The organism is Lysinibacillus parviboronicapiens, from assembly GCF_003049575.1.
Lineage (GTDB): Bacteria > Bacillota > Bacilli > Bacillales_A > Planococcaceae > Lysinibacillus > Lysinibacillus parviboronicapiens.
On the sequence record NZ_PYWI01000002.1, the window covers coordinates 1 to 115,343 of the forward strand.

The following is a 115,343-nucleotide window of genomic DNA, read 5'->3' on the forward strand; positions in this document are numbered from 1 at the left end:
GTGTAGGTCGGGTAACCGGCGCGAGGGTTCAAATCCCTCCTTCTCCGCCATTGGCCCCTTGGTCAAGCGGTTAAGACACCGCCCTTTCACGGCGGTAACACGGGTTCGAATCCCGTAGGGGTCATACCAAAAAGCAGTAGATGTAAAATACATCTACTGCTTTTTTTTTATGATGCTTTTTAAATCTAATACAATAGTTGCTCTATAAACGCCTCGTTTGTTGTTCCCAATCCAAGTCATTGTCATATTGAGTGGTAAATTCGGTAAAGCGTTTCAATTTTTCTCCTTAACTTTTCCACCGACTATTATCTATTAGCAAGAGTCGTTATGAGATTTGTTTATTGTGAATGTTAGGTGTAGTTGTACTAAATATTATCCTTAATAAGAAAGCTTTTAACAATTGTTTAATCAAAAGTTGATTCTTATGATCATCTTCTTTGTCAATCCATCTCAAAATATTTCTATTTGCTAATTGTTTACTATATAATTAGACAAATATTCCATGGTAAAACTCGATAATATTGGTATATCCTTTGGAATAAATCCATCTTTCTTTTATAATAGAGATGAATAGAATTAATAGGAGGTTATTAATGTGAAAAAAAAGCAAAGTAAATGGATTGTGAGTACAGCATCTGCTGCCTTAATTGCGACAGCTGTTGTTCCTACTGCAAGTGCAGCCTCCTTTACAGATATTGCAAAGAGTGACCATAAAGAGGGAATTTTAGCACTAGCAGATGCAAAAATTGTAGGTGGATATACTGACGGTACATTTAGACCCAACGCTACTCTTACACGTGGTAATGTCACTAAATTTTTAGGGAAATGGCTTGTATCAGAACACTATCAAGTGCCAGCAGATTACAATAAAAAAGTACGTTTTACAGACTTGCAGCCTGCATCTACAAAAGATAAAGAGTTACTACAATATGCAGCACTTATATACGATACTGGTATTTCCAAAGGTACTAATAACAAGTTATCGCCTTCCGAAAATATTACACGTGAACAAATGGCTTCTTATTTAGTAAGTGCTATTGAAACAGTTTATGATATCGATTTAATTGCGAAGTATAAAGAAGAAAACTATAAATCTTCTATTACAGATTTAAAAAATACCTCAATAGAAAATCGTGAGGCAGTTATTGCACTAGAGTATGCAAAGATTACAAACGTCAAAGCATTTAATCCAGCGAACACATTAACACGTGGCCAATTTGCATCTTTTTTACATCGTACTATGACAAATATCGATGATATGATAAAAGAACATGCTTTACTCATCCAAACGGTTAAAGTTGTAGATGCCAATACACTACAAGTTACATTAACAGATGGGACAAGCCATAAGGTAACATTAGCAACGCCACTTACTGAAAATGTGGAGACAAAGGTAGATTTTAAAATTAACGATAAATCCTATTCAGCTGTTGTTACATATGAAGTCAATGAGCTAAAGGTGCAATCGATTGAGGGCATCAACGCCTCTCAAATCAAAGTTGTTTTCAACCTAGCAATTGACCCGCTCTCTGTAGTAAAAGCAGATGGAAAATTACAGGATAATATTGTGGCTTTCTCTAATGTAGATACTTTAAGAGCACTATCAATTGTGAAAACAGAAATTAGTACTGATAGAAAATCAGTCATCTTTACAGTAAATGAGCCATTAAAAGGTACACATCGTTATGTGTTAAATAACATCAAGTCTGAAAAAGGCTTACTGCTTACAAAAACTGATGCAAATTTTGTCGTTGCTGGGGATTCACAACCACCTACTATTCTGGGAACAACGCAAGGAAACAACTCGTCAATCGTAAAAGTCCAGTTTTCCGAGCCGATGGCAGCATTCCAAAATGAACGCATTCAATTTACATTACCAAATGGAACAAGAGTAATGAATGTAACAGGCAGTATTGAACAAAACTCAACTGAAGCAACCTTTGATTTATCAGCTGCAACAGTGAATGGTAGTTATTTAACACCAGGTACAGCTATGCAGATTACATTCGTAGCGGCTACAGATTTGTCAGGAAATATAATTTCTCCAAACCCTGCCACTGTAACAGTGAAAAAAGGAGATAAGGATGGTATTCCACCAACATTATCTTCTGTCACACAAACTGGTCCAAATACATTCCAGTTACTATTCTCAGAAGAGATTCAACCACTTTATGGATATGATCTTTTAATTAAAAGCGGACAGACTTCTTTATCCGTGAACAAAATAGAGAAAGATCCTAAAAATGGTCGCTTAATCAATGTGACGGTTGATCCAAAAAATATACTTCAAGGAATTACTACTATTGGAACAGCAGCTGGTCGTGTCATTACCGACTTATCAGGTGAAGCGGCCACTTTCTCAACAGTGTATAACTTTATAAGAGATGATAAAGCGCCTGTTTTAATAAGTTCTGAAATTGTTTATGAGGATAATGTTGAATATTTACAATTAACGTTGGATAAACCTGTCCAGTTAGGATCTTACGCAAAAGCTTCATTTACGGGAAGCTATATGAATAATCACATTTTGTATGAGGTATCAAGAGGATCTCAAGGTGATATTCATACCGTAAAAGATCAACCTACAAAATTACGTGTTAAAATTGCAGGTCTGCTAGGCCCTTACGATACAAAGGGAGCTCTTTACGATGGCAAACTAACTTTATTTAATGTTACAAATTTATACGGTGTGCCTATTAATGAAGTGCAAAATGTAAAATTCACACGTAATGGTGATTTAAGTGTTAATGGTAATAAACTGGCCTTAACGCAGTACAACCCAATTCAAACATCTGCGACAGATTATTCTATTAAAGATAATAATATTGTTTATTTAAACTTCAATTATCCTGTTGATCCAGCACTTGCTCAAAACGTGCAAAATTATAGTATTGATAATGCTCAGGTAGAAAGTGCAGTTGTAGAAGCATCCAATTTAAATCGTATTAAACTCACAGTGAAAAAAGATTCGAATTATTTTAATGGTACACGAAATTTCACGATTAAAGGCTTAAGAGCAGCAAACTCTATGGAAGCATTCGATGAGGTGAGAACAACAGTTAATCTTAAAGAAAATATTGCACCAAAGGTTGTGACTGTTAATGTTAGCAATTCACAAACATTGGAGGTTGTGTTCAGTGAGCCAGTAATAAACGTTAATAATATGGACTTTAATATTAATGTGAATGGTTCTTCGATAGCAGCAAGTACCTATGCACAAGGCAATGATAGAGTGCTGATTACAATATCTCAGAGTGGATATTTATTTGAAAACGGTAGAAGTGTTACGATACAAGCTTCACCAAGTAATGCTATTATGGATTCTAATGGCAATAAGTTAGATTTCACTTTACAAACAATTACAGTACAAAGATAAATAATAGGGATTCACAAGGCTTTCTGAGTGAAAATATTTGTTTTCTCATAAAGTCAATGACCTGGCGTTGGCCATACTAAAAATGCAGTAGATATAAATCTTATCTACTGCATTTTTTTATGTATAAATCATAACAGAAAGCCCCGATTTTCGTTTTCTCGATCCATTCATGGGCGATAAACGGCGCTTTATTATACTGAACAGTTGGGGGAACTAAAAATTCCTTCTGCTGTTATAGAAAATGACGATAACGCCGTTTTCAAAAGCAAAAGGAATTTAGGGAAATTAATAATCTTATCGAGTGCTGCAAACAACTGGGAAAAGAAATTTGAAACGTTTGTGTAACTTACTTGCTACTGTGTGTTAATTTAATAGATTTTACGTCCCTTACCAAAAGGAATGCATAATGGGGTACCAAAAATCGGGTCTTCGGTCATTTGACATTCAAGATCAAAAACATGCTTCACCAACGAGGTAGTCATGATCTCCTCAGGCTTTCCTTGTTTAAACACCGCACGATCACGAACGGTAATGATGTGATCAGCATAGCGACATGCCAGATTAATATCATGAAGGACCATAATGATTGTCCGATTTTGTTGCTGATTTAAAACGTATAGCAAATCTAACACTTCTATTTGATGTGTTAAATCCAAGTAAGTTGTTGGTTCATCTAATAAAATTATATCTGTATCTTGTGCAAGTGTCATTGCAATCCATGCACGTTGACGTTGACCACCTGACAGCTCATCTACGGGTTTATCTTGAAGATGTTCAACACCCGTTGCTTTTAATGCATTTAACACTATTTCTTCATCTTGTTGTGTCCATTGCTTGCGCCAACTCTGATGAGGATAGCGGCCTTGTTTAACAAGTTGGAGAACCGTTAAACCTTCTGGTGCTACAGGTGACTGAGGAAGAATGGAAAGTTTCTTTGCCACTTGCTTGGTAGATAATGAGAAAATATCCAATCCGTCTAATAGCACAGCTCCATTTTTAGGCTTTAATAATCGAGCTATTGAACGTAACAGTGTGGATTTACCACAACCATTTGCTCCAATTAACACCGTAATCTCATTCATTGGAATAGCCAAATCTAGATTTTCAATGATGTTGGTATCTCCATAACTAAGTGTAAGTGATTTGGTTTCTATAGATTCAGTCATGCAATCTGACTCCTTTATTTTCTAGGGTTTCTAAATAATAAATAGATGAAATAGGGAGCACCAATGGCAGCAGTAAATACACCAGCTGGTACTTCTAACGGGCTAAATGCTGTACGCCCAATAATATCTGCAACCATAACGAGTAATGCGCCAATTGCTGCGGATGTTGGCAATAAAACGCCAAATGATGGACCTACAATACGTCGAGCAATATGTGGTGCCATTAAGCCTACAAAGCCTATAGCACCCGCGAAAGAAATGGCGCTAGCTACTAGACTTGCGCTTAATAATATTAACAAGAGACGTGTTTTTTGGACGGCTTGTCCTAAACTAGCAGCCGTATCATCTCCTAATTCTTGAACATTTAATTGTCGTGTAATAAAGAAAGTGATAAGAAGGAGCCCTCCAATCAATGGAACAATTATTTGTACCTGTTCCCAGTCTGCACTTTTAACGCTTCCTGTTATCCACTTATTTGCCTCACTTGCTTGATAAATAGGACCAATAATCATCAACATGGTGGTAATGGCTTGCATAAAAGCTGAAACACCAATACCTATCAAAACCAGGCGGTTTGGTGTGACACCATCTTTCCAAGCGAATAAATAAACGATAATGCCAACAAATGTTGCTCCGATAAATCCTGCGAGTGGTAGCCATTCAATACTGACTGTTAAGGAATGATTGGCATCACTAAATAAGGCTAAAAAGCCAACTACTGCAGCTCCACCACCTGCTGAAATCCCAATTATATCTGGAGAGGCTAGTGGGTTTTTAATAATCCCCTGTAAAATAGCACCTGCTACCGCTAAAGCCATACCTGCAAAAGCAGCAATGAAAATTCTAGGCAATCGGAAATCAACAATAATTAATTGATCGAACTCGGAACCCTGACCGATAAAGGCTTGGAATACCTTAACTGGATTAATGAAAGAATCACCCAATGAGGCACTAAAGAAGAAAATAATTACGGCTATAAGGTTTATCACCGTGATTTTCTTAGAGGCTTTCACATCAAGCAAAAAGGAAATTTTATTTTGTAATAATCGAATGGTTTTTAAGTGCTTCATTATTTTTTCTCCCCTTTTCGCGCTAGGTAAATAAAGAAGGGTGTGCCGATTATTGCTGTCATGACGCCTACAGGTACTTCTTGTGGCATAATGATATAACGCGCTGCTACATCGGCTAATAATAGAAGTATTCCGCCTAATAGAGCGGCCATTGGGATAAGCCAACGATGGTCTGTTCCAACAAATTTTCGTGCAAAATGAGGAACGACAATCCCGATAAAACCTATAGGCCCAGCAATTGCAACTGAACCACCGGCTAATAAAATAACAATAACACCCACAGCCATTTTCATGAAGCCTAATGGTAAACCTAATCCTCTCGCTACATCATCTCCAAGGGCAAGGACGTTCATTTTGGAAGATATCAGTAAAGCACCAATCCAACCAATGACCAAATAGGGTAGTACCGATAGCAGAATTTCTAATTTTCTACCTTGTACAGAACCAGCTAACCAAAATAATACTTGATCGAGCTCTGCTTCGTTAGTTGCAAGCAGGCCCTGGGTAAAAGAAGCAAATAATGCACTGACAGCTGCTCCAGCTAAGGTTATTTTGACTGGTGTTACGGCGTCTCTACCAGAAGAGCTAATACCGTAAACAGACAGTGCCGCAATTGTGGCGCCTAAAAAAGCAATCCATGCAAAGGATTGCAAATGAGATATATGGAAAAAAATCATCGCAAACACGACTGCAAAGCCGGCTCCTGCATTAATTCCCAGGATCCCAGGTGAGGCTAAAGGATTCTTGGTCAAAGTCTGCATCAGTACACCTGTAATAGCTAAGGAAGCTCCCACGCAAGTAGCTATGAGAGCTCTGGGAATACGAACATTTTGAATAATAATATGTTCGTTAGAATGATTAAAATGAGTAAAAGATTGATAAGTAGTTTGAATGGAGGTATTTGCATAGCCATATACAATACTTATACCCATACAAAGCAGTAACAATAGTGTTCCTACTATTAATGCAATAGTTTTTGAAAAATTAGTTTTTAAAATCATATGAAGTCAAACTCTTTCCTGAATAGATTGTCATTACATATAAACAAAATTATTAAATATTTATTGACAGTAAAAGATTCATACAATATTATTAATATCGTTCTCAAGTAGGTGAAATTGATTCTCATTATCGTTGAATCTGCTTAAACATTCTATCATATACATTGGGGGAAGAAAAGTGCAAAAAGCATTTCAAAAGTTACTAGTATTGCTTGCAGTGATGGCACTATTTGTTTTAGCTGCATGTGGCAATTCTAAGGAAAACACTAAAGAAGAGAGCACAAATGACAGTAAAACATATAGTGTTGAACATTCAATGGGCACAACTGAAATAAAAGACACACCAAAACGTGTTGTTGTATTAACAAACGAAGGAACAGAAGCTATTTTAGCGTTAGGTATGAAGCCTGTGGGTGCAGTACAATCATGGACAGGTGACCCTTGGTATGATCATATTAAGGATCAAATGGATGGTGTTGAAGTAGTCGGCATTGAACATGAAATTAATATTGAAAAAATCGCTTCATTAAAACCTGATTTAATCATCGGTAATAAATTAAGACAAGAAAAGGATTATGCAAAACTAAGCAAAATTGCGCCAACTGTTTTCTCAGAAACATTACGTGGAGATTGGAAAGAAAACTTTAAGCTTTATGCAAAAGCAGTAAATCAAGAAACTAAAGGTGAAGAAGTTTTAAAAGCATACGATGACAAACTTCAAGCTGTTAAAGAGAAGTTAGGCGACAAAACAAATCAAGAAGTATCATTCGTTCGCTTTATGACTGATAAATCTCGAATTTATTATACTGATTCATTCTCAGGTGTTGTGTTTGATGCTCTAGGCTTTAAACGGGTTCCAGCACAAGAAGAATTATTTAAAAACAATGCTAAATTAGGTAATTTAGCGATTGAAGTAGGAAAAGAAGTAATACCAAAAATGGATGGCGATGTAATTTTCTATTTCACTTATACACCAACGGGAGACGATTCAGCATTAGCGACTGAAACAGAATGGACACAAGATCCTCTTTGGAAAAACTTATCTGCTGTACAAAAAGGAAATGCCTACAAAGTTGACGATGTCATATGGAATACAGCTGGTGGTATTCTTGCAGCGAATATAATGCTGGACCAAGTTGAAGAAATTTTTGTCAAATAACATTGACAAAATAACTTACTAAAATTGAAATGCTATACCTCATCTATTGTCGATGTAGGTATAGCGTTTTTTATTTAAAAGTATTAGAAAAGTTTAATTACCTATTATATGGTTTTATGGTATTTTGAGTTTGATATCTATTTAAGCTAAGATGATGATAGAACAAATATTAGGAGGATCTAGATGGATGACAAAATAATGTGGGTTGCAAATCAACAATATCATTTACAGGAGAACCTAGAACAAGTAGGACATCTGCTGCATAATTTTACGATGGAACAGGTGAATCGCGTCGGGAGATTTCATCGTTCCTATGAGAAGTTTGAAATGACTCCATTACATAACTTAGATACGTTAGCTTCATTTGTAGGAGTCCGTAATATTTTTGTGAAGGATGAGTCTTATAGATTTGGCTTAAATGCCTTTAAAGTGTTAGGTGGTATTTATGCGATTGGGCAGTACGTTGCCAAATTATTAGGCAAAAATATTGATGAGCTGTCGTTTGAGGAGTTGAAATCATCTGAGGTAAAGGACCAGTTAGGAGATTTAACGTTTATCTCCACGACAGATGGTAATCATGGACGTGGGGTTGCTTGGGCTGCTAGAGAGCTTGGCTTTAAAGCACGAATTTATATGCCTGAGGGTAGTGCAGCAGAACGCTTACAAAATATTAAGAATGAAGGTGCTTATGCAGAAATTACGACTATGAACTATGATGATACGGTACGTTATACCGCGAAACTTGCGAAAAATAATGGCTGGGTTATCTTACAGGATACAATGTGGGAAGGTTATGAGGAAATACCACTATGGATTATGCAAGGCTATACAACACTTGTAAAAGAAGCGGTGGATCAGCTGGAAAAGCCTCCTACACATGTATTTTTACAAGCGGGAGTAGGGTCTTTTGCAGGTGCGGTTGTGGCTTATTTAACGCAATGTTATGCACAAGAAATTACATTTGTTTTAGTAGAGCCTTATGCGGCAAATTGCTTCTATGAAAGCTTTAAACAAGGAGCACCCCATTATGTAACAGTTGGAGGGGACATGCAAACTATTATGGCCGGGCTTGCTTGTGGAGAACCGAATCCAGTGGCCTGGGAAATTTTAAAAACCTATACGAAGATTGGAATTTGCTGTCATGAAACTGTTGCTGCCACTGGTATGAGAGTGTTAGGTAATGCCATTGGCACAGATCCTCGTATTATTGCAGGGGAATCAGGTGCAGCACCTTTTGGATGTTTTTACGAATTGATGACAAATGAGCATTATACAGAACTAAGAGATGGTGCTTTAAAAATAGACGAGCATTCCCGTGTATTGTTTTTCAATACAGAAGGTGATACAGATGCAGAAAACTATCGTAATATTATGTGGCATGGTAAATATGCAAAATAGTAAAAGAAGGCATCTCAAAGATAAATTGAGATGCCCTTTTTGTCACCAAGTAATCTTGTAGTAAAATCGCGTATTTGGATATGTCTAAAAAACGACTGAAAATGTTCATTTATTCCCTTGACATTGACGTTGCGTAAAGGTTTAGAGTATGGGTAGTGGAGGTGGAAATGGTGGAATATGCGATACAGGAACTAGCCAATTTGTCTGGTGTCAGTACAAGAACGTTACGCTATTATGATGAGATTGATTTGTTAAAGCCGGCAAGAACAAACGAAGCTGGATATCGATTTTATGGACAAAAAGAGGTGGATTTACTTCAGCAAATTTTATTTTATAGAGCTTTAGATATGAAGTTGGCAACAATTCAGCAAATTTTACGGGCACCTGATTTTCAGCATAAGGAGGCATTAGAAAGTCATCGTATTGCCCTGCTTCAACGAAAAGAGCAACTTGAAAAATTATTGCAGACAGTAGAAAAAACAATTCAATCATTCGAGGAGGAATATCCAATGACAAACGAAGAGAAATTTAAAGGCTTTAAAGAAAAGCTAATCGAGGACAATGAAAAGCAATATGGGGAAGAAATTCGTGCGAAATATGGCAATGACACGGTAGAGGCATCGAATGCTAAAATGAAAAATATGACGGAGGAGCAATTTACTGCTATGCAACAGCTAGAACAGCAATTATTTGAACGTTTAAAAGAGGCAATGAAGATCGGCGAAACAAAAAATGATGTAGCTATGGAGGTAGCAGAGCTTCATAAGCGTTGGCTAAGTTTTTCATGGCCACAATATTCAAAGGAAGCACATGCTGGTTTAGTGCAAATGTATGTCGATGATGAGCGTTTTACAGCCTACTATGATGAGCGTGTAACAGCGGGTGCAACGCAATTTTTACACGATGTAATAATGATCTATTCGAAAAATTAAGCAATTCCTTGTCATGCTTTATGTTTTAGAACCATTATTTTAGGAAAAAATGAAAGCATGAGGAGGAGATTTTTTTGAACCAACAATTTATGGAAAAGTTAAAACAGCAATTAGAGCAAGAATTGCAGGAAATAGAACAACAGCTTGAGGAATCAGAGCGCCCAGAAGCGACAGAATTATCTAATTATGATAATCATCCAGCAGACAATGCGAGTGATTTAACAGATCAGCTAACTGAAATGGCTATCGATGAGCACCGTGGTGATAATGCTGAGGAAATTAAACGTGCACTTCAAGCGATGCAAGACGGAACATACGGCAAATGTGCTGTCTGTGGGGAGGAAATTCCGCAGGGGCGCTTAGAAGCTATGCCAAAAGCAATGACGTGTGTAGAGCACGCGGAGCAAAAAGAAGAAGAGCTAAGACCAGTAGAAGAAGAAGTATTATCAGCATCACCAAAATCGGATGATTTCGTAGAGGTTGAAGAATTTGGCTCATCAGATACACCTTCTGATAAAAATTAATTACAAGTATTCTCTCCATGAGCAGTATAATAGCTGTAAGAGGTGAGGATATGGAAATTATAGATTTACATTGTGATGTATTGATGAAATTAACGGAGTTAGAATTTGCAAAATTTACTAATGATGATCGTTTACATGCAAACAAAGAAAGACTGCAATTAGGGCAAGTCAAAGCACAGGTGTTTGCTATTTTTATTAAACCGGATATCCCACAGAGCTTGAAATTTTTAGAAGTCATGCGTCAAATTGAAGCTTTCCATACGCATGTTTTACAAACCGAAGGCATGGTCCATATAACAGATTGGTCACAATTAGAGACATTAGCTCCATATGAAATAGGCGCTATTTTAAGCTTAGAGGGTTGTAGTTCTATCGGTGAAGACTTAGCAAAGCTATCGGCCATTTTAGATGCCGGCGTGAAGCTTGTTGGACTCACATGGAATGAGGAAAATGCCGTGGCCTTTGGCGCAGATCAAGATGCCAAATTGGGCTTAAAACCATTTGGAAAAGAAGTAGTAAATGTACTAAATGAGCGAGATATTATCGTAGATGTATCTCATTTAAATGAGCAAGGTTTCTGGGATGTCTTGCCACTAGCAAAACATATTATCGCCAGTCACAGTAATGCACGTGCACTTTGTGACCATCCACGTAATTTAACAGATGAGCAGGCCAAGGCACTTGTAGCGCATGGTGGTCATATCCATGTTGTGTACTTTCCTGAATTTATAGGTGTCAATGCGACATTAGAAGATTTAGTGACACATGTGAAGCATCTAGCGAATTTAGTAGGGGTTGAGCATATCGGGCTAGGTTCAGACTATGACGGGATTAATAAGACAGTTCAGGGATTGGCACATGCTGGGGAAGCACAAAATTTACTGGAAGCTTTACGTGAACATTTTTCAGACGAAGAGGTACGCGGTATTGCAAGTAATAATATTCGACAATATGTAAAAAAAGCAGCAACCCGCTAAGGTTGCCGCACATTTATTAGTAGAAAAAGTAATTTATCAGTAGACCTACTCCTAATAGGAAGCCGAAAATTGTATTTGTTTGCGCTGTATACTTCATCGCAGGCATTACTTCTTTGGCTTCTTTTTTGTCGCGGAAAATTTGGATGGCACGAAGCGGTTTCGGTACGCTTAGGAAAATAATAAGTGCCCAAAAGGTAATACCGTCAATTGCTACTAGTGCAAGTACCCATAAGTACGACACGATGAAAAAGCCAGATAATACAGAAATAGCACGGTCACGACCTACTAAAATAGCAAGTGTTTTACGACCACCTTCTGTATCGCCAACGATGTCACGAATATTATTTGACAGCATGATGCCACCAACTAAAATCATACTTGGTACTGACAGTAAAATCGCATCAAGTGTTACTGTAAGCGTTTGAATGTAAAAGGCGATTAAGACAATACCCATTCCCATAACAGCACCAGAAACTATTTCTCCAAACGGTGAATAGGCAATTGGATAAGGCCCACCAGTATATAAAAAACCAATAAGCATGCAAACGAGTCCTACGGCGGCAAGCCACCAAGAAGTTGAGGCACAAATATAAATGCCAAGAAGCATCGCTATAGCATAAAAGCTTAAGGCAATCATCATAATCGTTTTTGGCCGGACACCATGACGAACGATCGTGCCGCCAATACCAACAGAGTGTTCATTATCAAGTCCTAGTTTGTAATCATAGTATTCGTTGAACATATTAGTTGCTGCTTGGATGAGCATACTTGCAATCAGCATAGCAAAAAATAGTCCGAAATTAATTGTTTCTTTATCAATTGCGAGTGCAATCGCAGTTCCTAAAAATACTGGAACGAATGAAGCGGTTAAAGTATGTGGTCGTGTTAAATGCCACCAAACTTTAAAACCCCTATCAGCTTCAATGACTTTGGTCATAAGGTCTTTCTCTCCTTCAACTATTGTAGACTCTTCTTATTTTATACGAAGAAAGAGAAAATGGATAGGTTCACAGCTTATTACATACTGTTCAGTTGAAAAAAATGATACAATAGAACATGCATTTATGAACTGGAAATATAAGAATACGAGCGTCAAATAGTGAAAGACGACTATTTTAGCGTATTAAACATGATTCAATGGATGTCTAAATGCCAATGACTCATGTTAAAGTCCGGTATCGTTCCAGACAATTTGTATGTTTTTTGCGATAGCTACTATGGTAACATCGTTAAATCGCTAGGTGCTGTGTCTCTATCGAAATGACCAACATCTTGCTAACCAAAGAACAATTCAAATCTGGACGTATTATTTATCTGTAATGAATAAAAAAAAGGTAGATACTATTACACCGAGGCTATATTAATTATTTACATTGCAACAACGGAGGTAATTTTCATGCAACAAAAGTGGTACCAAACCACAGAAATAGAAGTGGACTCTTTGGGCCAAAACCTTCATTTTTATATGGAAACAATCGAAGTAAGTCGCTTATCGGCGCTAGCATTCTATGCGGCGGGCGAGGAGCGTTATAAAGGTGAACGATTTTATTGGCAAAATAGAGAAAAAACAATGACATTAGTGGGGTTAGGACATGCCCATACGATTCAAAACAACGCCAAAAATGAACGCTTTGACGAAGTGGAGGCGGAGTGGAAGCATTTAACGAAAAATTGTGTGAAGGGGCAAGCGGAGCTACAGCCTATTTTATTTGGCGGCTTTACATTTGATCCACGAAATAATGTGGCTGGGGAGTGGACGGGTTTTCCTGAAGCGTATTTTGCACTGGCAACATATCAGCTTGTTTTGCGTGATGACAAAGCATATGTGAGCATACATCTTATCACAAAAGAAAAGCAGGCAGAAGGCCAATTCGAAGCACTACGTAAAGAGCGTGATCACTTAATTCACGCCGCGCAGGTAAAAGAAGTGAAAACGTATTCAAAACCAGAAATGACAAGTTATTTCGAGCCTTATAAGGAGCCATATCTAGCATCAATTGATCAAGTGACAGCACTGATAAAGGCAAAGCAGGCCGATAAAGTCGTTATTGCACGGTCACTTGCACTACAGTTTAAAGAGCAGGTAGCATCTCCACAAATACTATCGCAAATTATTCATGAACAGCCGGAAAGTTATTTATTTGGATTAGAGCGCGACGAATTATTGTTTTTTGGTGCGTCACCTGAACGACTTGTAAAGGTTGAAAATGGTCATGCGTATTCATCTTGTGTGGCGGGCTCTATTAAACGTGGTAAAACAGCAGATGAAGATGATAACTATGGACAAAGCTTATTAAATGATCCGAAAAATGGTGGCGAACATCAATATGTTGTAGATATGATTGCAGATATTTTCCGTAACAATTGTATCAATGTCAAAATACCAGATGGTCCACGCTTACTAAAAATTAGAGATATTCAACATTTATATACACCAGTTGAAGGTCAGCTAAATAAGGGAGCAACTATTTTGCAATTGACAAAGTACTTGCATCCAACACCAGCTTTAGGTGGTGTGCCGAGACAAGAAGCTATGGCAGCAATTCGTAAATATGAGCCGATGAATCGTGGACTCTATGCTGCACCAATCGGTTGGATGGATGCTGAGGGAAACGGCGAATTCGCAGTGGCTATTCGTTCGGCAGCATTAATAAAGGATAAAGCCTATTTATATGCAGGTGGCGGTATTGTAGCAGATTCAGAACCACAATCAGAATATGACGAAACGTTAGTGAAATTCCGTCCGATGCTTCGTGCGTTAGGAGGACAATTACATGAGTGAACGGAAGATACTAACTGATTATGTTTATAAAATAGTCGCATCATTAGTACAAGCAGGTGTACAAAATGTTGTAGTAAGTCCAGGGTCGCGTTCGACACCACTTGCTTATGCAGTTGCATCAACAAAGCAACTTACTATGTATCGCCAAGTAGATGAACGATCGGCAGCTTTTTTCGCCCTAGGTATTGCTAAAGCTACAGCACAACCTGTTGTCCTATTATGTACATCAGGTACAGCGGCAGCAAATTACTACCCAGCAATCGTTGAGGCAAGTTATGCACGTGTACCATTAATCGTTTTGACAGCAGATCGACCTCATGAATTACGAGAGGTAGGAGCGCCACAAGCAATCGATCAACCCAATTTATATGGTACACATGTCAAGTGGAGTGTTGATTTTCCACTTCCAGATGACGCCGCGCCAACATTGCCATTTATTGAGCGTCACCTTGCTCGTGCAGTTGCCATAGCGACGAGCGCACCATGTGGACCAGTGCACATTAATGTACCGTTCCGCGAGCCCTTGCTTATTGATTTTTGTGAGATGTTGCCGGCAGCATCCTTTAAGCAAAGTAGCATTGCTGAGTTAACACCTTCTCTGGCAACACAGCAGGAGCTGGCGTCCATCTTACGAGCGACGAAAAGAGGCTTTGTAGTTGTAGGTGAGCTTGCTCTAGGTACAGATTTAACTATGTTGTGGGCCTTTATCCGTCAATTGAAGTGGCCGGTAATTGTAGAGAGCTTATCCAATATGCGGACTTCGGTGCCGGAAGATTGTCTACCATATATCATTTCAACCTATGATGCGATCCTAAAAAGTGAAGAATTTAAAGCGCTTGTTGAACCAGAAACAGTGTTGCGTTTAGGTTCACAGCCTGTTTCGAAGTTTATGATGCAATTTATTGCGAAGTCACAGCCACATGCTTATATAGTTGTGGATGAAGATCCGATGTTCCGAGATTCTACAGGTGTATCGACACATTTTATTCATGCAAGTATTGGTGATTGGCTTGTTCGTTTAGATGTTCCTGAAACAGCACTAGAAGCGGAATATTTAGCAGAATGGCAAGATGCCAATGATATTGCACTTGAGTATATCGAACATTATACAGCAGGAGCAATTGATGAGGGAGCGATGGTGAGTCGTTTATTGGACTTCATCCCAAGTGGTAGTGATATTTTTGTTAGCAGTAGTATGCCAATTCGTGATATTGATACATTTTTAATGAAAACAACGAAGGATTTGCGTATTTTTGCAAATCGTGGGGCAAATGGCATTGATGGTGTTGTATCTACAGCACTGGGCTTTAGTCAGGTGAATAATCGTGAAACTTATCTTCTCATTGGTGATTTAGCCTTTCTACATGATGTCAATGGGCTCATTGCATCTCGCTATCAAGAATGTAACATGACGATTATTGTCATGAATAATGATGGCGGTGGGATTTTCTCTTATCTTCCTCAATCGACAGTGGAAGCACATTATGAGGATTTATTTGCTACGCCAACGGCACTTGAATTCCGTGATATTGCACATATGTATGGTATGGAATATATCCGTGTAGAGGACATATCTGAGCTATTATCGAAATTTAGCATAGTGAAAAAACGCCCTTTACGCTTACTTGAAATCTTTACAGATAGAGAAGAAAATGTCTATGCCCATCGTGCGCTTTGGAATCTTATTAACGCAGGGTTAAAAGCATGGCAAAGCTAAACGTTCGAGGCATTGACACACATGTAGAAATATGGAATGAAGAAGCATCGCAAACGCTTGTTGCTTTGCATGGTTTTACAGGAAGTACGGAGACGTGGCGAAATTTAGCGAGTGCTTTGCCTCAAGTACGCATTGTGGCAATTGATTTAATTGGTCATGGTCAAACGGCTGTACCTGAGCACTTTAGCCGTTTCTCCATGCAAGAACAACTGAGTGATTTAGAGGAAGTCTTTCATCAACTACAGCTAGAAAAATTTACACTGTTGGGCTATTCAATGGGTGGGCGTATCGCATTATCATATGCCATTTCCTATCCAACACGGGTAGAGAAGCTCATATTAGAGAGTGCTTCGCCAGGTTTACGAACATCTGAAGAACGTATGGAACGTTGCGAGCGAGATCATGCGCTTGCTGAAAAAATAGCAGCAAATGGTGTGGAATCCTTTGTAAATGCATGGGAAAAAATTGCGTTGTTCGACTCGCAGAAACGTTTACCTACAAGCATACGTCAAGCTATTCGCAAAGAGCGACTCACTCAAAGTGAACACGGTTTAGTAGGAAGCTTACAAGGCATCGGGACTGGCAAGCAACCTTCGAATTGGTCGTATTTAACACAAATGGATTTGTCTGTAGTGCTTATTACTGGTGCGCTTGATGGGAAATTTTGTCGAATCGCAATAGAAATGAAAGCGTTGTTAAAAAATGCGCACCATGTGACAGTAAATGACGCTGGACACGCAATTCATGTGGAAAATCCCGCTGAGTTTGCTACAATAGTAATGGAGAATTTAACGTAATGTTTTATTACGTTCGCGTCTCGATGTGTACGAGGCGAATTTGATAAATTAGGAGGTAATACAATGACACGTCAATGGACTACATTACATACTTACGAAGATATTAAGTATGAGTTCTATAACGGGATCGCTAAAGTAACGATTAACCGTCCCGAAGTTCGCAACGCATTCCGTCCTAAAACGGTTATGGAAATGATCGATGCATTTTCACGCGCGCGTGATGACAAAAATGTGGGTGTAATCATTTTAACAGGAGAAGGAGAACATGCCTTTTGCTCAGGTGGTGACCAAAAAGTACGCGGTCATGGCGGCTATGTAGGGGACGATGAAATCCCACGATTAAATGTACTTGATTTACAACGTTTAATCCGCGTTATTCCAAAGCCAGTAGTAGCAATGGTTGCAGGCTATGCTATCGGTGGAGGCCATGTACTACACGTTGTATGTGACCTGACAATCGCGGCTGATAATGCTCGTTTCGGACAAACTGGACCAAAAGTTGGTTCATTCGATGCGGGTTACGGTTCAGGCTATCTTGCACGTATCATTGGTCATAAAAAGGCACGTGAAATTTGGTACCTTTGCCGTCAATACGATGCACAGCAAGCACTTGATATGGGATTAGTTAACACAGTTGTTCCTTATGAACAATTGGAAGATGAAACAGTTCAATGGTGTGAAGAAATGTTGCAAATGTCTCCAACTGCACTACGTTTCTTAAAGGCAGCGATGAATGCAGATACAGACGGCTTAGCAGGTCTTCAACAAATGGCTGGTGACGCAACACTTCTTTACTACACTACAGATGAAGCAAAAGAAGGTCGTGACGCATTCAAAGAAAAACGTCAACCAGACTTTGGTCAATTCCCAAGATTTCCTTGATTATTTAGATCGATTATCGGCTCGTATCTCTTAGTAGATGCGAGCTTTTTTATGTCTTTGTAAGATTGAGGCGGATATTATCATTAAAATGACGGATAAGGATGCAAAACAGACGGATAGACGGATTGTGTCAAAAAGCGGTAAGATTAATAGAGTGAATGAGTGGAGGAACAAAAATGTATCCAAATTGGATTTTACAGCGCGCGTATTTAACACCATTACGTAGTGCGCTCACATATGAAGGACAAACATGGACGTTCCAAGAATTAAATGAGCTTTCCATGAAACGTGCACGTCAATTAACAGCGCTTGGCATTAAACAAAAAGATCGAATTGCTATCATGGGGCCAAGCACACCCGGACTTGTTGTAATGATATATGCCTGTATGCATTTGCAATGTGAAATGGTGATGCTAAATCGTAGATTATCGCGTTCAGAAATTGCTTATCAACTAGAAGATTCGGAGGCTGTAACAGTACTAGTAGCAGATGAGGATGCTGAAAAAATACCGACAAACACTTTGTCATACCATTTGTTTTCTACTGTTGAGAATAGTTTTGAACAAGTCGTTGATATTGCGAAAGAGTGGACATCAACACAAACTACATCAATTATGTATACATCTGGTACAACAGGTTTCCCAAAGGGTGTTCGGCAAACGGTTGGGAATCATCAGGCAAGTGCAACGGCCTCAGTTCTTAATTTAGGTTTACAAGCAGATGATACATGGCTATGTGCTGTGCCACTATTTCATATTAGCGGTTTTTCTATTTTAGTGCGGTCGTTATTGTACGGCAATAAAGTGCAGTTATACGAGAATTTTGATGCAGACGCTATCGCTCAAAATATTATTGAAGGTGCTGCGACTTATATGTCGGTGGTCGCAGTGACTTTAGAACGAATTTTACATGCCCTTGAGCAGAGAAATGCACTAGCTTCACCACAATTTAAAATGCTACTGGCAGGGGGTGGCCCCGTTCCAAAGGATTATTTGACACGGGCAAGTGCTCTAAATCTTGCTGTTGCACAAACATATGGTATGACGGAAACCTCTTCGCAAACAGCTACATTAGCGAGCGAAGATGCTATGCAAAAAATTGGTTCAGCAGGGAAGCCATTATTTTTCAATCAAATTAAAATCTCAGAGCCAAATGCACAAGGGGAAGGGGAAATTTGTATTCGTGGTCCACATGTAACACCAGGTTATATTGGTCGTTTTGCACAAAAGAGTTCGACCATAGAGGGGTGGCTTCATACAGGAGACATAGGTTATATGGATGAAGACGGCTATTTGTTTGTTGTCGACCGTCGTGCAGATTTAATTATTTCTGGTGGAGAAAATATTTACCCTGCCGAAATTGAAAATGTACTATTGGCACACTCTGCTGTACAAGAAGCTGGGGTATGTGGAATGGACCATCCTCAATGGGGCCAAGTACCAATAGCTTTTGTCGTTTTGAAAGAACAAATATCCATTGAGCTATTACATGCGTTTTGTCAACTTAAGCTAGCTAAATATAAAGTACCGAAAGAAATCATCGTTATCGATGAACTCCCACGCAATGGTGCAAATAAGTTATTGCGAAGAAAATTGGTGGAATTACTTCCATCTGACATTTAAAATGAAGGCTTCAGATTGAAGACAAAAGGTTTTGGGAATGCGGTTTATTTCCGGAACCTTTTGATGTTTTCAGTGATTTTCATTAATGCGTGTTCATATGTAAAATCATTGTTCCTTTCGAGACACTACCTATCGCCATATCCACATAGCAAGCGAGTTTCTTCTAATTCATGGCAGCAAAAGTAAGTATCGTCTGCATGAACAATTTTTGAGACCTCTTACGGTTGTCCAACGCATAGTTTATGTACTAAGTGTTCTTGTGGGATCACTTGAGTAATTGTTATTTTAGTGGTCATTCTGTAAGTTTTTTGACATCATCGCCCAATACTCCCTGATACCATATAGAGAGGAGAAAGCTGCGAGACTCCTGTGGAACGAGGAGGTTAGCTGATTCGTCCGCGGAAAGCGAGTGGCTTTTTCCGGACCAAATTTATTTTTATGATCTACAGTAAATGCCTTCATTAAGAAACTCCTTTTTTGTTTATGCCCAGGTTATCATACCCTTCAGATAGCACTTTTGTTTATTAAAGCTCTTATTTTAGGGTAATTTAATAATAAATTAACATAATATCTAATGGCCGGCATAAACTATTTAGTAAAGGAGAATGACTCAAATGAGGAAATATATATATAATGTCATCATTATATTATTTGTTCTACAAATGAGTCATGTGCAAGTATTTGCAAATTACCAACAAAAAAATATTGCAACAGTCAATACACTAGAGACACTACAATATCAAATTCAACAGGAAGTAATGCAGTTAGCTACTGAGTTTGATATACGATACACAGGTGATACATCGGCATTGAAAGATGAACTAACAGAGCTTATAAAACATGCGATAAAGGACCCTTATTTTTACGCCAATATTTCTAGTTTTAAATGGAAGTATGATGGCTATGCCAATAATATTGTCATCGAATTTCAATTTACTTATCATATTTCTCAGGATGAGGAGGATTTTGTAGAGCGGACACTGACAGATATTATTGCACCTATGCATGGATTAAGCGATTTGGAAAAATTACAAGCTGCACATGATTTTATTGTCTTAACTTCGGAATACTCGAATGAAACGAAAGGAAGTCAATACTCTCCCTACACATTACTAACGGAAAACAAGGGAGTTTGTCAGGCATATGCTTTAGTGCTTTTTCGGATGTTGGAGATGCTAGGCTTCGAGGTGCAATATGTAACGGGAGAAGTAGGGGATCAACTCCATGCCTGGGTATTAGTGAAGTTAGAGAAGGCATGGTATCATATTGACGTTACGTGGGATGATCCATTACCTGATCGTCAAGGTGAAGTACGTTACAACTATTTTCTACTGTCAGATAGACAGTTAGCACAGGATCATACTTGGGATTATGCAAGCTACCCAGCAGCAACTAGTGAAGATTATTCAGCTTTACAGCAGGACAGTAAGGTTGAAGTAATGACGGCCCCTGTTGTTTTTAGTAGCTTAAATAACGATTATGGACTGTCTATTTTTGGGCAAAATAAGCTTTACACGATGCAATTAGAAGCACAGCCTAGTCATTTAGATAAAAGTTATGTAAAGAATGACAGGTCAATACAGATGGTCCCTTACGATATGAATAAGCAAATTGTAGTTGCAAAGACTATTGCTTATGGTACTGAATTGCCAACATTCGAAGAGGTAGAGGTTGCACAGCAAATGTTAGCAAGTGTTCACAGAATGGAAAAAAGAATGCCTCAAGTGAAATTAGTCATAATAAAGGAGGTGTCCCATCTTGCTTTCGGGGCACCTCCTTTCTCACGTGAATGTTAATGCGCGTTTAATGCTGTATTTAAAGTTTTCATATTGTTTTGCATTAGGGTGAAGTATGTCTCTTTATTTTTGACATCATCCGTTGTCAAAACGCTTAAGTTATGCAGAACAAGTGATTCCGCACCAACTTCTTTTTGAATTACTTCTGCTAATTTAGATGATACATTTTGCTCAAATAAAATATAGTGAATGTGCAAGTCTTTTGCTTTATCTACAATGGCAGTTAATTCCTTTTGAGATGGCTCATTTTGAGAATTTAAACCTGCAATCGAAACTTGTGTTAAGCCATATTCACCTGCAATATAGCCGAATGCTGCATGTGAGACGAAGAATGTTTTTTCTCCGGCTTTTTCAGCCATCGTTTTAAATTCATTATCTAAATCTTGTAACTCTTTTACTAATGCTTCGTAATTAGCGGTGAATGTAGCTTCTTGTGCTGGCATTTGTTCAACTAATGCGTTTTTAATGGAAAGTGCTAAATCTTGGCTAATCACAGGAGACAGCCACACATGGGGATCGACATCACCATGATCGTGATCCTCATGATTGTGACCTTCTTCAGCATGAACGTGCTCTTCTTCAGTAGCGTCATGATCATGTGCATTAGCTGTTTCGCCCTCATCGTCATGCGTGTGACCCGTGCTAACAGCTAATTTCTCATCGGATACTTGGTCTGCGGTAGCAACCATTGTAACATCTTCTTTGGCTAATGTTTTTTTCGCATTTTCTACGAAACCTTCAAGACCTAGACCAATATAAAAAAATAAATCAGCATCTGCTAAGTGCATCATATCTTTTTGAGTAGGTTCGAATGTATGCTCATTAGCACCAGGAGGATAAATTGATGATACCTCTACAAAATCGCCACCGATTCGCTCAGTAAAGTAACTTAATGGATAAACAGTCGTGTAAATGGACAACTTATCTTTAGCGTCAGACTGTTTGGGCGTTGAGGACTTATCGCCACAGGCAGCTGTAAAAATAGCTAGAACAGTAACTAGGAAAAATAACAATAATTTTTTCATATAATTAGTATACCTCTCTTAAATAGTAATCATTACGATTTATTTTTTGAACAGTTCCTATAATAACGCACATCAGAAAAAAGTACAAGAAAAAAATGACCTTCGAAAATTATTTCTTTTTCGAAGGCCATTTTTCAGGCACAGGATCAAAGCCACCTGGATGAAATGGTTGGCATTTTGAAATACGTATAACGGTTAATAGTAATCCTTTAATGGCACCGTGTTTTTGAAGAGCTTCTAAACCATAAGACGAGCATGTTGGATGGAAGCGACACGATGGTGGCGTCATCGGTGAGATGAATTTTCTGTACAACTGAATGAGCCATATAAAGGGATATTTCATACTTGTTGGTCCTTATGTTGTGCAGTGCTTTCCTCAGGCTTCGCATCGATGGTTTGTATGAACGAGTTTCCTTTTTTCTTCATGATAACGATGACAGAAACTCCGAACATTAGCATCATCATGGCGATCATAATAATAATTGGTAATGGCACACCCATTGTTTTCACTCCAAATTCTAATTGATATTGTTATTATAAGAGAAAGGCTTTTGAAAATATACTAATTGAACTAGTCATCATGATGCTGAAAGTTCTGCTTAGGTTTTTCGTCAACTGTATGTTTATAGGCATAAGCACGATTGACACTTAAAATGGTAGCAACTGTTATTAGAATAACAATAACTATCGCTACGATAATGAGAGTAGTTAAATTCATGGCATTCACTCCGTTCCTTGTTCATCATTACTATTATAAAAGATGTACTATAGTTAGTTGTGAAGGAAGTTTGACATTCCAACGAATAAAATCACTCTTTTACCATCATACTATGGAAAAAGGAGTGTTTCGGTGCTATGGATCGTCAACGCGTATACTTTTCACTTGCCAATAAAACGTATTATACTAATCCATATGAAGGTCAATGGAATTTTGAGCTCAATGTAGATCGACAAGCATTAGACGTTTTTGAAAAAATCTTTCAGCAAATGCAGCTACTAGAAATTTCGAATGCATGGCGTGCACAATTACCTTATGTACCTTATCATTTAGATCAAGAAAATGATGCCATTGATTTACGTTTAAAAAAAATTTATGCCTTAGTGCATGAATATGGAGACGCAGATACAAAAGCTTTCGTGGAACAATTACCATATTTCAATAGACGTGTCTAACTACTTAGTGAAGTACTTGATTTCATGAGACTTCATGGCCATTTGCTGTGGATAGTTATTCGATGCAGTCCACCAAAATTAAAAACGCAAGAATGTTGTGTCGCAACATTCTTGCGTTTTTAATTTTTATTAGTTAATGGTCGTCAAAATAGAAAATACAGCTTCCCTGGGTACCATAATAGGAATAGAAAGTTCCTTTTTTATCGCATTTTTCATTGTAGTCGAATAGCCCATACAATCAAGGATAAGTATGTCAGCTCCTTGTTGTTGTAACTTTTTTGCTTTGCCCAATAGATGTTGTTCATTATAATGATACGGTGAGCTTGCAGCATACGTGAAATCAAATTTTGCCTTGTGCCATTTATCCGCGATACTTACCAGTTGTTCGGGTTCTGGCCCAATCAATCCAAGCTTTAAATCAGCATGGATACCATAGACTAAATGGGTAAGCAATCGATCAGGGAGTAATAGGTTTTTACCAACGAGTGCATTTGTAAAATCGCCCGTACACATAAATAAAATCCAAGTATGTTCTGTCACATCATTGATTCGCTTTTGAATAAAGGGCAGGAGCTTTTTTTTACTTAGTTTCACCTGTTTACCATTGGCAAGTAATGTTACTAAAACATCTAAATCCTGAATGCTAGGTGCAAGTGTAGCAATTTCAGAAGAAGAAAGTAAATCGAGTACACCAAACTCTGTAACATGTAAGCCAGCCTTTTTTAATTGTAGAATATCATCAGCCATATCTTTACGGGGGGCTTGTCCTATTGTGACAATCGCAATATTAGAATTCATTATTTACTCACTCCGCTTCGTAGTATTTTCTACCATTAACAAATGTTTGTAGCACTTTTGCTTCAGTCGTAAAAATAGGGTGAGACCATACGACGAAATCAGCATGTTTACCTTCTTCTAGTGAGCCTATAAGATGGTCGAGTTGTACAAGTTTGGCAGCATTATGCGTAATACTTTTTAATGCAGTATCTTCATCTAATCCGTAACGCATAGCCTCTGATGCACAGTACTTTAAATACTGTACAGGTACAAAAGGATGGTCTGTCATAATAGCAAAAGGGATGTCATACTCTTTAAAGATTTTAGCGATTGCTGGTGTAGAGTTACGTGTCTCGTATTTTGATGGCGTAAGCATATAGGGTCCAACTGTTGCATGAAAGCCACTTGCTTTCACAGCATCCACAATCATATGCCCCTCTGTACAATGTTCTAAATGGAGTTTAATATTAAATTCTTTGGCAATTCGGATGGCAGTCATAATATCATCTGCACGATGACAATGAAGACGCAGTGGCATTTCACCACGTAGTACTTCAATAAATGGACGTAACTCTAAGTTGCGTGAAATTTGTTCATTCATTTCATCATCTGACAGGTGAGTGGCACGCTGAAAGCCATCTCGTAAAATTTGGGCTATTGCCATACGTGTCATAGGTTTTCGTTTATACTGATTGCCAAAAACATTTTTTGGATTTTCCCCTAAGGCACCTTTCAAACCGCTTCGTTCCACTAATATGCGCGAAGCAAGAGTGGGACCTGCTGTTTTTATAATACTCCATATCCCGCCAATTACATTGGCACTACCAGGACCTGTTTGAACGGTAGTAATGCCACCTTCAATCGCATGTTGAAATGAGAAATGATGAATATCTACACTATCTAAAGCATGCATCAGTGGAGTAAAGGGTTCACTGTATTCATTCGCATCATTAATATCTTCTGTTACTTCTGCCCAAGTACCAACATGTGCATGGATGTCGATTAAACCAGGCGTGACAAAAGCTCCTTGTAAATCAATATGTTCGGCATGGCAAGGGAATTCTTTAGCAGGGCCAGCATAAGTAATGGTTTCATTTTCTACCCAGAGTTGTTCAAAAGTATCGTTGTGATCATTTGCTGATATAAAATGTGCATTATGATAAATAATCATTTGTCATCCCTCACCCCTGAAAATACTTTTTGGCCCTTTATAATAGTCGCGACAACCTTTGCATCTAAATCCAAAGGATGTTTATTCCATACGACAAAGTCTGCTAGTAATCCATCACGGATAGTACCTGTTACATGTTCGATACCGAGAAACTTTGCCGCCCCTGTTGTTAATGCGTACAGTACATCCTGACGTGTTAAACCTTCACGGACGGCGAAACAGGCTTCAAGTGCTAAATGGGTCGAGCTACTCACAGGATGATCTGTACAGAAAACAAAGGGAATATCGCGATTGTTAAGTTGTTGATAGAGTTTTGGTGAGAGTGCAATCATTTCGTTATGTTCGATATAACGGAATGTTGGACCTGCGATCACGGTATTGAATGTTGTATCTTCTACAGATGGAATTTCAGTCCCATGGATAATATGGAACTCGAAGTCGAACTGTTGTTGTAAACGAGCAATGAACTCAATATCGACTGCCTTATGTGCTCGCACGATTATTTTACGGATTAGTGGCTCTTGCTCTTTAATAGATTGAAGCGTTTCTCGTAGTATTTTAGCTATACCCATACGAGTGAGCGGTTTTTTCTTGGAAGTAAAAAATGTACTTTTGGCATTTTGACCAATCGAAAAAGAGTAAGCAAAATCTTGTTTAATTACCATTTCATCAACGGTTATATGCGCGTGATGAATAATCGCTGTTTTTGCCCCAATCAAACTTTTCGCGGAAGGTACGATATGGGAGGCTGTTATCCCATGGGAAAGCGCTTTTTTAAATGCTGCGTCGAATGGATAAATGCCATCAAGTACTGAATATTGCAGATTTGAGTCAAACTCAAAGCTATCATCCCCCTCCCAACGAATACCTATTTCAGTTAAACCAATTTGGGAGCAACTATCGATAAAGCCGGGTGTTACATAATATCCATCTAAATCTATTTCTGTTTCTATAACCGCATTGCTTTGTTTGAAATATTGTTTTTGTACATCAAAATTTTTCTTTTCAAAATTTCGAGTTTCGGCATTAAAAACAAGTCCATTTGTATAACGTGTTGTCAAATAAAATCCTCCAATCAATAGAAAAGCGAAGAATTACATCTCCGCTTTTCTAATTATCAAATTTTCCCACAAACTTCTAGACAACTGTGGATGTTCGAGAGTATTACACGTGTCATTAAATGCTTACAAAGCTTTTGAATAGTACATCTGTAGTCGATGTCGTATGAATTCCTCGGGGTTCTATCATTATTTTGAAATTGACACGTTTGTCCCGTTCGGGTGTACGATTTGAACAGAATTATCTGCAGAAACATTAAAGCCTTGTACTTTTTTATTAACTCCTGCCACTGTTTGTGTTGCTTCTAATTCAATACGTGGAACATCAGCTAAAATGAGTTTTAGTGCCTCTTGATATAAAGCCGCACGCTCTTCTTGTACAACTGTTTCAGAAACAGCGCGATCTAACAATGCATCGACCTCTGGATTGCTATAGCCTTTACCATTACCTAAGGCGCCTACTTGTTTGGTGTGGTAAAGCTGATATAAGAAGAAGTATGGGTCAGGGTACCACGTCCAGCCACCGATATTCATCGGAGCTTTTCCTTTAGCTACTGTGTCACTATAAGTACCCCATTCTAAAACTTTGATTTCTACATCGATATTCAAGTTTTCTTTTAATTGACTTTGGAAAATTGTTGCATAAGGTACACGTGCTTCCGATACGTAAATTTCCGTTTGAAAGCCATCTGGATAACCAGCTTCAGCCAGTAATTTTTTCGCAGCGGCAGGATCATACGTTGGTACTAAGCCAATTAAAGATTTATCATACCCCCATGAACCTGGAGGTAAAGGTAGATAAGAAACATCACCGCCACCCCATTGATTTACACCAGAGATAATTTCCTCGACGTTTGTTGCTTTATAAATGGCCTCTCGCACGCGCACGTCAGCTGTTGGCCCTACTTTATTGTTTAAATCTAGATAGACGATGGATAGCCCTGCATTTGTTAAAAGTTCTAGATTATTATCTTGTTTAATGATTTCACGATTTTGTCCTTTCACATCCATCGCGATATCAATATCACCAGAGCGTAACGCATTCGTCATCATATTTTGATCTGAAATAAACTTCATTGTTAATTTATCTATATTGGGTGTTTCACCCCAGTAATTTTCATGACGAACAAATTGTACTTCTTGGTCTTTTTTCCATTCCTTTAATTGGAAGGGACCTGTGCCTATAAAGTGGTCAGAGAAATTATCTCCCCAGCCCTCAACCTCTTCTTTAGGAATAATAATGTTACCTGCATCCGTTAGCATAGCTAGTAATGCTGCGTTTGGTGTAGCTAAATGAATCTCTAGTTCATAATCAGATAAAACTTTTACCTCTGTTACACCGCTTAAACGGTTCATTGCAGATTCTTTTGCAGAACGTTCTAGTGAATACTTAACGTCTTCAGCAGTCATTTCGCGACCATCTTGGTATTTACCAGGTTGGAATTTGACACCTTCACGTAATTTGAATGTATAAACTAACATATCATCTGACACTTTCCATTCTGTTGCTAAAGAAGGGATTATCTCAGAAAGGTCTTTATTATAAACAACTAAAGTGTCGGCTATTTGGCGCATTACCTGTGATTCATAGACACCTGTGTACTTAATAGGATCAAATGTTTTAGCATTTGCAGAAAGACCGACCTTTAAAGTGCCGCCCATTGCTACTTCTCCATTTTTCTGTTCTCCAGTTGAACTCCCTTTATTCGAGTTATCGCCTCCACAAGCAGCTACAAGGCCAATGACTAATGTTAAAACTACTATCAAAAAAGATTTTTTTAAGTTATTTTTCTTCATACATGCATGCCTCCTTGTTTTTTGTTTCACAATATGAACCGTTGTTTCGAAAATGGTAGGTTCGACATTAAAAATAGCATAGTTGTTAATAGAAAGTAAATATAAAATTAAAATAATTCTGAAAAATATGTTTACAAATGAAGATGTGTGCGTGTAGTATTTAGTTATTCACAATATGAACCAGTGTTTCTGATAATGAAAAAAGGAGGTCTTTTGATATGGGCTCTTATATTTTAAAAAGGTTAATCAATCTAATACCAACGCTTTTGGTAGTGGCCATTATTGTTTTTGTTATTACAAGGTTAATACCTGGTGATCCAGCAGCAGTGATGCTAGGACCACAAGCGAGTGTTGAAGATGTAGCAAATTTAAGAGACGAATTAGGGTTAAATGAATCGGTACCTGCACAATTTATTTCATATGTAGCAGACTTAGCGCAGCTTAATTTGGGTCATTCATATTCTTATAGTGAATCTGTCATTGGGCTCATTTTAGAAAGGTTTCCGAATACAGTAATTTTAGCTCTCGCAGCATTAGTAATTGCAGTAGTAATTGGGATTCCAGCGGGAATTCTAGCAGCTAGAAAACAAAACAAAATGATAGATTATGCTGTCATGTTAGTATCCTTAGTTGGTGTTTCTATGCCAATCTTTTGGTTAGGAATTATGTTAGTTCTATTGTTTAGTGTCAACTTAGGCTGGTTGCCAGCTACAGGGATGGGGAGTTTAGAGGATGGTGTATGGACATATATTAAACATCTAATATTACCTGCGTTCGCATTAGCTACAATTCCGATGGCCACGTTTGCACGTATTACACGTTCTAGTATGTTAGAAGTAATTTCCCAAGATTATATTAAAACGGCACGATCTAAAGGGATTAAAGAATATTTGGTTATTGGGAAACATGCATTCAAAAATGCATTAACGCCGATTTTAACAGTATTAGGGATGCAAATTTCCAATTTACTAGGCGGTGCAGTATTAACAGAAACAATATTTAGTTGGCCAGGGATGGGACGACTCATTGTAGATGCGATTGATAAACGCGATTTTGTTGTGGTACAAGGAACCGTTATTTTCATCGCATTGATTTTCGTATTAATTAACTTAGCAGTTGATATTTTATATAAAGTTGTGAATCCAAAAGTAAATTTAGAATCGGATGGGGGGAAAAAATAACGATGGCTCAAGCAATAGTGAATGACAACAAGAAAAAAAATACGTTGCTTAGAAAGTTGTTAAAAAATAAATTAGCATCAATCGGCTTAGTTATTGTTGCAATAATGACGATTATAGCTATATTTGCACCGTTGATTGCAACACATCCACCGAATGAAATGAGTATTGGGAAATCGTTTTTACCAGTAAATACAGAAGGTCACTTACTTGGTACAGATAACTATGGTCGTGATTTATTTAGTCGCTTAATATATGGTACACGCATCTCAATGATTGTAGGAATTGCGGCAGTTCTATTTGGCGCAATATTTGGGACATTACTTGGTTTATTAGCAGGATATTTTGGTGGTCGTTTAGATTCAATGATTATGCGTACTATGGATGGTCTTTTTGCATTCCCATTTATTTTACTAGCTATTACGTTAATGACTGTACTTGGTCAAGGTTTAGTAAATGTTATCGTTGCAATTGGCATTGCGAATATACCAGGGTTTGCCCGTCTTGTGCGTGGACAAGTATTAAGCGTAAAAGAGGAAGAATTTATTGAAGTGACACATTCATTAGGCGCGACACATAAGCGTATTATTTTTAGTCATATTTTACCGAATTGCATGGCGCCTTTAATTGTATATGGCACGATGAGTACAGCGGGGGCTATTATTTCTGAAGCAGCACTTAGTTTTCTAGGATTAGGTATTCAACCACCGACTGCTTCTTGGGGAAGTATATTGAAAGATGGTAAGGATTTTTTAGTATTAAATCCTCAAATGGCGACATACTCAGGAATTTGTATTTTGTTAACAGTACTAGGTATTAATCTTTTAGGTGATGGACTACGAGATGCTCTTGATCCGAAAATGAAAGTTTAACATGAAAGTGGGTGAAGTTATGGCTGAGCGTTTACTTGATGTTGAAAATTTGACAGTTGAATTTATAAGTGGCGGCTCTACGATGAAAGCAGTAAATGGTGTTAATTTACAATTAGATAAGAAGGAAACACTTGGCATAGTCGGAGAATCAGGTTCTGGGAAAAGTGTTACAGCTACAGCTTTAATGCGTTTAATCCCATCTCCGCCAGGTAAAATAACGAATGGGAAAATTCATTTTAATGGTCGAGATTTAGTAGGAATTTCCGAAAAAGAGATGCGGAATGTACGAGGCAATGAAATGTCTATGATTTTCCAAGATCCCATTACAAGTTTGAATCCGGTATTAACGGTAGGAAATCAAATCATTGAGGTCATACGTGCACACGAGAAAATGACGAAGAAAGAGGCAAGTACTAAGGCTGTTGAAATGCTCAAAATGGTTGGTATTCCAGAGCCTGAAAAGCGTTTGAAAATGTACCCCCATGAATTTTCAGGTGGGATGCGTCAACGTGTAATGATAGCCATCGCATTAGCATGCAATCCAAAGTTATTAATTGCCGATGAGCCGACAACCGCCCTTGATGTAACAGTGCAGGCACAGATTTTAGATTTGATGAAAAACTTACAGCAAAATCATGGCACTGCAATTATTATTATAACTCATGATTTGGGGGTAGTATGGGAACTTTGTGACAAGGTGAATGTAATGTATGCGGGACGTACAGTCGAGTCTACAACAACAAAGCAACTATATGACAATCCACTGCACCCCTATACATGGGGCTTACTTGAATCCCAAATTACAGTGGGGATACAAGAACAAGAACGGTTACCTGCAATACCGGGGAGTCCACCAGATTTAAGCAAGTCACTTAGTGGCTGTCATTTTTCGGCTCGCTGTCCTATGGCTACGGATATTTGCCGTAGTAACGTGCCTGAACTAATGGAAGTACAAGATAATCATTTTGTTGCTTGCCATTTGCAATCAAGAGAACAAATTGTAGCGCGTAAGGAGGGGATTTTTAATGCAACAACGTAAAGGGCTTGTACTAAAAGTAAATAATTTAAGAAAGTATTTCCCTATTAAAAATTCAATTCCTTTTAAGAAGACGACACAATTTGTAAAAGCAGTGGATGGTGTAAGCTTTGAACTATATAAGGGGGAGACACTAGGGATTGTAGGTGAATCAGGTTGTGGTAAATCTACAGTAGCACGCTTAATTAATCAATTAATTACGCCAACAGAAGGAACGGTAGAATTTAATGGAATAGATTTAGCAAGTTTAAGCACGAAAGAAATCCGTTCAGCACGTAAATCAATTCAAATGGTATTTCAAAATCCATATGCATCCCTTGATCCACGTAAAACAATTGAATATCTGATTGCAGAACCATTAGCGATTCATGGGATTGGTGACGAAGCATCACGCAAACAAAGAGTTGTTGATTTACTCGAAACTGTAGGTTTAAGTGCATACCATGCCAAGCGTCATCCACATGAATTTTCTGGTGGACAAAGACAGCGCATTAATATTGCCCGTGCACTAGCACTAAACCCAGATATTGTTGTCTGTGATGAACCGGTTTCAGCACTAGATGTATCTGTACAGGCACAGGTTATTAATTTACTAAAAGATTTGCAGCATGAATTTGGCTTAACCTATATATTCATCTCACATGATTTAAATGTTGTGAACTATATGTGTGACCGCATTGCAGTCATGTATTTAGGGAAAATCGTAGAAATCGGTTCATATGAAGAGATATACGATAACCCCCAACATCCATATACACAAGCACTATTATCAGCTATTCCAAAAGAAAATCCTTTTGATACGAAGGACCGCATTATTTTGACAGGAGATGTACCAAGTCCAGTAAATCCTCCGAGTGGCTGTGCATTCCATAAGCGCTGCCGCTTCGCAACGGAAAAATGCTCACAAATGGAACCTGTTCTTGATACGGTTTCTACGACACATCAAGTTTCCTGTCATCTATTTAAATCTCTTCAGCAGAAACCACTTCCTTCTTAAAGCAAGGAAATGAATACCAAGAATTTTTTGTTTTTTCAAAGGGGTCGAGAAATCTCTGTCGACTTATGAAAATTGGACAAGACCGCTACTTTTTAGGGTACTTAATGTCCAGTATTGCCCTAAGCCACCAGCGGAAGTCTTCGAGGGATAAAAGAGAGTTGCATCTAAAGTTGTTGTGGGCAGTTCAAGCAACTACAGCTAACTGACCTGCTTCGTACTAGCCTAAATATAACCTTAGAGGCGGACACCCCGTACACGAAGTACAATTGATGAGAAAAAGGAGCGTAATTATTATGTCATTAAAACATGTTATTGAATTATACGAGGTAATGGATAGTAAGCATGTTAATGGAAAAGTCGTCAAAGAATACTTACACAATGTCAATCCATCAGCGGATGTAATGGTAAAAACAATTACAGTTGACAATGCTTCGACTGATTTTATAAAGGTTGTAGTTAAAGGCAAGAATGGTAAATCTTCTGGTGGCAGCGCACCAACTTTAGGTGTTATTGGACGGTTAGGTGGGATTGGAGCCCGACCAGAAATGACGGGTTTTGTTTCCGACGGTGATGGTGCACTAGCATGTATGGCAGGTGCAGCAAAAACATTAGATATGGCATTAAAGGGTGATCAATTAGAAGGGGACATTATTTTCGCTACCCATATTTGTCCAGCCGCTCCAATTTTACCACATGAGCCAGTGCCATTCATGAACTCACCAGTTGATATGAGTGTGATGAATGAACATGAAGTAGACCCAGAGATGGATGCAATTTTATCGATTGACACAACCAAAGGTAATTCAGTTTGTAACCACAAAGGATTTGCTATCACACCTACGGTAAAAGAAGGTTATATTCTAAAAATTAGTGACGATTTATTACATGTTTACACACAAACAGCAGGTATTTCACCAGTTATACTACCTATCACAACACAGGATATTACGCCTTATGGAAATGGACTATTCCATATAAATAGTATTTTACAACCAGCTGTTGCCACTACTAGTCCAGTTGTTGGTGTCGCAATTACAACAGAATCAACTGTTGCTGGTTGTGCTACTGGTGCTACACATGTAACTGATGTAGAAAATGTTGTTCGCTTCTCCTTAGAGGTAGCAAAAATTTATGGGGCAAATAGATGTTCATTTTATGATGAAGAGCAGTTCGCACGAATTGAACAACTGTATGGTAGTATGAATCATTTACAAACAAAAGGAAATGAGATGAATATACATGGATGAATTAAAAAATCTAAAACTACAGTTAATCGAAGAAGTTGAAAATAACAAGGATGAATTAATTGATTTTTGTGCAAAATTAATTCAAATTCCGAGTGTAAACCCACCCGGGGATACTACTGAAATTACGACGTTTATAGAGGATTATTTAAATGAAGTAAATATTCCATACGACAAATATGAGTCTGCTGAAAAAATGTTTAACTTAGTTGCTTCTATTGGTAATGGTAAAGGAAAAGAATTAGTTTATTGTGGCCATACGGATGTTGTACCAGTAGGCGATCTTTCGAAATGGGAATTCAATCCATTTTCTGGAGAGGTGAAGGATGGCTGGATGCTGGGCCGTGGAGCAAGTGATATGAAAGCAGGCTTAGCTGGTATTATTTTTGCAACAAAGATGTTAAAAAAACTAAATATCGAACTACCAGGGAAATTAACACTAGCTATTGTACCAGATGAAGAAACAGGGGGCGAATTTGGTGTGCCTTGGTTATTAGAGCGTGGATACGTAAGTGGTGATGGTTGTTTGATTGCAGAGCCTTCATCGCCTTTAAACCCGACTATTGGGCAGAAAGGTTCTTACTGGTTTGAATTAGAAGTACGAGGAGAACCTGGTCATGGTAGTTTGTCACCTTTAGCAGGTAGAAATGCCATTGTCGATGCTATTCGTGCTATAAATGAAATTCGTACTTTATGGGATATTGAAATTGATATACCTGTGGATGTACAGCCTCTCATTGAAGTATCACAAAAATACATGCGTGAAGTTGAAAAAGATCGCTTGAAATATCAAGAAGTATTAGAGAAAATTACTGTAAATATTGGTACAATTGAGGGAGGTACGAAGTCCAATGTAATTCCAGATTATTGTAAAGTACACATAGATTGCCGTTTACCATTTGGTATTACCCAAGAAAAAGTGACTGAAATTTTGGAAAATAAATTGGATGCTTTGCATATTGATTATACGATTAATCGCTTTGGATTTAAAAGTGTGGCAAATTATACAACAGCAGAAGACCCCGTTTGCAAATCGATTGTTGATAATATTTCATTTGTTACGGGCAAAGAAGCGTACGGTGTTATGCAATGGGCAAGTAGCGATGCACGCCATTTTAGACAACATGATATTCCTGTGCTGCAATACGGCCCAGCTTACTTACCAAGTATCCATGGTTATAACGAAAAAGTACGTGTGGAGGACATCGTACGTTGTGCAAAAGTATATATAACAGCTGCAATTGACTTTCTATATCAAAAGTAAGAGACTCTTTTACTCTCTTGCTTTTGATAAATAGTTCAGAAGGATGAGAGAAATGCTAAAAACTTTAAATTTATCTATTGCTGTTTTAAAGATGTTTACAAAAGAAAAGCCAACATGGGGCGGCCGCGAATTGGCTATGGAAATGAATATTAATCATACGAATCTATATCGAATTCTTGAAACATTTGAAAATAATGGATTTATTACAAAAGATCCTATTACAAAAAAATACTCTTTAGGAATTGCTTTATGGGAAATTGGCATGAATATGTATGATTCATTAAATATTGACCAACTTTGTTTGCCAACTCTGGAAAAATTAAAAGATACTACGGGCGAAACAGCTATTTTCACAGTTTTACATGGGCTAGAAGCGCTCACTTTACTGAAAGCAGAGCCTTTAAATAAGGTGAAGTTTTCCGTGTCAAAGGGTAGTAGAACACCACTTTATGTAGGTGCTTCCTATCGCTCGATGCTCGCATACTTGAGTGATGAACAAATTTCTCAAGTTATTGATGTTCCTTTAGTGGCCTATACAACTAATACATTAACAGATGCGACAAAAATTCGTGCTGAGCTTGCAGCAATCCGAGAGTGCGGCTTTGCAACCAGTAATAGCGAATATACAGCAGATGTACTAGCGCTTGCCATGCCAGTTTTTAATAGCGAAGAACAGGTTGTAGGATCAATTACTGTATCTGGCCCAACTTATCGTTTTACGGAACAACGCATGCCAGAAGTTTTGCAACCATTAACGGCAGCAAAACATGAAATTGAAGGTATCATACGTAAATATCATCTGAATTTTAATTAAGGAGTACAACGATGCAACATTTACAAGATATTGCACGAAATATTTTAGCAGGAAATTTGAATGTTCAATCTTCGGAAACACTTGTTATTTTAACGGATATTCATCAACAAGAAATAGCACAAATTTTTTATGAAGCAGGACTAACAATTACAGAAAATACGATGTTGGTAGTTATGCCGCTTTTGCAAAAATCAGGACAAGAGCCAATTACAGCTATATCATCGTTGATGGCAAATGTAGATGTTACATTGTGTATTACTTCACACTCATTAACACATACAGTGGCACGTAAAAAGGCGTGTGAAAACGGTGGGCGAGTAGCGACGATGCCTGGAGTTACAATCACGATGCTAGAACAAGGTGCCCTACATGCAGATGCTCATGAAATTGAAGAACTTGTGGAAATATATGTGAATCTACTGAATGTTGCAAAAGATGTAGTCATTATAAAAGATGACCATGAGTTAACTTTTAGTGTAGCAAACCGAAGTGGTATCCGTTCGACGGGTATTGTGCGCCATGCAGGCGACTATGGCAATATCCCTTCTGGAGAATCATATATTGCACCTGTTGAAACATCCGCGAATGGTGATATTTTAATTGATGGTTCTATTGCAAATATTGGTGTATTAACGGAGCCTTTATTATTAAAAATTCGTAATGGTCGTCTGGAAGATGCAATTGGCCTAGATGGCGAAAGATTACTGGCTTTGTTAGGACAGGGGAATGGTCGTATCATAGCTGAATTTGGTATTGGCGTAAATAAAAGTGCTATTTTGTGTGGGAATGTGCTGGAAGATGAAAAAGTATATGGCACCATTCATATTGCATTTGGCAGTAATGTGCCTTTTGGTGGCACGAATGCAGCAGATGTCCATATCGATTGTGTGGTAAAAAACCCGACAGTATATTTTGATGGTAAACAAGTAATCTAGATAATAATTGAGCGTGACTTCAAGTATTTTGAAGCACGCTTTTTTCAATTGAATGGGCCGAGGGACGTGGCAAAATCTTATCGGTTGATTGTTGTTACATCATTACACTATAGTAAAATAAATGTATCTCTAATCAATATAAATTGCATAGGCTACGAAATGGATAGCACATTTCTCATAGAGCAAAAAACATGTTTCCATAGTATCTCAAATGGGAGGGAGATTCCCCTTCTTTTTTGAAGCAGAAACAGAACATCGATTTTATACCATCACGAATGAAGAAGTCACTACTTTTTATTAATAATTTCGACACAGTGTAGGAATTTTAAATGCATTGAAGAGAGTGATGCTTGTGCGACATTAAAAGTTTAGGAGTTGACAACAGTGTTTTCATTTATAGATTTGAATGGCTACAAAGTAGATTTAAGTTTTACAAGAGGCGAGTTTAAGGTGGAACCTAAACATGTGCTGGTCTTTTTAAAGCATGAAAATAAGTGGTTATGTACGATTCATAAACGTCGTGGGGTGGAAGTTCCCGGTGGAAAGTTAGAACGTGGCGAAACATTAGAAGAAGCAGCCGTACGAGAAGTATTTGAGGAAACAGGTGTACACGTGAAAAATCTTAAATGGTTTGCAGAATATGCAGTTCATGATGACATATTATTTTGTAAAACAGTCTTCACTGCACAATTTGCAGGTCAAGAGGAAATTGACTTTGATTTAGAAACATCAGGTATGATGTGGTTAACCGATGAAGAGTTTGCGAATCATCCAAATTTAAGCTTTCATATGAAGGACGAGGGCATGCAGAAAATGCTAGAGGAAGTGAAGCGTAATGACGACAAATGGTGAAATAGTAGAAAAGCGTGCGTATCCTTCACCAAACCCTACTATTCGTTTAACGGAAATTACGTATATGTCACAGGGATTACGAGTGAAGGGCTTATTAGCTGAACCAAAAGCAAGTGGTACATATGATGGCTTTTTATATTTACGAGGTGGCATGCAAAATATTGGCATGGTCAGACCAGCACGAGTGGCCCAGTTTGCTGCACAAGGATTCATTGTCTTTGCGCCCTATTATCGTGGTAATAGAGGTGGTGAAGGTAGAGATGAATTTGCTGGTCGGGACCGCTTCGATGCCATATATGGTGTGGATGTTTTAAAACAATTTTGTAATGATAATATTCATGTTTTTGGCTTTTCACGTGGAGGGATTATGGCACTTTGGACGGCCATTTTACGAAAGGATATTACTTCTGTGGTCACATGGGCAGGTGTTTCCGATGCAACTGCAACATATTGGGAGCGTACAGATATGCGACGAATGATGAAGCGTGTTATCGGAGGCACACCTAATCGTGTACCTGAAGCGTACGATGCAAGGACCCCATTATTTGAAGTTGAACATATTACTGCACCAGTGCTCATTATTCATGGACTACGCGATGAAAATGTTGATATTGAACATGCAAGACAACTAGAATTTTATTTAAAGGATGCTCAAAAAAATTATGAGACTTGGTACTACGAAAAGCTAACACATTTTTTCCCTTCGGAGGTAAATCGATTAGTAGTACGAATGCTGTGCAATTGGATGAAGACACAATAAATAGTATGGGGGCTGTCCAAAAAGTAAAAATCGTCGTAGACTTCTTTGGAAAAGATAGAGCACGAGACCTAACAGGAAGATTATGAGGAACGAAGGCTAAAATTGTCATGTCCTCCTTGACAATTTATCTTGCTGACGCTTCGCTTTCGTACAAAAAAACATCTTGTTGCTCGGATGTGGCTCGTGCCTTGCCCGCGGAATGCGAAGCGGGTTTTTACCATATAGGAAACGATTGTTATTATTTGAAGGACTTTTGGGACAGTTCCCTCTTTTGTAGAAAACTAATGTGTATTTTCAAATTTATAGGAATGATATATAATTCAATTGTAATATATTTACTATTGGAGGTGTTGTGAAATGAGTTCCATTAATTTGAAAAAGAAAACTGCTAAGCTCGTTTTAGAGAAAAAGAATTTAAAGGGAGTTGTAGCACGTGTTGGAATAGTACTAGACATTTCAGGTTCTATGCGTAAGCTTTATCGTCAGGGAGTCGTTCAAGAAGCTGTAGAACGAGTACTTGCAGTCGCGAGTCAGTTTGATGATGACGGGGCATTGGATGTCTGGGTATATGATAATGAATTTTCAAGATTACCAGCAGTAACAGAAAAAGATTTTGTTGGATATGTTGAGCGTGAAATTCTAAATAATGTAGGTGTACATAAATTTGGGCGAAATGATGAGCCACTTGTTATGGAAGATGTTATAAAAAAATATGTGAATGAAGAGCCAAGTCAAGATCCTGTATTTATTGTTTTTATTAATGATGGTGGATGTAAGAATGGGATAAAACGCTTCATTGTAGAATCATCTACTAAACCGCTATTTTGGCAGTTTGTAGGTATAGGGGATTCGAACTTTGATGTTTTACGTAAACTAGATTCGATGGAGGGGCGCTTCATTGATAACGCCAATTTTTTTCATCTAGATAGTATGGAAACGATAACTGATGAACACTTATATGAGCAATTACTTGATGAGTTTCCAATGTGGTTGAAAGGTGCGAAAGAAAAAAGAATTATATAACCAAGATAAGGTAGCCGTTGAAGCGAAGAATATCGTCTTTTGAGGCTGCCTTCTATTATGTTCAGTGATAGTAAAAGAAAGATTTTTTACTTCTGCTTTTTATTTAGCTTTCTCTCGTGCTATCATTAATTTGTTAGAATTTTCTATTATTAGAAGGGGTGAAGGAATGGAGCAATTACTTGTGGATGTTGGTGGAAGAGATTTGGCCGTTACACTTGATGGGCAAGGAGACGATACCATTGTATTTTTACACGGCTTAACTGGACATCAGCATAATTTTTATCATTTAGTTCAGTTGTTAAAAGCAGACTTTAAAACGGTATCTGTGGATTTGGCAGGGCGAGGGGAAAGTGACCCATCAGAAACGAGTTCTGTATTACAACATGCTAAAGATGTATCCATATTACTAGAAAAGCTAGCAATCAACGAACCGATAATTATCGGACATTCAATGGGTGCATTTATCACATCGATTATTGCTAGTGAGCATCCACATGTGAAAGGAGTAATTTACTTAGACGGGGCATGTAAAATTGACCCTGCACTTAGTGCAATACTACAGCCCTCACTTGGTAGACTGCACAAAACGTATTTGTCTAAGGACCAGTACTTACAAGAAATGCAGCAATTATATACAATGTTAGGTATCACATGGTCTGAAGAGATTGAGCAAGCGGTGTTGTACGAGGTTGTCGAGATAGATGGTATTTGGAAGAGTAGAATGCATGTCCAAAATATAAATGAAGATTTGCAAGGTTTTGCAGATTATGATCCGAAGGCAATAGCAGAAAAAGTTGCGAGTCCTGTGCTTTTAGTGATGGCGACCGGTGCAATTGGCCCATTACCTGCATTGTTTGCAGAACCGCTATTTCAAGATACAGTGAACTATACACAAAATATTCAAACGTTTGTAACATCGAGCAATCATTATTCCATGGTAGGCGATAAACAGCCAGATATGAATCAGGCTATTTATGATTTTGTGAGATCGTTATAAGGAAAAAGAGGAGACGAATATATTCGTCTCCTCTTGGCGTCTAACTTATTTTAATGGACCACCAAGTTTAGTGATGGCTTCAGATACGTTCGAAAATTTCTTGAAGTTGTCGTTGAATAGGCCAGCAAGTTCAGCTGCTTTTTTATCATAAGCCGCTTTATCAGCCCATGCTTCGCGTGGGTTAAGCACTTCTGTTGGAACACCTTCAACAGTTGTTGGGATGTGTAAACCAAATACAGCATCTTGAATTGTTTCTACGTTGTTTAACTTCCCATCGATTGCAGCGCGTACCATTGTACGAGTGTACGAAAGTTTCATACGACTACCAGTGCCATATTCGCCACCAGTCCAACCAGTGTTTACAAGGAATACTTGTGCACCGTGCTCATCTATTTTTTGACCTAACATTTCAGCATACACAGTTGCTGGAAGTGGAAGGAATGGAGAACCGAAGCATGTAGAGAATACTGGTTCTGGTTCTGTTACACCACGTTCTGTACCAGCAAGCTTTGAAGTGAAACCACTTAAGAAGTGATACATTGCTTGTTCTTTTGTTAATTTACTGATTGGAGGTAATACGCCAAATGCATCAGCTGTTAAGAAGACGATTGTTTTTGGATGACCTGCAACAGAAGGGTCAACAATATTTTCGATGTATTGGATCGGATAAGCAACACGAGTATTTTCTGTTAAAGAACCGTCATCATAGTCACATACGCGAGTCTCTGGATCAACTGCTACGTTTTCTAACACAGAGCCAAAGCGAATAGCACTGTAGATTTCTGGTTCGTTTTCAGCAGAAAGGTTGATTGTTTTTGCATAGCAACCGCCTTCGATGTTGAATACGCCATTATCAGACCAACCATGTTCATCGTCACCGATTAATTTGCGGTCAGCGTCAGCTGATAATGTTGTTTTACCAGTGCCAGATAATCCGAAGAATAATGCTACATCGCCAGCTTCACCAACGTTTGCTGAACAATGCATTGACAGGATATTTTGTTCTGGTAATAAGTAGTTCATAATACCAAAAATAGATTTTTTCATTTCACCAGCATACTCAGTACCACCGATAAGGATGATTTTCTTTTCAAGAGACACGATGATGAATGTTTCAGAAGATGTGCCATCAACTGCAGGATCTGCTTTGAAGTTTGGCGCAGAAATGACTGTGAAGTCAGCAACATGCGAAGCTAATTCTTCTTTTGTTGGACGGATAAATAATTGATGAGCGAAAAGGTTGTGCCAAGCGTACTCATTAATTACTTGGATGCTTAGTTGTGAGTCTTTGTCAGCACCCGCATATCCTTTGAATACGAATAATTCGTCACGTTCTTTTAAATACTTCACAACTTTTACATATAAGTTGTCAAAGACTTCTGACGAAATTGGTTGATTTACTTTACCCCAGTCAATTTTATCTTTTGTATCTGCTTCTTCTACCATATATTTATCTTTAGGTGAACGACCAGTGTATTTACCAGTTTCTGCACGCACTGCGCCATCTACTGTTAACATTGCTTCACCACGAGATGTAGCTTTTTCAACTAATTGTGGTACTGAAAGTTGAACGTTAATGTTCCCGCCGCTTAATAATTCCTTCAGTTCGTTTGCAATTTCTACTGAATTCATCGATTAAATACCATCCTTTTTTATAGTATTCCCTTGTGTTCGAGGGAGTATTTCTTAATTTCAAAAATAGTATAACACAATTGCTTAAATAATCTATACTAATTCAGAAATTATTTTTGCGATTTTATTACTTTTCAATAAAACGACATAAAACGATTGACAACGTTCGACCTTTTACGTAAGATGAGAAATTGAACGGATACTCTTATCCCGAGCTGGTGGAGGGTCAGGCCCTGTGAAACCCGGCAACCTGCATGCATTATTTCACGACATGCGTTGGTGCCAACCTGATGCAAGGGGACAACCCTTGAACGATAAGAGTGAAAGGTTACGAAGTCATTATTCCTTTCCTCATGTAAAGTACACGTGAGAAAAGGATTTTTTTATTTGTAAAAATGAATGTAAAGGTAAGTATATGCACTTCTTTCCTTATTATAATGACGGATCTTTCTAAATCCTCGTGTTAAAAGCAGCAACGGCTTGAAGTTCAATCCTTTAGGAGCGAACTTGACATGGGTAATGAGTACCGTATTAATTTCGCAAATACTATTTGTAAGAGTAATAGGAGGAAAACCAAATGACAAACCGTCGACTGTTTACATCAGAGAGTGTAACAGAAGGACATCCAGATAAAATTTGTGATCAGATTTCGGATGCCATTTTAGATGCAATTTTAGCAGAAGATCCAAATGCACGTGTAGCGTGTGAAACAACTGTAACAACAGGGTTAGTATTAGTAGCAGGAGAGATTACTACTTCTACTTATGTAGATATTAAAGGCATTGTCCGCGATACAGTCGCTGAAATCGGCTATACACGTGGAAAATATGGTTTTGATGCTGAAAACTTAGCAGTACTAGTGGCGATTGGTGAGCAGTCACCAGATATTGCACTAGGTGTTGACCAAGCATTAGAAGCACGTGAAGGCTCTATGACAGATGCAGACATCGAAGCGATTGGAGCGGGTGACCAAGGCTTAATGTTCGGGTATGCTTGTAACGAAACGCCGGAACTGATGCCATTACCAATTAGTTTAGCGCATAAATTGTCTCGCCGTTTAACAGAAGTACGCAAATCAGGTGAATTAGCATATTTACGTCCCGATGGTAAAACACAAGTGACGATTGAATATGATGAAAATAATGTGCCAGTTCGTGTGGATACAATTGTTATTTCAACACAGCATGATGAAGAAGCAACACTTGAACAAATTCAAGCAGATTTAAAAGAATTAGTAATTGCCCCAGTAGTTCCGAGTGAATTACTTGATGGAAATACGAAATATTTCATCAACCCAACAGGCCGTTTCGTAATCGGCGGACCAAAAGGTGATGCAGGTCTTACTGGCCGTAAAATCATCGTTGATACATACGGTGGTTATGCTCGTCATGGTGGTGGCGCATTTTCTGGTAAGGATGCAACAAAAGTCGATCGTTCAGCAGCATATGCAGCACGTTACGTAGCGAAAAACATTGTTGCAGCCGGCTTAGCAGATCGTGTTGAAGTACAGCTGGCCTATGCTATTGGTGTAGCACAGCCGGTATCTATTGCAGTGGACACGTTTGGTACAGGGAAAGTAAAAGAAGACGAAATCGTTAAATGGGTGCGTGAACTATTCGATTTACGTCCAGCAGGTATTATTAAAATGCTTGATTTACGTCGCCCAATCTACAAACAAACTGCTGCTTATGGTCACTTTGGACGTACAGATTTAAACGTGCCTTGGGAAAATACAGACAAGGCTGATGCATTAAGAGAGAAAGCTAGTCTATAAGTCGCTTTTCAAAAAAGCATTGTTATGTTTTCATAAAGATATACTTTCTATTAAACGAAAGGGGACTAAGAATATTTCTTAGACCCCTTCTTTTTCATTAGCAATCATTTTTGCAAGGATTTGTAATATTGCCCTTTTTCTGCGTATTCGCGAACGATGCGTTCCATATCTTTTATATCTTCGGCATTTAATTCACGGACAACTTTTGCCGGACGTCCTAATGCTAAGCTATTAGGAGGAATGACTTTACCTGGAGGTACAAGACTGCCTGCACCAATGAATGCACCCTCTCCGATTTCTGCTCCATCTAAAATAATTGAGCCCATTCCTATCAAGGCATTTTTTCGAATCGTACAACTATGTAAAGTGACTTGGTGCCCAACTGTTACTTCATCTTCAATAATCAATGGATATTTTGGACTTTGGTGTAAGCAACAAAGATCTTGTATACTTACACGTTTACCAATAATTGTAGGAGATACATCGCCTCGAATTACAGTATTAAACCATATTGTCGTTTCAGCACCTATCGTAACGTCGCCAGTAACGGTCGCATAGTCGGCAATAAAAACAGATGGATCGATTGTTGGTGTTTTATCTTTAAAAGGATAGATCATAGAAATCGCCTCTTTTCTTTCTTTGATGTAGTATTATCGTATCAAATACGCAACTTATTGGAAATATAAAATTAAAATGTGCAAGATATTTAGTTATAATTAATATGTAACTATTTTTTAGGAGGACTATGTGAATGTGGAAATGGGAAGCTGATGGACATGCGAAAGCTGTAATAGCTATACTTCATGGTGCTTATGAAAATCACCGTTGGTACGCATGGCTTATAGAAAAACTTAGAATGGAAGGCTTCCACGTAGTCATGGGGGATTTACCAAATCATGGCGCCAAGGCAAAACTTTCGCGTGTCCATGATGAAGACTTTAAAGAATATAATAAATATACAAGGAATCTAATTGAAAATGCCTTTTCATATGATTTGCCCGTATTTTTAATAGGACATGGCTTAGGTGCAACATTAGTATTACATACGGTGCACAAAAGAAAATATGAATGTGCAGGCATTGTTTTAACATCACCTTGGCTGCACTTAAAATTATTGCCTGGTAAAATGTCAAATGCTTTAACAAGCCTAAGTGCTTTAACGGCTAATGTCAAAATGACACATGATATTACATTTGAAAAATTGACACGTAATGTGGAAGGTAGAAATGAAATGAAGGATGAATTTCCGTTCAAATCAGTCGTATCAGTAAAATGGTATCGTGAATTACAATATATGATGCGTAATTTAGTCATTATGACCAAGGCGGAATTTCCCAATATGCCGATGCTTGTTATGACTGGAGAAAAGGACAGCATTACGGAAACGAGACAGACGCGTAATTGGCTACATCAACAGGAATTCACCGAATTTCAATTTAAAGAATGGGCGAAATGCTATCATAATCTATTTCATGAGGTAGAGCGTGAAGAGATATTTGTGTATATACGTGATTTCATTAATAATGCTCTCCGCCGGATTGGTTATATAATTGAATAGATGATTGCCCTCCATAGAAGTAATGTTTCTTTAGACTGTAGTTACATGAAAATAATGTTGTAATTTTCTGAAAAGTGTAATACTATAATGTCTAAATGAAAGGACATTCAAAAATTGGGGGGATATAATGGAAGCTATTGTTGGAAAACTGAATGATATTCTATGGGGACCTTGGTTTATTTATGGTATTTTATTAATCGGACTATTTTTCTCAATTATAACGCGGTTCCTACAAGTTCGACACATTAAAGACATGTTTGTCTTAATGTTTAAAGGTGAAAAGTCTGATAAAGGGATATCATCTTTCCAGGCAATGTCAATTGCATTATCAGGTCGTGTAGGTACAGGTAATATTGCTGGTACTGCTACAGCAATCGGGATGGGGGGACCTGGAGCAGTATTTTGGATGTGGGCGATTGCTTTCATCGGTGCTGCCACTGCATATGTTGAGTCGACATTGGCACAGATTTATAAAGAAGAGAAAGAAACGGAATATCGTGGAGGGCCGGCCTTTTATATTGAAAAAGGAATGGGTCAAAAATGGTTTGCCATTATTTTTGCGATTGCTGCATTAATCGCAATGTTAATATTAATGCCAGGTGTGCAATCAAATGCGATTGCAGGTGCTGTTGAAAATGCATTTGGCATAGAAACGTGGATTACTGGACTTATTATTGTTGTGTTGTTAGGTGCAATTATTATCGGTGGGGTTAAATCGATTGCAAATGCTGCACAAGTAATTGTACCATTTATGGCGTTAGCTTATATTATTATGGCAATCATTATTATTGCTATGAATATCTCGGAAGTGCCTACTGTATTTGCATTAATTTTCTCAAGTGCTTTTGGTGCTCAGGAAGTCTTTGGTGGTATTATTGGCTCAGCTATTGCTTGGGGCGTTAAGCGCGGTATTTATTCAAATGAAGCTGGTCAGGGAACTGGAGCGCATCCAGCTGCTGCCGCAGAAGTTTCACATCCTGCTAAACAAGGTATTGTGCAAGCAGCTTCAGTGTACATTGATACATTACTAATTTGTTCAGCTACAGCATTTATGATTTTATTTACTGGTATGTATAATGTGCAAGATGAAAAGGTTGCTGAAGGTACTGATCCGTATATTCATATTGGTGAATTCAATCAAAATGGTTTATCTGGGGAAGAACAGATGACATTTGCGAAAAGTATAAAAGAAGGTGCTGCGTATACACAATACGCGGTTGAATCCTCACTACCAGGTTTTGGAGCACCGTTCGTAGCGATTGCTTTATTCTTCTTTGCATTTACAACAATTATGGCCTATTACTATATTGCAGAAACAAATGTGGCCTATTTATTCAAAGGTCAAACGGAAAAGATTTTTATTTGGTTAGCTAAGATTGCGATTTTAATAGCAGCCTTCTATGGTACCGTTCGAACATCCGATCTTGCATGGGCTATGGGGGATGTAGGTTTAGGTTTAATGGTATGGGTTAACGTTATTGCCATCTTAATCATTATGAAACCTGCTATTGTCGCATTAAAAGATTATGAGAAACAGAAAAAAGAAGGGAAAGACCCTGTCTTTGATCCTCGTAAACTAGGTATAAAAGGTGCAGATTTTTGGATAGACTACAACGAAAAACGTAAAAATAAATAAAAAAAAACGAGACTATGAAACTTTCATCATAGTCTCATTTTTTTATCGGTAGGTAGCTCTTTCATTTTTTCTAATGCAATGATAAAGGGTGGATCATTTTGTTGGTTTAGAAATTCATATTTTAACACATGGACATTTTTTTGTGGTAAATGACTGACGTAGTCAATAACTGCATCGCGTTCTTCTTTGCCACCAGGATGACCATGGTAAATGACTAGGATAATAAGTCCGCCAATTTTTAGTAGTTGTAGTAAGTCTGTGATTGCTAAGATGGTCGTATTGGGTTTCGTAATGATATTGTGATCACTACCAGGTAAATAACCAAGATTAAAAATAGCCGCGGCTACTGGCTTCTGTACATGTTTTGCCACATGCTCGTGACCTGTATGTAAAACAAGAGCACGATGTTCTAATGCATTGTCTAGAAGTCGATGGAGTGTTGCATCGACAGCGCTTTTTTGCACATCAAAGGCAAATACTTGTCCGTTATCACCAACGAGCTGTGCTAAAAATAAAGTATCATGTCCATTGCCAGCAGTTGCGTCCACGACTGTATCCCCATCTTCAATCGCTTCTGTTAATAGTTGCTGGGCATATTGTAAAACACGTTGTAGCTTCATTTTACGACCTCAGTCTGAAAAAGCTTACCTTGCCAGCTTCCACGTCGTTCTAATTCCGCATCAATGCCGTTCAATACTTCCCATTTATTAACACTCCACATAGGCCCAATCATTAAATCGATTGGTCCATCACCTGTTATGCGATGTATGACCATATTTGGTGGCAATATTTCTAATTGATCTGCTACTAGCTTCGTATAAACATCCTGATCTAAAAATTTTAGCATTCCTTTTTCATATTGCTTTACCATTGGCGTCCCTTTTAATAGATGAAGTAAATGAATTTTAATACCTTGGACATCGAGCTTTGCCACTTCACGAGCAGTTTCCATCATCATGTCATAGTCTTCCAGGGGAAGTCCGTTAATGATATGAGAGCAGACACGTATACCATGTTTGCGAAGCTTTTCTATGCCTTCTACATACGTTGCATAATCATGGGCGCGGTTAATAAGATTTGCCGTTTTTTCATGCACTGTTTGAAGACCGAGTTCAATCCATAAATACGTACGTTCGTTTAGCTCTGCTAAATATGCGACAACATCATCTGGTAGGCAGTCTGGACGAGTAGCAATTGATAGCCCAACTACACCTTCTTGTGCCAATGCAGCTTCAAATTTCTCTTTTAAAACTGCAAGGGGAGCATGGGTATTTGTGTAAGCTTGGAAGTAAGCCATGTATTTGCCATTCTTCCATTTTTGATGCATTTTGTCACGAATTTCAGCGAATTGCACATCGATTGCATCAACTTTGTTTCCTGCAAAATCACCAGAACCTGCTGCACTACAAAATGTACAGCCACCAAATGCGACTGTGCCATCACGATTCGGGCAGTCAAAACCTGCATCAAGCGCTACTTTAAATACTTTATGCCCAAATTGATCGCGTAAATAGCGATTCCATGTATAGTATCTTTTCCCTTCAGAAGGAAAAGGAAAGTTTGTTTCTGACATGTATTTCACTCCTCTAACACTATATATTATCACGTGCTTGCGCTTCCGTCATGAAGTAATGATTTTATTCTGCACAAGCAGTTGCTAACCGTCCACTTTAAAACAAAAATAGAGTAGGACAATTAGCCGATGTTTTAGTAATCGTAAGTAAGTAAATGAAAGAACAATAATAAGTTCCCTGATGCCTGAGATTACTTATAAGTGAACCGTATCGGTCAGTAATCTGTGAAGTGAAAATCCTATTACCAAGTAAGTTCACATATATGAAGGAAAGGTAAATTTATTTTCCTTGTACATTTTCATATTTCAGCATAAACTAACTATTTAGAGTAGCGAAATAACGGAGGACATGATATGCCAAAAAGTGTTTGGTTTCTAATTATCGGTATGCTTGTGAACACAACGGGCAACTCTTTTTTATGGCCCTTAAATGCCATATATATGCATGACTATTTAGGTAAGTCACTTGCAATGGCTGGCTTTGTATTGATGCTGAATTCAGCTGCGGGTGTGTTAGGCAATCTACTAGGTGGTTATTTATTTGATAGAATAGGTGGCTATAAGTCAATTATGTTAGGTATTTTATTGACGATTGTTTCCTTAATCGGACTAACCATTTGGCATGGATGGCCACATTATGTGTGGTTCTTAACGATTCTTGGTTTTAGTGGCGGTATTGTCTTCCCTGGGATGTTTGCATTAGCCGGAGCGGCTTGGCCTGAGGGAGGTCGCAAGGCGTTTAACTCGATTTACTTAGCACAAAATTTAGGTGTCGCAGTAGGTCCTGCCCTTGCAGGCATTGTCGCAGATTATAGATTTGACTACGTATTTATGGTAAATTTAGGGATGTATATCCTGTTTTTCTTTATTGCATTATTGACTTTTAAAGGGTTAGATGCGAGAAGCATTGCGCCTAAAAATGTAGTGAGTGAAAGTAAACGCATCATAAATAAAGCGCCATTCTATGCATTGTTAATACTTAGTTCATCATCTGTATTATGTTGGCTTGCTTATTCACAATGGAGTGCGACTATTTCTTCCTATACGCAGGATTTAGGTCTTGGCTTAAAGCAATATAGTTTACTCTGGACGATTAATGGCTTACTTATTGTTTTAGCCCAACCATTAATCGCGCCATTGGTGAAGCGTTGGGAAGATAAATTAAAAACTCAATTAGTATTTGGAGTAATTCTGATTGCGATATCATTTGGGATTATTGCATTTGCGAGCGACTTTAAAATGTTTGCGGCTGCAATGGTTGTTTTAACATTCGGCGAAATATTCTATACGCCTGCCTTACCGACTATTGCCAATCTGCTTGCCCCAAAAGGGCGTCAAGGCTTCTATCAGGGCATTATTAATAGCGCAGCGACTGGCGGTCGTATGATTGGTCCTTTATTCGGTGGCATAATGGTTGATCAGTTCGGTATGATTGTGCTTGTATCGATTTTAGTCGTTATTGTGTTAATGGCCATTATCCCATGCCTACTGTATGATCGTCCGTTAAAAAGAGATCATATAATTACAGATTAATAAATATGAGAATCAGATATTAAGTGTGTGAAAAGTGTGCTAAAGCAGATTTTTCATACGCTTTTTTTATTTTGTAGTTGAAATCAATTGGGTTAAAGATTACAATCATACATATTCAAATATTTGAATATGTAAACATGATAAGCCTAGTCACAAAGTACAGTCATAGTGGAGGGATCTACGTGGAAGAGGGTTTACAACAATTTAAAGCTGATTTTTTTAAAGCTTTAGCACATCCATTACGTATAAGGATTCTTGAATTATTGGTTGATGGTAAGAAAAGTGTGAATGAAATTCAAAGCTGTCTTGAGAAAGAAGGTTCAGCCGTTTCCCAACAGCTGAGTGTCTTGCGGACGAAGAATATTGTATATGGGACGAAAGAGGGTAAAAAAGTTTACTATTCTTTGAGTGATCCGATGATTATAGAATTACTAGACGTTGCAAAGAAAATTTTTAACAATCATTTAGTCAATACCATTTCAAGATTAGAAGAAATGACTGTCAGTGAAAATACGATGACATGATATAAGAGCTTATCTTTTATCTTCTTGGAAAGTATCCTGAATTCTAATGAAAGGTAATCTTGCTAACTTGATTCGATGAATTAATTCGAAGGGAAGATTTACTATGAAGTCACAGTTTACAGGGCGGCTTGAAGGATATTCTGTTGGTCTTTTTAAAAAAGATTTACTGTCAGGCATTATTGTCGGTATTGTTGCTATCCCATTAGCAATGTCCTTCGCGATTGCGTCAGGTGTTAAACCTGAGTATGGAATTTATACCGCATGTATCGCAGGGATACTTATCTCGGTATTTGGAGGTTCGAAATATCAAATAGGGGGACCTACAGGCGCATTTGTCCCAATTCTGTTAGGTATCGTGCTCACTTATGGTTATGAAAATTTATTGATTGCCGGTTTGATGGCTGGCATTATGTTATGTTTAATGGGGATTTTTAAGTTAGGCACGCTCATAAAATTTATCCCACGGCCTGTAACTATCGGATTCACAGCTGGTATTGCAGTAATTATTTTTACAGGTCAAATTGCTAATTTTCTAGGTCTAACAGGTATTAAACGACACGAGTATTTTATTGCGAATATAAAAGAACTTGTCATGCATGTAGGCACGACAAATTATTATAGTATTTTAATAGCCATCATTAGTCTTGTAATAATTCTTGCAACACCAAAAATATTGCCAAAAGTACCAGGAGCTCTAGCTGGAATTGTTATTTCTACACTTATCGCAACATTGTTCTTCTCAGGACAAGTAGCGACAATTGCAACAGCCTATGGTGAAATTCCTAATACCTTACCAAAATTTTCGATTCCTGAAATTACGTTCGAGCGTATTCAATTATTAATAGGACCTGCATTTGTCATTGCTATGCTTGGAGGGATTGAATCCCTATTATCGGCAGTCGTAGCGGATGGTATGACAAATAGTAAACATAATAGCAATCGGGAGCTTGTTGGACAAGGGATTGCTAATATTGTAACGCCTTTATTTGGAGGGATTCCTGCAACGGGTGCCATTGCTCGTACCGCTACCAATATTAAGACGGGTGCAGCTTCGCCGGTGTCAGGCATTATTCATGGGGTATTTGTGTTAGTGACACTATTGTTATTAGCCCCTTATGCTTCTCATATTCCATTGGCAAGTATGGCGCCTGTTTTAATGGTCGTTGCTTGGAATATGAGTGAACAGCGGCATTTTGCACATATTGTAAAATTGAAATCGGGAGATTCACTTGTTCTGCTTATTACATTTTTACTTACGGTTTTCACGAGTTTAACATTGGCTGTTGAAGTTGGTCTTGTTTTAGCGGTTGTATTATTTGCGAAGCGCATGAGTGAGAAGCTTGTAGTCTCGAAGGTTTTACCAGATCATTCTAAATCGAGTGGCAAGGTGCAACCGAATGTGGTCAATCAAAAACATGATTGTCCGCAAGTTAGTATTTACACAATTGAAGGGCCATTATTTTTCGGTGCAGCACAAACTTTTGAGCAAACGATTTTAAATTCACTTCATTATCATCCAAAAGTTTTAATTTTACGAATGAGTAAAGTGCCCTTCATGGATTCTACAGGTGAATCTTATTTTAGCAATATAGTGGAAAGTTTCACAAATCGAGGTGGCACAGTGTTAATCACAGGTGTGCAAGCGGAATTAAAAGAGGCACTTCGGCGAAATGGCTTATATGAGAAAATTGGTGAAGAAAACTTCTATCCGCACACAGGAGATGCTATCAATAAAGCTCTAAGTTATTTGGATGAAACGCAATGTGTAGGGTGCAAGCATTTTGCGTTCCGTGAATGCACAGAACTATCGAAACCAGGGAAACCGGGGTGCCTGGCACACGAAAAATTCTGACAATTTACTACAATTAAAAAAAGCTCCGTATGAGGAAAATCTCATCCGGAGTTTTTTGTGTTCAGTGCATCAATTGCTCGTTTTGTTCTTCCTCACAATAATGGCAATAGGCCTGTGAGTTTTGGGGTAAAAAGGTTTTTAGTAAAGTTGTATCAAGAAAAGAGTGGTGCGAGGGAATATTGTACTTGTAGTGCTGAAAGGAACTGTATGGATAGTGTTCCATTTTTTCAACTATCGGCGTGTTTGTTGAGATGGGGTTGCGGTGAATGTAGCGACTTACGGTGAGCATGCCTATGGGGGAGGGAACAAGCTCTGCGAAATATCGACGCTCGTAAAGCTGACCAGTATATTGATATTTCTGTTTGAAGTATTCACTGTAACGGCGGTTAATAATAGCCATAACTTTCCCTAACGGCACTTCAGGGGAACGTATAAGCAGATGATAGTGATTAGACATAATGCAATAAGCGACGATACTAAATGTATATTTTTGATGGGCATATTGCAGGACACGAAAAAAAGCTTGGTAATCAGCAGAGTTACTAAAAATAATTTGGCGATTATTACCACGCATCACGACATGATTGTAATGATATGGGGACCACTGACGCTTTTTTCTAGCCATAAGACTTTCCCTCCTAAGTAGTTTTCTTTAGCATAAAAATGATGACCAGTCTCGTCAAATACACACATGCCTTAAAAATAACTAATATTTTCTTTTTGATGACAGAAAAACACTGATAATTTTGAAATCCCTATAAAAATAACCATGAAAAAATTTTTTTGCTAATTGTTTGAGAATTGTGTGGGTGCCAGGCACCAAAAAAGGAAAGCACTTGTGCTTTTTTGAACTTTCCATTAGAATAAATGCAATACATGTAAAGACAGTGATGAGGAATAGTAGATTTGTCGTTCTTTTTAGAGAGCTAGCGGGTGGTGGAAGCTAGCAAGAAAGCAAATTGAACTCGCCTGCTGAGTCTGCTCGCGTGATATCCACGTGCGCCGTTCCTTCCGCGTTAAGGAAGCTTGAGCCGAGTGTGATCACTAATTTGGGTGGTACCGCGGGAGAAACGAACTCTCTCGTCCCTTTCTAACAAAGGAAGGGGCGAGTTTTTTTATTTTTTAAATATTTTGTCAATTCTAACAGTAAGTAAATAATGCACATATATAAGGAGGAATTTACGTGACTTTTATTCATCAACAAGTCGAAAAAAAATGGCAGCAATATTGGGCTGACAACAAAACGTTTAAAACAGAAAATGAAACGGACAAACCGAAATTTTATGCATTAGACATGTTCCCATATCCATCTGGCGCAGGTCTTCATGTAGGGCATCCAGAAGGTTATACAGCAACAGATATCCTATCACGATTCAAGCGTATGCAAGGCTATAATGTTCTACACCCTATGGGTTGGGATGCATTTGGATTACCAGCAGAACAATATGCACTAGATACAGGAAATGACCCAGCTGAATTTACTGCAAAAAATATTGCTACATTTAAGCGTCAAATCCAAGAATTAGGCTTTAGCTATGACTGGGATCGAGAAATTAACACAACGGATCCTGAATACTACAAATGGACACAATGGATTTTCATTCAACTTTACAAAAAAGGTTTAGCGTATATAGATGAAGTGGCTGTAAACTGGTGCCCAGCATTAGGAACAGTACTTGCGAACGAAGAAGTCATTGATGGGAAATCAGAGCGCGGTGGTCACCCCGTAGAACGTCGTCCAATGAAGCAATGGATGCTAAAAATTACTGCTTATGCAGACCGCTTAATCGATGACTTAGAGGACGTAGACTGGCCAGAATCAATTAAAGATATGCAACGCAACTGGATTGGTCGTTCAGAAGGGGCAGAAGTAACATTTGACATCGATGGGACAGACAAAAACTTTACAGTCTTCACAACTCGTCCAGACACATTATTCGGTGCCACTTACGCAGTACTTGCACCAGAACATAAATTAGTAGCACAAATTACAACTGCTGACCAAAAAGAAGCGGTTGAAGTATATCTAGATAAAGTAAAATTAAAATCTGACCTTGAACGTACAGATTTAGCGAAAGAAAAAACAGGTGTTTTCACTGGCGCTTATGCTGTAAACCCAGTAAACGGTCATAAAATGCCAATTTGGATTGCGGACTATGTACTTGCTACTTATGGAACAGGTGCAATTATGGCGGTTCCTGCACATGATGAGCGTGACTATGAATTTGCCAAAGAATTTGGTTTAGACATCAAAGCAGTGCTTGAAGGTGGAGACGTCGAAAATGAAGCATTCACTGGCGACGGTAAGCATATTAATTCTGGTTTCCTAGATGGTCTTGATAAAGTTGAGGCCATCGCCAAAGCAATCGAATGGTTAGAGAAAAAAGGTGTGGGTGAGAAGAAAATTTCTTATCGTCTGCGTGACTGGTTATTCTCTCGTCAGCGTTATTGGGGTGAGCCAATTCCAATGATTCATTGGGAAGATGGTACAACGACGCCAGTACCAGAATCAGAATTACCATTAATGCTACCGAAAACAGATAATATTCGTCCTTCTGGTACAGGTGAATCACCACTGGCTAATATTACAGATTGGGTCAATGTTGTAGATCCTGAAACAGGCAAGAAGGGACGTCGCGAAACGAATACAATGCCACAATGGGCAGGTTCAAGTTGGTACTTCCTGCGCTATATCGATCCGAACAATACGGAAGCAATTGCAGATCCAGAGTTACTAAAACGCTGGTTACCGGTTGATATATATATCGGTGGAGCGGAACATGCGGTACTGCATTTACTTTACGCACGCTTCTGGCATAAAGTTCTATACGATTTAGGCGTAGTACACACGAAAGAACCATTCCAAAAGCTATTCAACCAAGGGATGATTCTTGGAGAAGGTAACGAAAAAATGTCTAAATCAAAAGGCAATGTTGTGAACCCAGATGAAATCATTGCCTCTCATGGTGCAGATACATTGCGTCTCTATGAAATGTTCATGGGTCCTCTTGAGGCTTCTGTTGCATGGTCGACGAATGGCTTAGACGGTGCTCGTCGTTTCTTAGATCGCATTTGGCGTCTATTTGTCAATGAAGAAGAAGGTACGTTATCAGAGAAAATTCAAGTGTCAGAAGATAAGTCCCTTGAAAAATCATTCCACCAAACAGTGAAAAAAGTGACAGAAGACTATGAAGGTATTCGCTTTAATACGGCTATTTCACAAATGATGGTATTCATTAATGATTGCTATAAAGCTGATGTAGTGCCAACAGCTTACGCACAAGGCTTTGTGAAGATGCTTGCACCAATCGTGCCTCACGTTGCAGAAGAATTATGGCAATTGCTTGGACACGAAGGGTCAATTTCGTACGAAGAATGGCCAGCATATGATGAATCCAAATTAGTGGATGACGAAGTAGAAGTGGCTGTCCAAGTAGCAGGTAAAGTACGTGCGAAAATTATTGTCGCAAAAGATGCTTCCAAAGAAGATATTGAAAAGGTAGCATTAGCAGACGACAAAGTACAGGAATATATGGCGGGCAAAACTTTAGTAAAAGTAATTGTGATTCCAGGTAAGCTTGTGAACATCGTTGTAAAATAAATATTTGTGGAGAACCGAGTAATATGCTTATGATAAGCACATTACTCGGTTCTTTTTTTCTTTACTTACGTAATTTATAGGAAAGATTACATATGTTGTTATAGTAAAGAAATGTTTCTTTTTAATAAGGGAATTCACAGATATCCCGCAGATCGTTTTAACTAGAGAATGTTAGCCGCTAGAAGGACCTAGTCATTAGTCATTACATCACTCAAATAGGAGAATGCTTATCGATATTTAGAAAAAGTGTCCAGTATTTGGGCACTTTTTTCTCTATACTGAAACCAAGTGAAGATTCCTGACGACTATAGAGAGAACGGGAAAAGGAGGTGTTTGTTTGAGTGAGCAATTGGCAGCCATTATGGATGAACACGGTGAATATTGTCTCCGAGTCGCTTATTTGTACGTAAAAGACTGGCCGATTGCAGAAGAAATTTGTACAGGATGTGTTTCTCGCCTATTATCGTCAACAGCATTGCTTTGAACAAAGAGCTTCGCTAAAAACATATTTAGTAAAAATTACTGTACATAAAAGTCATGATCATTTACGCAGTTGGAAAAATAAACGATATCTGTTATTTGAAAAGATCCATATTAGGGCAAGTAAACGTACGCCAGAAACGGATTTAATTGAAGCTGATGAGCGAATAACTTTAAAAACAGCTCTGTTTGAGCTACCGATTGTTTATAGAGAAGTGCTAATTCTTTATTATTACCAGGAACTAAAAGTGGGTGACATAGCAGATGTGCTTGCTTGTAGTGAAAATACAGTAAAAACAAGGTTACGCCGTGCAAGACACAGACTACAAGGAAAACTCGAACAAAGCGATTGGGAGGTGCTAGAAGATGACATCTTTTAAGGACAAATTAAATCGTGAACTTGGTGAAGATGCTCTTTTTTCACAGCAGTTAAAAGAGAGCATATTACAACAAACGAAGAAACCATTTAGAAAAAAGGTGCATTGGCAGTATTCTGTTGTGCTATTTGCAACGTTATCTATTTTAGTTCTCTCCATACTCGCTGGACCTTGGACAAAAACCGATGAACGACAGACAATTGCCCAACTAGACGAAGTGATGAAGGAACAGCCCTCAATTAAGAAATTTACAGTCACCAATAATAACGATCGCTGGACGTTCGCGGCACAGAAGTATGCATGGAATGTCCTACAAGATAACTTTGAAGCTAAACGAGATAAACAGCTACTGCAAGAACTGTTAGATCATGCTCGTTTAGGGGTAGGGGAGATGAGCAGTCAAGGTAGTTACCAGGATATTTATATAGAATTCAAGGATGGTCAGATACTACAGCTAAAATTAAAAGCCTATGAAACGGGGCTTGGCTTTATCGATATGCAGACAAATATATTTTATGTTGTAGAGGGTGAAGCGGCCAAAAATATCCTAGCATTGATAGCAAGTGATTTAGGTATCAAGCCAAAGGTGAGAGTACTAGTTATTTTCATGCTATCGCTTGCCACAGTAGAGTATGTAACGCGGAGAAAGTTAGGGAGTAAAAGGAAAGATCGTTATGCAAGTCAGATGCATAAAATAGTGGAACGAATTTTTTCTGTAGTGGTGTTTTTCGTAATCTATCTGCTGATGGTGTCGGAGTGGTTACTATATAAGCCAGTTATTTTAGTAATGCTAACCTTCACCATGATGATGAGTATATCCATTAATCATCTATTTGGCTATCGCTTAACAGAGCATCTGCTGTCTATAGTTGTTTGGCTTATCAGTATCTTATTTTTAATTATTATAATGATAATAATTTAGCACTTGTACAGTAGTAGCTGTAAGTTAAATCATTACATCGCGTGCTCTTTCCATAATCGCTAAGACTGGTATGTATTTATTCTTTTAGTTCATCTAAAGTTCATTTTCCTCTTTTACAATTGCAAATGTAAAGAATATAGAGGAGTGAACAAGATGAAAAAATTTGCAGAGAAAAAACGTTGGTTGGCTATTTTATTTACATGGTTACTTGTGATGATTGTGTTGTCAGCTGTTGCACCAGGGGCAAAAGAAGTGACTTCACCTAGTAAAAATGCAGGCTTGCCAGACGATGCTTTATCCATTCAAGCCCAACAAATGGTAAAGAATTATTATCCTGCATCACAAGGTTTACCATTATTTGTTGTGTTGCATGATGAGCAGGGCTTTGACAATGCTACTATTAAGGAGTATATGACAAAGGTAGAAGCAGTGATGGCTACATCCAATTACGATTTAGCGGTCGTGCCATTATCACAAATGCCAGAGCAAGCATGGACATCATTTGTTGCTGAAGATAAAACAACATTCTTTATGCCAATTGTTTTCCCAGAAGGAAATGAAACGAAGGCAGTCAAAAAAGAATTAGATATCTTAAAAGAAAAAACTGCCGAAGCAATTCCTACTGTGGATGCATTCTTTACAGGGCCAACTGGTATTGTAGCAGATACGTATGAGATGTTCTCTAAAGCGGATATTGTTCTTATTTTAGGAACGGTAGCTGTCATTTTGGTATTGCTCATTGTAATTTATCGTTCGCCATTACTTTCATTAATTCCATTAATCGGAGCAGGTATTACGTATGTGATTGTAGATAAAGTACTCGGATTGATGGGGAAAGCCGAGGTATTTCCGATTGATAGTCAGGCACTTTCAATCATGATGATTTTACTGTTTGCTGTAATTACTGATTATTCGTTACTGATTTTCGCTCGCTTCCGTGAAGAATTAGAAAAAGGCTTAACTACGAATGAAGCAATGAAAAATGCGGTGAAATTTGTAACAGAGCCGATAGTATTTAGTGGTAGTACAGTGATGCTGGGAATGCTGACACTATTCTTTGCAGTGTATGAATCCTATCGAATTTTTGCACCCGTATTTGCAGTTCCGGTGCTTATTATTTTAGTGGCTGGCTTAACGTTAGTCCCTGCATTATTTGCTATAGCTGGAGACAAGGCCTTTTGGCCATTCAATCCCCGCAAACGTAAAGTAAATGTAGAAAAAGAGGGCTTTTGGCATCGGGTAGCACGTGTTGTTACTAATAAGCCGCTTCTCGCCATGGTACCCGTGCTAGTGATATTACTTATTTTTACCTATCAAGTGAAGCATATTACGTATACATTTAATTTACTCAATTCATTCCCAAGCGAAATGTCATCAGTACAGGGATTTAAGCAACTAGAAAAAGCTTTTTCTCCAGGGGAAATTGCGCCCACAACGGCAATTATTGACGCTAAAGCAGATTTAACAGAGGCACAAATTACAGATATTATGAGCGCTTTAGAAAAGCAAGAAGGTATTGAAAAAGTAACGGCGCAAGGTCATGTGATTGCCGAAAAGGATGCCAGCATTGTAAAACTAAACGTTATACTAGATGAAAATCCATATTCGGAATCGGCCTACGATCATATAGAGCAAATCCGTGCCCATGCAGATACCATTTTAGCTCATGCAAAAATTGAGGGTGATTTGCATGTAGCAGGTGAAACAGCGCAGCAAGCTGATATTCGTGCAGTCAGTCAAGGAGATGAGTGGCGTGTAGCTGTTATCATGACGATCTTAATTACAGTGATGCTTGGTATCCAAACGCGGTCACTACTTGCACCGCTTTATATGATGGCGACCATTTTATTATCATTCGGTGCTGCACTAGGAATTATGGTGTTCTTTTTCCAGGACTTACTTGGTTACACAGGCGTGAGCTATCGTATTCCACTCTATACATTTGTCTTTATCGTCGCTCTTGGTGTGGATTATTCCATCATGCTTATGTCTCGTATTCGTGAGGAAAAACGTCACTTGCCAATCAAGGAAGCTGTTCTAGAAGGTGTGGGGAAAACTGGTAGTGTTATTTCGTCCGCTGGTTTGCTATTAGCTGCAACATTCGCGGTTTTAATGACACAACCAGTAATGGAATTACGAGCATTTGGTTTTGCAGTATTTGTAGGGGTATTAGTTGATACATTCCTTGTTCGTCCAATCATTATTCCAGCCATTATTGTGTTATTAGGAAAGTGGAGTTTCTGGCCAAAAAAATTGAACGAGTAAAGTGTTGAATAAATGATCATTAGGCATACAGATGCAATCGTTAATAAATGCTAACATGCCTCACTGAAAGAAAGAAGTTGTCTCAAAACATGTTTGATTCATTGATTTTTCGTCCCAGATTCAGAGCACAATAGAATCAGTAGGCGGTACAAGTTGATTGGTGTGGAAGGCGTGACACTCCCGCAACAGACACAGCACGTGCGGAAAATTCAGTTTTGCGGAGACCCGTCGCAAATAATTAGTTGGGGCGGTGCCTGGAACGGATTTCAACGGTTTCTTACTAGTATTCTAAAAGAAAAAGACTGTAGACAAACTTTAAAGAAATTTGAGTTTGTCTACAATCTAAAGATACCTCTTTTAAGAGAACATCTCTTTTTTTGTTTCGCTCCATTCTTCTTACTAATAGCATTCACTTTTTCTTCTATTATGTGTGATAGTTAAAAAAAGTATATAAAGAATAGGGAGAATTATTGTCATGATTACGATGCCTTGCCATTGATAAAATCCCCATATTGGACTAAGTAACGAACTTCCACAAGTGACACCAATATAATAAGAAACGAGATATAAGCTAGAAGCACTTCCCTTTTGATGGGTTGCACTACGGCTAACAGTTGCTGACGTTAATGCATGGGCTGTAAAGAAACCCAAACAAGCAAGGCATAAACCAACAATAATGATGAAAAGTGAATGGCTTAGTGTTAGCGCAATACCACTAACTAGTAGGAGCACACCAATAGTTCGTATGCTGTTAATTCCTATTTTTTCTGCGATAGCACTAGCGATTGGCGAACCGACAATGCCTAAACTATAGGCTAAAAAAATGAAAGAAATCGTTTTTAATGAAAGAGAGAAGGGTGGTTCTGTTAAATGAAACGGAATAAATGTCCACATTCCTGTAAATGATATTTGTAAAATAATCCCTAATCCAAATAATATCAGCAGATTTGGGTTTTTTAGATGAATCCAAAATCCGTGTACATCTGTTTTTATGGATCGACAATGTTGTACAAAATGCTTAGATTTGGGAAGTGCTAGCCAAACGATTATAAAGATGATGAAACCAAGAAGGGCAAGTGAAAGAAACGCTGTTTCCCAAGAATAACGCTCTGTCACTGAGCCCATGACTAAGCGACCGATTGTTCCACCAAGTGCGTTACTTGAAATATAAAGGGATGTGGCTAGCCCCATCGATTGACTATCAATCTCTTCACTAATATAAGCGAGTGCCGCTGCTGGTACACCAGCAATGGCAAAGCCCTGTATAAATCGCCAAACAACAATATGAAAGAAAGAGTCGCTAAATGCCATAAAAAGAAAAGGAATCACTGTGAGAATGAGCGCAACCTTAATGAACAGTAAACGCCCGTGTCGATCAGATAAAAAGCCGAATACCAATAAGCCTATAATGACAGACAATGTTGTCATCGACATCGCCAAACTTGCATAAGAAGCAGATAGATTAAATTGTACAGTAAAGAAGGGGAGCAAAGGCTGAACCGAATACATCGAAGCAAAGACGAATACGGATGCAAGACCTAAGCTCATGACGATAACCCAAAATTGCCTATCCTTAATTGAATAACCCTTTTTGAATGTGTTCATCAGAACATCCTTATTTCATTTGCTCTGGTAACCACAGTGATAGTTGTGGCAGCAAGACAACAATAGCTAAGAACACAATCATTAAGACGATAAACGGAATGACCCCTTTGACAACTTCACCAAGCTTTTCTTTGGTAATCCCACTAACAACGAAGAGATTCAGACCAACTGGTGGTGTAATCATCCCAAGCTCCATGTTAATCGTCATAATAATAGCAAAGTGAATAAGGTTGATATCGAAATGTACAAGGATTGGTAATAAGATTGGTAATGTTATTAAAATAATTGAAACTGCTTCTAAGAACATCCCCATAACAAAGAATAAAATATTAACAATAATCATGAAAATCCATTTGTTCATATCACTTTCTGCAATCCAAGCACCAACTTGCTGTGGAACTTGGGCATTTGTTAAATACAAACCGAATAAGGAAGCGGCACCGATTATTAAGAAAATCATGGCTGTGATATTAATAGATTCTACTAGTACTTCTCGGAAGTCTTTTAGTTTCATTTCGCGATAGATGAAAAGTGAAACAATTAAACCATAAAATACGGCGATGACTGCGGATTCAGTTGGTGTTACAACACCAGAATAAATAGTACCTAAAATAAGGAAAGGTAAGAAGCCACCCCAAATGGCTTTTAGGGACTTCCGCCAACGCACCTCCCAAGTTGCAGGCTCATCTCCCTTAAAGCCATTTCTTTTTGCGTAGAAGATGGCTGCAATGATTAAGATGCCAGTTAATGCAAGACCAGGAATAACGCCAGCCATGAATAATTCACCGATGGATTGTTCAGATGTAATACCATAGATGATTAAAGGGACACTTGGTGGAATTAAAATACCTAGCGTACCACCAGCAGCAACAAGACCCATCGAGTAACGTTTTTTATAACCTGCTGAAATCATTGCAGGAATCATTATAGAGCCGATGGCTGCAGCTGTCGCCGGGGAAGAACCCGAAATGGCAGCAAAGATTGCACAGGCAACGATAGTTACTACTGCAAGCCCTCCAGGAAGGTGACCAATCCAAGCACGTAATGCTTCGATTAAATATTTTGAAATACCACCACGCGCCATTAGCACCCCAGCAAGAACAAACCCTGGAATCGCCATCATCGGGAATGAATCAAGTGCAGTGAAAATTCGTTGTGGAATCATGTTCATATTAAAATCAATTTGGAAGAATACAAGAATAGTTGATAGTGCTAAACTGACTGCTACAGGTACACGTAAGAAAAGTAAAATAAAGAAACTAAGTAAGAGGATTAGCATATTCTTCATCCTTTCCACGTAGAATATTGACTAATCTTTCTACGAATCTTAGTAAGAATAAAATACCTGAAATAGGTAGTACTAAGTAGACAACCCACATTGGAATGCCAATATCAAGTGACACCATGCCAGATGTATAACGGTTCTCTACTAGAACAAAGCCATAATACGTATAGATTAAACAGAACAGGATGCTTAAGCCTGTTGCGACTATGTCTAGAATTCGTTTCATCGAAGGTTTTAGCTGATCGTATAAAATGTCTACTTGAATATGTTGATTGTGGCGCAGTGCTAGGCCAAACCCTAGAAAAGTGCCCCAAATGATTGTATATCGAGCGAGTTCTTCTACCCAAGCTTGAGGTTCGTTGAACAAGTAACGCATGATTACGCCATAAAAAATGAGTACTATACCAGTGACAAAAAAGAAACCAGCAAGAATCTCTTCTAAATAACCCCATGCTTTATGTAAAGCTTTCATTCTAATGCCTCCTTAAGATTGTCCATTTGATTTTTATCATTCAATAACAAAAGTACAAAACTGCAGTTAATATCGACATTTGTACTTACGGGCCGGTAACTTCCTTACTTCCTACAGATGTTGCTCCGATTAACACAATGTTTTAGCTGGAAATTTTATCACCCGCTAGTATGGAGTAAGTGTAAGCGATTTACCTATTAGAAAAAGAGTGAGTGTCGATACCATATCGACACTCAAATTTGAAGAACTATTTTAAATCACGAATACCGTTGATTAATTCTTCCGTAATAACTTCACCGAATTCTTTATAAACTGGCTCAAGTTCAGCCTTGATTTTCTCTTTTTGTTCCGGTGTTAACTCAATAACTTCAATGCCAGAGTTTTTAATGTTTTCATATGATTTTGCGTTTTCTTCAGAAGCTAAATCCCAAGCTAAAGTTGTTGCTTCCGTTAAAGAATCTTCAACTGCCGTTAGTAAGTCAGTAGGAATTTTATCCCAAAATGACTTATTTACAAAAATCGCATAGTCAAGACGACCATGTTCAGATACTGAGAAGTATTTTTGTACTTCTTGATATTTTTGTGTATCGAAGTTGTTAAATGTATTTTCTTGTCCATCTACAGTTCCTTGTTGTAACGCAGCATACGTTTCACCGAATGCGATTGTTGCTGAGCCGGCATGTAAAGCCTTGAATTGTGCCTCTAGCACTTTACCAGCCTGAGCACGGAATTTTAGCCCTTTAAAGTCTGCAACATTAACAAGTGGGTGTTTGTTATTTGAGAAATGTTTGAAACCATTTTCCCAGAAAACTAAACCTTTAATATCGTTATTTGCTAATTGATCGGATTCAAGAATTGTTTTGGCAACATCAGATTCAAAGAATTTACGTGCATGCGCTTCGTTTTCAAAAAGATAAGGCATGTCCACATATTGCCAACGTGGATCGATTTTCACCATTTTTGTAACTGACGGTGCAATCATATGTACGTTTCCAGATACTAACGCATCTAGCTCATCGTTATCGCCATATAATTGAGATGAAGGGTAAACTTCCACTTTCACTTTACCATCTGTTTTCTCTGTTACTAATTTAGCAAAAGCATCCGCAGCTTTCCCCTTAACGCTGTCTATGGATGTTACGTGAGAGAATTTAATGACAAGCGGTTTATCTTTTGTATAGCCTCCATCTCCTTCAGCTGCTGGAGCAGAAGTTGTTTCTTTTTTGTCACCACCACAAGCAGCAAGCGCTAGTACAAGCACAGCCATTAGTGACATGAAAATCCATTTTTTCATTGCAAAATCCCCCTAAAAAGTTTTAATTATAGTTAAAAGGACAACCTTTAAACTCAAGTTAATGATGTGATTGATTTTTAGGTAGTGCGTTAATATATTTGCTGTCATACTTTCCTGCATAGTAGTCATAAACAGGTTCAAAAGCTGACGCCCATTTTTGCACGTCCTGATTAGATAAGTAGTGAATATTAATGCATTCACAAGCTTCCATTTCTTGCAGACGTTCATCACTAAGATTCTTTGCAAGTTGCCACTCCCATTGTTGTACTTCTTCTAGCGTGTCAATGAGCAGTGTTTGTACAACCTTTGGTAAGGAGTCCCAAAACTCGTTATTCATAAGTAGTAAATAACCTAAGTAACCGTGATTACTAACCGTTAAGTAGTCCTGTAAAGAGTGGAGATTTTTACTAGTGATATTCGTGAATGTGTTTTCCTGACCATCTACATTGCCTTTTTGCAGCTGATTAAAAACAGTATTAAAATCAATTCTCTTTGGATAAGCATCAACACTGGAAAATTGCTCTGCTAAAATATCACTTGGCATAATACGCATCCGTAAATCTTTTAAGTCGCTAATATGTTCGATGGGCCGGATACTATTGCTTAGCTGCTTAAATCCGCTATCCCAAACTCCGACAGATAATAGATTATGTACGTTTAATTTCTTCATTAAAGATTGACCAACGTCACTATCTACATAGCTATGAACTTCATCAGCATTTTTAAATGCATAGGGTAAATCCATAACTGACCACTCAGGAACAAGTGTTGTAATTTTCGATATCGCCGGTGCAATCATTTGAATATCTCCACGTAAAAGTGCATTTAATTCTTCGCCATCCTTATAGAGAACCCCATTTGGAAACACTTGTATTTCTACATGACCATTACTTCGTTCTTTAATGAGCTCGGCAAACTTGATAGCTGCCATTCCTTTTGGCGTATTTTCACCAACTACATGTGAAAATCGAATAACAATTTGTTCTTCATGACTTAACTGCTCATTATCAGCAGGATAATCACGTTGTTGACATGAAACTAACAGCATTATTATTAAAATGAAAACGCTGACAAAACGTATTATAATACGCCTACTCCACATATAATTCACCCCTAATCTATTTAAGATGTGAACGTTCTTCATTGTAGTATATCTATTCAAATAAACAATATTATGGTATTAATGGACATTTTGGTATTTATGGTATACAACAATTTACTATTTTAAAAAACTGTTATAACACAGTTGGCCTAGCTATTAGTTAGCCCTTATGAACTTTTTGCTGTAAAAAAGTAAAGAATCTGCGACATTTCTTTGGGAAAAAGCAGGGAAGACCTCGTGACGCTGGAGCGCCTACTGAGGCTTGTAGCTTATCCGTGGAAACGAACAGATTCTTGTTATTTCTATTGCTAATGCTTGAAGGACATTTGGTCACCTAGACAAATTATTTAATAGAATAGTATTTTGTTGGTCTACCTACTGAACCATATTTTAATTCAATATTCACAGTACCCTTTGTGGCTAAAAAGTCTAAGTATTTACGAACTGTTACTCTGGCCATTCCGACATTTTGAGCAAGTTGTTCAGAAGTAATCGAAGCTCTATGTGCCATTAGATAATCTAAAATTTGTTGCATAGTAATATTGTTTAAGCCTTTTGGTAATTCAAAAGATGCCTGCTGAATGCCAAGCCATTTATCGATATCCTCTTGATTTACAGCGTTTGTTTTTAGTAACTTTTTTGTTGAATTTTTATATTGTTGCAAAGCCTTTTCAAAGCGTTCAAAACGAAAAGGTTTGATGAGGTAATCGATTGCACCAAGCCGGAGAGATTCTTGTACCGTTGGTGAGTCTCTAGCTGCTGTAATCATAATAATATCTGATGGAATACGCTCTGCACGAAGCTTTAGAAATAATTCCATGCCTGTCATATCTGGTAAAAACATATCGAGTAATATCAGATTTGGTTTTTTTGAAATAATTTTTTCATAAGCATCACGTCCATTGACTGATTCACCTACAAGCTGAAAACCATTTATTTTATTCAGAAATCCTTTATTCACTTCAAGCACCATTGGATCATCTTCTACGATAAAAACTGAAAGATTACTCATTTTCTTCAGCCACCCCCACTATAATAGTAATTACTGTACCAATATGGGCAGTAGATTCGACTTGAATCGTTCCTTTGTTAGATTCCACAATTTGTTTAACAAGTGCAAGTCCAATACCATGCCCTTCTTTTTTCTTCGTACTAAAGCCGTAATCAAAAATACGTTGTGGCAAACCTTCAATGCCTTTCCCACTGTCCTGTACTTCTATATATAAATGGTGCTTATCACCGATTATCGTTATATGAACATCCTTATGAGTACTTTCGAGACAGGCCTCCATTGCATTGTCCAAGAGATTACCAATGATTGTTACCATATCGCCACTTGAAAAGCCGCTCATAAAATCAACAAGGTTAGAATCCTCATCAATTGTTAACTCTACACTGAGTTCTTTAGACCTCGAATATTTGCCAAGCAATAAACCTTGAATGGAATAGTCATGAATTTTATCATGTAAGCTACGAATGATTTCCTCTTCATCTGTTATTTCATCAATAATGAGACTTAAAGCATCTTCATTACGTTCGAGCTGAATTAGTCCAGCAATACTATGGAGTCGATTCATGTATTCATGCTGCTGTGCACGTAAAGAATCAACGAGGATTTTAATGCCAGTTAACTCTTCGGCTAACATATTAGCTTCTTTTCGATCTGTGAGCATAATGAGATAGCCTGCATTTTGCTCCAAAATACGAATCGGAAATGTGCGTACCAAATACATTTGTTCATACATCAGAAGAGGGCGATATACTTCGTGCTGCTGAATAACATCCTCTGCAAGCCAAGTATCTTTAAATAGTGTTTTTCTGGAAACTTTTTGACTGAAAAAATGTGTGTACTGCCTTGCTAATCTGTTAATAAACGTGACATTTCCACTTTCGTCAGTTGCTAATATCCCAATATCCATTGCTTGAATAATGCCGGAGCGTTCTTCCACAAGCCGAGCGATTTCATAAGGTTCTAAGTTAAATGTTTGGCGTTTTAAATGATTGGCTACCCAAACAGAACCCCCTAATCCTATAGCTAAACCCCAAAAAAGAGAGACTAAAATATCAAGTTGATATTCATCTAGCAGGTTATACCATTTTGGAGCAAGTAGGCCAACTGTAATGACACCAACTTGTTTTGTGCCTTCTTCATTCATAATCGGTACGAACGCACGAATGGAGTAACCCAGTACGCCGCGCGCCTTTGATATGTATTCATGCTGCGAAAAGGCTTCTATTTCGTCCCCACCTTCAAATACTGTACCGAGCTTACTCTCAGACGGATGTGAGTAACGAATTCGATTCATATCGATGATAACAATATAATCGACATCAGTTGTTAAGCGAATACGTTCAGCAATCGGCTGAATGATTTCAAAACCTTCACGTTTCCCCACATTATTTTGAACCTCTGTTAGTTGTGAGACGGTTCTCGCGATAGCGATTGCACGTGCACCAAATTCTTTTTCAAAAGCACCAGCAAGATTATGAATCATAATTGCCCCACTGGTGGCAATCGAAGAGATGACTATAATGAACGAAAAGATAAACATCTTTAGGCGTAATGAAATATTTTTCATGGGGAATGTAAAAGGAAAAGCAAGATAGCCTTCCTTCTATTAAATTCAACACCTCTTTTCCTCTTTACTTGTTATTGGAGTTAAACTAGGAACTTCATTCTATTATAAATTACCATAAATGAATAGCTTGTTGTAATACAATATCGGCTATTTTGTACTTATTTCACTTGTGTACTATAACAATTGTTACTTTAATAGTCTTATTGGAAAGGTTTATAGATATCGGTATATTATGTTTTATTTACAAGGAATTAACAAACATTGCATGTTAGAAAAATATATATTTGAATAATAAAAAATAATATGCATTTTAGTAAGAAGGGTAAAATATACAAAAAGTTATTTTTATATTTTTACTATTTCATACATTAAAAGGAATTATTTAATGTTTATAAGCTTTTATCGAATCTTTTTGCGCAAAGAAATTTTGCTTATTAAAGTTTTTAAATTTCTCTTTCATTCTCAAAATTTCTGGATGATGAATAATGACAGCTTTCTTTAAAAAGGAGATTTTATATATATCACTGCTAAAAGGAAATAATAGAGCATGAAAAGAATGGCAGTGATATGTGAAAATATGCACAAATTTAATTATGTCAAAATAATTTATATATATTTGGATAATAGAGTAGAAAAATAATATTAGCTAAAAAATGTTGTGGAATTCGTTCTATAAACGGCTTTTTACTTAGGCGCTGTAAGGATTGAGGGATGAAAAATATATAGATTTTTTCAAAAAACTTTTTGGAGAAATAATATTTTTTAGAAAAACATCTTGCATTTGAATAATTCTAAGTGGTAAATTGTTTTACATGGAAGTTCATAAAATCTTCACAGGTAGCAAAAGAGGGGAGAAATGAGAATTTATGAATAAAAATAGATGGTTAATTGCATTATCTGCAATCGCTATTCACCTTTCGATCGGTGGAGCTTATGCATACAGTGTATACAAGCTACCAATCGTCACAGAAATGGGATGGAGCGAAACGAAAGTAACAGTTGCCTTTACCATTATGATGGGGCTTGCTGGTTTTTCAGCAGCGTTATTTGGTAGCTTAGTAGAAAAAATGGGTCCACGTAAATCAGCTATGGTAGCAGCAGTGTTATTTGGAGCAGGACAAGCTGGAGCAGGTGTCGCTATTTCAATGGATTCTGTAACATTGTACTGGTTAACATATGGTTTACTTAGTGGATTAGGTATGGGTATTGGTTATATTGCGCCTGTATCAACATTAGTAAAATGGTTCCCAGACCGTCGTGGTCTAGCAACAGGTATGGCTGTGTTAGGGTTTGGATCAGGTGCACTTATTACAGCACCAGTCGCAGCAAACTTAATGGAAGCAGTTGGCATTTCGACAACTTACTTTATTTTAGGAGCAAGTTACTTCACGTTAATGATTTTAGGGGCTTTATATATCGCACCACCGAAACCTGGTTATATGCCTGCCAACATGAAAGCAGCAGTTGAAAAGGGCAAAGGTGTCGTGAAACAAGATTTAGCTGTCATGACAGCACGAGAAGCAGTGAAAACGAAGCATTTCTGGATGCTATGGTCAATGCATTTAGTGAATGTAACTGCAGGTATTATGATGATTTCTGTTGCATCTCCGATGGCACAGGAAATTGTTGGTTTATCAGTTGCGGGTGCCGCAGCAATGGTAGGCGTTATGGGGTTATTTAATGGTGGCGGCCGTTTAATTTGGGCTGCTGTGTCTGACTATATTGGTCGTTCGAATGTCTTTGTTATTTTCTTTACAGCACAATTAATTACATTTATTGTGTTACCACATACGACAAACGTTATTATTTTCCAAGCACTTATTTTCTTAGTTGTTAGTTGTTATGGTGGTGGCTTCTCTAACTTACCAGCATTCGCAAGTGATTTGTTTGGTACGAAACAACTGGGGGTTATACACGGTTACTTATTAACAACATGGTCATTAGGTGGGATCTTTGGTCCACTTCTAGTGAGCACAATTAAAAATGCGTATGGAAGTTACATTCCAGTATTCTATGTATTTGCAGGTTTAATTGCAATTTCATTCATTATTTCACTTACTTTACGTGCAGATGTACGCAAACGTACAGCCTTAAAAGCTGCATCACAAAATGTTGGAGACGTCTCCGCTACACAATAATTAATACTTTCAATTCGCATTTGAACGTATAGACCGTATTAGTGTCATTTCGCACATGACGCTGATGCGGTTTTTTTTTGTAGCGGTTGTTATACAACACTTGATTAATCTTCGTCTAACATATAACAGTGACTGTTTGATGTCAACAACATTATGGAAAATAAAGTGATTTCGTTACTAAAAGAGAAATTTTGCTACGATATTATTGTGAACGTAGCAATACAGAGAAAAGTAATGGGAAAGCATAAGGTGTTGACATAAAAGGGGTCCATTCATTGCCTACTCTAAGAAGTAAATATCCATCCAGATACGTTTGAAGCAAAGGTATGCCGAGGCTTAGCAATTATCTTGGCTGACTGATGCCTTAAAGGTTGAATCTTTTCAACAGGTTGAACGTATATAGAGTAATAAAGGAGGGGTAATGATATGAGCAAATTTTCATTAAACGACTTTGTTAACAAAACGCAACAAGATGACAATGTCAACGATTATTTTGAGTTAGAAACAGAACGTGTATTAGAAGTTAATTTAGATGGTGAAGTTTGGTCGAAGATGGGGGCAATGATCTCTTACATAGGAGATATTAAGTTTGAGCGTGAGCGTGTTATGGAGCACGGGCTCGGCAAAATGTTTAAAAAGGCCTTAACAGGCGAAGGCACGCAATTGATGAAAGCAAAAGGCCGTGGTCGTCTGTATTTAGCCGATCAAGGTAAAAAAGTTACAATCTTTGATTTGCAAAACGAAAGCATTTGTGTAAATGGTAATGATTTACTTGCGTTTGAGCCGAGTATCGAATGGGATATTCATTTGATGCGTAAAATGGCAGGAATAATGTCAGGTGGATTATTTAATGTAACATTACAAGGAAGAGGGAAAGTAGCGATTACAACCCATTTCGAACCACTAACCCTATTAGTGAAACCGGGTGAAACAGTGTATACTGACCCACATGCTACAGTAGCATGGTCCGGCAATTTAACACCTGAATTTAAAACAGATATTAGCTTCCGGACGTTTATCGGGCGTGGAAGTGGTGAATCCATTCAAATGGCATTCTCTGGCGAAGGCTTTGTCATTATTCAACCATTTGAAGAAGTCTATACTACGGGTGAAAGTTAACTGAATGTGTCCGTATTTTAGACAAAAGACATCGAGAAGTTCACTCTCGATGTCTTTTGTCATTTTTTATGTTTAGAAACCAGTAATATGACATACTTGTTTCGAACGAAGTATGGTGACTCCTGCGGGAAAAGCGGGAAGTCGAGAATCTGGACTAAGCGAAGCGAGGGTAGCAGCTCGGCCTCGCTTCGCTTAGTCCGCCCGTAAAGGAAATCAACGGGTTTAATCTAAAGTTATTGTAAAATAAAAAATACTGTAGATATGCCCAATGTTTTTTTTGAGTTTGTCGATAGTCTAAAGCGTTTCCGTAAATCTGGACACGCTTTTATTTAAATGAGTGTTATCTAGCAATGCCGGTTATTCAGTTGCTTGTTCAGTAGTAAATTACGTGACATTATAATGCTGCGTTCATGCCTGCTATACGTCCCGTAACTAGAGCAGATGTAATATTATAGCCACCTGTATAGCCGTGAATATCTAGAATTTCTCCGCAGAAGAATAACCCTGTTTTTTTCTTAGAGGCCATTGTTTTCGATTCAATTTCTTTCACGGATACGCCACCACCAGTAACAAATGCTTTTTCTAGTGATTGTGTGCCGCTAACTGTCATGGTGAAGTTGACGAGAAGTCGTGCCAAGTTACGCATTTTTTCTTGCGATAGTTCAATACCAGTCAATTGTACATCGATATCGGCATGCGCACATAAAAATAGTAACCAACGTTCAGGGGCAAGCCCTTTCCAAACATTTTTCACTGATTTTTTTGGATCTTCTTTCACAAGCTTGTTTAAATATTGCAGACAGGTTTCCTCATTATCATCAACAAGTGTTTGAATACGCATTGTAACAGGCTCATAGCCTGTTTTCATAAGTTCCTTAACGACAAATTGGCTACAACGTAAGACTGCCGGTCCACTTAGTCCAAAATGTGTAAAGAGCATGTCCATTTGATGGGTAACGAGCGTTTTGCCTTTTTTATTGAGCACTGAAACGGCAACATCGCGTAAAGCTAGTCCCTGGAGTTCACGATTTTGAATAAAATCTTCCTTCGATAAGACGGGCACTTCTGTTGGGAATAAAGTTGTCACCGTGTGCCCTGCACGCTCGGCCCATGGGTAGCCATCTCCAGTCGACCCTGTTTGAGGCACTGCTTTACCACCAACTGCCACGACGACCGATTTACAGCGTATTTCAGTGCCTTCTACTAGGCGGACACCAAGTATTTTTTCATCGTCCATCAGTAGTTTGCTGACAGGTGTGTTTAGACGCACCTCAATGTGTAGACGTTGCATTCTTCGAATAAGGGCATCCACCACATCTTGTGCGCGATTAGAGACAGGGAACATACGCCCATGATCCTCTTCTTTTAATGCAACACCTAGCTCTTCAAAAAAGGCAATTATATCTTCATTATTATAAACAGTGAATGGACTATATAAAAAACGACCATTTCCAGGAATATGTTTAACGATTTCTTCTATTGGGAGTCGGTTCGTGACATTACAACGGCCACCGCCAGAAATGGCCAATTTTTTGCCGAGCTTTGTTCCTTTTTCAAGTAGTAATACTTTCTTTTTACGCTCTCCAGCGGCAATGGCAGCCATTAAACCAGAAGGCCCACCACCAATTACGATAACATCATACATATATGTGAACTCACTTTCTTTTCATTTTAGGAATCTTTCCTATTATACATGAAGTCTATATAGAGGGTGGCTTATTTCCATTGTAAATTAAACGAAAGTGTTTTATAATCTTTTATCTTGTACTAACGTGTGTAAAGTTATTCTAAATGAATACGAAAAAATAAGCGCCCGTAAGTACCCGATTGGTTTAACGAATAATCGGTGGAGAAATCCCCAGCGATTAAAATTTCACTTTATCGGCAATGACAGCATGAAATGAACGCTTTTTCGTGCTATGATGATAGAGGTTATGCACTAAATTATGAGGTGAAAAAATAGATGTGCGGATTTATAGGATATATTAATGGAACAAATGTGATTGATCATCACCAAACAATTGAAAATATGATGAATACTATTATTCACCGTGGTCCAGATAGCGGTGGTATTCATAGTGACGATAAAGTAACGTTGGGCTTCCGTCGTTTAAGCATTATCGACTTATCAGATGTGGCAAATCAGCCACTATATAGTGCGGATGGCAATATCGTACTAGTATTTAATGGGGAAATTTTTAACTTCCAAGATCTTCGTGCAGATCTTATTTCAAAAGGTTACACGTTTAAAACACAATCTGATAGTGAAGTAATTATTTACGGATATGTTGAGTATGGCGTTGACTTTGTAAAACAACTTCGCGGTATGTTCGCATTCTGTATTTGGGATAAAAAGAATGATTTGCAATTCATCGCTCGTGATGGCTTTGGTATTAAACCATTGTACTATTCAGAAAACACGACGGATGGCACATTTATTTTCGGATCAGAGATAAAATCGTTTTTACCACACCCAGCATTCAAGAAGGAATTAAATAAAAATGCCTTACGCCCTTATTTAACATTCCAGTATTCTTCAATGGATGAAACATTCTTTAAAGGTGTGTACAAGTTACCACCTGCACACTATATGCTTATTAAAAATGGTCAAAAGCAAATTGTGCAATATTGGGATAAAAAATTCCATGCAAAAGACGCGCCGATTGAAAAATATGTAGAAGACATTCGCACAACCGTGAAAGAATCTGTAGAAGCGCATCAAATTAGCGATGTGAAAGTTGGTTCTTTCCTATCAGGTGGGATTGACTCTAGTTATATTACAGCATTACTACGTCCAGATAAGTCTTTTTCTGTTGGATTTTCTGATTATGAAGATATGTTCAATGAAACAAACTTAGCAAAAGATTTATCGGATACATTAAACATTCAAAACGAACGTAAGTATATTTCTGCGGATGAATGTTTTGCAGCATTGCCGAAAATCCAATGGCATATGGACGAACCACAATCAAACCCATCTTCTGTACCGCTTTACTTCCTATCCGAACTAGCAGCGAAGGACGTAACAGTTGTACTTTCAGGCGAAGGTGCAGATGAGATTTTTGGTGGTTACTCTTGGTACCAAAATTCAGGCAGAATGCAACAGTACGAAAAAGTTCCTTTTGGGATTCGTAAAGCGTTACGTGGTGTGGCAGAGATGCTACCGAAAAACCAGTATACACATTTCCTTGTAAAAGGTGGTCAATCGGTGGAGGAGCGCTTCATTGGGGAAGCGGTCGTTTGGGATGAGGATGATGCATTAAACGTCTTAAAATCTGATTACAAAAATGGCCCATCTGTCCAAACTATTACAAAACGAATTTATGACGAAGTACCAGGTGACGATGATGTTACAAAAATGCAGTATTTAGATTTAAATCTTTGGATGCCTGGGGATATTTTATTAAAGGCTGATAAAATGAGTATGGCGCATTCCATTGAATTACGTGTACCATTTTTAGATAAAGAAGTTATGGAATTGGCGAAAAATATTCCATCCAGATATCGAGTAAATGATATAGATACGAAATATGTTCTTCGACAAGCAGCGCATCAGGAACTACCTGAGGAATGGGCAAAACGTCCAAAGCTTGGATTCCCAGTACCAATACGTCACTGGTTACGTGAGGAAAAATACTACAATATGGTGAAAGACATGTTTACTACTGACTTTGCCAATGAATTTTTCGATACTAAGCAATTAGTTGGTTATTTAGATGAGCACTACGAGGGGAAAGCTAATCGTGGTCGTTATATCTGGACAGCTTATGTATTCTTAGTGTGGTATAAACAATTTTTCGTGGATATGTAAAATAGAAGTAGCTGTTCAAAAAGTCGGCATGATTTTTTGAACCGCTATTTTTTTAGCAAATAAGGCTATCTGCTTAAGATAGTGCCTTGTGAAAATATTTCGATGTATTTATGCGTCTGTTTTCCTATAAATATGTTAAGATAACAGGTGGTTTATTTATTTTGTCTTGGAAAATATATTTATAGTTCACAAAAAAGTTTGATTTTACAATGAATGGATGGATAAGATGTCCAATTTAATGAAAGGTACCGCGATATTAACAATGGGGATGTTTTTATCAAAGGTTCTCGGATTAATTTATATTTTTCCGTTTTATGCGATTGTTGGTGAGGAAAACATCGCGCTGTATCAATATGCATACATTCCCTACTCGATCATGCTGGCTGTAGCCATCTCGGGTGCGCCTATCGCTGTATCCAAGTTTGTTTCTAAATACAATGCAATGGGTGATTATCAATCAGGTCGTAAGCTCATGAAGTCGGGCATACTTATAATGCTGATAACAGGTTTTGTTTCATTTATTGCACTCTTTTTACTGGCGACGCCTATTGCGGGGCTTGTTATAAAAAGTGACGAACAGGCATTTTCAGTCGAGCAAATTGCATCTGTCATTCGCTGGGTCAGCTTTGCGCTAATTGTTGTACCGTTCATGAGTTTATGGCGTGGCTTCTTTCAAGGTTATGACAAAATGCAACCGACGGCAGTGTCACAATTAGTGGAGCAAATTGTTCGAATTGTCGTATTATTAGGTGGTTCGTTCTTAGTTGTAGTTGTTTTTAATGGAAAACCGCAAACTGCGATTTCCTTTGCAGTATTTGCAGCATTTATTGGGGCAATCGGTGGCTTAATCGTGCTGTATTATTACTGGAAAAAATATCAGCCGGAATTTAATATGCTGCGCAGTCAAAGTGTAACTTCTACGCAACTCCCGATGACGGATATTTATAAAGAAGTGATTACGTATTCGATTCCAATGGTATTTGTTGGAGTAGCTAACCCATTATTTCAGCTCGTTGATATGTTAACTTTTAATGGAGCAATGGCTTCAATTGGCTTAGCAGAAGTGACAGACAAATACTTATCTATGATTAACTTTACAACGCATAAGGTTGTCATTATTCCCGTTATGCTTGCCACTGGTTTTTCTATGGCTTTAGTGCCAACGATTACAAAATACTTTACACAGGGTGAGTATTTATCGTTACGCCATGCGATGGATAAAACATATCAATTATTAATCTTCATTACATTACCAGCAGTTGTTGGTATCTCATTATTAGCAAATGAAATTTACTTTATGCTTTATTCGGAAAGTGAAATGGGGGCAAATATTTTAGCTCACTATGCTCCTGTTGCTATTTTGTTTGCGTTGTTCCAAGTAACTGCAGCCCTTTTACAAGGGATCAACTTTCAAAAGTGGATTGTCTTCAGTTTACTTTCAGGTATTTTTGTAAAGCTCGCACTCAACATTCCACTGATTCGTTGGCTGGAGGCGGATGGTGCAATCCTGGCAACAGCAATTGGTTATAGTGCATCTATTGTTATCAATATTTTAGTACTTAAGAAAACGCTTAACTATAAATCAGAAATGGTAGTACGTCGTGTGCTACTAATTTCTCTTTTAACAGTGGCGATGGCGGTAAGTGTCTTAATCGTTCATAAACTTTTAGAGCTTATAATGGGACCTGTTGACGGAAAATTCTCAGCGTTAGTTTATTCTGTAATTTGTGCTACAGTGGGTATTTCTGTTTATGGTTTTTTATCGTTACGAATTGGCTTAGCACAAAAACTTCTTGGTGAACGATTGACACGTATTACAAGCAAACTGGGCTTAAAATAGGAGGAACTATGCGTTTAGATAAGTTACTGGCAAATATGGGCTACGGCTCACGTAAGGAAGTGAAGCAGCTCCTGAAGCAAAAGGCTGTGTCAGTAGATGGCACGTATGTAAAGGATGCGGCAATGCATGTTGATCCAGAAAAGCAGGACGTTTCTGTTTTTGGTGAACGTGTTCTATACACAGAGTTTGTTTACTATATGATGAATAAGCCGCCAGGGGTTATTTCTGCGACGGAAGATTTACGTGATGAAACAGTGATTGATTTATTAGAGCCATTACATCAACATTTTCAACCATTTCCAGTTGGTCGTTTAGACAAAGATACGGAAGGTTTATTATTGCTGACAAATGACGGTGTTTTAGCTCATAATTTATTATCTCCTAAAAAACATGTACCAAAGGTCTATTATGCACTTATAGAAGGTATTGTCACAGAGTCTGATGGTGAGGCATTCGCACGGGGAGTGGAGCTAGACGATGGCTATATAACAAAACCTGGCGAGCTCGTTATTTTAAAGTCAGCTCAACAATCAGAAATAGAGTTAACGATTCAAGAAGGCAAATTCCATCAGGTGAAACGTATGTTTGAAGCGGTTGGTAAACGTGTCACATACTTAAAACGCCTGTCAATGGGCAGCTTAAAGTTAGATGACAGCCTAGAATTAGGTGCATATCGTGAGCTAACTATTGAAGAATTAGCTTCCTTACAAAATGCAGATTAAACAAATCCTCGGTGCTATTCATATATAGTATCGGGGAATTTTTATATACATATTTATCCCAAAAACTGTATAATATGATATATCAATAAAAGGTTTTTATGTAATCTAGGGTAAGATACAAGTTCAACGTTCAGAAAAAATGATAGGAAAATGACTAGAGGGTAAGTGAATGAATAAACTGCGTTTAAAATTATTACTGTCTTTAATTGCCTTTGCACTAATACTTGTTGTCGTTATTTCTTACGTCAACAGGGAGATTCTAGTGGCAGATATTGAACAACAGCAAGCCATTAATCGAACGTTAATTGAAAATCATATTCTTACTGATATGCAATCCGTAGATAATGCACATTTGTATTTTGACAATAATATCTCTGATAAGATGGAACAAGAGTTGCAAGCATTAGCTATATATTATGAAAAAAATCCAAACATCGCTACATGGGATTTACAGCAAATGAAAAAACAACATGGCATGGATATATACATATTAGATCAAACCAATACCGTCATTTACACGACATTTAAACAAGATAAAGGATTGGATTTTTTGACTTGTTGTAAGCGCTTTTCTGCTTTATTGGACGAACGAAGAGAGAGTGGAGAATTTTACACAGATGGTATTGATGTTTCCACGACAACAGGGGAATATCGCAAATTTAGCTACTTAGCAACGCCTGACAAAAAATATTTACTAGAATTAGGCATTCAATTAAATGAGTTCCCCGTATATCGAACATTCAATTTTGAAAAAACAGCACACTATTTAGTAGAAAAATATAATGATTTATTGGAAGTACAAACAATTAATGCCGGAGGTGTTTTTTTTGATTACTCACAATCTGCACGATTTACTGTGGAAAATCAATCGACAACATTTCAGCAACATTTTAAGCTTGCTAAACAAACGATGAAGCCGACTGAATACCAAATAAAGTTAGAGAATGGTTATATTGAGACTTATCGTTTTTTACCATATGAAGCTGAGACAGAGCGAGGAGAATCAACAAGAAGGGTAGTCTATGTGAAATATGATAACCGTACGGAATTAGTGGCGCTAGCGAAAAATACGAAGCAGTTTTGGCTACTACTTATGATCGCGTTAATTACCTCCTTTATCTTACTATTGGTTATTAATCGTTTGCTGTCAAAAACCATTCAATTAGCAACTTATGATCCACTAACGAGTGTGTATAATCGTGCCACCTATATTAGCAAGATGGACAGCATATTGAAAAAAAGAAAAACGAATAAACCAGGTTTGCTACTAATTGATTTAGATAATTTTAAGCAAGTGAATGATCAATTCGGCCATGCAGAAGGTGATAGGATACTTATTGAAACAGCAAAAATTTTAAATCAAGAGGTAAAAAGTAAAGGTTTCGTTGTAAGGTTTGGTGGTGATGAGTTTGCCATTGTGTTATACGATACGAAAGAAAATCAATTGGAACAATTAGCAAATTCTATTTTGGAGAAAATTCGGCAAATCAAATTCGAAGATGTTAAAATGCAAAGTTGGTCTGTTCTGTCAGTTAGTATGGGGGGAGCCACTTGTGAAGAAATGAATGAATCTGAAATAAGCTTATTCGAAAGGGCAGATAAAGCACTATATCAATCAAAGAAAGCAGGGAAAGACCAATACTCAAAATATAACGAAGTCGCTGTAGGGCAATAATAATCCTACATGACAGACAAAGTGTCAGCAGATTTATCAATGTTGGTATTAGCATGTTAACGCAACTTACTGATGTATGATTTATAAAAAATTCGCTTAATCCGGTCGGCAGTGAGCCAAGTAAAATCTCACAGTATGCCCGCGGATTGTGAGCGAATTTTTTTGCATTAATATTTATAAGGTAGATTGCCCAGATTTCGCTTTGTAAAACAAAGAACCACATAGAACAAGGATAGCAATCACAATATACATAGCATCTAGATAATGAGTGAGTAGCCAACCACCAATAATCGGGCCTATAAAACCACCTAAATTTTTAAATTGTGAAGCGCCTAAATAAGTTGCCTTTTGTGTATCGGGGGCAATTTCGTCAATCATGACATTCATTGTAGGGAATGCAAAAATTTCACCGATTGTAAATAATATCATCGCTACTATAAAGAGTGGATAAGTATTTGATAGGCCAAACAGTATAAGACCTACTGCAAAGAACAAGATACCTACAAGCAGTGTTGCTCTCGATGAAAAACGCTCTGACAGGATACTAATTGGTAATTGAAGTAATAAGACCACCGCTGCATTCAATGAAATAAGTAAGGAATAGAGTTTAGCACCATCCTCAATTTTTAGTTCGATTAGTTGAGGAAGCGTTGAATCAAATTGAGAGTAACCAATATTTATTAATATCGCACCAGCAATGAAGCTCAGCAGCACACGATTTGTTAAGAGAATCGTGAAGGTTTGTAGGATTTTTGTTGGTGTTGTTGCTTTTTGTTGCTGCATTTCATAGCGATTTAACACGAAAAATAAAAATATGGCATAAATGATGTACATGGCACCTGTCAGTATAAACGGGATGCTAGGACTAGATAGTTGCGCGATATATACTCCAATAATTGGACCAATTACTGCGGCAATATTGATAGCGGTATAGCGCAACGAAAATAATCTTTTTCGTTTGTCTGCCGGTGTGAAGTCAATCATCAGTGCTTGTGTTGAAGGCTCGAAAAATGAACGACATAGACCATTCAAAGCGTTTAATACGACAAAGAGCCAAATGGTATGAGCAGTTGCAAAGCCGAAGAAAACGATGCTCCATACGAGAATCGTAAGCAAGATAACACTTTTTCTACCGAAACGATCTGTCAAATAACCGCCGAAGAATCCCCCTACAGTGGAAATTAACGGAGCAATTCCGATTGTCAGACCAATCTGTAAGGGTGTTGCGTTAATTTCATTATGTAGATAAATAGCTAAAAAAGGCATCGCCATAAAGCTTGCAATGCGCGTAAAAACAGTCCCACCTAAAATAATCCAAACAAGTGGGTGAAACAGCTTTGAAAGTTTCATACAAAATCCTCCTCTCAACATGTAGAATGTTACGAGTGTAACGGATTGTAAAGATACTGTAAATAGCAAAAAAAGAATGACCCCGACGAAAGGTCATTCTTTTTCTCATACAAAAATGCTTTACGCTTTAGGCGTAAAAACTAAGACGTCATTTTTACTTTTTTACTCGTCGTTGTCCATTTGCCTCGACTTGGACTCATCACCAAATCGTTAAAGGCTAACACGTTCAAATCTCTTTGAACGGTGCGAGGAGTGATGCTAAACTCTTCGACTAAATCCTGTGTAGACACGGTTCCTTTGTCTAAAATAAACATGTACACGTCTTTAATACGATTAAGCATTCGATCAGTAGTTGGTTTCATAAATGAACCACTCCTTCATCTTAATTCTCTTGGCAAAGACTAGCGGACGACAATATGTGCGGAGTGCACTTAGGCTCTTAAGTTGCTGCCTTAGACATCCCCTTTTCTAATTTTTATGTTCAGAACGATTATTCTGATAACTCCATTATATAAAAAAACTAGCTGTTTTTCTAGTGAATACGATTGAAATTTACAAATCATACACAAAGTTTATACTGTATTTTGTGGGAATTAGTGCAATAGATGCTATATGTGGTAGTGTAAGATAAATATATAAAGGATCATTAGCCAATTGATTGTAATTTTTGGTGTAAAGAGTAGAATAATCTTATTATATTGGAGGAGGTGCATGTCATGGATTGGTTAAAGGCTGCAAAAGAAAGACAAGATGAGTTAGTACAAGAGCTACAGAAGCTTGTGCAAATTAATAGTGTACTGGATGAAACGACAATAACGACCGAAGTACCTTTTGGTGAAGGTCCGCTAAATGCACTTGAATGGTTATTAGCAAAAGGTCAATCTGAAGGTCTAGAAACAAAAAATGTTGATAATTATGCTGGACATATACAAATGGGTCAGGGTGAGGATTTACTCGGTATCTTATGTCATGTAGATGTTGTGCCAGTTGGCGATGAAGCGAACTGGACATACCCACCTTTTAGTGGAACGGTTGTGGATGGTAAGCTATTTGCTCGTGGTGCAATTGACGATAAAGGTCCAACAATCGCAGCTTGGATGGCAATGAAGCTAGTAAAAGATGCAGGCGTTCAACTAAACAAACGTATACGTATGATTATTGGGACGGATGAAGAGACAGGCTTCCGCTGTGTCGACCACTATTTTAAACAAGAGGAAATGCCAACAATCGGTTTTGCACCGGATGCAGATTTCCCGCTCATTAATGCAGAAAAGGGCATTGCAGAGCTTGGGTTCTCTCAAAATAAAATGGGGGATGCAACAAAAGAGCAACTACTACTATTTAATGCTGGGAAGCGCCCAAATATGGTACCAGATTATGCAGAAGCGACAATTCACTTAGTTTCTTCACAATTGGAACAGAATTTTCAAACATTTTTAAGTAAAAATCAGCTAGAAGGCTCTTTATTAATGGATGGTTCTCGCTATATAATAACTATCAAAGGGAAAGCAGCTCATGCAATGGAACCTGAAAAAGGCGTCAATGCGGCTGTTTATCTTGCAGCATTTTTACAACAAGAGCTGACAACAGAGGTAAGTAAGCAATTTGTTGACTTTGTGACCAATGTATTTCATCATGACCATTATGGCCACGCCCTTGCCTTACAGTTTGAGGACGATATGTCCGGTAAAATGACATTAAATCCAGGTATAGTAAGCTATGATGTGACCAAAGGTAGCAACATGGTCATCAGTATGCGCTACTCTGTAACGTATCCATTTGATGAAAAAATGACAGAAGCTCAACGCTTAGCTGCCGAACAAGGGTTTTCACTGGATATTCAGGATGACTCAAAACCTCATTTTGTGAGTGAAGATGATCCATTAATTCAAGCGTTAGCAGGTGTCTATCGACGACATACTAATGATTATGAAACCCCACTACTATCTACTGGTGGCGGCACGTATGCGCGAGTAATGAAAAAAGGCGTGGCATTCGGTATGCTATTCCCTGGCGAGCCAGATGTAGCGCATCGTGCGGATGAATACGTTATTGTAGAAAACTTAGTGAAAGCTGCAGCTATCTATGCAGAAGCAATTGTTGAACTTGCAGGGCAAAAATAACTGAAAATGAAAAGGATGAATGGACATGGCATACTCATTATTGAATGATCAAATCGTTGAAGAAGGAACTATTGTAGTATCACCAGAAGACCGTGGTTACCAGTTTGGTGACGGCATTTATGAAGTAATCAAAGTATATAACGGAAATATGTTTACAGCACAAGAGCACATTGATCGTTTCTATGCCAGTGCCGAAAAAATTCGTCTTGTCATTCCTTATACTAAAGACGTTTTACACAAATTATTGCACGATTTAATTGAAAAAAATAATTTAGACACAGGTCATGTGTACTTTCAAATTACTCGTGGTACGAATTCTCGTAACCATATCTTCCCGGATGCGAGTGTACAAGCTGTACTAACAGGTAATGTGAAAGCTGGCGAGCGTTCAATCGAAAATTTCGAAAAAGGTGTAAAAGCAACATTAGTGGAAGATATCCGTTGGTTACGTTGTGACATCAAATCATTAAATTTACTTGGCGCTGTACTTGCGAAACAAGAAGCATCTGAAAAAGGTTGCTACGAAGCAATCTTACATCGTGGTGATACGGTAACTGAATGTTCATCTGCGAATGTTTATGGTATTAAAGATGGTAAACTTTATACGCACCCAGCAAATAACTACATCTTAAACGGTATTACACGTCAAGTTATTTTAAAATGTGCAGCAGAAATTGGTTTACCAGTGATTGAAGAGCCGATGACAAAAGGCGACTTATTAACTATGGATGAAATCATTGTATCATCTGTATCTTCAGAAGTGACTCCAGTAATTGATGTAGATGGTCATAAAATTGGTGCTGGTGTTCCTGGTGAATGGACACGCAAGCTACAAAAAGCATTTGAGGCAAAATTACCAATTTCAATCGAAGCGAAATAAAAATATGTCGTTAAAAAGGGCTACTCAAACCTTGATTGTCAACCAAGGTTTTAGGGTAGTTCTTTTTTATAGAACAAAATATGGATGTTTTCTCCTGAAACGTCATGTAAAATAAAAAAAGATGATGATTTACATGGGCAGTAAGATTGGAGTGACCTTAAAATGGCACAATTAGTAAAGATACAAGATTATGTTTCGCGTTATCAAATTGATTTAGCTAGATATCCAACACAATTTGTACGGTTAAAAAAAAACCAATGGGAACGTGTTAAACGTCAATGGGAATCGGGAGAAGAGATTAGTGAGTGGCAGCATGTCGACAATGATTCAGAAAATGAGCCATTTGAGGAAAAAGTGCGCTTTTCGTTAATTAAAAAGATTTTTGCTGGTCGTCAGAAGGAAGATATCAAAGAAGATATTGAGCAGCTAGAGGTAACGAATGATTTTGTGAATGAAGAGGATATAATTCCAGAAGAGGAAACGACGTTAACATTTGAACCTAAGATAGTGTATGCGCCGCAGTCTATACACGAATTGAAGCGGATGTTCATCGATCAATTTTTCCATTTCCAAATGAAGTGGGCGAGCTCAACTTTGCGAGAAAAATCGTATGTCGATCCTCGATTTATGCGAGACTCATTATTACGCACTTTATTGCAAAATTTACCGGATAATTATTTAGTGTTCTACTATCCTATTTTACAGGTGCGCAAAGCACCAATTGAACTTGATGTTGTTTTAATGTCACCAACAGAATGTATTTGTATTACAGTGCTTGAAGCTGATAATCAAGCAGTGTATGTAGGCAGTAGCGAAAGATTTTGGGTGAAAAAGGTTGGCACAAAGGATTTTAAAATACTCAATCCTATGATCAATTTAAGCCGCATGGAATCGGTTTTAACACAGTTATTTAAGCAAGACAACATAGATATGCCTATTCGAAAAGTTGTGTTAACACGTAATGGCTATTTCGATTATCCGGGATCATCCTTTAGCATACAGTTTGTGGATCACCGCAATTATGGGGAATGGATGCAACAGTTGAAAAAGGTTTCCTCTCCTATGAAGCATATGCAAATACGCGCTGCACAAACGATTTTAAATAATGTGCAAACGACGTCCTTTAACCGTGATATTTGGCAACAAACATCGCAGCCATCAACTGAGGATTAATATATGGTTGTATTATTTATTGTAAATGAGGCTGCTGGGAATGGGAAAGGAAAGAAAGTTTGGCGCCGTCTTCAACAGCATTTAACCATGAACTATGAAGTTGCCTTTACAAAATATGAAGGGCACGGACTTGAAATTGCAAGGCAATGGGCACATGGTACACAAACCAAAAAGCTCATTGTCATTGTAGGCGGGGATGGCACGATTCATGAAGTTGTCAGTGGTGTTGTACATAATGACCTTATTGTCGTAGGAGTTGTACGCGCGGGCTCAGGGAATGATTTCGCACGATATTTTCCGATATTTCGAAATGCTAAACAAATTGAGAGTTATTTACGGAATGAATTAATAGGAATTTCGATGGATGTAGGAATGATTCAGCTTGGAACAATGCAAAATAAGCTATTTGTAAATAATGCAGGTATTGGCTTCGATGCATATGTTACGAAGCAGATTAATAAGTCACGACTTAAATATTATCTCAATAAAATTGGGCTTGGTAAACTCTCCTATGCTGTAGCTGTTGTGAGAGGGTTATTTAGTTTTGAGCGTTTTAATGTGACAGTACGAACAAACGATCAAGAGTGGTATTTCAAGGAGGCATGGTTTGTCGCCATGAGTAATCAGCCCTATTTTGGTGGCGGCATGAAAATTTCACCTATGTCAAAACCCGATGATGGAAAAATTGAAGTGACGATTGTTTACGGTATTTCACGTTTGAAATTATTGCTTGTTTTTGCGACTGTTTTTTTCGAAAAGCATACTAGTTTTAAAGAAATTACTTTTTTGCAAAACAATCACTTTGAGATTATCGTGGACTCTGACAAGATTGATAGTCATGCAGATGGAAACTATATTGGTGAAATTGAGCAGGGGACGATTATTCATTGTACAGTAAAACAGCATGCATGGAAGATTATGGATAAATGAAGAAACGTCATTTTGCAATAATTTTATGCGAAATTGATGGTTTTACGTTATACTATAAAAAATCATTAAATAATTACCTAGAAGGAAATGAGGAAGAACATTGAGATTAAGAAATAAGCCTTGGGCAGAGGAAATGATTACAAGTCATCCAGAGGTGATCATTCCAAATCCTGAAGACTTTAAAGGAAATTGGCAAGCTGTTTTTGGCAATGATAATCCGCTACATATTGAGGTTGGTACAGGGAAAGGGCAATTTGTGACAGGGATGGCCTTACAAAACCCAAGTATCAATTATATTGGTATAGAGCTTTATGATAGTGTGATAGTTTGTGCATTAGAAAATATCTTAGAGGCTAAATCTCCAGCAAATTTACGTTTATTAAAAGTAAATGGTGCGGATTTATATAAATTTTTCGAGAAAAACGATGTAGAACGCGTGTATTTGAATTTCTCAGATCCTTGGCCAAAACTTCGCCATGCAAAGCGTCGTCTAACGCATGAGGGTTTTTTGAAATTATATGAGTCGATTTTAGTTGATAATGGGGAGGTCCATTTCAAAACGGACAACCGTGGCTTGTTTGAGTATTCGTTAATTAGTATGTCTGAATATGGCATGTTATTGAAGTATGTATCACTCGACCTACATGCGAATATGCCTGAGGATAATATTATGACAGAATATGAGCAGAAGTTTTCTGCAAAGGGGCAACCAATTTATCGTCTAGAATCACAGTTCATCACAAAATAGTTTTCTAGGGGGAGTATGGATGGATCAATTACAGTTTCACAACATGTCATTATCATGGCTAAACGGGGGTGTCACTTGCCTTGATGGCGGTGCAATGTTTGGTGTTGTACCAAAGCCACTTTGGTCACGTAAATATCCAGTAAATGAAAAAAATCAAATCGAATTACCAACCGAGCCTATCTTAATTCAATATGAAGGTAAAAACTATATTATTGATACAGGTGTTGGCTTTAACAAGTTAAATGAAAAGCAATTACGTAACTATGGTGTAACTGAGGAATCTACATTAGCTGATAGTTTACAGGAGCTTGGTTTAACGACTGCAGATATTGATGTTGTGTTAATGACACATTTGCATTTCGATCATGCTGGCGGTTTAACACAATGGGAAGGTAATGTTTTAGTCCCTACATTCCCAAATGCAAAAATTTACGTGACAAAGATTGAATGGGATGAAATGCGTAAGCCAAATATTCGCTCGAAAAACACGTATTGGAAAGAAAACTGGGAGCCCGTACAACATTTAGTGGAAACCTATGAGGGCAAATTACAAGTAACACCAGGCATCGAAATGATTCATACAGGTGGTCATAGCAATGGACATGCTATCATTAAATTAACACAAAATGGTGAAGTGCTATTGCATATGGCGGATATTATGCCAACACATGCTCACCAGAATCCGTTATGGGTATTAGCATATGACGATTATCCAATGACGAGTGTATTTGCTAAAGAAGGTATTATGAAAGAAGCATTAGAAAACGGTTATGGATTTATTTTCTATCATGATGCATATTACCGCATGATTAAATGGGATGCGACGGGCAAGGAAATTGTAGATAAGTTAGAACGTAGCAGACAAGCTGTTATTACTTTCTAATCAGGGAGAACGTGTGAACCTTTGTGTTCACGCGTTTTTTTATGCTCAGGAAATTATAGATTTGTAGAAAAATCATTTCGCAATGGTAAAAAGGGAAGTCATTAATTTTGTATGATTCAGCTATGTGAGAACGTCTACTTTCTGATTATTGATAACACCCATTGTCCAGTAAGAGTTCGCGAGCGACTAGCCCCCTTATAATAGCTTCGGTCAGCCGAACTATTCCACTGCCGTGGCTGAAATCTCTCATACGTGCGCATAATTTTTTCTGATAATATAACCATCGGGAAAAATCGTTCTATTCCATTTAATCGTTATGATCAAAGAAGGCCATTTGCTGTTCAAAGACCTACAAGTTGCGTAGCGACGCAGAGATACCGCCAACAGAGGGCAAGCCTAAGTTTTCGAAAAATTGTTTTGGGTTTTTTCGTGAACATTTTGGAAAATATGATACACTAAAAGCTATACTAAAACATAAAAGAGAGTTGAAATAACGATGGCAATGGAGCAACCATTTTTACCAATATTATTAGGGTCAGATATGAATGCATATGGCATGGCACGTGCATTTTTCGAAGCATATGGCATTAAACCACTCGTACTAGGACGTTCACATTTAACGGCTACACAGGATAGCCATATTTTAGATTTTCAAGAAATAGATCGTCTTAATGAACAGGACGTATTCGCTCCTGCACTCGCAGAAGTGGCAAAAAAATATGCAGATAAAAAATTACTGCTACTGGCTTGTGGTGATGATTATGCAAAACTAATCATTAAAAACAAACTCGCATTACAGGAGCATTTTACAGTACCCTATATTGACGAATCCTTAATGGATGAAATTTTACTGAAAGAAAACTTCTATAAAATGTGTGAGAAGTACAACTTTAAGTATCCAGGGACGACAACGGTAACGGCTGAAAATTATCATTCCTTTACACCACCGTTCGATTATCCAATTATTTTAAAGGCATCGAACTCAGTAGAATATTGGGCTTGTAAATTTCCAGGAAAGAAAAAAGTTTTCATCGCGCATGATGAAGCAGAAAAAACAGCAATTTTAAAAGCAATCTATAGTTCGACCTACCAAGATACAATGATTATTCAAGAGTTCATCCCAGGCGATGATTCTTATATGCGTGTTTTAAATGCGTACGTAGGAAAAGACGGTAAAGTTAAGTTAATGTGTCTTGGTAACCCTATTTTGGAAGAGCATTCTCCAGAAGGTATTGGTAGTTATGCAGCAATTGTTACAACATATGATAAAGAATTAATGGACCAAGTTCGTTTCTTCTTAGAGGATATAGGTTATACTGGTTTTGCAAATTTTGATATGAAATATGATATACGTGACAAACAGTATAAGTTGTTTGAAATTAATTTACGTAACGGCCGCTCAAGTTATTATGTTACAGCAAGTGGTCATAATTTAATGAAATACGTAGCTGATGACCATATATTAAATATTGAACAAGATGTAACCTATGTCGAGGACAAGCATTTGTGGATGATTATTCCAAAGGGTGTACTTTTTAAATATGCATCGAATGAAAAACTAAAGTTAGAAGCGCAAAAATTGATTCGTGAAGGGAAGTATACGAACTCACTTTACTTTAATGAGGATATGAATGCGAAACGTTGGGTGAAGCTAACGTTAAATAACTTAAACTACTACAGAAAATACAAAAAGTATTTTAATAATAAAGGACTATCTGAGTAAAATGAAAAGGGGCTGTCTCATATATTTGAGGCATCCCCTTTTTTGTACAAATGCAGCAAAAGATTAAAAATCTAGAATTTGACTCGAGTAGGTTTAACTAGCAATTAGTGGGGATGAAAAAAATGCCCACTGATTGAAGTGCTTTACACTTCTGTTAGGTCAACAACAACGCCAGAACGAGCATCAGCAGCAAATTCGAATGTTTGCATTTCACCCTCATGCATGCGTGAAATACCACCACGGTAAACAGGAATTGTCATGAAACCATTCGTGAAACTATCTGTCTTCATATAAATCCACGAACCGTCTATCGGTGCATCCTTTTTAAATTCTTTTTTTATGTTTTCAAGTACTTGTCCAGCAGGCACATATGGAGAAACTTTTTCACTTGCTTCTTTAATAATGACTGCGGCGGCTAGGCCTGTTGCAACACCAATTAAAAAATCGCGTAATTTCATGGTTTTATCCTCCTTTTCCTATAACTTCATTTTATCATAGCTCAGAGAGTGAATGCACGTTCATAGTTGGGGACTATTATGAAATATATCAATATTTCGACTTCGGAAATAAATATGATACAATAGCAAGGAAGAAAATTCTACTTCGTGGGGAGAGAGTCATCATGAATGAGGAAACATTACAATTATTCAAAACATTAACTGAGTTACCAGGCGCACCGGGTGATGAACATGCAGTACGCGCGTTCATGCGTTCTGAGTTAGAAAAATACTCTGATGAAATCATTCAAGATAATTTAGGTGGTATTTTTGGTGTAAGGCATAGTGATGTAGCAGATGCACCGAAAATTTTAGTAGCAGGTCATATGGATGAAGTGGCATTTATGGTCACATCAATTACAGACAACGGCATGATCCGCTTCCAAACGTTAGGCGGTTGGTGGAATCAAGTAATGCTTGCCCAGCGTGTTGATGTGTTTACAAAAAATGGTCCAATTCCTGGAGTCGTGTCCTCGATTCCACCTCATTTACTAACAGATGCTGAACGAGCAAAACCAATGGATATAAAAAATATGTTAATCGATGTTGGGGCCGACAGTAAGGATGATGCTATAGCAATCGGTGTACGTCCAGGTCAATCAATCATTCCTGTATGTTCCTTTACACCGATGGCCAATCCCAAAAAAATTATGGCAAAAGCTTGGGATAACCGATATGGCTGTGGACTTGCGGTTGAATTAATGAAAGAAGTCAAGAATGAAAAATTAGCTAGTCATTTATATTCTGGTGCTAATGTGATGGAAGAGGTTGGGCTACGAGGTGCTCAAGTATCAGCAAATATGATTAAACCAGATTTATTCTTTGCATTAGATGCTTCTCCTGCAAATGATGTATCTGGTGATAAAAATCAATTTGGTCAGCTTGGTAAAGGAACTTTGCTACGAATTCTTGATCGTTCAATGGTAACACACCGTGGCATGCGTGAGTTCATTTTAGATACAGCGGAATCAAATCATATTCCGTATCAATATTTTGTATCACAAGGCGCTACAGATGCTGGTCGTGTACATACTGCAAATGATGGTGTTCCTAGTGCTGTCATTGGCGTTTGTTCACGTTATATTCATACTTCTGCATCAATTATTCATGTTGATGATTACGCTGCAGCGAAAGCATTAATTGTAGAATTAGTGAAAAAAGCGGACCGTTCGACATTAGAGTCAATTCGGGCTAATGTATAAAGTAAAATGAAAGATGCCTATTAAGGCATCTTTTTCTATATATAGAAAGAGGGATATTCATGAACATAGCGATTGGTACTACAAATAAAGCAAAAACTCAAGCAGTTGAAGCTATCGTTAAACAATATTTTGAAAAAGTTGTTTTTACATATGTCAAAGCTGACTCTGGGGTGTCTGACCAACCTATAACAACAGAAGAAACAAGACAAGGTGCGATAAATCGTGCCAAAAATACATTGCATGCTACAGGTGCAGCTTTATCTTTTGGACTGGAAGGCGGTGTTACTGAAATGGAAGGTGACATGTACATCTGCAACTGGGGAGCTCTTGTCTTAGCGGATGGCACAATTTTCACGGCCTCTGGTGCACAAATTATATTGCCAAAGGAAATTGCCCGGGAAATAAGAGCTGGGAAGGAACTTGGTCCTGTTATGGAAGCATATACACAGCGTCTGGATATTCGCCAAGGTGCAGGAGCTGTAGGTATTTTTACGCAAAATGTGGTAAGTCGTCAGTCTATGTTTGAGCATATTGTCGCGCTGTTAATTGGACAATATTTGTTCACATTAGCAGCTGAATAGTGTCTTTGAACTAGTGATATTGGTGCAGAGTAGTTGCAACTTTACTAAATTTTTTTTAAAATAAAAAAAAGTTAGCAATGAAAGGAAGATAGAAATGTCTCGTAAGTGGCTACAAGCATTGACTTTACTGCTTTTGATTTTGGGACTTTCTGGCTGCAATCAATCTGTCGATGAACAAATTGCAAGTGGACTTAAAATAACGGAAACTGTTTTTGCCGAGAAGCCAGAAGACCATACAGATAAAATAGGAGATATTCAATTATTTTTACCGACTAAATTCAAAATCGAGGACAGCTCAGATAAATATAATATTTTAATATCTAAGGGAAAAGAATCTTATATTCTTTTCATCAATGATCGGGAAGAATCAGACAGCAAACTTTATTATAATTTATTAAAAGAAGACAGCTCAAAAGAAATTATCAAAGAGCATACTTTTGAAAAAGACGAAAGTTTCGGGTTTTCAGCTATCTCTAAAACAGAGAAAGAGAATGAATTTGAGCTAATTGTTAGTAGTGGGGGCGTAAAAATGACGACCATTTCACAAGCTAAAAATATTGAAGATAATCTACATGAGATGACGAAAATCGTTCATTCGGTTAAGATTAAATAATTGCATAGTTTTGAACACAACGGTTGACAAACATGTGAGCCGTTTTTTATTTTGAACTTTATTCAGGGGTTGCCAAAAAGTTGGCTGAATAAAATTTAAAACTATGATTGATGTCATGGATTTTAAAAGGATAAAATTGTGGATGTTAGATTTTACAATGCTATTGTATATGCTGGTAAACGAAGCAACAGGCGCAATGACTAAGTTGTTCTGCATAGGTGTTTCAATAGCTTTGGTGAATGACTGACTATGATACAAGCCTAAGGGCAATTATTTAATCACAGACACACATTTATACGGAGACGTATTTGATAGAAAGGACGTGTACTAGGTGAAGCAAATAACATCAGAGCAACTTGTGTCTTTGTTAAAAAGACAATTAAACGAGCAGAAATTCGATTTTGAATTTGACAAAAAGCATGATAAATTACGCTTAAACCATAAAAAAATAGGGAAAGGAATGGATCTTTCCTTACCAGGTATTTTAGCAAAATATAGTGAAAAACAAGAAGTGGCTCTCAACGAAGTCGTATATACAATTGAACAAACCTTTATAGCAATGGGGCAGGAGATGGAACAAGGGTTCCAAACAGCTACGCAAATTTTCCCTGTGATACGTGCAACATCCTACCCACAAGCATCAAAAGAGGGGCATGCATTTATCACTACAGAACATACGGCAGAAACGAGGGTTTTTTATGCACTTGATTTAGGGAAAACATACCGTTTTATCGATGAGTCAATGCTAGAGGCACTCCAATTGACAGTAGAGCAAATTCGTGAAATGGCACGTTTTTCTGTCAAGCAGTTACCAACTGTCTATAAGAAAGATGAAGTAGCTGGTAATGTCTTTTATTTTGTGAATGCCAATGATGGCTATGATGCAAGCAGGATTTTAAATGAAGGCTTTTTAAAAGACATGCGTGCTCAAATAGAGGGGGATATGACGGTATCCGTTCCCCACCAAGATGTATTAATACTAGGTGATATTCGTAATGAAACAGGTTATGATGTATTAGCACAGATGACAATGCATTTCTTTACTGTAGGCACAGTACCGATTACATCGTTATCATTTATTTATGAAGAAGGGGAATTAGAACCAATCTTCATTCTAGCGAAAAACAGAGTGAAAAAGGAGCAAGAAGAACAATGAATGTATTTTACAACAAAGAGCATGTAGGAGACGTATTATTAGTGCAATTAGCGACAGAGGCTATTGTGAAAACAGTGGTTGAGCGTGTTGGCGATATTGCCATTTTAAAAGAAGCACAAACTGGAGAGATTAAAGCTTTTAACTTGTTTAACGCAAGCAACTATGTACAAACAGAGGCACGAGGAAATGTTGAAGTGACACCAGCATTTGTAGCACAACTTGAAGCTGCTATTGCGAAGAATGGCGCTACAATTAGTCTTGATGTTGATTTCTCTCCAAAATTCGTGGTTGGCTATGTAGAAACAAAGGAAAAGCATCCAAATGCTGATAAATTAAGTATTTGTACTGTGAATGTAGGTGAAAAGAACTTACAGATCGTTTGTGGTGCACCGAATGTTGAAGCTGGACAAAAAGTAGTAGTGGCTAAAATTGGCGCAGTTATGCCTTCTGGTATGCTTATTAAAGAAGGGAATTTACGAGGAGTTGATTCATTTGGCATGTTATGCTCGGCCCGTGAATTAGCGATTCCAAATGCGCCGTCAGAAAAGGGAATTTTAGTATTACCGGAAGAAGCGGAAATTGGTAGTGCTTTTGAAGCACCAACTCGTTAAAAGTATATTATATATTCAAAAATCGTTATGTTACCATTGTTGCTGGTGGCGTAACGATTTTTTTGTTAAGCTTGGGCCTATAAATGCAAGTTTCTATATCACTTTTATGGTATGCTTTTTTATATAGACGTAGACTTTGTTTTTAAAAGTCTCTCTTTTGAAAACCTAGACAACGCTATAAACGAAGTGTAAGAGAAATGAGTGAAACAAAGTGAATTGGTTTAAAAAACAAATAGATAAAATTATAAATAGAGATGAATATGAATACGAATATGAAGATGATTATGACTATGAAAATTATCAGGAACAACAAGTGCAGCAACAACCAACGGAAACATCAGCAACTAAGCAAAAGGCTTTTCGCTTTCCATTAATTGAGGACGAAGAGATTGAACCGTTAACAGAATCGAAAGAGATGTTCATCCAAAACGACGACAACTACTATGGACAAATTGAAGATTTATCGTTACCGAAGCATTTACATAATCATATCGTAGATTCACGAGTTTACGATGTGGAAGTTTCGGGCATTCGTGAGCTTTTGGAAAATCGTACGAAGCGCACTGGCAGAAAGACAATTACGCGAAGTCAGCCAGAGCAAGAAAACCGTTCAAAGGCACGTATGGTTTTTCGTGATGCGCAATATGAGCCAGTGACTCAAAAGGAAGCTACGCCTAAGAAAGAACCGATTGTTGATAGTAGCTTGCCACAAAATCGTAAACGTTTTGTCCCAACGGATGTACCTTCACCAGTCTACGGCTTTGCTAAGCCAAGCCCAATTGAACAATTATTAAATAAACGTAAGGAAGAAAATGATAGTGAAATCCCTTCCATACCTGTGTCTGTAAAAGAAGCGACAACAAATGAGGCTCTTGAAAATATACTAGTAGGAAAAGTGCCTAGTCTGACACAACAGGATGAAATTAATCAGGCTAAGGAGCCTAACGTTATTGAAGCTACAGCACAACAACCAATAACCTTTGATGAAGCTCAGTTTGAAGAACAGCAACCAGTAACCTTTGATGAGGTTCAAGATGAGAAGCAGCAGCCAATCACTTTTGATGAGGTTCAGGTTGAGGAACAACAGCCAGTTATCTTTGATGAGGTTCAGGTAGATGAAATAACCCAAACAAATGATTTAACGAATACAGCTGTACCGCAAACGTCATCTTTTGCAGTTGGTTTCGAAGAGCAAGTGAAGGAAGCTGTACAGCAAGAACTCGCTCTCGATCAACTTTCTGCTAACGAATCGGATATTCATGTTAAAGAAGTTATTGTGGAACAAGTACAAATCGAAAATTCTACAATTCACATTGGTGAAGTGACAGTTGTACAGCCAACCACGGATGAAGAAATCGAGCAAGAGGGCTTAGATGAGCAAGCTGATAAAGCAACTATTAAGCAAGAAAAAAGCCGTATTCCTTTTAATGTTTTAATGTTAAAAACAGATAAAGAGAAGTGGCAAAACCGCCAACAGCTTAAAGTAACACCGTCATTTATAAGTGACGAAACTCATAAGACTGAGCCAATTGTGGAGTCGACTGAGTCAATTCGAAATAATAAAATCGTTGAGTCTACAGAACTTATTCCAAATAATAAAATCGTTGAGTCGACTGATCCTATACCTAATAATGAAATCGTAAAATCAACGGAAGAAGAGTCAGCGCACACAACATCGTTTGTGGTGAAGGAAGCAGAGTTACCCCTTCCAAATAAGGAATCTGCAAATACAACATTAGAAAATGTAGCGGAAATTACTATGTCACCAGTTGCAACAATGATTCGCCCGTCGACGGTAGAAAATACTGCGATGGTAGTGGAAGGATCCGATGAAATTTCAGCAACTACATTCATGGATACGGAGGTAATTGTTGATCAAGCACTTGTAGAGGAAAAGATTGATGTGGCAGGTGTTACGGGCAATTCTAAAGTAGTCGAGGAAGATTCACAAGAACAGTGTCAAATAGCCGCAACATTGCCTGAAAAGGAGGAGCCAATTGTTACAACTCCGAAACCAGTCAAAGTGTATCATAAGCCAGGTGAGGAGTTTTTAGAACCACCTGAGGAAAAAACGCAAGATACTGAGTGGATGGAGCAACAAGGAGATACATTAGTCGAAGCTCTTTCTTATTTCCAGGTATCCGCTCAAATTGAATCCATTATGCAAGGTCCAGCCGTCACGCAATTTGAAATAACCGTCAGTCATGGAACAAAAGTTAGTAAAATTCGTAACCTAGCAGATGATTTGAAGCTGGCATTGGCAGCAAAGGACATTCGAATTCAGGCACCAATCCCTGGTAAAAGCTCTATTGGCATAGAAATTCCAAACCGCGTGTCTCGTGCTGTTCGTTTATCAGAAGTGACAAATAGTGCCTCCTTCCTCGAATCGGATTCGCCACTGGAAGCAGCACTGGGGCTTGATTTAACAGGAAAGCCTGTAACGATTGATTTACGAAAAATGCCACACGGCTTAATTGCCGGGGCTACGGGTTCAGGGAAATCAGTTTGTATTAATTCCATTTTGGTTAGCTTATTATATAAGGCTGCACCACATGAGTTAAAGCTAATGCTAATAGACCCAAAAATGGTAGAACTTGCTCCGTTCAACCATATTCCTCATTTAGTCAGTCCAGTTATTACAGATGTTAAGGCTGCAACGGCGGCATTAAAATGGGCAGTTGAGGAGATGGAGCGTCGTTATCAGTTATTTGCACATGCGGGTGCGCGCGATATTACGCGTTATAATGCACTAGCCGATAAAAATAATGAACACAGTTTAAAATTACCGTATATTTTAATTGTCATTGACGAGCTAGCAGATTTAATGATGATGTCTCCTGCAGATGTGGAGGAGGCGATTTGTCGTATTGCCCAAAAGGCACGTGCTTGTGGTATTCATTTAATTGTTGCGACACAAAGACCGTCTGTAGACGTTATTACAGGGCTTATCAAATCAAATATCCCCACACGTATTGCCTTCGCGGTATCTTCACAAATAGATTCGCGGACAATATTAGATGGGCAAGGAGCAGAAAGATTACTTGGACGAGGCGATATGCTATATTTAGGTAATGGAATGTCTGCGCCTGTACGTTTGCAAGGGACATTTGTGACGGATGATGAAATAGAAGCGATCATAGACCATGTTCGTGAGCAAGGTGAACCTGATTACATCTTCGATCAAGAGGAGCTCTTAAAGAAAATCGAAGTGTCCGCAGAGCAGGATGATTTGTTTGAGGATGTTTGCCGATTTGTTTATGAACAAGGTGGGGCCTCTACGTCTCTTATTCAACGTAAGTATCATATCGGTTATAACCGTGCTGCACGATTAATTGATATGTTAGAATCTCATGGTTTTGTGTCAGAGGCAAGAGGGAGTAAACCACGTGAAAGTTATATTACTGAGCAAGATTTAATTGCTATGTTTGAATAATAATTGCAGTGTTTTCGTACAGATTATCTGACTTTCGTCGAAATTAGTTTTTTTAGAAAAGTTGCACATTTATCCTTATGCATAAATAGTGCTATAATAGACAAGATGTTTTGAACAGTACGTAATTTTTTGTGCTTGAAAAGGTATTAATACCTAATATTTAGAGCATAAAAAATACGATACACCTAATAGATGATAGATGGGATTTAGTATTTCCCGGGGGGTTTAATTAATGACAGTTTTTCATTTCACAGGCATTAAAGGTTCTGGCATGAGTTCACTTGCACAAATCTTATTCGATGCTGGTGAACAAGTACAGGGCTCAGACATTGACAAGTATTTCTTCACGGAGCAACCGTTACGTGATCGTAATATTCCAATTTTTACATTTAATGCAGATAATATTAAACAAGGTATGACGGTAATTGCAGGAAATGCGTTTCCTGATGAACATCCAGAATTAGTACGTGCACGTGAAATTGGTGTCGAAATTATTCGTTATCACAAGTTTTTAGGCGATTATATTGGGAATTACACTTCAATTGCAATTACGGGTGCTCATGGTAAAACTTCTACTACGGGTTTAATGGCCCATGTTGTAGGTGGCTATAAACCAACATCGTATTTAATCGGTGATGGCACTGGTGCTGGGCATGAGAGTGCTGACTTCTTTGTGATGGAAGCATGTGAATACCGTCGACACTTTTTAGCGTATAATCCAGATTACGCCGTAATGACTAATATTGATTTTGATCATCCAGACTATTTCGCAAACATAGAAGATGTATATTCAGCTTTCCAATCGCTGGCGTTACAAGTGAAAAATGCCATCATTGCATGTGGTGATGATGAACATCTTCAACGAATTCAAGCAAAAGTACCTGTTGTTTATTATGGATTTGGTGCTGAAAATGATTTTGAAGCACGAAATGTTGAGAAGACTACAAAGGGAACAACGTTTGATGTATTTGTTCGTAATGAGTTTTATAGCACTTTCTTCATTCCGTTATTTGGAGATCATGCTGTATTAAATACCTTAGCTGTCATTACACTTTGTCAATATGAAGGGATATCTCCAGAGATTATTCAAGAACGTTTGAACACCTATAAAGGTGTAAAAAGACGTTTCACTGAAACGGATATTGGCAATAATGTATTAATAGATGATTACGCACACCATCCAACGGAAATTCGTGCAACGATTCAATCGGCTCGTCAAAAATTTCCTGAACGTGAACTTGTAGCTATTTTCCAGCCGCATACATTTACACGTACACAAGCTTTTTTACAAGACTTTGCTGATAGCCTAAGCCTTGCAGATACAGCTTACCTGTGTGATATATTCGGTTCGGCAAGGGAGACACAAGGTGCCCTTTCAATCCAAGATTTAGCTTCACTGATTGAGGGAAGTGCTGTGATAACTACTGAAGGTATCGAAGTGTTAATGAAGCATGAAGGCGCAGTATTTTTATTTATGGGCGCTGGAGATGTCCACAAATTCCAAGATGCTTTTGAAGCCTTGCTAAAATGATTCATACCTGTTTTATTTGTCAAAAGGACAGTGAAATGTATCAGGACATGTAAAAGTTCATGCGACTAAAAGTAGCAATATTACTTTTAGCCAAAATGATAGAACAATGTAACAGCTTAATCCGCAAGGAATAAGCTGTTTTTTCTCAAAAATGAGAAGGAATTCAGTTTTTTTTGTCGAAGATAGGGAAAGTAATAGTAATAGTATTCGTAATTCTTACTAGCGGGAGGTCTTGATTATGGAAGTTATTTTGTATATTGCTGCAATTATTGCCGCAATCGGTTTTTTAGTTTTATGTGTGAGCATTGGTATGACGCTATTTTCGCTCAAATCAATTCTTAACAGCCTAGCAGGTACTTTAGCAGGCATCGAGGGACAAATGGAAGGTATTACACGCGAAACGACTTCCTTATTAACGAAAACAAATAGCTTAGCTGAGGATATTCAAGATAAATCCAAACAGTTAAATTCTGTTGTTCATGCAGTCAAAGGAATTGGAGACTCTGTGAACGGTTTAAATACTTCGGTACAGCAAATTACTTCATCTATTTCAACAAATATTGAGCAAAATGAAGAAAAAATCGCACAGGTTGTGCAGTGGAGTAATGTTGCAATGGGCATTGCTGATAAGTGGAAGAAGCGTAAAATAATCGAGCAGGCTCCAGAAGTTGTGCGAAAGGACCCATATTCTTACGAAACAGTATATGAGGACAAGCCGAAAAGAAAATGGGGTCGTAAAAAATAATTATTATTTGGATGGCGTTTAACTGCCAACTGAATAAAAATAAAGCCTCACGCGTATGTTTATTTGCCGGACACAAAAGTTACTGGCATAAATACGCCAAGGCGAATTAGATAAATGGGGAGGAATAGTAGCATGACAACTCAAAAGCCGAATTTTAATGAAGTGAAAGAACAACAATTAGAAAGTTCATTGCCACAGCTTTATCATTCACAAGAATCAATCTATGAAGAGGAGCGTGTGAACATGAAAGATTTTGTCATTGGCGCATTAGTTGGAGGTATTGTAGGGGCAGCTGCAGGCTTATTACTAGCTCCGAAACCAGGGAAAGATTTACGTAGTGATGTGGCAGTACAAGCTGTTAACTTAAAAGACAAGAGTGCAGATTTATCATTAACGGCAAAAGATAAAACTGTACAATTATCAAAACAAATTCAAGAGCAATCTACACAATTGGTAGAAAAAGTGAAAACATTGAAAACTGCAAAAGCGCCAACTGTTTTTGACGATGGTACTGTTTCATTTGAGGGCGAAGAACCACTTGAAGACTTTACCGATAAAACAGACGCAAAGGCAGAGGACGCTGTAGAGCAGGCTACTGAAGACAAAGCAGAAGAAGTTCGTGCGTAAAAACTAACGAAAAGGGATACAATACGTCATATCAAAGACGTTCTGTATCCTTTTTTTTTATTACAATGATAGGTGCGCTTCTTCCAGTAAAATTTCTAATTTATCGCCACCGAATATTTCCGTGTCAAAACTTGCGGGCTGACCGTTTCGTAGTATCGTAAAGTTTCCCTTAAATGTAGTAGGGAGTTGCCAGCTAGAGAAACGAAACACATCCTGATAAATCCATCGACTTTGATCTTTTTCTTTAAATGAAATGGTCGCTCCATTTGGTACGGTAGAAAGCGGTGGTACGACAGCCTGATTGACGAACACTTCATGAGCATTTTTATTTAGCTCTAAAACTTCATTTTGGAAGTGAATAATAATTTTATCCTCGAGTAAAATATTCATCTGATCAGCAATATGTTGAACAGTTGGTAATGCTTGTTGCTGAAATTGAATTATATCTTCGTTTTGGACTGCGTACGACAACTTGCAGGGCTTGCCGTTAATTAATAACTGGGAAGAATACTCAGGTAAATATAAGGGCTTACCATCTACATGAATATAATAAGATTCAAACCGCTTTAGTAAATCCTGATTATTTGTAAAGTTAAATACATCCTCAACTGTTTCAGCTATCTCGAAGGCAATAACATCACGATCGTTTAACAAAGTATCCAGTGAAGCAAGTGCACCATTGACCGTAATTTTTGGTTCAATCACATACTCAGTGGTATGTATAGTTACGGTTTTAATAGCTGCATCATCCACAATATCTCTAACTGTAGCTTTTGCTGTTTGACCGTCCTGACCTTCTATCAAGTGGATGGCATCGCCTGTTTTAATAGTGGTTTTAGTTGAGGCCTGTTGACCATTGACTAAAATTTGTGCTGGTTGTCCGTGGCCACCTGGGATGAAAATATCCTGTCCATTGACGCTCACCGATAAACCATGACCGGGCTTGCCATACAATTGTTTGGCACGAATGTTGGCCGCTAAAAATGCGTCTCCAACTGTCATTTCCTTTAATTCAAATAACCTTACAACTTGTTCATTAACAGTTAAGCTCATATATTGGATAGGCATTTTTTTTGCGGCGATGGCAATCCCAATAGGTGTCACTAGTTCAGGTGAAGGCTTAATATGTTCTTCTTTTGTTAAGTTTTGGATGGCGTCAACGCCACGTACTGCAATACGATTTGTAGGCAAATCGAGCACAAGTCCAAGTTCTGTTGTAAGATCCGGAGTTAAACTCCCGCCACCTACTAGCATGACAGCCTTAGGAGCAGTCCGATTGTTGAGACGTAAGATTTCTTCCCCAATTGCCTGTGCCAGTTGTTTTACAGCAGGTTCAATGGCTTTTAATACTTCGGCTTTCGCAAAATATTGATCAAAACCTAAAATGTCTTGAATTAGGATTTCGTCCTCAGTTTGCAGTTGACGCTTCGCCGTTTCTGCTACTGGAAAGTCGAGTAAATAGTGGTCACTAAGCGCTTCCGTAATTTCATCACCTGCTGTTGGCACCATCCCATAGGCCACAACTGTACTTTTATCAGTAATCGCAATATCAGATGTACCTGCGCCAATATCGACGAGCGCAACATTAAGGCGACGCATTGTGGGCGGGATGAGTACATTGATAGCAGCAATCGGTTCTAATGTGAGTGCTTCCATTTCTAAATTAGCACGCTTTAGAGCTGCAATAAGTGATTCTACGACTACGCGTGGCAGAAAAGTAGCAATCACTTCAATTTGAGCTTCATCTCCTTGTTGATCAAGCAGACTACCGATTTCCTCACCGTCTAGTCGATAATAAAGGACAGAATAGCCTACACAGTAATAGTGGCTCGTTTTTGCATCCTCTTTCTGCTGTAAAAGTTGCTGTTGTGCCTGTTGAACGGCTTGTAATTCTAAACGGCTAATATCTTCTTCTGTAAAAATAGGCCGATTGCGTATACTAATTGTCACACTCGCTTGTTCGGTCTTTAATGAGCGACCTGCAGCTGCTACACTGACCTTTGTTAAAGGGCCATGCTGTTCTTCAAGCTCATGTTTAATTTCATTGATTAAATCTGCCACATACATGACATTATGTATTTGACCATCCACCATGGCGCGCTCTTTATGCTCTTTTACTAAAATATCCTGTACGTGAAAATGATCATTATCTTCTACTAAAATAATGCCGACAACAGAACGTGTACCGATATCAAGCGCAAATAATTTTGAACTCAATGTAATCGCTTCCTTCCTTGATATATCTCAAAATAATTTAGCGAGTTGAAGCGCTAAATTAAAAATGCGTGACATTCTGAACAACATTGATTATAATAATGCTAATATCTAAAAATGTAACATACATTTCAGAGTTCTGAAAGTGTCTGTCATGGGAGAGGAGCAAGAAGCATGAGCCAGAAAGATTTAGAAAGCTTACGTAGTCAAATTGACGGTTTAAACTTAGAAATTCTTCGTCTAATTAACGAACGTGCAGCAGTAGTAGATGAAATCGGTAAAATTAAAGAAAAACAAGGTGTGAATCGTTATGATCCACTGCGTGAACGACACATGCTTGATCTGATTAAAGAACATAACAACGGACCATTAAACCAAATGACGGTTGATTATATTTTTAAACAAATCTTCAAAACAGCACTAAAACAATTAGAAGCAGATAAAAAGAAAGAATTACTGGTATCTCGTAAGAAAAAATCAGCAGATACAATTATAAATATTAACGGTGAACTAATTGGCCAAGGAAAACCATCTTTTGTATTCGGTCCTTGTGCTGTTGAATCATATGAACAAGTAGCAGCTGTAGCAGAGTCTATTAAGGCTAAGGGCGAAAAACTTATTCGCGGTGGTGCATATAAACCGCGTACTTCTCCATATGACTTCCAAGGTCTTGGCTTAGAAGGTCTTAAAATATTAAAACGTGTATCTGAAGAGTATGGTTTAGGTGTAATTACTGAAATTGTCACACCAGGTCATTTAGAAGAAGCACTAGAATATATTGACGTTATCCAAATTGGAGCGCGTAATATGCAAAACTTCGAATTATTAAAAGCTGCGGGTGCTACGAACAAGCCTGTCCTTTTAAAACGTGGTTTAGCGGCAACGATTGATGAGTTCATTCATGCTGCAGAGTACATTATGTCTAAAGGGAATGAAAACATCATCCTTTGTGAACGTGGTATTCGTACGTATGAAAAAGCAACACGTAATACATTAGATATCTCAGCCGTTCCAATTTTAAAACAAGAAACACATTTACCGGTATTTGTAGATGTTACGCATTCAACTGGTCGACGTGATTTACTATTACCATGTGCGAAGGCAGCAATTGCTATCGGCGCAGACGGCGTAATGGCAGAGGTGCATCCAGATCCATCTGTAGCACTTTCTGATTCACAACAACAAATGGATATTCCGACATTCGATGCATTCTACGATACGTTACAAAAGTTCATGAAGAATCATGAGATTCATGCATAATTTTTAAAGTTAAAAACCGTTTGTCATTTTTGACAAACGGTTTTTTTTATACCGTATTAACGACGAGTAAGAAGCCCAACGCAAGTTGAATGATAAGCATGGCACTTATAAGGCTGGCGGAGCAACTGACCGTAAAAGCCAGATTGGTTCACTAACAAACACTGAGGATAGAGAACCCTCGCTGTTTGAAGTTTTACTCTATCAAAAAGAAATTTTGTATAATGAATGATTAGCAATTTGTAGCAGATTGTAAGCATTTCTTGAATAAAAGTACAAAAGTATTCTTTGGTGACAAAATAATGTCTATAATAGTACTATTTGTACTTGGCTTTTCAATACATACACTTACTAGTTCTTGAAAATGATATGAAAATTATCGTATGATAAGGCTATATAAGGAAAAAAGGGAGGCACGTACGATGACTGTTACAATTTATGATGTTGCCCGTGAAGCGAATGTTTCCATGGCAACAGTTTCTCGTGTAGTCAACGGTAACCAAAATGTAAAACCGGCAACACGAAAAAAAGTTTTAGAAGTAATTGAACGATTAGAATATCGTCCGAACGCAGTAGCGCGAGGTTTAGCAAGTAAGAAAACAACAACAGTTGGCGTGATTATCCCGGATATTGCAAACAATGTTTACGCGGAACTTGCACGAGGTGTGGAGGATATTGCAACTATGTATCGGTACAATATCATTTTAGCCAATTCAGACCAAAATGAAGATAAAGAGTTACAACTACTGGATACAATGCTGGGTAAACAAGTGGACGGTATCGTGATGATGAGCGATGAGGTCACTGAAAAAATGCGACAGTCGATGGATCATTCACCTGTGCCGATTGTACTTGCAGGTTCGGTGGATGAATCGCAAACAATCGCAACGGTGAATATTGATTATTTCCAGGCGGCCAATGAGGCAATTACATTACTGATTGAAAATGGCCATACAAGAATTGGCTTTGTAACAGGACCACTTACTTATACGATTAATAGTAAATTCAAGCTTGAAGCTTATAAAAAAGCACTCCAAGATGCAGGTTTAACTATAGATGAATCACTTATTGTTGCAGAGGAATCTAACTATGACACAGGAATAGAGGCTTGGGAAACACTGTCTTCACTTGATAATCCTCCAACAGCCTATTTTGCAGGTAGCGACGAACTGGCAATTGGATTGATTCACGGTGCACAGGATGCAGGTAAAAGTGTGCCAGATGATATCGAGGTCATCAGTTTTGAAAACTCTAAGCTAGCACGTATGGTACGTCCACAACTAACTAGTGTAGCATTGCCCCTATATGATATCGGCGCTGTAGCCATGCGTCTACTAACAAAATTAATGAGCAAAGAGCCTGTTGAAAATGAGAAAGTTATTTTACCGTATCGCATTGAACAGCGACAATCTGTAAAAAGTAAATAAGTTAGTGGATAGAACTGTGAAAGTGACGGATAGAAGTCATTCACCGCTAATTAAAAAAGCCTCATGATTAATGAGGCTTTACTTTTTTAAACCCGTTTTTCCATGCGTATAATATGTAACGCTTTGTCTAACATTTGTGCATTCTTTTCTTCAATTTCGGCCTTTCGTGGGATTGGCTCATAGAGAGGATTTGGATCCTCCCATGTTGGTATAAAGGGCACAGGTGCTTCTGGTTGCCAGCGGTCTAACCAAGCTTGAGGTAGAGCACCTGTTGGCATTTCTTGATCGGTCATTTCCAACCATAGCATAGACCATGCTCTTGGAACAACGCGCCAAATATCGTATCCACCACCACCGACTGCAATCCATTTTCCTCCACAATATTCGTGCGCTAATTTATGTGCAAGCTTAGGAATTTCTTTATATATATTCATAGTGCCATATAAATGTGTCAAGGGATCAAAATAATGTGCATCCGCCCCATTTTGAGTTAAGACAACATCTGGTTTAAAAAACTCAAAGACTTCTCGCATAGCCTTTTCATATATATCTAGGAAACTTTCATCTTCAGTAAAGGCATCAATTGGAAAATTAAATGAAGTACCATAACCTTGGCCATTGCCACGTTCTGTGATATTGCCTGTCCCCGGGAATAAATAGCGCCCTGTTTCATGTATAGATAAAGTACAAACATCAGGGTCCTCATAAAAGCTCCATTGCACGCCGTCTCCGTGATGGGCGTCGGTATCTACATACAGCACACGTGCCTTGTATTTCTCCTGCAAATAACGAATAGCCACTGTACTATCATTGTAAATACAAAAACCCGAAGCGCGTCCACGGAAACCATGATGTAGCCCGCCACCGAGGTTTAGGGCATGCTCAGACTTTCCTTCCATGACATAATCCACAGCTGTTAATGTCCCGCCGACAAGCTGAGCACTTGCTTCATGCATATTTTTAAAAATAGGCGTATCCTCTGTGCCGATGCCATAGCTTTTTCCTTGTGCCTCGGTTAGCTCACCATGTCCTGCTTTTTTTACGATGTCAATGTATTTAGGATCGTGTGCAAGTAAGAGTTCCTCTTCCGTTGCAACACGTGCTGGAACAATATCTATATCATTGAGCGCACTGATATTTTTTAGTAAATCCATTGTTAGCGTCAAACGTTTATGATTGAAAGGATGTGTATCTGAAAATTTATATCCGAGTTGCTCTGGCGAATAAACAAATACGGCCTTTTTCATTATAAAGAAACACCTGGTAAATTTGGCCATAAGACATCGAAGCCCTCTTTACGAAGGTCTTCAATTATAGCTAACGGATTTAGTGTTTTTACTCGGACACTTAATATTTTATTGAGGGTATTTTCAGAATCAGGGTAAACCAAGACGCTTTGGACATTTGCATGATGTGCATTGAAAATTTTCGTGATTTCAAACAAGATACCCGGTGTATCAGATACCCGTATTTCAATTTTAGAACCTGGTTCAGTGGCACCAGTCAGCTCAATATATGTATAGAGCAAATCAGTTGTTGTCACGATGCCGACTAATTTTCCACCTGACACAATTGGTAAACAACCTACCTTAGATTCATAAAAAGTGAGCGCAACTTCTTCGACAAAATCAAGCGGGTGGCCTACAAGTGGATTTTTCACCATGATTCCTTCGACAGCAGCATTAAAAACTGGTGAATTGGGTTCATCACGCAATGAGGAAGGTAATGCCTCTTTAATATCTCGCTCCGTGATAACGCCTAGAACATGACGCTCCTCATCTACGACAGGTATATGACGGACTTTTTTGTCCCGCATCAATTTTAATGCTTCTAGCACAGTATTTGTTGGAGCCAATGTGTACGGCTGTTCATTCATAATCTCTTCTACGATCATATACTCATCCCCTTTGTGTGGTTTTAATACATGAAGCGATTTCTAAAACGAAGTCGATCAAATCTTTCCATTGTTTCGGGTGGCACGCGTTTCCCCTCACGTGCCATCAGGCAGTTAGCAGGATGTGATGTGATTTCAGGGTCATCTGTCGCAAAATATTCAAAGCCAGCGGAGCTCATCATGCGCTCCATCATTTTGCGATAATCCCATACATTTAAACCAGTTCCTTTTAAATCCCAATGCCAATAGTATTCAGTTGTAATAACAAGATAATCTTCCATTTCATCCCCCATAAAAGACACGGCCAACAGTGTTTTACCAGTACCTGTTCCACGGTAGGCTGGGATTACTTCGATAGCCCCTAGCTCAATCATATTATCAATTCGGTCTTCAGCCCAACGTTCAAGTGGATCGGGGTATAGATAGGTAACATAACCTACAATAATATTTTCTTTACGAATTATAATAATTCGTCCTTCAGGGAGTCCTGCAATTTCAATTATGGCTTGCTGTTGTTGCTTTGGAGGTCTAAAGGCAACCAAGCCTTCGTGGAATGAATATGTAGCTAATTTTTCTGGAGGAACAGGTCCTTCCACATACACAGTACCATGCTTTGTTTCCTTAGTAACAGAAAAAAAAGTTTTTTTATGTTCCATAGATACACCACCTGAGTTTAATAATTCCATTATAGCTGATTTCTCGCGTAAAAACGCTTATTTTTGTAAATTATAACTACGTTTTCGGAAAAATAAAAATATTGAGACATTTATAGTAAATTCGTGTAAAATAGATTTATATTGCAACTGTTATTTAACAGATAAATGCTGTTTAATAAGCATTCAATCAATTTTTATTGCATAAACTGTTCTATAACAATTGCTACATAACGTATTTTTCTTTGGAGAAGGTGGCGAATTTTAAGGGGGAATATCGATGCGCAATCGATTTGAAATTTGCTTACTAATGTACTAAAGCGAAAGCAAAGAAAGGGGTAATTTCATGGGGATGAAAACGATGGAGAAATTAAAAGCTTTACCACTGCAGTATAATTTGCCTGATTATGAGGATGTAGCAGCAACACATGATTGGGCAGAGACAGAAAAGGCATTTAGTTGGTTTGAAACAGGCCAAGTGAATATGGCTTATGAGGCAATTGATCGTCATACGGAAACAATTCGTAAGAACAAAGTAGCTCTTTATTACAATGATGGTAAGCGTAAAGAGGCATATTCTTTCAATGAAATGAAAAAGTTAACGAACAAGGCTGCGAATGTATTAAAATCTGCGACAAGTCTAGAAAAAGGCGATCGCTTATTTATTTTTATGCCACGTTCGCCAGAGCTGTATTTCACATTATTAGGCGCATTAAAAATGGGTGTGATAGTTGGACCACTTTTCGAAGCGTTTATGGAAGGAGCGGTATATGATCGACTTTCTGATAGCGATGCGAAAGTATTAGTAACAACGCCAGAGTTGCTTGAACGTGTACCTTTAGCTAAGTTACCAAATTTGCAGCACGTATTTTTAGTGGGTACTGACATTGATGAAACGACACAAATTTTAGATTTCAATAAACGCTTGAAAGAGGCTCCTTCTCAGTTTGATATAGAATGGGTAGACCGTGAGGATGGTATGATATTACATTATACATCTGGATCAACCGGTGCACCGAAAGGCGTATTGCATGTACATAATGCAATGCTCCAACAGTATCAATCGACACAATGGGTGCTTGATTTACGTGAGGATGATATTTACTGGTGTACGGCTGATCCAGGTTGGGTAACAGGTACATCTTATGGTATTTTCGGGCCGTGGTTAAATGGTATCACAATGTTGATTGTAGGCGGAAGATTCTCACCACAGGCTTGGTATCAGGCAATTGAGGATTATAGTGTAACAGTGTGGTATAGTGCACCAACAGCTTTCCGTATGTTAATGGGTGCAGGTAGTGGCGTGCTAGAAAACTATGATTTGTCATCCCTCCGACACGTATTATCAGTAGGAGAACCTTTGAATCCTGAGGTTATTCGCTGGGGTTACGAGGAATTAGGGCACCGTATTCATGATACATGGTGGATGACTGAAACAGGCGCACATATGATCTGTAATTACCCAAGTATGGATATCAAGCCAGGTTCAATGGGAAAACCATTACCAGGTGTACACGCCGCAATTGTGGATGATGCGGGTGAGGAAGTTCCACCATTCACAATGGGGAACTTGGCGGTGCGTCGGGGTTGGCCAGCCATGATGCGTCAAATTTGGGGTAATCCAGAGCGTTATGAATCATACTTCTTGAAAGGTGAGTGGTATGTATCTGGAGATTCTGCTTATATGGATGATGAAGGTTACTTCTGGTTCCAGGGACGCGTAGATGATGTTATTATGACAGCTGGAGAACGTGTTGGACCGTTTGAGGTGGAAAGTAAACTGCTTGAGCATCCAGACATAATCGAAGCAGGTGTTATCGGTAAGCCGGACCCAGTACGTGGAGAAATTATTAAGGCGTTCGTATCTTTACGTGAGGGTATTGAGCCGTCTGATGCTCTGATTGACAATATTCGTGATTTTGTAAAGAAAGGTCTGTCGGCTCATGCAGCACCGCGTGAAATTGAATTTAAAGAAAAGCTTCCAAAAACTCGTAGCGGTAAAATTATGCGCCGTGTGTTAAAAGCATGGGAGCTAGATTTACCAACAGGAGATCTTTCCACAATGGAAGATTAATAGTTTAGTAGTGCACAATTCAGCATTTGGACGTGCTGACACTGAAGCATCAGTGATCTTTATTCGAAAGATGCATAAAGATAAGGCGGGAATTCATTCGGTTAGCGAAGGAGTTCCCGCCTTCTTTTTTCTGAATATGTGATAGCGAGTAGGAATATAATACTTTTTTGACAGAGTATTAAGAAAATACTATAAATAAATAAAAATTCATTTGACTTAATAAATATACAGACGTATACTGTTTTTAACTTATTTCAGAGGTGAGTGCAGTGAAAGTAGGAATTGTTGGCGCAACAGGATATGGCGGTTTGGAACTAATTCGTTTTTTACATAATCATCAGGCAGTGGAGCACATTGATTTATTTACATCCTCAGAAGAAGGTGTTGTATTTTCTTCAAAGTTTGGACATTTAGTTAATATAGCTGATACGCCATTGCAAAAAATTGATGATGAGACATTAGAGAAATTTGATGTTGTCTTTACGAGTACCCCTTCTGGCGTGACAAGTGAGCTATTACCGCCATTGGTAGGAAAAGGTCCAAAGTTAATTGACTTGTCAGGTGACTACCGGTTAAAAGATCCAGCAAGCTATGAAGCGTGGTACGGTAAAAAAGCTGCACCGCCAGAAATCATTCAGCAAAGTGTTTATGGTTTAACAGAATGGAATGCAGACAATGTGAAAAATGCTTCTCTCATTGCAAATCCAGGATGCTATCCAACAGCAGTCTTGCTTTCACTTTTACCATTATTAAAAGAAAAATTGATAGATTCAAACTTTCTAGTAATTGATGCAAAGAGTGGTATTTCAGGTGCTGGTAATAAGCCATCACAGACGACCCATTTTAGTGAAGTTAATGAAAGCTTCTCCATCTATAAAACAAATACACATCAACATATTCCAGAGATTGAACAGGCCATCTCCATGTTTGCGGGTGTGGATACAGCGATTTCCTTTAATACACATTTAGTGCCTATGACGCGTGGTATTTTAACGACAGCATATGCACCTATGATGCCAGATGTAACAGAGAGTCAATTGGTCGCTTGTTTACGAGCTACATACGAAAAGCATCCATTTGTGCGAATTATAACAGATGTGAATAGTCTTGCGACGAATCGTGTAAGGGGCTCGAACTACTGCGATATTTTTGTAAAGGTTGATAGTCGTACAAAACGCGCTACAATAGTTGCTGTCATTGACAATTTAGTCAAGGGGGCAGCAGGCCAAGCAATTCAAAATATGAACGTTCAGTTTGGCTTACCGCAAACGACAGGACTTGATGTTGTGCCGTTTTTCATTTAATAGCATACAAAAAAACGGTGTGCTTCTCTTATTTCAAACAATCTAAGGAGGAATTTCATTATGACATTAACAGCATCAACAAATATTATGAAAAAATTATCAAGTAAAAATATCGTCTCGCCTAAGGGCTTTAAGGCCGCTGGGATGCATTGTGGACTAAAGCATAAGAAAAAGGATTTAGCAGTTTTAGTGAGTGACGTACCAGCAAGTGTAGCTGGTGTATTTACAACAAATGCAGTACAGGCTGCACCGTTGAAAGTAACAAAAGAAGTAGTTTACACAACTAAAAGAATTCAGGCGATGATCGTGAACTCTGGGAATGCCAATGCTTGTACAGGTAAGCAAGGTGTACAGGATGCGTTAACAATGCAAACTTTAACAGCTGAGAAGTTAGGTATTGAGGCAAATCTAGTTGGCGTTTGCTCAACTGGCGTTATCGGAGAAATTATGAAAATGGAGCCTATCGAGAGCGGTATTGCTCAACTAGAACCCCAAGATAATCTTGAAAGTGCTATCGATTTTGCGCAGGCAATTATGACAACCGATACGGTCATGAAAAATACGAGCTATAGCACAATTGTAGATGGCAAAGAAGTCATTATTGCGGGTGTTGCAAAGGGCTCAGGAATGATTGAGCCTAATATGGCAACAATGCTTGGCTTTATTACAACAGATGCCAATATTGAATCGGATGTATTACAAGCAGCATTGTCAGATGTAACTAACCTTACATTTAATGCAATCACAGTAGATGGGGACACATCTACAAATGATACGGTAGTAGTGATGGCAAATGGCTTAGCCGGCAACGAATCTTTAACAACTGCACATCCAGATTGGCAAAATTTCTATTATACTTTAAAAACAGTTGCACAAGACTTAGCGAAGATGATTGCCAAAGATGGAGAGGGCGCAACAAAACTAATAGAAGTTGAAGTGGAAGGTGCCATTTCTGATGAGGAAGCGCGTAAGATTGCAAAGACAGTTGTTGGTTCGCCGCTTGTAAAAACAGCAGTATTTGGTTGTGATGCAAACTGGGGGCGTATTATTGCAGCGGTTGGCTACAGTGATGCAACAGTTGACCCTGACAAAATTACGATTCAAATCGGTGGCGCAACAATGGTTGAAAACGGTGAGCCAATTCCTTTCTCAGAAGATGAGTTAATTCAAATTTTGAAAATGCATGAAGTGAAAATTTATGTGTCACTTGGTATAGGTGAGGGCAAGGGGCATGCATGGGGATGTGATTTAACTTATGACTACGTGCAAATCAATGCATCATACCGCTCGTAAACGCATGGTCATTAAGCTTGGTGGTAGTACACTTGAAGGCTTAAATAAAGCGTTTTTTGAGAACTTTAAAAAATTACAGGATAGCGGCGTTGAACTGATTATTACACACGGTGGTGGTCCTGCTATTAATCGCGAACTTGCAGCACAAGGCGTTGAATCCCATGCATTGAATGGCATCCGTGTAACGAGTGAGTTAGCAATTGAGATAGTACAGTCAACACTAATTGGTAAGGTGAATCCAGCACTTGTCCATCAATTGACAACTGCAGGTATTATGGCAGTTGGTTTAAATGGCTTTGACAATCATTTGATTGTAGCAAATTTACTAGACAAAGATGTTTACGGCTTTGTCGGCGAGGTTCAGTCCGTAAATACAACACTTTTAGAAGTGTTAATTAATGCGGGCATTGTACCTGTAGTTGCTTGTGTGGGGGCCGATGAAGATGGTCAGGCACTTAATATTAATGGTGATACCGTTGCAAGTGAAATCGCGCTGGCAGTGAACGCTGATAGCTTGTTGCTTGTCACAGATGTAGCAGGTATTCGTATTGAAGATGAATACCAAACAGAGGTAACACCTTCCCTGATAGCTCAGTGGATTGAGCAAGGCCATATCTACGGTGGCATGATTCCGAAGGTGCAAGGTGCAATTGATTGCCTAGATGCCGGTATCCCATCGGTACAAATTGTTGGGGATCATTTATTAGGTACAACTATTAAAACTTCATCTAGTAAAAGTCTTTCTTCATTATAGTAGTGAGTTGGGTATTCGTCTTAACGAAGGTTTAACGAGATTTTTTCGAAGTATTTATTGAGTGGGTTCGATTAATATCTGGACAAATTACGCCAAGGCGTAATCAATAGAAGGAGCGGATAACATGAGTGCTCTATTTGGAAACTACGGCAAACGTCGTGCGCAAATCGTCAAAGGGCAAGGAACTGTTGTGGAAGATGCTAAGGGCAAAAAATATTTAGATTTTACAAGTGGTATTGCTGTTGTTAGTCTCGGGCATGCACATCCTGCAATTGTGAAGGCGGTACAACAACAAAGCGAGAAGTTATGGCATATTTCCAATCTATTTGAAATACCTGGACAGGAAACGGTTGCACAAAAATTAGTGGCAGATACGCATTTCACTTATGCGTTTTTCTGTAATAGCGGTGCTGAAGCAAATGAAGCTGCTATTAAGCTGGCACGTAAGCATACAGGGAAAAACCATATTATAACTTTTGAAAAATCGTTTCATGGGCGCACTTTTGGAGCAATGTCTGCAACGGGTCAAGGAAAGGTACATAATGGCTTTGGACCACTTGTAGATAAATTTACGATTCTACCTTTCAATGATGTTGAATCTCTAGAAGCGACGGTTGATGATACAGTTGCAGCAATTATGCTAGAAATGATACAAGGAGAAGGGGGCGTAAACAGCGTAACACCTGAATTTGCAGCCTCACTTGCAAAAGCATGTGCGGAAAAAGGGATTCTACTAATTGTGGATGAAGTTCAAACGGGTATCGGACGTACAGGGACACGTTTTGCCTATGAGCAAACTGTGTTGAAACCACATATCGTAACATTAGCAAAAGGCTTAGGCAGTGGCTTCCCAATCGGTGGAATGCTTGGAACAGCTGAGCTCTACGATACATTTGGACCGGGCACGCATGGGACAACATTTGGCGGTAATCCACTAGCAATGAGTGTTGCAGAAACAGTGCTAGATCACGTCTTTGCACCGGGTTTTTTACACAATGTGCAAGATCTATCCGCCTATTTTATAAAACAATTGAAAGCCAATTTACCGACGACCTATACGGTGCAAGGGCAGGGCTTATTGCTGGGTATTGGCTGTGGCGACACTGAGGTAGCATCTTATATCAAAGAGGCTGAAGAAAAGGGCTTACTCTTAGTGGGAGCGGGGCCGAACGTTATCCGACTCCTTCCACCACTGACGGTCTCAAAAGCGGAAATCGATGAAGCCATAGCGATTTTAAAAAGCATATTACGATAAAAAGCGTGCACCCTTAAAACGGGGTGCAGGCCTTTTCCTATTTATAAAATCCAAAATCAGTAATCAATTCCGTTGAGACATGATTGTTTCTTGTTGTTCTTTTACTAAGGAGTTAATTAGCTTAGGCAGCCAATCGTTTAGCTGACTAAATGTAAAGCCTGTTGCTTCTGCCTTGGCATTCGACATATACCAATCTGCTGGAATAGCGTAAGGAGATTGTGAATTTGCATCGCCTCCTAACAGTGAAACTTTCGCATGCTTGCCACTTGCTTCTTCAATAAGTCCAAGTAAGTCTTTTAATGAAATAGCACCACTTGCTGTGGCATTGAATGGTCCCTCAATTGTAGAAATACCTGCAAAATATAAAAATGCAGCGGCCTCATCATCGGTAATAAAACTCATTTTTGCATCGACATTTGTAAGTGTAATGGGTTGTTCATTTACTATACGCTCCACATGAAAGTTTAAACGGCGTGTATAGTCTTGTTCGCCCACAACGATTGGGAAACGCACTGTCACAACAGGGAACGAAGCTTTTTTAAATAGTACTGCTTCCGCTTGACGTTTACCTTCACTATAAGTGAAATCCTGTCGATTCCCCATACGAATTTCATAGTTATACGGGTTAAAATCGGCTTCTGTTTTTACAATACCATCTGCTTCATAAGTCGCAAGCGTTGAGGTAAATATAAGCTTGGTTGTTTTACCTTCTAGAATTTCTATAATCTTTTGTGCATCTTTTGGAGAATAGCAAATATTATCGTAGACAATATCCCATGTCGTATTCGAAAGTGCTTGAACTAATGTATGTTCATCATCTCGATCAGCGATAAGTTGATGCACTTGAGAGCCAAAAGGATTGCCACTTTGA

98 protein-coding genes, 1 tRNA gene, 1 riboswitch and 1 other annotated feature (1 of these 101 running past the window's edge) are annotated in these 115,343 nt (G+C 38.1%); of the genes, 66 read left to right on the forward strand and 33 right to left on the reverse strand.

Annotated elements, in window-relative coordinates:
- Window positions 1–52: 52 nt before the first annotated feature.
- Window positions 53–124 (forward strand) — tRNA-Glu (locus tag C9J35_RS02485).
- 471 nt (window positions 125–595) lie between these two features.
- On the forward strand, window positions 596–3,376 hold the full coding sequence (locus tag C9J35_RS02490; protein WP_107923302.1) for an S-layer homology domain-containing protein: 2,781 nt from the start codon (window positions 596–598) through the stop codon (window positions 3,374–3,376).
- A 368-nt stretch (window positions 3,377–3,744) separates the two neighbouring features.
- Here C9J35_RS02490 and C9J35_RS02495 read toward each other — a convergent pair whose 3' ends face one another.
- Genes C9J35_RS02495 through C9J35_RS02505 form a run of 3 tightly spaced genes read right to left on the reverse strand, consistent with a single transcriptional unit; the run spans window position 3,745 to window position 6,613 of the window.
- The gene (locus C9J35_RS02495) at window positions 3,745–4,542 is read right to left on the reverse strand and encodes an ABC transporter ATP-binding protein (protein ID WP_054767222.1); all 798 of its coding nucleotides are present in this window, start codon (window positions 4,540–4,542) and stop codon (window positions 3,745–3,747) included.
- 14 nt (window positions 4,543–4,556) lie between these two features.
- Window positions 4,557–5,612, reverse strand: coding sequence for a FecCD family ABC transporter permease (locus tag C9J35_RS02500; RefSeq protein ID WP_107923303.1), 1,056 nt, complete (start codon window positions 5,610–5,612; stop codon window positions 4,557–4,559).
- Window positions 5,612–6,613, reverse strand: coding sequence for a FecCD family ABC transporter permease (locus tag C9J35_RS02505; RefSeq protein WP_107923304.1), 1,002 nt, complete (start codon window positions 6,611–6,613; stop codon window positions 5,612–5,614). Before C9J35_RS02505 ends, C9J35_RS02500 begins: the two co-directional genes overlap by 1 nt.
- A 178-nt stretch (window positions 6,614–6,791) precedes the next feature.
- On the opposite strand from C9J35_RS02505, the gene C9J35_RS02510 reads away from it, so the two are divergent.
- The 5 genes from C9J35_RS02510 (at window position 6,792) to C9J35_RS02530 (ending at window position 11,603) form a co-directional block, all read left to right on the forward strand.
- On the forward strand, window positions 6,792–7,772 hold the full coding sequence (locus C9J35_RS02510; RefSeq protein WP_107923305.1) for an ABC transporter substrate-binding protein: 981 nt from the start codon (window positions 6,792–6,794) through the stop codon (window positions 7,770–7,772).
- Between the two features lie 183 nt (window positions 7,773–7,955).
- Window positions 7,956–9,170, forward strand: a complete 1,215-nt coding sequence (dpaL, locus tag C9J35_RS02515) for a diaminopropionate ammonia-lyase (RefSeq protein ID WP_054767223.1) — start codon at window positions 7,956–7,958, stop codon at window positions 9,168–9,170.
- Window positions 9,171–9,340: 170 nt separating this feature from the next.
- Window positions 9,341–10,102 carry a MerR family transcriptional regulator gene (locus C9J35_RS02520; protein ID WP_107923306.1) on the forward strand — a complete coding sequence of 254 codons (762 nt, stop codon included), beginning with the start codon at window positions 9,341–9,343 and terminating at the stop codon, window positions 10,100–10,102.
- Between the two features lie 74 nt (window positions 10,103–10,176).
- Entirely contained in the window at window positions 10,177–10,626 is a 450-nt protein-coding gene (locus C9J35_RS02525; protein WP_054767224.1) for a TraR/DksA C4-type zinc finger protein, read from the forward strand.
- A gap of 50 nt (window positions 10,627–10,676) precedes the next feature.
- Window positions 10,677–11,603 (forward strand): dipeptidase, encoded by a 927-nt coding sequence (locus tag C9J35_RS02530; protein ID WP_107923307.1) that lies wholly within the window; start codon window positions 10,677–10,679, stop codon window positions 11,601–11,603.
- A 16-nt stretch (window positions 11,604–11,619) separates the two neighbouring features.
- On the opposite strand, the gene C9J35_RS02535 is transcribed toward C9J35_RS02530, so the two are convergent.
- Entirely contained in the window at window positions 11,620–12,540 is a 921-nt protein-coding gene (locus C9J35_RS02535) for a 1,4-dihydroxy-2-naphthoate polyprenyltransferase (RefSeq protein ID WP_107923308.1), read from the reverse strand.
- A 459-nt stretch (window positions 12,541–12,999) separates the two neighbouring features.
- On the opposite strand from C9J35_RS02535, the gene C9J35_RS02540 reads away from it, so the two are divergent.
- From C9J35_RS02540 to C9J35_RS02565, 6 genes are all read left to right on the forward strand, one after another.
- Window positions 13,000–14,385, forward strand: a complete 1,386-nt coding sequence (locus C9J35_RS02540) for an isochorismate synthase (RefSeq protein ID WP_107923309.1) — start codon at window positions 13,000–13,002, stop codon at window positions 14,383–14,385.
- Complete coding sequence (gene menD / locus C9J35_RS02545; protein ID WP_107923310.1) at window positions 14,378–16,102, forward strand: 2-succinyl-5-enolpyruvyl-6-hydroxy-3-cyclohexene-1-carboxylic-acid synthase; 1,725 nt, start codon at window positions 14,378–14,380, stop codon at window positions 16,100–16,102. Before C9J35_RS02540 ends, menD begins: the two co-directional genes overlap by 8 nt.
- Complete coding sequence (gene menH, locus C9J35_RS02550; RefSeq protein ID WP_107923311.1) at window positions 16,090–16,899, forward strand: 2-succinyl-6-hydroxy-2,4-cyclohexadiene-1-carboxylate synthase; 810 nt, start codon at window positions 16,090–16,092, stop codon at window positions 16,897–16,899. Before menD ends, menH begins: the two co-directional genes overlap by 13 nt.
- A 63-nt stretch (window positions 16,900–16,962) precedes the next feature.
- Window positions 16,963–17,781, forward strand: coding sequence for a 1,4-dihydroxy-2-naphthoyl-CoA synthase (gene menB / locus C9J35_RS02555; RefSeq protein WP_054767225.1), 819 nt, complete (start codon window positions 16,963–16,965; stop codon window positions 17,779–17,781).
- A 176-nt stretch (window positions 17,782–17,957) separates the two neighbouring features.
- Window positions 17,958–19,403 carry an o-succinylbenzoate--CoA ligase gene (locus C9J35_RS02560; protein WP_107923312.1) on the forward strand — a complete coding sequence of 482 codons (1,446 nt, stop codon included), beginning with the start codon at window positions 17,958–17,960 and terminating at the stop codon, window positions 19,401–19,403.
- Between the two features lie 614 nt (window positions 19,404–20,017).
- Window positions 20,018–21,199, forward strand: a complete 1,182-nt coding sequence (locus C9J35_RS02565) for a transglutaminase domain-containing protein (protein ID WP_107923313.1) — start codon at window positions 20,018–20,020, stop codon at window positions 21,197–21,199.
- Here the strand turns inward: C9J35_RS02565 and C9J35_RS02570 are convergent.
- From C9J35_RS02570 to ytzI, 4 genes are all read right to left on the reverse strand, one after another.
- Window positions 21,196–22,224, reverse strand: coding sequence for a metal ABC transporter solute-binding protein, Zn/Mn family (locus C9J35_RS02570; RefSeq protein ID WP_107923314.1), 1,029 nt, complete (start codon window positions 22,222–22,224; stop codon window positions 21,196–21,198). The two genes, C9J35_RS02565 and C9J35_RS02570, sit on opposite strands and share 4 nt — an antisense overlap.
- 109 nt (window positions 22,225–22,333) lie before the next feature.
- On the reverse strand, window positions 22,334–22,567 hold the full coding sequence (gene yidD, locus C9J35_RS02575; RefSeq protein ID WP_054767226.1) for a membrane protein insertion efficiency factor YidD: 234 nt from the start codon (window positions 22,565–22,567) through the stop codon (window positions 22,334–22,336).
- Complete coding sequence (locus C9J35_RS23455) at window positions 22,564–22,725, reverse strand: hypothetical protein (protein ID WP_167395911.1); 162 nt, start codon at window positions 22,723–22,725, stop codon at window positions 22,564–22,566. The genes yidD and C9J35_RS23455 overlap by 4 nt, the downstream gene beginning before the upstream one ends.
- Window positions 22,726–22,795: 70 nt before the next feature.
- Window positions 22,796–22,942, reverse strand: a complete 147-nt coding sequence (gene ytzI, locus C9J35_RS02580) for a YtzI protein (protein ID WP_107923315.1) — start codon at window positions 22,940–22,942, stop codon at window positions 22,796–22,798.
- A 137-nt stretch (window positions 22,943–23,079) separates the two neighbouring features.
- Here ytzI and C9J35_RS02585 point away from each other — a divergent pair, with 137 nt between their 5' ends.
- Window positions 23,080–23,397 carry a transposase gene (locus C9J35_RS02585; protein ID WP_107923316.1) on the forward strand — a complete coding sequence of 106 codons (318 nt, stop codon included), beginning with the start codon at window positions 23,080–23,082 and terminating at the stop codon, window positions 23,395–23,397.
- Between the two features lie 129 nt (window positions 23,398–23,526).
- Here C9J35_RS02585 and C9J35_RS02590 read toward each other — a convergent pair whose 3' ends face one another.
- The 4 genes from C9J35_RS02590 to C9J35_RS02605 form a co-directional block, all read right to left on the reverse strand.
- Complete coding sequence (locus tag C9J35_RS02590; RefSeq protein ID WP_235616181.1) at window positions 23,527–24,195, reverse strand: AroM family protein; 669 nt, start codon at window positions 24,193–24,195, stop codon at window positions 23,527–23,529.
- A gap of 7 nt (window positions 24,196–24,202) precedes the next feature.
- Window positions 24,203–25,345 (reverse strand): amidohydrolase family protein, encoded by a 1,143-nt coding sequence (locus tag C9J35_RS02595; protein ID WP_107923318.1) that lies wholly within the window; start codon window positions 25,343–25,345, stop codon window positions 24,203–24,205.
- Complete coding sequence (locus C9J35_RS02600) at window positions 25,342–26,406, reverse strand: amidohydrolase family protein (protein ID WP_107923319.1); 1,065 nt, start codon at window positions 26,404–26,406, stop codon at window positions 25,342–25,344. Before C9J35_RS02600 ends, C9J35_RS02595 begins: the two co-directional genes overlap by 4 nt.
- Window positions 26,407–26,592: 186 nt before the next feature.
- Window positions 26,593–28,200 carry an ABC transporter substrate-binding protein gene (locus tag C9J35_RS02605; protein WP_107923320.1) on the reverse strand — a complete coding sequence of 536 codons (1,608 nt, stop codon included), beginning with the start codon at window positions 28,198–28,200 and terminating at the stop codon, window positions 26,593–26,595.
- 218 nt (window positions 28,201–28,418) lie between these two features.
- Between C9J35_RS02605 and C9J35_RS02610 the strand changes: the two genes are divergently transcribed.
- The 12 genes from C9J35_RS02610 to C9J35_RS02665 all read left to right on the forward strand — a co-directional run bounded on the left by C9J35_RS02610 (window position 28,419) and on the right by C9J35_RS02665 (window position 40,172).
- A complete protein-coding gene (locus C9J35_RS02610; RefSeq protein WP_107923321.1) occupies window positions 28,419–29,381 on the forward strand; it encodes an ABC transporter permease in 963 nt (320 codons plus the stop codon).
- Window positions 29,382–29,383: 2 nt separating this feature from the next.
- Complete coding sequence (locus tag C9J35_RS02615; RefSeq protein WP_107923322.1) at window positions 29,384–30,250, forward strand: ABC transporter permease; 867 nt, start codon at window positions 29,384–29,386, stop codon at window positions 30,248–30,250.
- A 19-nt stretch (window positions 30,251–30,269) separates the two neighbouring features.
- On the forward strand, window positions 30,270–31,289 hold the full coding sequence (locus C9J35_RS02620) for an ABC transporter ATP-binding protein (protein WP_107923545.1): 1,020 nt from the start codon (window positions 30,270–30,272) through the stop codon (window positions 31,287–31,289).
- Window positions 31,276–32,283 (forward strand): ABC transporter ATP-binding protein, encoded by a 1,008-nt coding sequence (locus tag C9J35_RS02625; protein WP_054767228.1) that lies wholly within the window; start codon window positions 31,276–31,278, stop codon window positions 32,281–32,283. The genes C9J35_RS02620 and C9J35_RS02625 overlap by 14 nt, the downstream gene beginning before the upstream one ends.
- A 293-nt stretch (window positions 32,284–32,576) precedes the next feature.
- Complete coding sequence (locus C9J35_RS02630) at window positions 32,577–33,530, forward strand: DUF1177 domain-containing protein (protein WP_054767229.1); 954 nt, start codon at window positions 32,577–32,579, stop codon at window positions 33,528–33,530.
- A complete protein-coding gene (locus tag C9J35_RS02635; RefSeq protein ID WP_107923323.1) occupies window positions 33,523–34,791 on the forward strand; it encodes a M20 family metallopeptidase in 1,269 nt (422 codons plus the stop codon). Before C9J35_RS02630 ends, C9J35_RS02635 begins: the two co-directional genes overlap by 8 nt.
- A gap of 52 nt (window positions 34,792–34,843) precedes the next feature.
- Entirely contained in the window at window positions 34,844–35,605 is a 762-nt protein-coding gene (locus C9J35_RS02640) for an IclR family transcriptional regulator (protein ID WP_054767230.1), read from the forward strand.
- A gap of 11 nt (window positions 35,606–35,616) precedes the next feature.
- Complete coding sequence (locus tag C9J35_RS02645) at window positions 35,617–36,540, forward strand: aminopeptidase (protein ID WP_107923324.1); 924 nt, start codon at window positions 35,617–35,619, stop codon at window positions 36,538–36,540.
- A 384-nt stretch (window positions 36,541–36,924) separates the two neighbouring features.
- Window positions 36,925–37,392 (forward strand): NUDIX domain-containing protein, encoded by a 468-nt coding sequence (locus C9J35_RS02650; RefSeq protein ID WP_054767231.1) that lies wholly within the window; start codon window positions 36,925–36,927, stop codon window positions 37,390–37,392.
- On the forward strand, window positions 37,376–38,152 hold the full coding sequence (locus C9J35_RS02655; RefSeq protein ID WP_107923325.1) for an alpha/beta hydrolase family protein: 777 nt from the start codon (window positions 37,376–37,378) through the stop codon (window positions 38,150–38,152). The genes C9J35_RS02650 and C9J35_RS02655 overlap by 17 nt, the downstream gene beginning before the upstream one ends.
- A 357-nt stretch (window positions 38,153–38,509) precedes the next feature.
- Entirely contained in the window at window positions 38,510–39,175 is a 666-nt protein-coding gene (locus tag C9J35_RS02660; RefSeq protein WP_107923326.1) for a vWA domain-containing protein, read from the forward strand.
- 166 nt (window positions 39,176–39,341) lie between these two features.
- On the forward strand, window positions 39,342–40,172 hold the full coding sequence (locus tag C9J35_RS02665) for an alpha/beta hydrolase (RefSeq protein ID WP_054767232.1): 831 nt from the start codon (window positions 39,342–39,344) through the stop codon (window positions 40,170–40,172).
- Between the two features lie 45 nt (window positions 40,173–40,217).
- On the opposite strand, the gene pckA is transcribed toward C9J35_RS02665, so the two are convergent.
- Window positions 40,218–41,804, reverse strand: a complete 1,587-nt coding sequence (gene pckA / locus C9J35_RS02670; RefSeq protein ID WP_107923327.1) for a phosphoenolpyruvate carboxykinase (ATP) — start codon at window positions 41,802–41,804, stop codon at window positions 40,218–40,220.
- Window positions 41,805–42,006: 202 nt separating this feature from the next.
- Window positions 42,007–42,125: riboswitch (SAM riboswitch) on the forward strand.
- Window positions 42,126–42,381: 256 nt separating this feature from the next.
- Here pckA and metK point away from each other — a divergent pair.
- Complete coding sequence (gene metK, locus C9J35_RS02675) at window positions 42,382–43,578, forward strand: methionine adenosyltransferase (RefSeq protein WP_107923328.1); 1,197 nt, start codon at window positions 42,382–42,384, stop codon at window positions 43,576–43,578.
- A gap of 104 nt (window positions 43,579–43,682) precedes the next feature.
- On the opposite strand, the gene C9J35_RS02680 is transcribed toward metK, so the two are convergent.
- Window positions 43,683–44,195, reverse strand: a complete 513-nt coding sequence (locus C9J35_RS02680; protein WP_107923329.1) for a gamma carbonic anhydrase — start codon at window positions 44,193–44,195, stop codon at window positions 43,683–43,685.
- A 134-nt stretch (window positions 44,196–44,329) separates the two neighbouring features.
- On the opposite strand from C9J35_RS02680, the gene C9J35_RS02685 reads away from it, so the two are divergent.
- Together C9J35_RS02685 and C9J35_RS02690 are read left to right on the forward strand one after the other, a co-directional pair.
- The gene (locus C9J35_RS02685; RefSeq protein WP_054767233.1) at window positions 44,330–45,136 is read left to right on the forward strand and encodes an alpha/beta hydrolase; all 807 of its coding nucleotides are present in this window, start codon (window positions 44,330–44,332) and stop codon (window positions 45,134–45,136) included.
- A 127-nt stretch (window positions 45,137–45,263) separates the two neighbouring features.
- Entirely contained in the window at window positions 45,264–46,772 is a 1,509-nt protein-coding gene (locus C9J35_RS02690) for an alanine/glycine:cation symporter family protein (RefSeq protein ID WP_107923330.1), read from the forward strand.
- A gap of 26 nt (window positions 46,773–46,798) precedes the next feature.
- Here C9J35_RS02690 and mnmM read toward each other — a convergent pair whose 3' ends face one another.
- The gene (mnmM, locus tag C9J35_RS02695) at window positions 46,799–47,392 is read right to left on the reverse strand and encodes a tRNA 5-(aminomethyl)-2-thiouridylate-methyltransferase MnmM (protein ID WP_107923331.1); all 594 of its coding nucleotides are present in this window, start codon (window positions 47,390–47,392) and stop codon (window positions 46,799–46,801) included.
- The gene (mnmL, locus tag C9J35_RS02700; RefSeq protein ID WP_107923332.1) at window positions 47,389–48,345 is read right to left on the reverse strand and encodes a tRNA modification radical SAM protein MnmL/YtqA; all 957 of its coding nucleotides are present in this window, start codon (window positions 48,343–48,345) and stop codon (window positions 47,389–47,391) included. Before mnmL ends, mnmM begins: the two co-directional genes overlap by 4 nt.
- 354 nt (window positions 48,346–48,699) lie before the next feature.
- Between mnmL and C9J35_RS02705 the strand changes: the two genes are divergently transcribed.
- From C9J35_RS02705 to C9J35_RS02715, 3 genes are all read left to right on the forward strand, one after another.
- Window positions 48,700–49,878 (forward strand): MDR family MFS transporter, encoded by a 1,179-nt coding sequence (locus C9J35_RS02705; RefSeq protein WP_107923333.1) that lies wholly within the window; start codon window positions 48,700–48,702, stop codon window positions 49,876–49,878.
- A gap of 137 nt (window positions 49,879–50,015) precedes the next feature.
- On the forward strand, window positions 50,016–50,402 hold the full coding sequence (locus C9J35_RS02710) for an ArsR/SmtB family transcription factor (RefSeq protein ID WP_438941194.1): 387 nt from the start codon (window positions 50,016–50,018) through the stop codon (window positions 50,400–50,402).
- Window positions 50,403–50,505: 103 nt separating this feature from the next.
- Window positions 50,506–52,254, forward strand: coding sequence for a SulP family inorganic anion transporter (locus C9J35_RS02715; protein WP_107923335.1), 1,749 nt, complete (start codon window positions 50,506–50,508; stop codon window positions 52,252–52,254).
- 61 nt (window positions 52,255–52,315) lie between these two features.
- On the opposite strand, the gene C9J35_RS02720 is transcribed toward C9J35_RS02715, so the two are convergent.
- Window positions 52,316–52,879, reverse strand: coding sequence for a transposase (locus C9J35_RS02720; RefSeq protein ID WP_107923336.1), 564 nt, complete (start codon window positions 52,877–52,879; stop codon window positions 52,316–52,318).
- A 253-nt stretch (window positions 52,880–53,132) separates the two neighbouring features.
- Window positions 53,133–53,345 (forward strand) — a binding site (T-box leader).
- A 92-nt stretch (window positions 53,346–53,437) separates the two neighbouring features.
- Between C9J35_RS02720 and leuS the strand changes: the two genes are divergently transcribed.
- The 5 genes from leuS to C9J35_RS02740 all read left to right on the forward strand — a co-directional run bounded on the left by leuS (window position 53,438) and on the right by C9J35_RS02740 (window position 59,899).
- The gene (gene leuS, locus C9J35_RS02725; protein ID WP_107923337.1) at window positions 53,438–55,855 is read left to right on the forward strand and encodes a leucine--tRNA ligase; all 2,418 of its coding nucleotides are present in this window, start codon (window positions 53,438–53,440) and stop codon (window positions 55,853–55,855) included.
- Between the two features lie 337 nt (window positions 55,856–56,192).
- Window positions 56,193–56,339 carry a hypothetical protein gene (locus C9J35_RS24015; RefSeq protein WP_235616182.1) on the forward strand — a complete coding sequence of 49 codons (147 nt, stop codon included), beginning with the start codon at window positions 56,193–56,195 and terminating at the stop codon, window positions 56,337–56,339.
- Complete coding sequence (locus C9J35_RS02730; RefSeq protein WP_235616183.1) at window positions 56,278–56,715, forward strand: sigma-70 family RNA polymerase sigma factor; 438 nt, start codon at window positions 56,278–56,280, stop codon at window positions 56,713–56,715. Before C9J35_RS24015 ends, C9J35_RS02730 begins: the two co-directional genes overlap by 62 nt.
- The gene (locus tag C9J35_RS02735; RefSeq protein WP_107923338.1) at window positions 56,702–57,634 is read left to right on the forward strand and encodes a hypothetical protein; all 933 of its coding nucleotides are present in this window, start codon (window positions 56,702–56,704) and stop codon (window positions 57,632–57,634) included. The genes C9J35_RS02730 and C9J35_RS02735 overlap by 14 nt, the downstream gene beginning before the upstream one ends.
- 153 nt (window positions 57,635–57,787) lie before the next feature.
- Window positions 57,788–59,899 (forward strand): MMPL family transporter, encoded by a 2,112-nt coding sequence (locus C9J35_RS02740; protein WP_107923339.1) that lies wholly within the window; start codon window positions 57,788–57,790, stop codon window positions 59,897–59,899.
- Window positions 59,900–60,298: 399 nt separating this feature from the next.
- Here the strand turns inward: C9J35_RS02740 and C9J35_RS02750 are convergent, their stop codons facing one another.
- The 7 genes from C9J35_RS02750 to C9J35_RS02780 form a co-directional block, all read right to left on the reverse strand.
- A complete protein-coding gene (locus C9J35_RS02750) occupies window positions 60,299–61,504 on the reverse strand; it encodes an MFS transporter (RefSeq protein ID WP_107923341.1) in 1,206 nt (401 codons plus the stop codon).
- 10 nt (window positions 61,505–61,514) lie between these two features.
- The gene (locus C9J35_RS02755) at window positions 61,515–62,783 is read right to left on the reverse strand and encodes a TRAP transporter large permease (protein WP_107923342.1); all 1,269 of its coding nucleotides are present in this window, start codon (window positions 62,781–62,783) and stop codon (window positions 61,515–61,517) included.
- On the reverse strand, window positions 62,764–63,261 hold the full coding sequence (locus tag C9J35_RS02760; RefSeq protein ID WP_107923343.1) for a TRAP transporter small permease: 498 nt from the start codon (window positions 63,259–63,261) through the stop codon (window positions 62,764–62,766). The genes C9J35_RS02755 and C9J35_RS02760 overlap by 20 nt, the downstream gene beginning before the upstream one ends.
- A 247-nt stretch (window positions 63,262–63,508) precedes the next feature.
- Entirely contained in the window at window positions 63,509–64,555 is a 1,047-nt protein-coding gene (locus tag C9J35_RS02765; protein WP_107923344.1) for a DctP family TRAP transporter solute-binding subunit, read from the reverse strand.
- Between the two features lie 58 nt (window positions 64,556–64,613).
- Complete coding sequence (locus C9J35_RS02770; protein WP_054767239.1) at window positions 64,614–65,657, reverse strand: DctP family TRAP transporter solute-binding subunit; 1,044 nt, start codon at window positions 65,655–65,657, stop codon at window positions 64,614–64,616.
- Between the two features lie 343 nt (window positions 65,658–66,000).
- Window positions 66,001–66,669, reverse strand: coding sequence for a response regulator (locus tag C9J35_RS02775; protein ID WP_107923345.1), 669 nt, complete (start codon window positions 66,667–66,669; stop codon window positions 66,001–66,003).
- Window positions 66,662–68,152 carry an ATP-binding protein gene (locus tag C9J35_RS02780; protein WP_107923546.1) on the reverse strand — a complete coding sequence of 497 codons (1,491 nt, stop codon included), beginning with the start codon at window positions 68,150–68,152 and terminating at the stop codon, window positions 66,662–66,664. Before C9J35_RS02780 ends, C9J35_RS02775 begins: the two co-directional genes overlap by 8 nt.
- 950 nt (window positions 68,153–69,102) lie before the next feature.
- Between C9J35_RS02780 and C9J35_RS02785 the strand changes: the two genes are divergently transcribed.
- Complete coding sequence (locus tag C9J35_RS02785; protein ID WP_107923346.1) at window positions 69,103–70,374, forward strand: L-lactate MFS transporter; 1,272 nt, start codon at window positions 69,103–69,105, stop codon at window positions 70,372–70,374.
- A gap of 426 nt (window positions 70,375–70,800) precedes the next feature.
- Complete coding sequence (locus C9J35_RS02790) at window positions 70,801–71,493, forward strand: AIM24 family protein (RefSeq protein WP_107923347.1); 693 nt, start codon at window positions 70,801–70,803, stop codon at window positions 71,491–71,493.
- A 394-nt stretch (window positions 71,494–71,887) separates the two neighbouring features.
- Here the strand turns inward: C9J35_RS02790 and C9J35_RS02795 are convergent, their stop codons facing one another.
- On the reverse strand, window positions 71,888–73,138 hold the full coding sequence (locus tag C9J35_RS02795; protein ID WP_107923348.1) for a BaiN/RdsA family NAD(P)/FAD-dependent oxidoreductase: 1,251 nt from the start codon (window positions 73,136–73,138) through the stop codon (window positions 71,888–71,890).
- 318 nt (window positions 73,139–73,456) lie between these two features.
- Here C9J35_RS02795 and asnB point away from each other — a divergent pair, with 318 nt between their 5' ends.
- The 4 genes from asnB (at window position 73,457) to C9J35_RS02815 (ending at window position 79,541) form a co-directional block, all read left to right on the forward strand.
- Window positions 73,457–75,304: an asparagine synthase (glutamine-hydrolyzing) gene (gene asnB / locus C9J35_RS02800; RefSeq protein WP_107923349.1), complete on the forward strand. Its 1,848-nt coding sequence runs from the start codon at window positions 73,457–73,459 to the stop codon at window positions 75,302–75,304.
- Window positions 75,305–75,530: 226 nt separating this feature from the next.
- Window positions 75,531–77,144 (forward strand): putative polysaccharide biosynthesis protein, encoded by a 1,614-nt coding sequence (locus C9J35_RS02805; RefSeq protein ID WP_107923350.1) that lies wholly within the window; start codon window positions 75,531–75,533, stop codon window positions 77,142–77,144.
- Window positions 77,145–77,152: 8 nt separating this feature from the next.
- Window positions 77,153–77,866 (forward strand): pseudouridine synthase, encoded by a 714-nt coding sequence (locus C9J35_RS02810; RefSeq protein WP_054767240.1) that lies wholly within the window; start codon window positions 77,153–77,155, stop codon window positions 77,864–77,866.
- A gap of 169 nt (window positions 77,867–78,035) precedes the next feature.
- Window positions 78,036–79,541, forward strand: coding sequence for a GGDEF domain-containing protein (locus C9J35_RS02815; RefSeq protein ID WP_107923351.1), 1,506 nt, complete (start codon window positions 78,036–78,038; stop codon window positions 79,539–79,541).
- A gap of 174 nt (window positions 79,542–79,715) precedes the next feature.
- On the opposite strand, the gene C9J35_RS02820 is transcribed toward C9J35_RS02815, so the two are convergent.
- Both C9J35_RS02820 and C9J35_RS02825 read right to left on the reverse strand, forming a co-directional pair.
- Window positions 79,716–80,891 (reverse strand): MDR family MFS transporter, encoded by a 1,176-nt coding sequence (locus tag C9J35_RS02820; RefSeq protein WP_107923352.1) that lies wholly within the window; start codon window positions 80,889–80,891, stop codon window positions 79,716–79,718.
- A 140-nt stretch (window positions 80,892–81,031) separates the two neighbouring features.
- Window positions 81,032–81,253, reverse strand: a complete 222-nt coding sequence (locus C9J35_RS02825) for a DeoR family transcriptional regulator (protein WP_010860244.1) — start codon at window positions 81,251–81,253, stop codon at window positions 81,032–81,034.
- 354 nt (window positions 81,254–81,607) lie between these two features.
- Between C9J35_RS02825 and pepV the strand changes: the two genes are divergently transcribed.
- The 7 genes from pepV (at window position 81,608) to C9J35_RS02860 (ending at window position 89,351) form a co-directional block, all read left to right on the forward strand.
- Window positions 81,608–83,014 carry a dipeptidase PepV gene (gene pepV / locus C9J35_RS02830; protein ID WP_107923353.1) on the forward strand — a complete coding sequence of 469 codons (1,407 nt, stop codon included), beginning with the start codon at window positions 81,608–81,610 and terminating at the stop codon, window positions 83,012–83,014.
- 25 nt (window positions 83,015–83,039) lie between these two features.
- Entirely contained in the window at window positions 83,040–83,894 is an 855-nt protein-coding gene (gene dat, locus C9J35_RS02835; RefSeq protein ID WP_107923354.1) for a D-amino-acid transaminase, read from the forward strand.
- A gap of 162 nt (window positions 83,895–84,056) precedes the next feature.
- The gene (locus C9J35_RS02840) at window positions 84,057–85,067 is read left to right on the forward strand and encodes a nuclease-related domain-containing protein (RefSeq protein ID WP_054767242.1); all 1,011 of its coding nucleotides are present in this window, start codon (window positions 84,057–84,059) and stop codon (window positions 85,065–85,067) included.
- Between the two features lie 3 nt (window positions 85,068–85,070).
- Window positions 85,071–85,997, forward strand: coding sequence for a diacylglycerol/lipid kinase family protein (locus C9J35_RS02845; protein WP_107923355.1), 927 nt, complete (start codon window positions 85,071–85,073; stop codon window positions 85,995–85,997).
- A 100-nt stretch (window positions 85,998–86,097) separates the two neighbouring features.
- Entirely contained in the window at window positions 86,098–86,745 is a 648-nt protein-coding gene (gene trmB / locus C9J35_RS02850; RefSeq protein WP_107923356.1) for a tRNA (guanosine(46)-N7)-methyltransferase TrmB, read from the forward strand.
- Between the two features lie 19 nt (window positions 86,746–86,764).
- Window positions 86,765–87,628 (forward strand): YtnP family quorum-quenching lactonase, encoded by an 864-nt coding sequence (locus C9J35_RS02855; RefSeq protein ID WP_107923357.1) that lies wholly within the window; start codon window positions 86,765–86,767, stop codon window positions 87,626–87,628.
- Window positions 87,629–88,124: 496 nt separating this feature from the next.
- Window positions 88,125–89,351, forward strand: a complete 1,227-nt coding sequence (locus C9J35_RS02860; RefSeq protein WP_107923358.1) for a carboxylate--amine ligase — start codon at window positions 88,125–88,127, stop codon at window positions 89,349–89,351.
- A 143-nt stretch (window positions 89,352–89,494) separates the two neighbouring features.
- Here the strand turns inward: C9J35_RS02860 and C9J35_RS02865 are convergent, their stop codons facing one another.
- On the reverse strand, window positions 89,495–89,809 hold the full coding sequence (locus tag C9J35_RS02865) for a hypothetical protein (protein WP_107923359.1): 315 nt from the start codon (window positions 89,807–89,809) through the stop codon (window positions 89,495–89,497).
- A 164-nt stretch (window positions 89,810–89,973) separates the two neighbouring features.
- Here C9J35_RS02865 and C9J35_RS02870 point away from each other — a divergent pair, with 164 nt between their 5' ends.
- From C9J35_RS02870 to C9J35_RS02910, 9 genes are all read left to right on the forward strand, one after another.
- Complete coding sequence (locus C9J35_RS02870; protein ID WP_107923360.1) at window positions 89,974–91,050, forward strand: M42 family metallopeptidase; 1,077 nt, start codon at window positions 89,974–89,976, stop codon at window positions 91,048–91,050.
- Between the two features lie 59 nt (window positions 91,051–91,109).
- On the forward strand, window positions 91,110–91,631 hold the full coding sequence (locus C9J35_RS02875) for a DUF84 family protein (RefSeq protein WP_107923361.1): 522 nt from the start codon (window positions 91,110–91,112) through the stop codon (window positions 91,629–91,631).
- A 94-nt stretch (window positions 91,632–91,725) separates the two neighbouring features.
- Window positions 91,726–92,244, forward strand: a complete 519-nt coding sequence (locus tag C9J35_RS02880; protein ID WP_054767244.1) for a hypothetical protein — start codon at window positions 91,726–91,728, stop codon at window positions 92,242–92,244.
- 331 nt (window positions 92,245–92,575) lie between these two features.
- Window positions 92,576–93,400, forward strand: coding sequence for a DUF1444 domain-containing protein (locus tag C9J35_RS02885; protein ID WP_107923362.1), 825 nt, complete (start codon window positions 92,576–92,578; stop codon window positions 93,398–93,400).
- Window positions 93,397–94,011 carry a YtpR family tRNA-binding protein gene (gene ytpR / locus C9J35_RS02890; RefSeq protein WP_054767245.1) on the forward strand — a complete coding sequence of 205 codons (615 nt, stop codon included), beginning with the start codon at window positions 93,397–93,399 and terminating at the stop codon, window positions 94,009–94,011. The genes C9J35_RS02885 and ytpR overlap by 4 nt, the downstream gene beginning before the upstream one ends.
- Before the next feature lie 211 nt (window positions 94,012–94,222).
- Complete coding sequence (locus tag C9J35_RS02895; protein WP_107923363.1) at window positions 94,223–97,444, forward strand: DNA translocase FtsK; 3,222 nt, start codon at window positions 94,223–94,225, stop codon at window positions 97,442–97,444.
- A 232-nt stretch (window positions 97,445–97,676) separates the two neighbouring features.
- Complete coding sequence (gene murC / locus C9J35_RS02900; RefSeq protein WP_107923364.1) at window positions 97,677–98,975, forward strand: UDP-N-acetylmuramate--L-alanine ligase; 1,299 nt, start codon at window positions 97,677–97,679, stop codon at window positions 98,973–98,975.
- Between the two features lie 238 nt (window positions 98,976–99,213).
- On the forward strand, window positions 99,214–99,720 hold the full coding sequence (locus C9J35_RS02905) for a DUF948 domain-containing protein (RefSeq protein WP_107923365.1): 507 nt from the start codon (window positions 99,214–99,216) through the stop codon (window positions 99,718–99,720).
- Window positions 99,721–99,852: 132 nt separating this feature from the next.
- On the forward strand, window positions 99,853–100,347 hold the full coding sequence (locus C9J35_RS02910) for a YtxH domain-containing protein (protein ID WP_054767246.1): 495 nt from the start codon (window positions 99,853–99,855) through the stop codon (window positions 100,345–100,347).
- Between the two features lie 60 nt (window positions 100,348–100,407).
- On the opposite strand, the gene C9J35_RS02915 is transcribed toward C9J35_RS02910, so the two are convergent.
- A complete protein-coding gene (locus tag C9J35_RS02915) occupies window positions 100,408–102,564 on the reverse strand; it encodes a cell division protein FtsA (RefSeq protein ID WP_107923366.1) in 2,157 nt (718 codons plus the stop codon).
- Between the two features lie 171 nt (window positions 102,565–102,735).
- Here C9J35_RS02915 and C9J35_RS02920 point away from each other — a divergent pair, with 171 nt between their 5' ends.
- The gene (locus tag C9J35_RS02920) at window positions 102,736–103,821 is read left to right on the forward strand and encodes a bifunctional 3-deoxy-7-phosphoheptulonate synthase/chorismate mutase (protein ID WP_054767247.1); all 1,086 of its coding nucleotides are present in this window, start codon (window positions 102,736–102,738) and stop codon (window positions 103,819–103,821) included.
- A gap of 419 nt (window positions 103,822–104,240) precedes the next feature.
- Window positions 104,241–105,245 carry a catabolite control protein A gene (ccpA, locus tag C9J35_RS02925; protein ID WP_107923367.1) on the forward strand — a complete coding sequence of 335 codons (1,005 nt, stop codon included), beginning with the start codon at window positions 104,241–104,243 and terminating at the stop codon, window positions 105,243–105,245.
- A gap of 86 nt (window positions 105,246–105,331) precedes the next feature.
- On the opposite strand, the gene C9J35_RS02930 is transcribed toward ccpA, so the two are convergent.
- The 3 genes from C9J35_RS02930 to C9J35_RS02940 are packed head-to-tail and all read right to left on the reverse strand — an operon-like array spanning window position 105,332 to window position 107,795.
- Window positions 105,332–106,492 (reverse strand): acetoin utilization protein AcuC, encoded by a 1,161-nt coding sequence (locus C9J35_RS02930; RefSeq protein ID WP_107923368.1) that lies wholly within the window; start codon window positions 106,490–106,492, stop codon window positions 105,332–105,334.
- Window positions 106,492–107,139 (reverse strand): acetoin utilization AcuB family protein, encoded by a 648-nt coding sequence (locus C9J35_RS02935; RefSeq protein WP_107923369.1) that lies wholly within the window; start codon window positions 107,137–107,139, stop codon window positions 106,492–106,494. Before C9J35_RS02935 ends, C9J35_RS02930 begins: the two co-directional genes overlap by 1 nt.
- Window positions 107,140–107,162: 23 nt before the next feature.
- On the reverse strand, window positions 107,163–107,795 hold the full coding sequence (locus tag C9J35_RS02940) for a GNAT family N-acetyltransferase (RefSeq protein ID WP_107923370.1): 633 nt from the start codon (window positions 107,793–107,795) through the stop codon (window positions 107,163–107,165).
- A 343-nt stretch (window positions 107,796–108,138) separates the two neighbouring features.
- Between C9J35_RS02940 and acsA the strand changes: the two genes are divergently transcribed.
- The 5 genes from acsA (at window position 108,139) to argD (ending at window position 114,472) form a co-directional block, all read left to right on the forward strand.
- Window positions 108,139–109,866 (forward strand): acetate--CoA ligase, encoded by a 1,728-nt coding sequence (gene acsA / locus C9J35_RS02945; RefSeq protein ID WP_420798448.1) that lies wholly within the window; start codon window positions 108,139–108,141, stop codon window positions 109,864–109,866.
- Between the two features lie 269 nt (window positions 109,867–110,135).
- Window positions 110,136–111,170: an N-acetyl-gamma-glutamyl-phosphate reductase gene (gene argC / locus C9J35_RS02950; protein ID WP_201262033.1), complete on the forward strand. Its 1,035-nt coding sequence runs from the start codon at window positions 110,136–110,138 to the stop codon at window positions 111,168–111,170.
- A 60-nt stretch (window positions 111,171–111,230) separates the two neighbouring features.
- Window positions 111,231–112,463: a bifunctional glutamate N-acetyltransferase/amino-acid acetyltransferase ArgJ gene (gene argJ / locus C9J35_RS02955; RefSeq protein WP_107923372.1), complete on the forward strand. Its 1,233-nt coding sequence runs from the start codon at window positions 111,231–111,233 to the stop codon at window positions 112,461–112,463.
- Complete coding sequence (argB, locus tag C9J35_RS02960; RefSeq protein ID WP_107923373.1) at window positions 112,426–113,217, forward strand: acetylglutamate kinase; 792 nt, start codon at window positions 112,426–112,428, stop codon at window positions 113,215–113,217. Before argJ ends, argB begins: the two co-directional genes overlap by 38 nt.
- Before the next feature lie 124 nt (window positions 113,218–113,341).
- Window positions 113,342–114,472, forward strand: a complete 1,131-nt coding sequence (gene argD, locus C9J35_RS02965) for an acetylornithine transaminase (RefSeq protein ID WP_107923374.1) — start codon at window positions 113,342–113,344, stop codon at window positions 114,470–114,472.
- 63 nt (window positions 114,473–114,535) lie between these two features.
- Here argD and C9J35_RS02970 read toward each other — a convergent pair whose 3' ends face one another.
- On the reverse strand, window positions 114,536–115,343 hold the 3' portion of the coding sequence (locus C9J35_RS02970) for an NAD-dependent epimerase/dehydratase family protein (protein ID WP_107923375.1). Its footprint extends 98 nt past the window's final position; 808 of the gene's 906 nt are visible here — the last part of the coding sequence; its start codon lies beyond the right edge, outside the window; its stop codon occupies window positions 114,536–114,538.

What these genes read in the sequence shown, in the direction of transcription:
- C9J35_RS02635 (WP_107923323.1), top strand. Translation starts at nt 33,523, where the DNA reads ATGGATGAATTAAAAAATCTAAAACTACAGTTAATCGAAGAAGTTGAA.
- C9J35_RS02565 (WP_107923313.1), top strand. Translation starts at nt 20,018, where the DNA reads ATGAGGAAATATATATATAATGTCATCATTATATTATTTGTTCTACAA.
- C9J35_RS02825 (WP_010860244.1), bottom strand. Translation starts at nt 81,253, where the DNA reads ATGAAACCAACTACTGATCGAATGCTTAATCGTATTAAAGACGTGTAC.
- C9J35_RS02785 (WP_107923346.1), top strand. Translation starts at nt 69,103, where the DNA reads ATGAATAAAAATAGATGGTTAATTGCATTATCTGCAATCGCTATTCAC.
- C9J35_RS02585 (WP_107923316.1), top strand. Translation starts at nt 23,080, where the DNA reads ATGGATCGTCAACGCGTATACTTTTCACTTGCCAATAAAACGTATTAT.
- C9J35_RS02905 (WP_107923365.1), top strand. Translation starts at nt 99,214, where the DNA reads ATGGAAGTTATTTTGTATATTGCTGCAATTATTGCCGCAATCGGTTTT.
- C9J35_RS02930 (WP_107923368.1), bottom strand. Translation starts at nt 106,492, where the DNA reads ATGAAAAAGGCCGTATTTGTTTATTCGCCAGAGCAACTCGGATATAAA.
- ccpA (WP_107923367.1), top strand. Translation starts at nt 104,241, where the DNA reads ATGACTGTTACAATTTATGATGTTGCCCGTGAAGCGAATGTTTCCATG.
- C9J35_RS02870 (WP_107923360.1), top strand. Translation starts at nt 89,974, where the DNA reads ATGAATGAGGAAACATTACAATTATTCAAAACATTAACTGAGTTACCA.
- C9J35_RS02740 (WP_107923339.1), top strand. Translation starts at nt 57,788, where the DNA reads ATGAAAAAATTTGCAGAGAAAAAACGTTGGTTGGCTATTTTATTTACA.
- C9J35_RS02810 (WP_054767240.1), top strand. Translation starts at nt 77,153, where the DNA reads ATGCGTTTAGATAAGTTACTGGCAAATATGGGCTACGGCTCACGTAAG.
- mnmM (WP_107923331.1), bottom strand. Translation starts at nt 47,392, where the DNA reads ATGAAGCTACAACGTGTTTTACAATATGCCCAGCAACTATTAACAGAA.
- argD (WP_107923374.1), top strand. Translation starts at nt 113,342, where the DNA reads ATGAGTGCTCTATTTGGAAACTACGGCAAACGTCGTGCGCAAATCGTC.
- C9J35_RS02790 (WP_107923347.1), top strand. Translation starts at nt 70,801, where the DNA reads ATGAGCAAATTTTCATTAAACGACTTTGTTAACAAAACGCAACAAGAT.
- C9J35_RS02640 (WP_054767230.1), top strand. Translation starts at nt 34,844, where the DNA reads ATGCTAAAAACTTTAAATTTATCTATTGCTGTTTTAAAGATGTTTACA.
- C9J35_RS02630 (WP_054767229.1), top strand. Translation starts at nt 32,577, where the DNA reads ATGTCATTAAAACATGTTATTGAATTATACGAGGTAATGGATAGTAAG.
- metK (WP_107923328.1), top strand. Translation starts at nt 42,382, where the DNA reads ATGACAAACCGTCGACTGTTTACATCAGAGAGTGTAACAGAAGGACAT.
- C9J35_RS02860 (WP_107923358.1), top strand. Translation starts at nt 88,125, where the DNA reads ATGGCAATGGAGCAACCATTTTTACCAATATTATTAGGGTCAGATATG.
- C9J35_RS02760 (WP_107923343.1), bottom strand. Translation starts at nt 63,261, where the DNA reads ATGAAAGCTTTACATAAAGCATGGGGTTATTTAGAAGAGATTCTTGCT.
- C9J35_RS02625 (WP_054767228.1), top strand. Translation starts at nt 31,276, where the DNA reads ATGCAACAACGTAAAGGGCTTGTACTAAAAGTAAATAATTTAAGAAAG.
- C9J35_RS02560 (WP_107923312.1), top strand. Translation starts at nt 17,958, where the DNA reads ATGTATCCAAATTGGATTTTACAGCGCGCGTATTTAACACCATTACGT.
- C9J35_RS02590 (WP_235616181.1), bottom strand. Translation starts at nt 24,195, where the DNA reads ATGAATTCTAATATTGCGATTGTCACAATAGGACAAGCCCCCCGTAAA.
- C9J35_RS02660 (WP_107923326.1), top strand. Translation starts at nt 38,510, where the DNA reads ATGAGTTCCATTAATTTGAAAAAGAAAACTGCTAAGCTCGTTTTAGAG.
- C9J35_RS02815 (WP_107923351.1), top strand. Translation starts at nt 78,036, where the DNA reads ATGAATAAACTGCGTTTAAAATTATTACTGTCTTTAATTGCCTTTGCA.
- menH (WP_107923311.1), top strand. Translation starts at nt 16,090, where the DNA reads ATGGCAAAGCTAAACGTTCGAGGCATTGACACACATGTAGAAATATGG.
- C9J35_RS02680 (WP_107923329.1), bottom strand. Translation starts at nt 44,195, where the DNA reads ATGATCTATCCTTTTAAAGATAAAACACCAACAATCGATCCATCTGTT.
- dpaL (WP_054767223.1), top strand. Translation starts at nt 7,956, where the DNA reads ATGGATGACAAAATAATGTGGGTTGCAAATCAACAATATCATTTACAG.
- C9J35_RS02820 (WP_107923352.1), bottom strand. Translation starts at nt 80,891, where the DNA reads ATGAAACTTTCAAAGCTGTTTCACCCACTTGTTTGGATTATTTTAGGT.
- C9J35_RS02735 (WP_107923338.1), top strand. Translation starts at nt 56,702, where the DNA reads ATGACATCTTTTAAGGACAAATTAAATCGTGAACTTGGTGAAGATGCT.
- C9J35_RS02715 (WP_107923335.1), top strand. Translation starts at nt 50,506, where the DNA reads ATGAAGTCACAGTTTACAGGGCGGCTTGAAGGATATTCTGTTGGTCTT.
- C9J35_RS02615 (WP_107923322.1), top strand. Translation starts at nt 29,384, where the DNA reads ATGGCTCAAGCAATAGTGAATGACAACAAGAAAAAAAATACGTTGCTT.
- menD (WP_107923310.1), top strand. Translation starts at nt 14,378, where the DNA reads ATGAGTGAACGGAAGATACTAACTGATTATGTTTATAAAATAGTCGCA.
- C9J35_RS02500 (WP_107923303.1), bottom strand. Translation starts at nt 5,612, where the DNA reads ATGAAGCACTTAAAAACCATTCGATTATTACAAAATAAAATTTCCTTT.
- C9J35_RS02570 (WP_107923314.1), bottom strand. Translation starts at nt 22,224, where the DNA reads ATGAAAAAATTATTGTTATTTTTCCTAGTTACTGTTCTAGCTATTTTT.
- argJ (WP_107923372.1), top strand. Translation starts at nt 111,231, where the DNA reads ATGACATTAACAGCATCAACAAATATTATGAAAAAATTATCAAGTAAA.
- C9J35_RS02685 (WP_054767233.1), top strand. Translation starts at nt 44,330, where the DNA reads ATGTGGAAATGGGAAGCTGATGGACATGCGAAAGCTGTAATAGCTATA.
- C9J35_RS02765 (WP_107923344.1), bottom strand. Translation starts at nt 64,555, where the DNA reads ATGAAAAAATGGATTTTCATGTCACTAATGGCTGTGCTTGTACTAGCG.
- C9J35_RS23455 (WP_167395911.1), bottom strand. Translation starts at nt 22,725, where the DNA reads ATGGGTGTGCCATTACCAATTATTATTATGATCGCCATGATGATGCTA.
- C9J35_RS02610 (WP_107923321.1), top strand. Translation starts at nt 28,419, where the DNA reads ATGGGCTCTTATATTTTAAAAAGGTTAATCAATCTAATACCAACGCTT.
- C9J35_RS02845 (WP_107923355.1), top strand. Translation starts at nt 85,071, where the DNA reads ATGGTTGTATTATTTATTGTAAATGAGGCTGCTGGGAATGGGAAAGGA.
- C9J35_RS02755 (WP_107923342.1), bottom strand. Translation starts at nt 62,783, where the DNA reads ATGCTAATCCTCTTACTTAGTTTCTTTATTTTACTTTTCTTACGTGTA.
- C9J35_RS02805 (WP_107923350.1), top strand. Translation starts at nt 75,531, where the DNA reads ATGTCCAATTTAATGAAAGGTACCGCGATATTAACAATGGGGATGTTT.
- menB (WP_054767225.1), top strand. Translation starts at nt 16,963, where the DNA reads ATGACACGTCAATGGACTACATTACATACTTACGAAGATATTAAGTAT.
- dat (WP_107923354.1), top strand. Translation starts at nt 83,040, where the DNA reads ATGGCATACTCATTATTGAATGATCAAATCGTTGAAGAAGGAACTATT.
- C9J35_RS02775 (WP_107923345.1), bottom strand. Translation starts at nt 66,669, where the DNA reads ATGAGTAATCTTTCAGTTTTTATCGTAGAAGATGATCCAATGGTGCTT.
- C9J35_RS02690 (WP_107923330.1), top strand. Translation starts at nt 45,264, where the DNA reads ATGGAAGCTATTGTTGGAAAACTGAATGATATTCTATGGGGACCTTGG.
- C9J35_RS02645 (WP_107923324.1), top strand. Translation starts at nt 35,617, where the DNA reads ATGCAACATTTACAAGATATTGCACGAAATATTTTAGCAGGAAATTTG.
- C9J35_RS02655 (WP_107923325.1), top strand. Translation starts at nt 37,376, where the DNA reads ATGACGACAAATGGTGAAATAGTAGAAAAGCGTGCGTATCCTTCACCA.
- C9J35_RS02665 (WP_054767232.1), top strand. Translation starts at nt 39,342, where the DNA reads ATGGAGCAATTACTTGTGGATGTTGGTGGAAGAGATTTGGCCGTTACA.
- C9J35_RS02705 (WP_107923333.1), top strand. Translation starts at nt 48,700, where the DNA reads ATGCCAAAAAGTGTTTGGTTTCTAATTATCGGTATGCTTGTGAACACA.
- C9J35_RS02710 (WP_438941194.1), top strand. Translation starts at nt 50,016, where the DNA reads ATGATAAGCCTAGTCACAAAGTACAGTCATAGTGGAGGGATCTACGTG.
- pckA (WP_107923327.1), bottom strand. Translation starts at nt 41,804, where the DNA reads ATGAATTCAGTAGAAATTGCAAACGAACTGAAGGAATTATTAAGCGGC.
- C9J35_RS02920 (WP_054767247.1), top strand. Translation starts at nt 102,736, where the DNA reads ATGAGCCAGAAAGATTTAGAAAGCTTACGTAGTCAAATTGACGGTTTA.
- C9J35_RS02855 (WP_107923357.1), top strand. Translation starts at nt 86,765, where the DNA reads ATGGATCAATTACAGTTTCACAACATGTCATTATCATGGCTAAACGGG.
- ytzI (WP_107923315.1), bottom strand. Translation starts at nt 22,942, where the DNA reads ATGAATTTAACTACTCTCATTATCGTAGCGATAGTTATTGTTATTCTA.
- C9J35_RS02935 (WP_107923369.1), bottom strand. Translation starts at nt 107,139, where the DNA reads ATGATCGTAGAAGAGATTATGAATGAACAGCCGTACACATTGGCTCCA.
- yidD (WP_054767226.1), bottom strand. Translation starts at nt 22,567, where the DNA reads ATGAAATATCCCTTTATATGGCTCATTCAGTTGTACAGAAAATTCATC.
- ytpR (WP_054767245.1), top strand. Translation starts at nt 93,397, where the DNA reads ATGAATGTATTTTACAACAAAGAGCATGTAGGAGACGTATTATTAGTG.
- C9J35_RS02865 (WP_107923359.1), bottom strand. Translation starts at nt 89,809, where the DNA reads ATGAAATTACGCGATTTTTTAATTGGTGTTGCAACAGGCCTAGCCGCC.
- C9J35_RS02880 (WP_054767244.1), top strand. Translation starts at nt 91,726, where the DNA reads ATGTCTCGTAAGTGGCTACAAGCATTGACTTTACTGCTTTTGATTTTG.
- C9J35_RS02840 (WP_054767242.1), top strand. Translation starts at nt 84,057, where the DNA reads ATGGCACAATTAGTAAAGATACAAGATTATGTTTCGCGTTATCAAATT.
- murC (WP_107923364.1), top strand. Translation starts at nt 97,677, where the DNA reads ATGACAGTTTTTCATTTCACAGGCATTAAAGGTTCTGGCATGAGTTCA.
- acsA (WP_420798448.1), top strand. Translation starts at nt 108,139, where the DNA reads ATGGGGATGAAAACGATGGAGAAATTAAAAGCTTTACCACTGCAGTAT.
- C9J35_RS02505 (WP_107923304.1), bottom strand. Translation starts at nt 6,613, where the DNA reads ATGATTTTAAAAACTAATTTTTCAAAAACTATTGCATTAATAGTAGGA.
- pepV (WP_107923353.1), top strand. Translation starts at nt 81,608, where the DNA reads ATGGATTGGTTAAAGGCTGCAAAAGAAAGACAAGATGAGTTAGTACAA.
- C9J35_RS02540 (WP_107923309.1), top strand. Translation starts at nt 13,000, where the DNA reads ATGCAACAAAAGTGGTACCAAACCACAGAAATAGAAGTGGACTCTTTG.
- C9J35_RS02910 (WP_054767246.1), top strand. Translation starts at nt 99,853, where the DNA reads ATGACAACTCAAAAGCCGAATTTTAATGAAGTGAAAGAACAACAATTA.
- C9J35_RS02795 (WP_107923348.1), bottom strand. Translation starts at nt 73,138, where the DNA reads ATGTATGATGTTATCGTAATTGGTGGTGGGCCTTCTGGTTTAATGGCT.
- C9J35_RS02770 (WP_054767239.1), bottom strand. Translation starts at nt 65,657, where the DNA reads ATGTGGAGTAGGCGTATTATAATACGTTTTGTCAGCGTTTTCATTTTA.
- C9J35_RS02620 (WP_107923545.1), top strand. Translation starts at nt 30,270, where the DNA reads ATGGCTGAGCGTTTACTTGATGTTGAAAATTTGACAGTTGAATTTATA.
- C9J35_RS02605 (WP_107923320.1), bottom strand. Translation starts at nt 28,200, where the DNA reads ATGAAGAAAAATAACTTAAAAAAATCTTTTTTGATAGTAGTTTTAACA.
- C9J35_RS02720 (WP_107923336.1), bottom strand. Translation starts at nt 52,879, where the DNA reads ATGGCTAGAAAAAAGCGTCAGTGGTCCCCATATCATTACAATCATGTC.
- C9J35_RS02750 (WP_107923341.1), bottom strand. Translation starts at nt 61,504, where the DNA reads ATGAACACATTCAAAAAGGGTTATTCAATTAAGGATAGGCAATTTTGG.
- C9J35_RS02875 (WP_107923361.1), top strand. Translation starts at nt 91,110, where the DNA reads ATGAACATAGCGATTGGTACTACAAATAAAGCAAAAACTCAAGCAGTT.
- C9J35_RS02595 (WP_107923318.1), bottom strand. Translation starts at nt 25,345, where the DNA reads ATGATTATTTATCATAATGCACATTTTATATCAGCAAATGATCACAAC.
- C9J35_RS02780 (WP_107923546.1), bottom strand. Translation starts at nt 68,152, where the DNA reads ATGATTCATAATCTTGCTGGTGCTTTTGAAAAAGAATTTGGTGCACGT.
- C9J35_RS02535 (WP_107923308.1), bottom strand. Translation starts at nt 12,540, where the DNA reads ATGACCAAAGTCATTGAAGCTGATAGGGGTTTTAAAGTTTGGTGGCAT.
- asnB (WP_107923349.1), top strand. Translation starts at nt 73,457, where the DNA reads ATGTGCGGATTTATAGGATATATTAATGGAACAAATGTGATTGATCAT.
- C9J35_RS02495 (WP_054767222.1), bottom strand. Translation starts at nt 4,542, where the DNA reads ATGACTGAATCTATAGAAACCAAATCACTTACACTTAGTTATGGAGAT.
- C9J35_RS02940 (WP_107923370.1), bottom strand. Translation starts at nt 107,795, where the DNA reads ATGGAACATAAAAAAACTTTTTTTTCTGTTACTAAGGAAACAAAGCAT.
- argB (WP_107923373.1), top strand. Translation starts at nt 112,426, where the DNA reads ATGACTACGTGCAAATCAATGCATCATACCGCTCGTAAACGCATGGTC.
- mnmL (WP_107923332.1), bottom strand. Translation starts at nt 48,345, where the DNA reads ATGTCAGAAACAAACTTTCCTTTTCCTTCTGAAGGGAAAAGATACTAT.
- C9J35_RS02530 (WP_107923307.1), top strand. Translation starts at nt 10,677, where the DNA reads ATGGAAATTATAGATTTACATTGTGATGTATTGATGAAATTAACGGAG.